The sequence below is a fragment of the Pseudomonas sp. LH1G9 genome (assembly GCF_002949975.1).
GTDB lineage: Bacteria > Pseudomonadota > Gammaproteobacteria > Pseudomonadales > Pseudomonadaceae > Aquipseudomonas > Aquipseudomonas veronii.
Genome location: NZ_CP026880.1, coordinates 3,705,372 through 3,816,898, shown reverse-complemented (window position 1 = coordinate 3,816,898; position 111,527 = coordinate 3,705,372). Strand labels below are relative to the sequence as shown.

109 protein-coding genes, 1 tRNA gene and 2 pseudogenes (2 of these 112 cut by a window edge) are annotated in these 111,527 nt (G+C 61.5%); 44 read left to right on the top strand and 68 right to left on the bottom strand.

From position 1 onward, the window contains the following. The 5 genes from C5F70_RS17705 to C5F70_RS17685 form a co-directional block, all read right to left on the bottom strand. On the bottom strand, positions 1-2,086 hold the 5' portion of the coding sequence (locus tag C5F70_RS17705; protein WP_104903806.1) for a penicillin acylase family protein. 356 nt of this gene lie to the left of the window's left edge; only the first 2,086 of its 2,442 coding nucleotides appear in the window; its start codon is at positions 2,084-2,086; the stop codon falls past the left edge of the window. 102 nt (positions 2,087-2,188) lie between these two features. After that, positions 2,189-2,389 (bottom strand): SEC-C metal-binding domain-containing protein, encoded by a 201-nt coding sequence (locus C5F70_RS17700; protein ID WP_003189235.1) that lies wholly within the window; start codon positions 2,387-2,389, stop codon positions 2,189-2,191. Continuing rightward, positions 2,386-2,868, bottom strand: a complete 483-nt coding sequence (locus tag C5F70_RS17695) for an LEA type 2 family protein (RefSeq protein ID WP_046384449.1) — start codon at positions 2,866-2,868, stop codon at positions 2,386-2,388. Before C5F70_RS17695 ends, C5F70_RS17700 begins: the two co-directional genes overlap by 4 nt. Positions 2,869-2,889: 21 nt before the next feature. Further along, positions 2,890-3,360: a YchJ family protein gene (locus C5F70_RS17690; protein ID WP_017844777.1), complete on the bottom strand. Its 471-nt coding sequence runs from the start codon at positions 3,358-3,360 to the stop codon at positions 2,890-2,892. A gap of 4 nt (positions 3,361-3,364) precedes the next feature. After that, complete coding sequence (locus tag C5F70_RS17685; RefSeq protein ID WP_017844778.1) at positions 3,365-3,862, bottom strand: DUF6231 family protein; 498 nt, start codon at positions 3,860-3,862, stop codon at positions 3,365-3,367. A gap of 190 nt (positions 3,863-4,052) precedes the next feature. Between C5F70_RS17685 and C5F70_RS17680 the strand changes: the two genes are divergently transcribed. Further along, entirely contained in the window at positions 4,053-4,748 is a 696-nt protein-coding gene (locus tag C5F70_RS17680; protein ID WP_026139770.1) for an OmpA family protein, read from the top strand. A 171-nt stretch (positions 4,749-4,919) separates the two neighbouring features. Then, positions 4,920-5,678: a hypothetical protein gene (locus C5F70_RS17675; protein ID WP_017844780.1), complete on the top strand. Its 759-nt coding sequence runs from the start codon at positions 4,920-4,922 to the stop codon at positions 5,676-5,678. A 102-nt stretch (positions 5,679-5,780) separates the two neighbouring features. On the opposite strand, the gene C5F70_RS17670 is transcribed toward C5F70_RS17675, so the two are convergent. After that, positions 5,781-6,245 (bottom strand): CopD family protein, encoded by a 465-nt coding sequence (locus C5F70_RS17670; RefSeq protein ID WP_046490232.1) that lies wholly within the window; start codon positions 6,243-6,245, stop codon positions 5,781-5,783. 99 nt (positions 6,246-6,344) lie between these two features. On the opposite strand from C5F70_RS17670, the gene dinG reads away from it, so the two are divergent. The 5 genes from dinG (at position 6,345) to pdxH (ending at position 14,169) form a co-directional block, all read left to right on the top strand. Then, a complete protein-coding gene (gene dinG / locus C5F70_RS17665) occupies positions 6,345-8,489 on the top strand; it encodes an ATP-dependent DNA helicase DinG (RefSeq protein WP_017844782.1) in 2,145 nt (714 codons plus the stop codon). Between the two features lie 98 nt (positions 8,490-8,587). Next, positions 8,588-10,885, top strand: coding sequence for a beta-galactosidase (locus tag C5F70_RS17660; protein WP_104903805.1), 2,298 nt, complete (start codon positions 8,588-8,590; stop codon positions 10,883-10,885). A gap of 82 nt (positions 10,886-10,967) precedes the next feature. After that, entirely contained in the window at positions 10,968-12,113 is a 1,146-nt protein-coding gene (locus tag C5F70_RS17655) for a serine hydrolase domain-containing protein (RefSeq protein ID WP_046490235.1), read from the top strand. A 142-nt stretch (positions 12,114-12,255) separates the two neighbouring features. Then, positions 12,256-13,494, top strand: coding sequence for an OmpA family protein (locus C5F70_RS17650; protein WP_104903804.1), 1,239 nt, complete (start codon positions 12,256-12,258; stop codon positions 13,492-13,494). A gap of 27 nt (positions 13,495-13,521) precedes the next feature. Beyond that, positions 13,522-14,169: a pyridoxamine 5'-phosphate oxidase gene (gene pdxH / locus C5F70_RS17645; protein ID WP_017844786.1), complete on the top strand. Its 648-nt coding sequence runs from the start codon at positions 13,522-13,524 to the stop codon at positions 14,167-14,169. Positions 14,170-14,223: 54 nt separating this feature from the next. Here pdxH and C5F70_RS17640 read toward each other — a convergent pair whose 3' ends face one another. Continuing rightward, positions 14,224-14,466 (bottom strand): hypothetical protein, encoded by a 243-nt coding sequence (locus C5F70_RS17640; RefSeq protein ID WP_017844787.1) that lies wholly within the window; start codon positions 14,464-14,466, stop codon positions 14,224-14,226. 157 nt (positions 14,467-14,623) lie between these two features. Between C5F70_RS17640 and C5F70_RS17635 the strand changes: the two genes are divergently transcribed. Beyond that, positions 14,624-15,088: a glycine zipper 2TM domain-containing protein gene (locus tag C5F70_RS17635; protein WP_003189251.1), complete on the top strand. Its 465-nt coding sequence runs from the start codon at positions 14,624-14,626 to the stop codon at positions 15,086-15,088. Positions 15,089-15,164: 76 nt separating this feature from the next. On the opposite strand, the gene nhaA is transcribed toward C5F70_RS17635, so the two are convergent. Continuing rightward, on the bottom strand, positions 15,165-16,340 hold the full coding sequence (gene nhaA, locus C5F70_RS17630) for a Na+/H+ antiporter NhaA (RefSeq protein ID WP_017844788.1): 1,176 nt from the start codon (positions 16,338-16,340) through the stop codon (positions 15,165-15,167). A gap of 215 nt (positions 16,341-16,555) precedes the next feature. On the opposite strand from nhaA, the gene C5F70_RS17625 reads away from it, so the two are divergent. Further along, a complete protein-coding gene (locus tag C5F70_RS17625) occupies positions 16,556-17,650 on the top strand; it encodes a PLP-dependent cysteine synthase family protein (protein WP_104903803.1) in 1,095 nt (364 codons plus the stop codon). A gap of 58 nt (positions 17,651-17,708) precedes the next feature. Here the strand turns inward: C5F70_RS17625 and C5F70_RS17620 are convergent, their stop codons facing one another. From C5F70_RS17620 to C5F70_RS17610, 3 genes are all read right to left on the bottom strand, one after another. Further along, positions 17,709-19,322 carry an NAD(P)/FAD-dependent oxidoreductase gene (locus tag C5F70_RS17620; protein ID WP_017844790.1) on the bottom strand — a complete coding sequence of 538 codons (1,614 nt, stop codon included), beginning with the start codon at positions 19,320-19,322 and terminating at the stop codon, positions 17,709-17,711. A 106-nt stretch (positions 19,323-19,428) separates the two neighbouring features. Next, positions 19,429-20,100: a COG3650 family protein gene (locus tag C5F70_RS17615; RefSeq protein ID WP_017844791.1), complete on the bottom strand. Its 672-nt coding sequence runs from the start codon at positions 20,098-20,100 to the stop codon at positions 19,429-19,431. A gap of 96 nt (positions 20,101-20,196) precedes the next feature. After that, positions 20,197-20,796 carry a short chain dehydrogenase gene (locus C5F70_RS17610; protein ID WP_104903802.1) on the bottom strand — a complete coding sequence of 200 codons (600 nt, stop codon included), beginning with the start codon at positions 20,794-20,796 and terminating at the stop codon, positions 20,197-20,199. A gap of 104 nt (positions 20,797-20,900) precedes the next feature. Between C5F70_RS17610 and C5F70_RS17605 the strand changes: the two genes are divergently transcribed. Next, entirely contained in the window at positions 20,901-21,809 is a 909-nt protein-coding gene (locus tag C5F70_RS17605; RefSeq protein WP_017844793.1) for a LysR family transcriptional regulator, read from the top strand. Here C5F70_RS17605 and C5F70_RS17600 read toward each other — a convergent pair. The 9 genes from C5F70_RS17600 to C5F70_RS17560 all read right to left on the bottom strand — a co-directional run bounded on the left by C5F70_RS17600 (position 21,806) and on the right by C5F70_RS17560 (position 29,490). Beyond that, positions 21,806-22,291 carry a DoxX family protein gene (locus C5F70_RS17600; protein WP_017844794.1) on the bottom strand — a complete coding sequence of 162 codons (486 nt, stop codon included), beginning with the start codon at positions 22,289-22,291 and terminating at the stop codon, positions 21,806-21,808. The two genes, C5F70_RS17605 and C5F70_RS17600, sit on opposite strands and share 4 nt — an antisense overlap. Next, positions 22,288-23,064: a DUF2063 domain-containing protein gene (locus C5F70_RS17595; protein ID WP_104903801.1), complete on the bottom strand. Its 777-nt coding sequence runs from the start codon at positions 23,062-23,064 to the stop codon at positions 22,288-22,290. Before C5F70_RS17595 ends, C5F70_RS17600 begins: the two co-directional genes overlap by 4 nt. Beyond that, complete coding sequence (locus tag C5F70_RS17590; RefSeq protein WP_104903800.1) at positions 23,061-23,939, bottom strand: DUF692 domain-containing protein; 879 nt, start codon at positions 23,937-23,939, stop codon at positions 23,061-23,063. The genes C5F70_RS17595 and C5F70_RS17590 overlap by 4 nt, the downstream gene beginning before the upstream one ends. 23 nt (positions 23,940-23,962) lie before the next feature. Further along, positions 23,963-24,268, bottom strand: coding sequence for a DUF2282 domain-containing protein (locus C5F70_RS17585; RefSeq protein ID WP_017844797.1), 306 nt, complete (start codon positions 24,266-24,268; stop codon positions 23,963-23,965). 225 nt (positions 24,269-24,493) lie between these two features. Next, positions 24,494-25,195 (bottom strand): ABC transporter ATP-binding protein, encoded by a 702-nt coding sequence (locus C5F70_RS17580; RefSeq protein WP_017844798.1) that lies wholly within the window; start codon positions 25,193-25,195, stop codon positions 24,494-24,496. A gap of 1 nt (position 25,196) precedes the next feature. Further along, positions 25,197-25,964: a high-affinity branched-chain amino acid ABC transporter ATP-binding protein LivG gene (livG, locus tag C5F70_RS17575; protein WP_017844799.1), complete on the bottom strand. Its 768-nt coding sequence runs from the start codon at positions 25,962-25,964 to the stop codon at positions 25,197-25,199. Then, positions 25,961-27,214, bottom strand: coding sequence for a high-affinity branched-chain amino acid ABC transporter permease LivM (locus tag C5F70_RS17570; protein WP_017844800.1), 1,254 nt, complete (start codon positions 27,212-27,214; stop codon positions 25,961-25,963). Before C5F70_RS17570 ends, livG begins: the two co-directional genes overlap by 4 nt. Next, a complete protein-coding gene (livH, locus tag C5F70_RS17565; RefSeq protein WP_003231100.1) occupies positions 27,211-28,134 on the bottom strand; it encodes a high-affinity branched-chain amino acid ABC transporter permease LivH in 924 nt (307 codons plus the stop codon). Before livH ends, C5F70_RS17570 begins: the two co-directional genes overlap by 4 nt. 228 nt (positions 28,135-28,362) lie before the next feature. Beyond that, positions 28,363-29,490: a branched-chain amino acid ABC transporter substrate-binding protein gene (locus C5F70_RS17560; RefSeq protein ID WP_017844801.1), complete on the bottom strand. Its 1,128-nt coding sequence runs from the start codon at positions 29,488-29,490 to the stop codon at positions 28,363-28,365. A gap of 341 nt (positions 29,491-29,831) precedes the next feature. Here C5F70_RS17560 and C5F70_RS17555 point away from each other — a divergent pair, with 341 nt between their 5' ends. Beyond that, on the top strand, positions 29,832-30,134 hold the full coding sequence (locus C5F70_RS17555) for a DUF2288 domain-containing protein (RefSeq protein ID WP_017844802.1): 303 nt from the start codon (positions 29,832-29,834) through the stop codon (positions 30,132-30,134). A 221-nt stretch (positions 30,135-30,355) separates the two neighbouring features. Here the strand turns inward: C5F70_RS17555 and C5F70_RS17550 are convergent, their stop codons facing one another. After that, positions 30,356-32,533 carry a hypothetical protein gene (locus C5F70_RS17550; protein WP_057004734.1) on the bottom strand — a complete coding sequence of 726 codons (2,178 nt, stop codon included), beginning with the start codon at positions 32,531-32,533 and terminating at the stop codon, positions 30,356-30,358. 282 nt (positions 32,534-32,815) lie between these two features. Then, complete coding sequence (locus C5F70_RS17545; protein WP_046490246.1) at positions 32,816-33,184, bottom strand: YkgJ family cysteine cluster protein; 369 nt, start codon at positions 33,182-33,184, stop codon at positions 32,816-32,818. Between the two features lie 253 nt (positions 33,185-33,437). Between C5F70_RS17545 and C5F70_RS17535 the strand changes: the two genes are divergently transcribed. Then, complete coding sequence (locus C5F70_RS17535) at positions 33,438-34,796, top strand: MFS transporter (RefSeq protein ID WP_104903799.1); 1,359 nt, start codon at positions 33,438-33,440, stop codon at positions 34,794-34,796. A 167-nt stretch (positions 34,797-34,963) separates the two neighbouring features. Here C5F70_RS17535 and rapA read toward each other — a convergent pair whose 3' ends face one another. After that, complete coding sequence (gene rapA / locus C5F70_RS17530) at positions 34,964-37,810, bottom strand: RNA polymerase-associated protein RapA (RefSeq protein WP_102617388.1); 2,847 nt, start codon at positions 37,808-37,810, stop codon at positions 34,964-34,966. A gap of 218 nt (positions 37,811-38,028) precedes the next feature. Between rapA and C5F70_RS17525 the strand changes: the two genes are divergently transcribed. After that, positions 38,029-38,370 carry a hypothetical protein gene (locus C5F70_RS17525; protein ID WP_017844807.1) on the top strand — a complete coding sequence of 114 codons (342 nt, stop codon included), beginning with the start codon at positions 38,029-38,031 and terminating at the stop codon, positions 38,368-38,370. On the opposite strand, the gene C5F70_RS17520 is transcribed toward C5F70_RS17525, so the two are convergent. The 3 genes from C5F70_RS17520 to C5F70_RS17510 form a co-directional block, all read right to left on the bottom strand. Continuing rightward, positions 38,367-39,548 carry an aminotransferase class V-fold PLP-dependent enzyme gene (locus C5F70_RS17520; RefSeq protein WP_104903798.1) on the bottom strand — a complete coding sequence of 394 codons (1,182 nt, stop codon included), beginning with the start codon at positions 39,546-39,548 and terminating at the stop codon, positions 38,367-38,369. The two genes, C5F70_RS17525 and C5F70_RS17520, sit on opposite strands and share 4 nt — an antisense overlap. Next, a complete protein-coding gene (locus C5F70_RS17515; RefSeq protein WP_017844809.1) occupies positions 39,545-39,820 on the bottom strand; it encodes a RidA family protein in 276 nt (91 codons plus the stop codon). Before C5F70_RS17515 ends, C5F70_RS17520 begins: the two co-directional genes overlap by 4 nt. An 89-nt stretch (positions 39,821-39,909) precedes the next feature. Then, complete coding sequence (locus C5F70_RS17510; protein WP_104903797.1) at positions 39,910-40,782, bottom strand: LysR substrate-binding domain-containing protein; 873 nt, start codon at positions 40,780-40,782, stop codon at positions 39,910-39,912. A gap of 132 nt (positions 40,783-40,914) precedes the next feature. Here C5F70_RS17510 and C5F70_RS30845 point away from each other — a divergent pair, with 132 nt between their 5' ends. Continuing rightward, positions 40,915-41,076, top strand: a complete 162-nt coding sequence (locus tag C5F70_RS30845; protein ID WP_017844811.1) for a hypothetical protein — start codon at positions 40,915-40,917, stop codon at positions 41,074-41,076. 143 nt (positions 41,077-41,219) lie between these two features. Further along, positions 41,220-41,336 carry a cytochrome c oxidase subunit CcoM gene (gene ccoM / locus C5F70_RS31370; RefSeq protein WP_017844812.1) on the top strand — a complete coding sequence of 39 codons (117 nt, stop codon included), beginning with the start codon at positions 41,220-41,222 and terminating at the stop codon, positions 41,334-41,336. A 176-nt stretch (positions 41,337-41,512) separates the two neighbouring features. Here the strand turns inward: ccoM and C5F70_RS17505 are convergent, their stop codons facing one another. Together C5F70_RS17505 and C5F70_RS17500 are read right to left on the bottom strand one after the other, a co-directional pair. Beyond that, positions 41,513-42,988, bottom strand: coding sequence for an inorganic phosphate transporter (locus C5F70_RS17505; RefSeq protein ID WP_017844813.1), 1,476 nt, complete (start codon positions 42,986-42,988; stop codon positions 41,513-41,515). Between the two features lie 333 nt (positions 42,989-43,321). Beyond that, entirely contained in the window at positions 43,322-43,522 is a 201-nt protein-coding gene (locus tag C5F70_RS17500) for a hypothetical protein (protein WP_003172389.1), read from the bottom strand. A 541-nt stretch (positions 43,523-44,063) separates the two neighbouring features. On the opposite strand from C5F70_RS17500, the gene pcaR reads away from it, so the two are divergent. The 11 genes from pcaR (at position 44,064) to pcaC (ending at position 54,754) form a co-directional block, all read left to right on the top strand. After that, positions 44,064-44,906 (top strand): pca regulon transcriptional regulator PcaR, encoded by an 843-nt coding sequence (gene pcaR / locus C5F70_RS17495; RefSeq protein ID WP_017844814.1) that lies wholly within the window; start codon positions 44,064-44,066, stop codon positions 44,904-44,906. Between the two features lie 144 nt (positions 44,907-45,050). After that, the gene (locus tag C5F70_RS17490; RefSeq protein ID WP_102617391.1) at positions 45,051-46,391 is read left to right on the top strand and encodes an MFS transporter; all 1,341 of its coding nucleotides are present in this window, start codon (positions 45,051-45,053) and stop codon (positions 46,389-46,391) included. Positions 46,392-46,562: 171 nt separating this feature from the next. Continuing rightward, entirely contained in the window at positions 46,563-47,420 is an 858-nt protein-coding gene (locus tag C5F70_RS17485) for a CoA transferase subunit A (RefSeq protein ID WP_017844816.1), read from the top strand. Continuing rightward, positions 47,420-48,199: a CoA-transferase subunit beta gene (locus C5F70_RS17480; protein ID WP_017844817.1), complete on the top strand. Its 780-nt coding sequence runs from the start codon at positions 47,420-47,422 to the stop codon at positions 48,197-48,199. Before C5F70_RS17485 ends, C5F70_RS17480 begins: the two co-directional genes overlap by 1 nt. Continuing rightward, positions 48,196-49,401: a 3-oxoadipyl-CoA thiolase gene (pcaF, locus tag C5F70_RS17475; protein ID WP_169850589.1), complete on the top strand. Its 1,206-nt coding sequence runs from the start codon at positions 48,196-48,198 to the stop codon at positions 49,399-49,401. The genes C5F70_RS17480 and pcaF overlap by 4 nt, the downstream gene beginning before the upstream one ends. A gap of 17 nt (positions 49,402-49,418) precedes the next feature. After that, positions 49,419-50,123 carry a protocatechuate 3,4-dioxygenase subunit beta gene (gene pcaH / locus C5F70_RS17470; protein ID WP_017844819.1) on the top strand — a complete coding sequence of 235 codons (705 nt, stop codon included), beginning with the start codon at positions 49,419-49,421 and terminating at the stop codon, positions 50,121-50,123. 1 nt (position 50,124) lies between these two features. Further along, entirely contained in the window at positions 50,125-50,691 is a 567-nt protein-coding gene (pcaG, locus tag C5F70_RS17465) for a protocatechuate 3,4-dioxygenase subunit alpha (RefSeq protein WP_104903796.1), read from the top strand. A 187-nt stretch (positions 50,692-50,878) separates the two neighbouring features. Further along, the gene (locus C5F70_RS17460; protein WP_046490261.1) at positions 50,879-52,174 is read left to right on the top strand and encodes an MFS family transporter; all 1,296 of its coding nucleotides are present in this window, start codon (positions 50,879-50,881) and stop codon (positions 52,172-52,174) included. 10 nt (positions 52,175-52,184) lie between these two features. Further along, a complete protein-coding gene (locus tag C5F70_RS17455; protein WP_104903795.1) occupies positions 52,185-53,549 on the top strand; it encodes a 3-carboxy-cis,cis-muconate cycloisomerase in 1,365 nt (454 codons plus the stop codon). Between the two features lie 10 nt (positions 53,550-53,559). Beyond that, positions 53,560-54,351 carry a 3-oxoadipate enol-lactonase gene (gene pcaD / locus C5F70_RS17450; protein WP_046384423.1) on the top strand — a complete coding sequence of 264 codons (792 nt, stop codon included), beginning with the start codon at positions 53,560-53,562 and terminating at the stop codon, positions 54,349-54,351. 10 nt (positions 54,352-54,361) lie between these two features. Next, the gene (gene pcaC / locus C5F70_RS17445; protein ID WP_017844824.1) at positions 54,362-54,754 is read left to right on the top strand and encodes a 4-carboxymuconolactone decarboxylase; all 393 of its coding nucleotides are present in this window, start codon (positions 54,362-54,364) and stop codon (positions 54,752-54,754) included. Positions 54,755-54,842: 88 nt separating this feature from the next. Here the strand turns inward: pcaC and C5F70_RS17440 are convergent, their stop codons facing one another. The 10 genes from C5F70_RS17440 to C5F70_RS17395 all read right to left on the bottom strand — a co-directional run bounded on the left by C5F70_RS17440 (position 54,843) and on the right by C5F70_RS17395 (position 71,096). Next, positions 54,843-56,309: a M91 family zinc metallopeptidase gene (locus tag C5F70_RS17440; protein WP_104903794.1), complete on the bottom strand. Its 1,467-nt coding sequence runs from the start codon at positions 56,307-56,309 to the stop codon at positions 54,843-54,845. Between the two features lie 137 nt (positions 56,310-56,446). Further along, entirely contained in the window at positions 56,447-57,346 is a 900-nt protein-coding gene (locus C5F70_RS17435; RefSeq protein WP_017844826.1) for a polysaccharide deacetylase family protein, read from the bottom strand. 111 nt (positions 57,347-57,457) lie between these two features. Next, on the bottom strand, positions 57,458-58,999 hold the full coding sequence (locus tag C5F70_RS17430; protein WP_256588294.1) for a M91 family zinc metallopeptidase: 1,542 nt from the start codon (positions 58,997-58,999) through the stop codon (positions 57,458-57,460). Positions 59,000-59,090: 91 nt separating this feature from the next. Further along, positions 59,091-60,341 (bottom strand): OprD family porin, encoded by a 1,251-nt coding sequence (locus C5F70_RS17425; protein ID WP_104903793.1) that lies wholly within the window; start codon positions 60,339-60,341, stop codon positions 59,091-59,093. A gap of 142 nt (positions 60,342-60,483) precedes the next feature. Beyond that, a complete protein-coding gene (locus C5F70_RS17420) occupies positions 60,484-62,097 on the bottom strand; it encodes a J domain-containing protein (protein ID WP_046384420.1) in 1,614 nt (537 codons plus the stop codon). Between the two features lie 10 nt (positions 62,098-62,107). Further along, complete coding sequence (locus C5F70_RS17415; RefSeq protein WP_046384419.1) at positions 62,108-63,805, bottom strand: molecular chaperone HscC; 1,698 nt, start codon at positions 63,803-63,805, stop codon at positions 62,108-62,110. A 379-nt stretch (positions 63,806-64,184) separates the two neighbouring features. Then, positions 64,185-65,210 (bottom strand): IS110 family transposase, encoded by a 1,026-nt coding sequence (locus C5F70_RS17410; RefSeq protein WP_079443074.1) that lies wholly within the window; start codon positions 65,208-65,210, stop codon positions 64,185-64,187. Between the two features lie 118 nt (positions 65,211-65,328). Next, positions 65,329-66,786 (bottom strand): AdeC/AdeK/OprM family multidrug efflux complex outer membrane factor, encoded by a 1,458-nt coding sequence (gene adeC / locus C5F70_RS17405; RefSeq protein WP_104903792.1) that lies wholly within the window; start codon positions 66,784-66,786, stop codon positions 65,329-65,331. After that, entirely contained in the window at positions 66,783-69,944 is a 3,162-nt protein-coding gene (locus C5F70_RS17400; protein WP_017844833.1) for an efflux RND transporter permease subunit, read from the bottom strand. The genes adeC and C5F70_RS17400 overlap by 4 nt, the downstream gene beginning before the upstream one ends. Positions 69,945-69,947: 3 nt before the next feature. After that, positions 69,948-71,096: an efflux RND transporter periplasmic adaptor subunit gene (locus tag C5F70_RS17395; RefSeq protein WP_017844834.1), complete on the bottom strand. Its 1,149-nt coding sequence runs from the start codon at positions 71,094-71,096 to the stop codon at positions 69,948-69,950. A 286-nt stretch (positions 71,097-71,382) separates the two neighbouring features. On the opposite strand from C5F70_RS17395, the gene C5F70_RS17390 reads away from it, so the two are divergent. Further along, positions 71,383-72,015, top strand: a complete 633-nt coding sequence (locus C5F70_RS17390) for a TetR family transcriptional regulator (protein WP_104903791.1) — start codon at positions 71,383-71,385, stop codon at positions 72,013-72,015. 296 nt (positions 72,016-72,311) lie between these two features. Here the strand turns inward: C5F70_RS17390 and C5F70_RS17385 are convergent, their stop codons facing one another. From C5F70_RS17385 to C5F70_RS17375, 3 genes are read right to left on the bottom strand one after another with little or no spacing between them, the layout of a single operon-like run. Beyond that, a complete protein-coding gene (locus C5F70_RS17385; protein ID WP_017844836.1) occupies positions 72,312-73,367 on the bottom strand; it encodes an alkene reductase in 1,056 nt (351 codons plus the stop codon). 27 nt (positions 73,368-73,394) lie between these two features. After that, complete coding sequence (locus tag C5F70_RS17380) at positions 73,395-74,561, bottom strand: MFS transporter (RefSeq protein ID WP_104903790.1); 1,167 nt, start codon at positions 74,559-74,561, stop codon at positions 73,395-73,397. Between the two features lie 13 nt (positions 74,562-74,574). Next, positions 74,575-74,901 carry a helix-turn-helix transcriptional regulator gene (locus C5F70_RS17375; protein ID WP_017844838.1) on the bottom strand — a complete coding sequence of 109 codons (327 nt, stop codon included), beginning with the start codon at positions 74,899-74,901 and terminating at the stop codon, positions 74,575-74,577. Positions 74,902-75,055: 154 nt separating this feature from the next. Between C5F70_RS17375 and C5F70_RS17370 the strand changes: the two genes are divergently transcribed. Beyond that, positions 75,056-75,640 (top strand): ACP phosphodiesterase, encoded by a 585-nt coding sequence (locus C5F70_RS17370; RefSeq protein WP_104903789.1) that lies wholly within the window; start codon positions 75,056-75,058, stop codon positions 75,638-75,640. 109 nt (positions 75,641-75,749) lie between these two features. Here the strand turns inward: C5F70_RS17370 and C5F70_RS17365 are convergent, their stop codons facing one another. Both C5F70_RS17365 and olsB read right to left on the bottom strand, forming a co-directional pair. Then, the gene (locus C5F70_RS17365) at positions 75,750-76,541 is read right to left on the bottom strand and encodes a 1-acyl-sn-glycerol-3-phosphate acyltransferase (RefSeq protein WP_046384413.1); all 792 of its coding nucleotides are present in this window, start codon (positions 76,539-76,541) and stop codon (positions 75,750-75,752) included. Beyond that, positions 76,541-77,296, bottom strand: a complete 756-nt coding sequence (gene olsB / locus C5F70_RS17360; protein WP_017844841.1) for an L-ornithine N(alpha)-acyltransferase — start codon at positions 77,294-77,296, stop codon at positions 76,541-76,543. Before olsB ends, C5F70_RS17365 begins: the two co-directional genes overlap by 1 nt. A gap of 185 nt (positions 77,297-77,481) precedes the next feature. Between olsB and C5F70_RS17355 the strand changes: the two genes are divergently transcribed. The 4 genes from C5F70_RS17355 (at position 77,482) to C5F70_RS17340 (ending at position 80,724) form a co-directional block, all read left to right on the top strand. Next, complete coding sequence (locus C5F70_RS17355) at positions 77,482-78,564, top strand: serine hydrolase (protein WP_017844842.1); 1,083 nt, start codon at positions 77,482-77,484, stop codon at positions 78,562-78,564. After that, positions 78,561-78,875, top strand: a complete 315-nt coding sequence (locus C5F70_RS17350; protein WP_104903788.1) for an amidase — start codon at positions 78,561-78,563, stop codon at positions 78,873-78,875. The genes C5F70_RS17355 and C5F70_RS17350 overlap by 4 nt, the downstream gene beginning before the upstream one ends. A 99-nt stretch (positions 78,876-78,974) precedes the next feature. Beyond that, positions 78,975-79,565 (top strand): YceI family protein, encoded by a 591-nt coding sequence (locus tag C5F70_RS17345; protein WP_017844844.1) that lies wholly within the window; start codon positions 78,975-78,977, stop codon positions 79,563-79,565. Position 79,566: 1 nt separating this feature from the next. Continuing rightward, on the top strand, positions 79,567-80,724 hold the full coding sequence (locus C5F70_RS17340) for a phosphatidylserine/phosphatidylglycerophosphate/cardiolipin synthase family protein (RefSeq protein ID WP_104903787.1): 1,158 nt from the start codon (positions 79,567-79,569) through the stop codon (positions 80,722-80,724). A 190-nt stretch (positions 80,725-80,914) separates the two neighbouring features. Here C5F70_RS17340 and bglX read toward each other — a convergent pair whose 3' ends face one another. Continuing rightward, positions 80,915-83,206 carry a beta-glucosidase BglX gene (bglX, locus tag C5F70_RS17335; RefSeq protein ID WP_046490276.1) on the bottom strand — a complete coding sequence of 764 codons (2,292 nt, stop codon included), beginning with the start codon at positions 83,204-83,206 and terminating at the stop codon, positions 80,915-80,917. Between the two features lie 241 nt (positions 83,207-83,447). Here bglX and C5F70_RS17330 point away from each other — a divergent pair, with 241 nt between their 5' ends. The 4 genes from C5F70_RS17330 to C5F70_RS17315 all read left to right on the top strand — a co-directional run bounded on the left by C5F70_RS17330 (position 83,448) and on the right by C5F70_RS17315 (position 86,893). Continuing rightward, a complete protein-coding gene (locus C5F70_RS17330) occupies positions 83,448-84,059 on the top strand; it encodes a LemA family protein (protein WP_017844848.1) in 612 nt (203 codons plus the stop codon). 18 nt (positions 84,060-84,077) lie between these two features. Further along, on the top strand, positions 84,078-84,806 hold the full coding sequence (locus C5F70_RS17325) for a YgcG family protein (RefSeq protein WP_017844849.1): 729 nt from the start codon (positions 84,078-84,080) through the stop codon (positions 84,804-84,806). 31 nt (positions 84,807-84,837) lie between these two features. Next, positions 84,838-85,455 (top strand): TPM domain-containing protein, encoded by a 618-nt coding sequence (locus C5F70_RS17320; protein ID WP_046490279.1) that lies wholly within the window; start codon positions 84,838-84,840, stop codon positions 85,453-85,455. A gap of 220 nt (positions 85,456-85,675) precedes the next feature. Beyond that, complete coding sequence (locus tag C5F70_RS17315; RefSeq protein ID WP_046384405.1) at positions 85,676-86,893, top strand: SAM-dependent methyltransferase; 1,218 nt, start codon at positions 85,676-85,678, stop codon at positions 86,891-86,893. A gap of 102 nt (positions 86,894-86,995) precedes the next feature. Here the strand turns inward: C5F70_RS17315 and C5F70_RS17310 are convergent, their stop codons facing one another. Further along, positions 86,996-87,895, bottom strand: coding sequence for a DMT family transporter (locus C5F70_RS17310; RefSeq protein WP_057004755.1), 900 nt, complete (start codon positions 87,893-87,895; stop codon positions 86,996-86,998). Between the two features lie 187 nt (positions 87,896-88,082). On the opposite strand from C5F70_RS17310, the gene C5F70_RS17305 reads away from it, so the two are divergent. Beyond that, positions 88,083-88,664, top strand: coding sequence for a DJ-1/PfpI family protein (locus tag C5F70_RS17305; protein WP_104903786.1), 582 nt, complete (start codon positions 88,083-88,085; stop codon positions 88,662-88,664). Positions 88,665-88,682: 18 nt separating this feature from the next. Continuing rightward, entirely contained in the window at positions 88,683-88,982 is a 300-nt protein-coding gene (locus C5F70_RS17300; RefSeq protein WP_017844854.1) for a ribbon-helix-helix domain-containing protein, read from the top strand. 7 nt (positions 88,983-88,989) lie between these two features. Here the strand turns inward: C5F70_RS17300 and C5F70_RS17295 are convergent, their stop codons facing one another. The 4 genes from C5F70_RS17295 to C5F70_RS17280 all read right to left on the bottom strand — a co-directional run bounded on the left by C5F70_RS17295 (position 88,990) and on the right by C5F70_RS17280 (position 94,306). Next, entirely contained in the window at positions 88,990-91,548 is a 2,559-nt protein-coding gene (locus C5F70_RS17295) for a TonB-dependent receptor (RefSeq protein WP_046490284.1), read from the bottom strand. A 126-nt stretch (positions 91,549-91,674) separates the two neighbouring features. Next, positions 91,675-92,643 (bottom strand): FecR domain-containing protein, encoded by a 969-nt coding sequence (locus C5F70_RS17290; RefSeq protein WP_104903785.1) that lies wholly within the window; start codon positions 92,641-92,643, stop codon positions 91,675-91,677. Then, positions 92,640-93,179 (bottom strand): RNA polymerase sigma factor, encoded by a 540-nt coding sequence (locus C5F70_RS17285; protein ID WP_017844857.1) that lies wholly within the window; start codon positions 93,177-93,179, stop codon positions 92,640-92,642. Before C5F70_RS17285 ends, C5F70_RS17290 begins: the two co-directional genes overlap by 4 nt. Before the next feature lie 110 nt (positions 93,180-93,289). Further along, complete coding sequence (locus C5F70_RS17280) at positions 93,290-94,306, bottom strand: DUF4917 family protein (protein WP_017844858.1); 1,017 nt, start codon at positions 94,304-94,306, stop codon at positions 93,290-93,292. Positions 94,307-94,429: 123 nt separating this feature from the next. On the opposite strand from C5F70_RS17280, the gene yiaY reads away from it, so the two are divergent. Together yiaY and C5F70_RS17270 are read left to right on the top strand one after the other, a co-directional pair. After that, a complete protein-coding gene (gene yiaY / locus C5F70_RS17275) occupies positions 94,430-95,578 on the top strand; it encodes an L-threonine dehydrogenase (protein ID WP_017844859.1) in 1,149 nt (382 codons plus the stop codon). Positions 95,579-95,686: 108 nt separating this feature from the next. Then, positions 95,687-96,370: an NAD(P)H-binding protein gene (locus C5F70_RS17270; protein WP_104903784.1), complete on the top strand. Its 684-nt coding sequence runs from the start codon at positions 95,687-95,689 to the stop codon at positions 96,368-96,370. On the opposite strand, the pseudogene C5F70_RS17265 reads toward C5F70_RS17270, so the two are convergent. Beyond that, positions 96,371-96,664 (bottom strand): annotated as a pseudogene (locus tag C5F70_RS17265) (DMT family transporter); the annotation flags it as partial. Between C5F70_RS17265 and C5F70_RS17260 the strand changes: the two are divergent. From C5F70_RS17260 to C5F70_RS17245, 4 genes and pseudogenes are all read left to right on the top strand, one after another. Next, a pseudogene (locus C5F70_RS17260) lies at positions 96,663-96,992 on the top strand (LysR family transcriptional regulator); the annotation flags it as partial. The pseudogenes C5F70_RS17265 and C5F70_RS17260 overlap by 2 nt on opposite strands. A 58-nt stretch (positions 96,993-97,050) precedes the next feature. Beyond that, positions 97,051-97,461 carry a fosfomycin resistance glutathione transferase gene (gene fos / locus C5F70_RS17255; RefSeq protein ID WP_017844864.1) on the top strand — a complete coding sequence of 137 codons (411 nt, stop codon included), beginning with the start codon at positions 97,051-97,053 and terminating at the stop codon, positions 97,459-97,461. 54 nt (positions 97,462-97,515) lie between these two features. Beyond that, a complete protein-coding gene (locus C5F70_RS17250; protein WP_046384396.1) occupies positions 97,516-98,157 on the top strand; it encodes a LysE family translocator in 642 nt (213 codons plus the stop codon). A gap of 116 nt (positions 98,158-98,273) precedes the next feature. After that, positions 98,274-98,801 carry a DUF4142 domain-containing protein gene (locus C5F70_RS17245; protein WP_017844866.1) on the top strand — a complete coding sequence of 176 codons (528 nt, stop codon included), beginning with the start codon at positions 98,274-98,276 and terminating at the stop codon, positions 98,799-98,801. 92 nt (positions 98,802-98,893) lie between these two features. Here C5F70_RS17245 and C5F70_RS17240 read toward each other — a convergent pair whose 3' ends face one another. The 18 genes from C5F70_RS17240 to uca all read right to left on the bottom strand — a co-directional run. Next, positions 98,894-99,394, bottom strand: coding sequence for a methylated-DNA--[protein]-cysteine S-methyltransferase (locus C5F70_RS17240; RefSeq protein WP_046384395.1), 501 nt, complete (start codon positions 99,392-99,394; stop codon positions 98,894-98,896). Between the two features lie 128 nt (positions 99,395-99,522). Then, on the bottom strand, positions 99,523-99,909 hold the full coding sequence (locus C5F70_RS17235) for a type II toxin-antitoxin system HicB family antitoxin (RefSeq protein ID WP_017844868.1): 387 nt from the start codon (positions 99,907-99,909) through the stop codon (positions 99,523-99,525). A 75-nt stretch (positions 99,910-99,984) separates the two neighbouring features. Further along, positions 99,985-100,290, bottom strand: a complete 306-nt coding sequence (locus tag C5F70_RS17230; RefSeq protein WP_017844869.1) for a DUF6482 family protein — start codon at positions 100,288-100,290, stop codon at positions 99,985-99,987. A 23-nt stretch (positions 100,291-100,313) separates the two neighbouring features. Continuing rightward, positions 100,314-100,838, bottom strand: a complete 525-nt coding sequence (locus tag C5F70_RS17225) for a DUF3833 domain-containing protein (RefSeq protein ID WP_017844870.1) — start codon at positions 100,836-100,838, stop codon at positions 100,314-100,316. Positions 100,839-101,187: 349 nt separating this feature from the next. Further along, positions 101,188-101,424 carry a thioredoxin family protein gene (locus C5F70_RS17220; protein ID WP_046490302.1) on the bottom strand — a complete coding sequence of 79 codons (237 nt, stop codon included), beginning with the start codon at positions 101,422-101,424 and terminating at the stop codon, positions 101,188-101,190. A 19-nt stretch (positions 101,425-101,443) separates the two neighbouring features. Next, the gene (locus C5F70_RS17215) at positions 101,444-102,481 is read right to left on the bottom strand and encodes a permease (RefSeq protein WP_017844872.1); all 1,038 of its coding nucleotides are present in this window, start codon (positions 102,479-102,481) and stop codon (positions 101,444-101,446) included. Between the two features lie 27 nt (positions 102,482-102,508). Continuing rightward, positions 102,509-103,588 (bottom strand): ArsO family NAD(P)H-dependent flavin-containing monooxygenase, encoded by a 1,080-nt coding sequence (locus C5F70_RS17210; RefSeq protein ID WP_104903783.1) that lies wholly within the window; start codon positions 103,586-103,588, stop codon positions 102,509-102,511. A 229-nt stretch (positions 103,589-103,817) separates the two neighbouring features. Beyond that, positions 103,818-104,240 carry an arsenate reductase (glutaredoxin) gene (gene arsC, locus C5F70_RS17205; RefSeq protein WP_046490310.1) on the bottom strand — a complete coding sequence of 141 codons (423 nt, stop codon included), beginning with the start codon at positions 104,238-104,240 and terminating at the stop codon, positions 103,818-103,820. Between the two features lie 20 nt (positions 104,241-104,260). Next, entirely contained in the window at positions 104,261-104,974 is a 714-nt protein-coding gene (gene arsH / locus C5F70_RS17200) for an arsenical resistance protein ArsH (RefSeq protein ID WP_017844875.1), read from the bottom strand. A gap of 47 nt (positions 104,975-105,021) precedes the next feature. Beyond that, the gene (locus tag C5F70_RS17195) at positions 105,022-105,492 is read right to left on the bottom strand and encodes an arsenate reductase ArsC (RefSeq protein WP_007247285.1); all 471 of its coding nucleotides are present in this window, start codon (positions 105,490-105,492) and stop codon (positions 105,022-105,024) included. A gap of 16 nt (positions 105,493-105,508) precedes the next feature. Next, positions 105,509-106,792 carry an arsenic transporter gene (locus tag C5F70_RS17190; RefSeq protein WP_017844876.1) on the bottom strand — a complete coding sequence of 428 codons (1,284 nt, stop codon included), beginning with the start codon at positions 106,790-106,792 and terminating at the stop codon, positions 105,509-105,511. 24 nt (positions 106,793-106,816) lie between these two features. Next, on the bottom strand, positions 106,817-107,173 hold the full coding sequence (locus tag C5F70_RS17185) for a metalloregulator ArsR/SmtB family transcription factor (RefSeq protein WP_102618429.1): 357 nt from the start codon (positions 107,171-107,173) through the stop codon (positions 106,817-106,819). Further along, entirely contained in the window at positions 107,170-107,592 is a 423-nt protein-coding gene (locus tag C5F70_RS17180) for an arsenate reductase ArsC (protein ID WP_017844878.1), read from the bottom strand. The genes C5F70_RS17185 and C5F70_RS17180 overlap by 4 nt, the downstream gene beginning before the upstream one ends. A 535-nt stretch (positions 107,593-108,127) precedes the next feature. Next, a tRNA-Gly gene (locus C5F70_RS17170) sits at positions 108,128-108,201 on the bottom strand. A gap of 238 nt (positions 108,202-108,439) precedes the next feature. Next, positions 108,440-109,324, bottom strand: coding sequence for an alpha/beta fold hydrolase (locus C5F70_RS17165; protein ID WP_104903782.1), 885 nt, complete (start codon positions 109,322-109,324; stop codon positions 108,440-108,442). Between the two features lie 304 nt (positions 109,325-109,628). Further along, entirely contained in the window at positions 109,629-110,321 is a 693-nt protein-coding gene (locus C5F70_RS17160; RefSeq protein ID WP_017844881.1) for a pseudouridine synthase, read from the bottom strand. Beyond that, positions 110,321-110,533 carry a cysteine-rich CWC family protein gene (locus tag C5F70_RS17155; protein WP_104903781.1) on the bottom strand — a complete coding sequence of 71 codons (213 nt, stop codon included), beginning with the start codon at positions 110,531-110,533 and terminating at the stop codon, positions 110,321-110,323. The genes C5F70_RS17160 and C5F70_RS17155 overlap by 1 nt, the downstream gene beginning before the upstream one ends. A gap of 59 nt (positions 110,534-110,592) precedes the next feature. Continuing rightward, positions 110,593-111,527 carry the end of an urea carboxylase gene (uca, locus tag C5F70_RS17150; RefSeq protein WP_104903780.1) on the bottom strand. 2,689 nt of this gene lie beyond the right edge of the window, so the window shows 935 of its 3,624 coding nt (coding positions 2,690-3,624); its start codon lies beyond the right edge, outside the window; it ends in the stop codon at positions 110,593-110,595.

The window sequence follows — 111,527 nt, the reverse complement described above, 5'->3', positions numbered from 1 at the left end:
CCTTGTGATCGGTACCCAGTTGGCTGTCGCCGGCAGTGATCGCAGCGGCCAGGCTGCGGGCGAGGATCGTCGGCTTGTCTTCTTTCTGCGCAGTGCGGACATCGTCCCAGAACGGGCTGTCTTCACGGCCCAGCAGGTGGTCGGCCTGGGCGGCGTAGGACAGGCTCGCGTTGCTGACGAAGGCTTTCCAGCTGGCGCTGTTTTGCGGGCCGAGTTCGTCGAGGAAGATCTGTTTGCTGCTTTCCTGCAGGAACAGCTCATACATCGCTGCGTCGGCGGACGTCGGCGCCAGGCGGCCGTCAAACGCCATCAGACGATTCAGCGCTTCACGGGCCTTGGCCTGTTCGGCCGCGGGCAGCGCAGCGATCGCCTGTTTCAGCGGCTGTGCCATGCCCGGCGCCTGGAACATGTTCTTGAGCTTGGCGGCGAACGTGGTGGTCTGGTCGTATTGCATGGCGATCATGCTGCGGCTGTCATGCTTGCCGGCATTGGCCAATTGCGCCAGGCGCTCGCTGCGCTCCGGAGCGTCCCAGGAGTTGGACAGTTGCATGCCATAACCGCGCGGCGCGGTACGTTGGTTGGCGGTGCCGATCCAGCCTTGGGCCGGGTCCTGGTCATAAGGGTGCAGCATCGCGTCGGCGTAACCGTCCCAGTCGAAGCGCGCATCCCAGCCCGGCGAGGGCAGCAGGCCTTCGCCTTCGCGGCGGTTGGGGAAGCGCCCGGTAACCTGCCAGCCGATGTTGCTGGCGTCGGCGAACACCATGTTCAAGGCGATGGCGCGGATTTCCCGGGTCGCATCCGAGGCCTTGGCGGCGTTTTGCGCGCGGGACAGGTCGAAGAACGCATCAAGGCTCTTGTCGTCCTTGAAGTCCGCCGTTTGCAGGGCCAGGCCCAGCCCGCTGGTCAGCGCCTGGCTGCTGTTGAGCAGGGCGCCGTGGCGGGTTTCGTACACCACCTCCCGAATCGAGCGTTGGCCTTTGATGAAAAAGGTCTCGTTGCGCACAGCAGCCGGTAGCCATTTACCGTTGTTCTCGTAGTACAGCGCGCTGCCCTGGCGTTTGACCTTTTCCAGGAACAGGTCCTGGGTGTCGCCCTTGACCGTGCTCATGCTCCACGCCACTTTGCCGTTGAAGCCGGACAACAGGGTCGGCAGGCCGGCGATCGAGGCGCCGACGGCCTGGTATTTCGGTGCGCGGATCTGCACGTAGTTCCATGGCGACGGGGCTTGCGGCTGGGCCGCGAGGTCGTTGGCCAGCAGGCTCTTGCCGCTGCGGCTGCGTTGCGGGCCGATGGCCCAGTTGCTCGAAGTGGTCACCGCCAGTGAGTTGAGGCTGCTCAGTTGCTGGCTGACCGTGTCCAGCCCGGCCAGGCCGGTGATCTGGCTCAGGTTCACGCCCTTGAGCTTGTCGGCTTCGGCCAGGGGGATCGGCTCGTCCGGCGCGCTTGGGGTGAGCCAGGCGAGTTTGTCGACACCGACCTTTTGCGCGAGCACCAGCGACGACAATTCTTCCTGCAGGTTGGCCGACTCGCTGAAATTCAGCAGGCAGAACAACAGCGCCGAATCTTCCGGCTTCCAGTACTCGGGTTTGTAGCCGGTCTGGGCCAGGTCCGGCGGCAGCTTGTCGCGGTAGCGGAACAGGTAGGCGTTGACGCCGCGGGCATACACTTCAAAGAAGCGCTTGAGGCGCGGCGACGAGGCGTTGTAGAGCTCGCCGGCGCTTTTTTTCAGGTTGACCGCACGCATGAAACGGTCGACATCCAGCACCTCGGGGCCGGACATTTCCGCCAGACGGCCCTGGGCCAGCAGGCGCAACGTGAGCATCTGCGTGATGCGGTCGCTGGCATGCACATAGCCGAGGCTGAACAGTGCGTCGTGGAAGGTATTGCTTTCAATCAGCGGCATGCCCTGGGCATTGCGGCGTATCGAAACATTCTGCGCGAGGCCCTTGATCGGCTGGACGCCGGTAACGGGTGGCAGGGTGTCCTGGGTGCTCTGGAGCTGGCAACCGGCCAGGCTTAATGCACTGGCCACTGCCGCGGCAACGCCGAACCGGGGAAGAAAATGTGAAAGGGCTGGCGAGGCCATGGCAAAGCTCCTGCGGGGGGTAGCGTCAGTAAAGGCGCTACGTTAGTGAGCGCGGTGAAACGACGCAAGCAGGAGCTAAAGCTTATTTTCAGTAGCCAGGTTTCAAGCGCCGTGGCACTTCTTGAATTTCTTCTCGCTGCCGCACGGGCATGGATCGTTGCGGCCAACGTCTTTCAGGGCGTTGCGCACCGGCTCCTGGTGAGCGTGGCCGCAGTTCGGGCCGTGGACATGGCCGTGGTCGTGATCATGGTGATCGTGATCGTGGTTGCAGTCAGGACCATGGACATGGGGTTGCTGAGTCATCGATGTCGCTCCGGAATAAAATCGCCGGGGATTATCTCGCCATTGTGGTCCACGCGCACGTCATTACCGATGAATAATCCGGTTTTCAGCTCGCCTTCCAGCCGATAAGGCACGGGCCGGTCGGGGTTTTTCAGCATCTGCACGACGTCACGGATCTGCGGCCAGAGGTTGGTGCGTACCGAGATCTTGAAAAAGGCGTGGCCACGCGGCGGCACGGTGAGCCATTCGTTGGATTCGCCTTCGGTCAGCAGCAAGCGACCCAGGGTGACCTTGTAGATCAGGCCGCGCACCGTGAGGTCGGCGTCGTCGCGGTTATCCACGCGGAAATACAGCTTGAACTTCTGTTCGAGCAACTTGGCCCGCACCACTTCGACCTTCACCAGGGCAACGTGGGGCGGTGGGGCGTCGTCCTCGAACCATGAGGCGCAGCCGCTCAAGCCAAGGGTCAACGCCAGCAACAAGCTGTAAGTGCGGAGCATGGCGCGATCCCTGTGAGGTGGTTAGAGGTAGCTGGAGCAACACTTCTTGAACTTCTGCCCACTCCCGCAGACGCATGCGTCGTTGCGTCCGGCCTTCACTTCCACGGTGGGGTCGATGAAGTACCAGTGTCCCTCATTCTGTACGAAAGAGGACTGTTCGCGGTGGCTATGTTCGCCGGTGCTGTCATGCCAGCGCGCGGTAAATGTCACGAACGCATGTTCCGGCTGGCCGCCGAACACCTCGGAGCTTTCCACTTCCAGGCCGAGCCAGGTGCTCTGGGCGCTCCAGGTGGCGATGGCATCACGGTCCAGGCCGGCCTGCTGCGCAGGCAACGTGGTAGCCACCAGGTAGTCCACCAGGCCCAGTACGTAGGCGCTGTAGCGCGAGCGCATCAGCGCGGTGGCGCACGGCGCCGGGTGGCCGGCGTGATAATGGCCGCAGCACGCGTCCAGCAGGTTGCCGCTGCCGCAGGGGCAAATGGATGTACTCATCGGGTTACCACCAATACTTTCCGAAGTTTTCCGGGTTGGCCCAGAAGCGGGCGTTGAGCCAGTCCGGCACCTGTTTATAGTCAAGCAGATCATAGGTAAACAGCGTCAGTACCTGCTCATCGCGCTGGAAGCGCTCGCCGGCCTGCAGGGCCAGGGAGAAGAAGTCAGTGTCTTTCCAGTCGCAGGCGCCCAGGTCGACCAGCACCGCAATGCGGCTGGCATTGAGGTTGCGGATGCCGCCCAGCAGGGTCAGGCCTTGTGGTTTTGACAGGTGCTCCAGGCAATCGACCACCAGCGCCAGGTCAAAACGCTGCGCCGCGAGGTCCGCCGGCAGCGCGCCAGGCGTCGCGACGGACACCTGAGTCTCAGGGTGCGCCTTTTGAAAGGCCTCCAGCGCCGGGAACTGGCTGGCACCCAACAGCAACAGGCGTTTGGGCTGGTGCAAATCGAGCAAGGCAGCCAGGGCTTGCTGGGGTGTACGGGAAGAAATACCAGCGGTCATCAGAGATCCTCACATCAGGACCCTAGAGACTAGCGCGGCTGAGCGTGCGGGCCTAGAGCGGGTGGTTGCGAAAAGTCCTTCAAGTACGCCCATCCTCAATGAATCCGGGGGTGTGACGTACTGGCGCAGTTGAAAGGAGCGGTCTTTACTCCACCCATCGGCCCCTGCCGATCCCCTCAGGAGAAATCAAATGAGCATCATGCGGACAGCTCTACCCTTGGTTCTGCTCACCGGAGTATTGACAGGTTGTGCAGGTTTGCAAAAAACCGATTGGCCCACCTGCGCCGCCGTGGGCGGCGTGACCGGTGCGGCGATCGGTGCGACGGAAAGCTCAGCCTATGCCGGCTACGGCGCGTTGTTGATCGGCGGCATGGCCGGCGCCTATTGCTGGGTACACGGCGATGGTGACGAAGACGGCGACGGCGTGCCGGACAGCCGCGACAAGTGCCCCGGCACGCCGAAAGGCGTACAGGTCGATGCCAATGGTTGCCCTCCTGCGCCACCCGCGGCGGTGGTTGAAGAGGTGGTTGTGGTCAAGGAAGAAACCATCGTGATTCGCGATGTACACTTCCAGTTCGACTCGGCGAAGCTGACGGCGGCGGATAAAACCGCGCTCGACACCATCGCCACCCGCCTGAAACGCGAAGCCCCGAGCGCCCAGTTGCGGGTCAGCGGGCATACCGACAGCGTCGGCAAGGACGCCTACAACCAGACACTCTCGGAAAAACGCGCACATTCGGTGACGGACTACCTGATCGGCGCCGGTGTGCCTCGCAGTAACTTCGTGTCGGTGACCGGTGCGGGCGAAAGTCATCCGGTGGCTGACAACAAAACCGCTGAAGGCCGTGCCCTGAACCGCCGCGTAGAAATCCAGATCAACCGCTGACAGGCCTTGCCCCTGTGGGATTCCACAGGGGCATCGTTGGCGATCCTCGCTGAAACTGCCGCCTTCTCAAGTTTTTTGATCCTTCACTGGCAAATCGCCTGTAGAAGTCGTTACTGTGCGCCCAAAGAAAAATTTGAAATAACAAATTCCCCATCACTCAGGAGCCCCATGATGCGTAAGGTTTTTCTGTTGGCCCTGTTGGTCAGCCCCGTTGCCCTGGCCCAGAGCGTGAGTGTTGAAACCAACTCGTTGATGCGCTTGCCCAGCAGTACCGGCGTATTGCAGCTGGAACGCCTGGACGTCGCGGACTACGGCACGTTGCTCATCCCGGCCACGATCAGCCAGATCTCGGTGGATGAGTTGCACCTGGGCCGCGAAGCACGCATCGCCATCGCTCCGGGGAGCACCGGGCTGCAATTGCAGGCGCGGCATGCGCAACTGGAACATGGCAGCCAGATCACCTCGCGTGGCGCTCCCGGTACCCACGAAAAACCAGCCAGGGCCGGACGTGACCTGACCTTGCGCATCAATGCCCTGACGGCGCAGGAACTGTCGGTGGATGCCCGTGGTGGCGCTGGCGCCCAAGGTTATGCCGGGCTGGACGGCGCCAACGGCGAAGACCCGGGTTGCACTTGGGGCTCCGCTGGGCGCGGCGCCAACGGTGATAACGGTGGCGACGGGTTGCCTGGCGCGGCGGGTGCGCAGGTGCGGGTCGAACTGCCGCAGGACTTCCCAAGCGACAAGATCAAGGTCTGGGTCGATGGCGGCGCGGGCGGTTTGGCGGGGACGGCGGGCAAGCCTGGGCGTGGTGGGCAATCCAAGGGTTGCCTGGTGTACCGCGCCGATGGTGGCGAGAAAGGCCGGCCAGGGGTGGAAGGGCAGCCGGGGCCGGCCGGGCCTGCGGGAACTGTGACCATTCAGCGACTTTGAGTCGTCCGATCTGACGCCATCGGGAGCACGCCCCCTCCCACATTTGGAATGCATTTCAAATGTGGGAGGGGGTGTGCTCCCGATGGCCGTTTAAGGCCCGTCTCAGAACATCGGCCGCGCCGAAGCAATCGCGACCACCACCAACCCAACGAGCAGGTTAATGCCCACAAGCTTGCGGATCTGCCCCAGTGCAGCCGCACCCGCCGGCCAATCCTCAGCCGCCACCGCTGTGCGCAATTCGGGGAACTTCAACGCCTGGATGCGGATGAACAGCGCCGTCATCACCACATACAAGCCCATCATCACCTGCACGTAACGCGGTGCGGTTTCAAACCCGCTGAAGCGCAGTTGCAACAGGCCGACACCGCTGATCGGCAAAACCAGCACCGCCACCCAAACCCACACGAAAAAACGTTGAAACACATTCGCCCACAGCTTGAGCCGGGCAGGGCCCTCGAGGGCCGCCACAGCGGCCGGGCGCAGGATCATCCAGGCGAAAAACATGCCGCCGACCCAGATCAGGGCGGCCAATACATGCAGGGTGTAAACGAGGCTGAACACGGTCATTGCGGTACTCCGTTCTGCGCGGGATTAATTAGCGGGGTATGATAGCGGTCGATCCGAACCACTGAAAATTTATCCAGCGTTTTTTGCGCCCGACTATCCATGATCAGCACTGAACTCAAAACCACGATCCAGGGCGCCTATTCGCGTTTTCTCGAAGCCAAGAGCTTGAAACCGCGCTACGGCCAACGCCTGATGATCGCCGAAGTGGCCAAGGTCCTCGGGGATATCGACACCGACGACGAAGGCCGGCGCAGCGGTGACCCCGCGGTCGTGGCCGTCGAGGCCGGCACCGGTACCGGCAAGACCGTGGCCTATAGCCTGGCGGCGATTCCCACCGCCAAGGCCGCCGGCAAGCGCCTGGTGATCGCCACCGCCACCGTCGCCCTGCAGGAGCAGATCGTCTACAAAGACCTGCCCGACCTGATGCGCAACAGCGGCCTGAACTTCACCTTCGCCCTGGCCAAGGGCCGTGGCCGCTATATGTGCCTGTCCAAGCTCGACGTGCTGCTGCAGGAAGGCCACGCGCAAACCGCCACGGCCTCCTTGTTCGAAGAAGAAGGCTTCAAGATCGAAGTCGATGAAGTCAGCCAGAAGCTGTTTACCAGCATGATCGAAAAACTGGCCGGGAATAAATGGGACGGCGACCGCGACAGCTGGCCCACCGCCCTGGAAGACGCCGATTGGGCGCGCCTGACCACCGACCACAGCCAATGCACCAACCGTCATTGCCCCAACTTCGGCCAGTGCGCCTTCTATAAAGCGCGCGAAGGCATGGGCAAGGTCGACGTGATCGTCACCAACCACGACATGGTCCTCGCCGACCTGGCCCTGGGCGGCGGCGCCGTGCTGCCGGACCCGCGCGACACGCTCTACGTATTCGACGAAGGCCACCACCTGCCCGACAAGGCCATCGGCCACTTCGCCCATTACACGCGCCTGCGCTCCACCGCCGACTGGCTGGAGGCCACCGCCAAGAACCTCACCAAACTGCTGGCCCAGCACCCGCTGCCCGGCGACCTGGGCAAGCTGATCGAACAGGTGCCGGAACTGGCGCGGGAGATCAAGACCCAGCAGCAGTTCATGTTCAGCGCCTGCGAGCAGGTCGCCGACTTCAAGCCCGGCGAAGACGTCGAGGGCCGCGAGCGCCCGCGCCATCGCTTTGTCGGCGGGCTGATCCCCGAGCACATGCGTGAAATGGGCGTCGAACTGAAGAAGGGTTTTTCGCGCCTGACCGACCTGTTCACCCGCCTGACCGACCTGCTCAAGGAAGGCATGGACGGCGAGGTCAACATCGGCATCGCCAGCAACCAGGCCGAGGAATGGTACCCACTGTTCGGCAGCCTGTTGTCCCGCGCCCAGGGCAACTGGGAGTTGTGGACGGCCTTCACCGTCGAAGACCCGGAAGACAACCCGCCCATGGCCCGTTGGCTGACCCTGTCGGAAAGCGGTGCGCTGTTCGATATCGAGGTCAACGCCAGCCCGATCCTTGCGGCGGAAATGCTGCGGCGCAACCTGTGGAACGTGGCGTATGGCTGCCTGGTCACCTCGGCCACGCTGACCGCCCTGGGCACCTTCGACCGCTTCCGCATGCGCGCCGGCCTGCCGAAAAAAGCCGTCACCGCCGTGGTGCCGAGCCCGTTCCATCACGCTAACGCCGGTGTGCTGCGCGTGCCTGACCTCAAGGCCGACCCTCGGGATGCGCCGGCCCACACCGCCGCGATCATCCGTGACTTGCCGGAGCTGGTCGAAGGTTCACGCGGCACCCTGGTGCTGTTCTCGTCGCGCAAACAGATGCAGGACGTGTTCGACGGCCTCGACCGCGACTGGCGCAAGCAGGTGTTTATCCAGGGCAACCTGTCCAAGCAGGAAACCCTGAACAAGCACAAGGCGCGGGTCGATGGCGGCGATTCCAGCGTGCTGTTCGGCCTGGCGAGCTTTGCCGAAGGCGTGGACTTGCCCGGTGCTTACTGCGAACACGTGGTGATCGCCAAGATCCCGTTCTCGGTGCCGGATGACCCGGTCGAGGCCGCGTTGGCCGAGTGGATCGAGGCCCGTGGCGGCAACCCGTTCATGGAAATCTCGGTGCCGGATGCGTCCCTGAAGCTGGTGCAGGCCTGCGGGCGCTTGCTGCGGACCGAAGAAGACCGGGGCACCATCACCTTGCTGGACCGCCGTCTGGTCACGCAGCGCTATGGCAAGGCCATCCTGAATGCCTTGCCGCCGTTCCGGCGCGAAATTTCTTAAGCCACAGTGGGCAAAATCGCCCACTTCGTGGTCTATCTCACTGCCATCGCATTATGTCATCAGGCCATTTATCGGCCGTTTGGGAGAACCTTGCTCGTATGATTCGCACGCTGCCCGCCCTTTTTGCCCTGCTGTTCGCTGCGCCGCTGCTGGCCGCGCCCGCCGGGCAACAAACGTTGTTCAACTTCGTCCGACCTGCCGATGTGGTCAAAGTGGCGACTCAGGACGCCAGCCTGCCGCAATACAACGCCGAACAAACCCCTGAAGGCGAGGTGCTGCGCCGCATCACCTTCAACCCGGCCGCCGAACCGAGCCTGGTGCTCAGCCCGCAGACCGGCGCCTGGGACTGGTCGCAATCCAGCGCCATCAGCCTGCGTATCCAGAGCGCCATGGACTGGGCGCTGACCCTGTACGTCAAGGTGCAGAGCAATGACGGCAGGACGCTGGTCAGCCGCATCGACCTGCCGGCCGGTCCGGCCCAGACCCTGCTGATCCCGCTGCAAGCCAACTCGCCATTGAGCCAGGGCATGAAGGCCGGCCCGCCGATGCCGATCAGCGTCGACGGCCAGCGCGTGTTACTGGCCAGCAGCGCCGGAGACATCGACCGCAGCCAGGTGGTGTCGGTGACCCTGTCGATGATCAAGCCGAATGTCGCCCAAAGTATTCTGCTGGAACGCTTTGGCGTGCAGGACAGCGAGCCGGTGCTGAAGGCGGCCTACAGCGAACTGGTGGATGCCTATGGCCAGTCCACCCGTGCGCGCTGGCCGGAAAAGGTCAACAGCGACGAGCAACTCAAGGCCGCCGCCACCAAGGAGCAGCAACAGCTCAAGGCTTGGCTGGCCGAGCGGGATAAATCCTCCCTGGACCAGTACGGCGGTTGGAACAAAGGCCCGGCGTTCGACGCCAGCGGCTTTTTCCGCACCGAGAAGCGCGATGGTCGTTGGTATCTGGTGACGCCGGAGGGGCATCCGTTCTATTCCCTGGGCGTCAACACCGTGGCTTCGGATAACAACCAGACCTACGTGGCGGGCCGTGAATGGATGTTCGCGGCGCTGCCCAAGGCTGGGGAACCCTTTGACAAGTACTACGGCAGCGGCGACAACCGCACCGGTAACGGCGCCGGCGAAGGGCGTAGCTTTGGCGCCGGGCGTTGGTACGATTTCTACCGCGCCAACCTGCAGCGCACGTATGACACTGACGGTTTCGACCAGAAGCGCTGGGTCAGCCACACCCTCGACCGCCTGCAGGCCTGGGGTTTCAACACCGTCGGCAACTGGAGCGCTGCGCAACTGGCCAGCGCGGACCGCGTGCCGTACACCTTGCCGCTGTCGATCGTCGGCGATTACGCCAGCATCAGCACCGGCACCGACTGGTGGGGCGGCATGCCCGACCCGTTCGACCCGCGTTTCGCCATGGCCACCGAGCGCGCCGTGGCCATCGCCGCCCGCGATCATCGCGACGATCCTTGGCTGATCGGTTTTTTTGCCGATAACGAACTGGCCTGGGCCGGTCCCGGTGACGATGCAAAATCCCGTTACGCCCTGGCCTACGGCACCCTGCGCATGACCACCGATGTACCGGCCAAGCGTGCATTCCTCAAGCAACTGCGTGACAAATACCGTAACGAAGAAGGCCTGTCGAAAGCCTGGGGCATCCACCTGGCGGGCTGGGAACTGATGGAAGACCCGGGCTTCGAACCGCCGATGCCCAACCCTGAGCACCCGGAAATCGAAGCCGACTTCAAACACTTCCAGAAGACCTTCGCCGATACGTACTTCAAGACCATCTCCGATGCACTCAAATGGCACGCGCCCAACCAGTTGCTGCTGGGCGGGCGTTATGCGGTGAGTACGCCGGAGGCGGTGGCGTCCTGTGCGCAGTATTGCGACGTGTTGAGCTTCAACCTGTACACGCTCAAACCCCAGGACGGCTATGACTTCGCCGCCTTGCGCGCGTTGGACAAGCCGGTGTTGATCACCGAATTCAACTTCGGCTCGGCGGACCGCGGCCCGTTCTGGGGCGGTGTGACCCAGTTGGCCAAGGAAGAAGATCGCGGCGCGGCGTATGCCAACTTCCTCAAGCAGGCCATGGCCGAGCCGTCGATTGTCGGCGTTCACTGGTTCCAGTACCTGGACCAGCCTGTGACCGGGCGTCTGCTGGACGGCGAAAACGGCCACTTCGGTCTGGTCGGCATTACCGATGTGCCGTTCCAGGGCTTTGTCGACAGCGTGCGTCGAAGCAACCTGGCGGCGGTCGACCAACTGGGCAAGGAAGCCGAAAAGGCCAAGGCGGCCCGCGCGGTTCGCGAGCATGAAGGCAGCAAGCCCGGGCATGACGGTAAAGGTGCGGGGCAGGGCGCCGGACACTCCGGTGGGCATGCCGGAAATGGTCATTGATTCAGTGTTGACGGGTTCACAAATCCTACAAGGGCTGGAACAATGTCGGCCACTTTTTACAGCGTTTTCCGAGGGGGCTTAGGTGCAGGTTCAGGGGCATTACGAACTCCAGTTCGAAGCGGTACGTGAAGCGTTCGCCACGTTGTTCGATGACCCGCAGGAACGTGGTGCGGCGCTGTGCATCCAGATCGGCGGGGAAACCGTGGTCGACCTGTGGGCCGGCACCGCCGACAAGGATGGGGCACAGGCTTGGCACAGCGACACCATCGTCAACCTGTTCTCCTGCACCAAGACCTTCACCGCCGTTGCGGCCCTGCAATTGGTGGCCGAAGGCAAGCTGCAACTGGATGCGCCAGTGGCCAACTATTGGCCGGCATTTGCCGCGGCCGGTAAAGAAGCGATCACCTTGCGCCAGTTGCTCTGCCACCAGGCCGGGTTGCCGGCGATCCGCGAGATGCTGCCCACCGAAGCGCTGTACGACTGGTCGTTGATGGTCGACACCTTGGCCGCCGAAGCGCCGTGGTGGACGCCGGGCCAAGGCCACGGCTACGAGGCGATCACCTATGGCTGGCTGGTCGGGGAATTGCTGCGCCGTGCCGACGGGCGTGGGCCGGGCGAGTCCATCGTGGCGCGGGTTGCACGCCCGTTGGGGCTGGATTTTCATGTGGGCCTGGCGGACGAAGAATTTTATCGCGTGGCCCATGTAGCGCGCGGCAAAGGCAACATGGGCGATGACGCCGCGCAACGTTTACTGCAAGTAATGATGCGTGAACCCACGGCCATGACGACGCGGGCATTTGCCAATCCGCCGTCTATTCTGACCAGCACTAATAAACCCGAATGGCGGCGTATGCAGCAGCCAGCGGCAAACGGTCACGGTAATGCGCGTAGCCTGGCGGGTTTTTATAGTGGTTTATTGGACGGTAGTTTGCTGGAAAGCGACATGCTCGAACAATTGACCCGTGAACACAGTATCGGGCCCGATAAAACCTTATTGACCCAAACCCGTTTCGGCCTGGGCTGCATGTTGGATCAACCGCAATTGCCGAATGCGACCTTCGGCCTTGGCCCGCGTGCATTTGGACATCCTGGTGCGGGCGGTTCGCTGGGGTTTGCCGACCCCGAACATGATGTAGCGTTCGGTTTTGTGACTAATACGCTGGGGCCCTACGTACTTATGGACCCACGTGCGCAGAAGTTGGTCAGAATATTGGCCGGTTGTCTGTAAACCCCTTGCTGTTTCACGTTTTTTTGTTACAAATGCAAGTATAAGAAGACGCTGAGCAAAATATTGTAACTTTAATGTTCTGGAAGCGTCTGTTTAACGGGTCATTCAGGCCCTCGGTTTTTTCTCATTTTGTGGATATCTCATGTTATCGAACAAGTCCTTGGCACTGGCGCTGTGCCTATCTATTACTGGCTGCGCACAAACACCACAAAATGATGCCGAAGGCGGGCATTGGTGGTCATTTGGATCTGACAAGGCTGCTACCAAGGACGCAGTGAGCCAAACCGACGCCAAACCGGACGCCAAACCCGCCGCGGGTGCCAAACCTGCCGCACCGGTAGCGGCTGCTGCCAGCGCCAAGCCGGCTGCACCGGTAGCTGCCGCAGCTGGCGCCAAGCCTGCCGCACCGGTAGCCGCCGCTCCTGCGCCAGCCCCGGTGGCCAAAGCGGATACCGGCTCCAGCTGGTGGCCGTTCTCCTCCAAGAGCGCCGACGAAAAGGCCGCCGATGCCAAGGCTGACCTGAAGGCCGACCTCAAGGCCGCCACCCCGGCGCCAGCCGCTGCTCCTGCCGCCCCCGCCGTGGCCAAGACCGACTCCGAGACTCACTGGTGGTGGCCATTCGAAAGCACGTCCAAGCCTAAGCCATTGGCCAAGGTCGACGTGACCAACGTGCCAATGCCCGACCCGAAAATCACCCAGGCCTGGCTGGACGACTATGAGCCGCGCCTGCGCGCCGCGATCAAGGACAGCAACCTGCAACTGGAACGTCGCGACAACGTACTGGTGGTGATTGCCCCGGTAGACGGTTCCTACAACCCGAAACGCCCGGCGATGTTGCTGCCGGTCACCCTGGGCCCGTTCACTCGCGTCGCCAAGGCTGTTGAAGCCGACCCGAAGACCGCCGTACTGGTCCTCGGTCACGTTGATGCCACCGGCGCGGCCCCGGCGAGCCAGGCGCTGACCAAAGAACGCGCGCAATCCATCGCATCGATTTTCAGCCTCAGCGGCCTCAAGCAAGACCGTCTGATGCTGCGTGGCATGGGCGACATGATGCCGCGTGCTGCCAACGACAGCACCCAAGGCCGTGCGCTGAACCGTCGCATGGAAATTATGTTTACTCAGCGTACAACTATGTTGGCCTTGCTGAGCAAGTACAACTCGGGCAAGACTCCGCCTGTGGCTGAAATGGTTGCTGTGCAGGACGTTCCCGCGCCTGCGCCGGTCGCAAAAGCCTCGGCGAAAAAGACGGTCGCGAAAAAATCCGCTGCCAAGCCAGCCGCGAAAAAGGCTCCGGCCAAGGCAGCCGCCAAGAAACCTGCTGCGGCCAAAGCCAAGGCCAAGGCTGCTGCACCGGCTGCGAACGACCAGGCCAAAAACTGATCCGCTGAACCAGAAGGATAAAGTCGCATGACCCAGGTGTTGGCTGATATGCGCCGTGACTACACACGGGATGGTTTGAGCGAGGCCCAGGCCCCGAGCGAGCCGTTTGCCTTGTTCCACCAGTGGTTCGGCGATGCGGTGAAAACCGAGCAGCCGCCGGTGGAGGCCAATGCCATGACCCTGGCCACGGTCGACGAGGACGGTCGCCCGCACTGTCGCATCCTGCTGCTCAAGGGCCTGGATGCGCAGGGCTTTACCTTCTTCACCAACTATGAGAGCGCCAAGGGCGATCAGCTTGCGGCGCGGCCCTTCGCGGCCATGACCTTTTTCTGGCCGACCCTGGAGCGTCAGGTACGCATCGAGGGCCGGGTGGTCAAGGTCACGCCGGAAGAGTCGGATGCCTATTTCCAGGTGCGCCCTTTGGGCAGCCGCCTGGGCGCCTGGGCTTCCCCGCAGAGCAAGGTGATCCGTGATCGCGAAGAATTGCACGACTTGCTCAAGGTCACCGAACAGCGGTTCAGCGACACTCAGCCGCACTGCCCTGAACACTGGGGCGGCTATCGCTTATTGCCCGAGCGCATCGAGTTCTGGCAAGGCCGCGCCAGCCGCCTGCATGACCGCCTGAACTACCGCTTGCACGGGGCCGACTGGACCCGTGAGCGCCTGGCGCCCTGATCGTCGTCTTGCGTCACCCTTTCTGACTGTTGCTCGTCACCCCGAAGCCTCTGTTCAAGAGGCCTCGGGCGTGTACTGCTGCGCCGCATTTTTCAACCAGTCCGGCAGCTCGCGGCGGTTGATCTTCAGGGTGCGGGCTTTTTCCAGTTGTTGCAGCATGAAGGCCCGCTTGTGCAGGTCGTTGCCCGCCAGGGAGAGCGCCAGGTCGCGGTCGATCCAGCGGCGGATGCGCAGGTATAACCAGCCATGGAAATACAAGCCGGCTACGGTCGTGACTATAATGATGAAATAATCCATGAGCGTCCTGTTTACGAGATGAGAGCTACCGTTTGTCGTCTGTTTTGGTGCTGGCACTCTGTACTAGGGCTGAATGAAAGCAATTTTCTGCGGAGCTTGCCGTGACAGGCGTCAAGCGGCCGCGTCTAATGAACACCTGTCCTTTGGAGTTGATGCTATGCGTAAGTCCGTTTTACTAGTTGCCTGCTTTACTACCCTGTCGTTGTTGTTGGGTGGCTGCGCCTCGAGTCTGACCGGCGACTCATACTCCCGTGACGAAGCGCGTCGCGTGCAGACCGTTCGCATGGGGACCATTGAATCCCTGCGTCCGGTGAAAATCGAAGGCACCAAGACCCCAATCGGCGGTGCGGCCGGTGCCGTCATTGGCGGCGTGGGCGGCAGCGCCATCGGTGGCGGCCGTGGCAGTATCGTGACCGCCGTGATCGGCGCCGTCGCCGGCGGCCTGTTGGGTTCGGCCACCGAAGAAGGCCTGACCCGCACCCAGGGCGTGGAAATCACCGTTCGCGAAGACGACGGCAGCATGCGTGCCTACGTGCAGGCCGTGCAGGAGAATGAAATCTTCCGCATCGGTGATCGCGTTCGCATCATGACCGTTGATGGTACCAGCCGCGTGACTCGCTAAGCGTTAAGCCGCGAGCAAAGAAAAACCCCAGCCGGGTGACCGGCTGGGGTTTTTTGTGCGCGGTGTTTTGTGCGAGTCAGGCTTTCTTGCGACTCGCCATCGCCGTCACCGCATAACCGATACACGCCGCGAGTATCGACCCGGTCAGAATCCCCATTCGATCTTCCCCGGCAAATTCACTGGCGCCCGGCACGAACGCCAGAGAGCCGACAAACAGGCTCATGGTGAAGCCGATGCCGCACAGGATCGCCACGCCGAACACCTGGCCCCAACTGGCGCCGCTGGGCAGCGCGGCGAGGCCGGTCTTGATGGCGAGCCAGGTCAGGCCGAACACGCCGATGGTCTTGCCGATCAGCAGGCCGAGGGCGATGCCCAGCGGTACGTGGTGGGTGAAGCTCTCGAGGCTGACCCCGCTCAGGGACACACCGGCGTTGGCGAACGCGAACAGCGGCAGGATGCCATAGGCCACCCATGGATGCAGGGCATGTTCGAGCGTCAACAGCGGCGAGGTTTCGGCGTTTTTGGTACGCATCGGGATGCAGAACGCCAGCGTCACGCCGGCCAAGGTGGCATGCACGCCACTTTTCAGTACGCAGACCCACAGGATCAGGCCGATGATCAGGTACGGCCCGAGCTTGATCACGCCCAGGCGGTTCATGGCAATCAAGGCGATCAAGCAGGCGCCCGCGCCCGCCAGGGCGGCGCCGGACAGGTCGCTGGAATAGAACACGGCGATCACGATGATCGCGCCCAGGTCATCGATGATGGCCAGGGTCATCAGGAACAGTTTCAGCGACACCGGCACGCGCTTGCCGAGCAGCGCCAGGACGCCCAATGCGAAGGCGATATCGGTGGCCATGGGGATCGCCCAGCCGGAAAGCGCCGCCGGGTAATCCTTGTTGATTGCCCAGTAGATCAATGCCGGCACGACCATGCCGCCGATCGCCGCGGCGCCTGGCAGGACGACTTGCGAAGGCTTGGACAGGTGGCCGTCGAGCAGCTCGCGCTTGACCTCCAGGCCGATCAGCAGGAAGAACAGGGCCATCAGGCCGTCGTTGATCCACAGCAACGCGGGCTTGGCGATCTTCAGCGCGCCAATCTGCGCCACCACGGGCACGTCGAGGAACGCGCTGTAGAGGTGCGACAACGGTGAGTTGTTGACGATCAGCGCCAACGCGGCTGCGGCGATCAACAATAGACCGCTGGCGGCTTCCAACTGGAAGAAACGGGTGAACGTGCTACGCAGAGCCAAGGGGTGCTCTCCAATCCAGATTCAATAGATGCGTACCCTAACCCGTACCGTTAGTTGTTAAAACAAAAGTTATATTCTTATTTGTTATAAGAAAGGAGCGCGGTCGGAGTTGGGGCGGAGCCTAGCAATTGTGTGTCCGATTGAGTCGTTACTGTATCTGTGTGTGATGTGGGAAACATCCTAAGATTGAGGCTGAAATCCTTAGAGATCCTCTCATGAGCGACCACCGTCCCTGGGCCCGCGAAGCCATTCGTATCATTGAAGCAGACTTCCAGCGCAGCGCCGACACCCACCTGATCCCTTTGGCGCTGCCCGGCTTGCCGGGTATCGAGTTGTACTTCAAGGATGAGTCCAGCCACCCCACCGGCAGCCTCAAACACCGGCTGGCGCGCTCGCTGTTCCTGTACGCGCTGTGCAATGGCTGGCTGAAGCCGGGAGCGCCGGTGATCGAAGCCTCCAGCGGTTCGACGGCGATCTCCGAAGCCTACTTCGCGCGCTTGCTCGGCCTGCCGTTTATCGCCGTGATGCCGGCCACCACCTCCCAGGAAAAGATCGCCCAGATCGGCTTCTATGGCGGCAAGAGCCATCTGGTACAAGATCCGACGCAGATCTACGCCGAATCCGAACGCCTGGCGCAGGAAAGCGGTGGTCACTTCATGGACCAGTTCACCTACGCCGAACGCGCCACCGACTGGCGGGCGAACAATAATATCGCCGAGTCGATCTTCCAGCAGATGCGCTTCGAGCGTCATCCGGAGCCGAGCTGGCTGATTTCCAGCCCCGGCACGGGCGGTACCACCGCGACCCTGGGACGCTATGTGCGTTATCGCCAGCATTGCACCCGCGTGTTGTGTGCCGACGCCGAGCGCTCGGTGTTCTTTGACTACTACCTGAGCGGTGATGCCGGCTTGCGCCTGGAGTGCGGCTCGCGGATTGAAGGCATTGGCCGACCGCGGGTCGAAGCGTCGTTTTTGCCCAAGGTCATCGATGCGATGGTCAAGGTGCCGGACGCGCTGTCGCTGGCGGCCATGCATTACCTTGCCGAGCGGTTGGGGCGGCGGGTCGGCGGGTCGAGCGGGACCAACCTGATCGGTGCCCTGATGGCGGCGCAGCAGATGAAAGCGGCGGGGGAGTCGGGGTCGATCGTGGCGATCTTGTGTGACGGGGGCGAGCGGTATGCCACTACCTATTACGATCAGGCGTGGCTGACGGGGCAGGGGTATGAACTGCAGGGCTTGATAGCCGCGGTGGCGGCCAGCGTCGAGCGCGGTGAGCCACTGCCCGATGACATCTTGCGCGCGAATATCTGACACGCCACAAAAACCAATGTGGGAGCGGCCGCGCTCCCACCTTTGGACGGTGCTGTTTTCAGGCCTCGATACCCAACATATCCCGCGCCAACGCCTCGGCAATCCGAATGCCGTCGACGCCTGCGGACAGAATCCCACCGGCATAACCCGCACCTTCGCCGGCCGGGAACAGGCCTTTGACGTTCAGGCTCTGCATCGATTCGTTACGGGTAATCCGCAACGGCGATGAGGTGCGTGTCTCGATCCCGGTCAAGACGGCGTCGTGCAACGAGTAGCCCTTGATCTGCTTCTCGAACGCCGGCAAGGCTTCACGGATCGCTTCGATGGCGAAGTCCGGCAGTGCCAGGGCCAGATCGCCCATGGACACCCCAGGTTTGTAGGACGGTTCCACGCTGCCGATGGCCGTGGACGGCTTGCCGGCGATGAAATCACCGACCAGTTGCGCCGGGGCTTCGTAATTGCTGCCGCCGAGGATGTAGGCGTGGGATTCCAGGCGCTCCTGCAGCTCGATGCCGGCCAGCGGGCCGCCCGGGTAATCGACCTCAGGCGTGATGCCGACGACGATGCCGGAGTTGGCGTTGCGCTCGTTGCGCGAGTACTGGCTCATGCCGTTGGTCACCACGCGATGCGGCTCGGACGTCGCGGCCACCACGGTGCCACCGGGGCACATGCAGAAGCTGTAGACCGAACGGCCATTCTTGGCGTGGTGTACCAGTTTGTAGTCGGCCGCGCCGAGTTTCGGGTGCCCGGCGTATTTGCCCAGGCGCGCGGCGTCGATCAGCGACTGTGGGTGTTCGATACGGAAACCCACGGAAAACGGCTTGGCTTCCATGTACACGCCACGGCCGTGGAGCATGCGGAAGGTGTCGCGGGCGCTGTGGCCGAGGGCGAGGATCACGTGCTTGGAGAGGATCTGCTCGCCGCCGTCGATGACCACGCCGTTCAGTTGACCGTCTTCGATCAATACGTCGGTCACCCGTTGCTCGAAGCGCACTTCACCGCCCAGGGCGATGATTTGCTCGCGCATGTTTTCCACCACGCCGGTCAGGCGGAACGTACCGATGTGCGGCTTGCTGACGTAGAGGATTTCTTCCGGCGCGCCGGCCTTGACGAACTCGTGCAGCACTTTGCGCCCGTGGAATTTCGGGTCTTTGATCTGGCTGTAGAGCTTGCCATCGGAAAAGGTCCCGGCGCCGCCCTCACCGAACTGCACGTTGGACTCCGGGTTGAGCACGCTTTTGCGCCACAGGCCCCAGGTGTCCTTGGTGCGCTGGCGCACTTCCTTGCCGCGCTCGAGGATGATCGGCTTGAAGCCCATCTGCGCCAGCAGCAGCCCGGCGAAAATCCCGCACGGGCCAAAACCGACGACGATCGGACGTTCAACCAGATCCGCGGGCGCCTGGCCCACCACCTTGTAGCTGACGTCCGGCGCCGGGTTGATGTTGCGGTCGTCGGCAAACTTGAGCAGCAGGGCGGCTTCACCCTTCACGTTCAGGTCGACGGTGTAGATGAAGCACAGCTCCGACGATTTCTTGCGGGCGTCGTAGCTGCGCTTGAACAGGGTGAAATCGAGCAGGTCATCACTGGCGATGCCCAGGCGCTGCACGATGGCGGGCCGCAGGTCTTCTTCGGGATGGTCGATGGGCAGCTTGAGTTCGGTGATTCGTAACATGACAGGATCCGGTGTGCGGCGTTTGGTGGGGCCGGCAGTTTTGCAAACCGGCGATTATAAGCCCCAACGGCAGGTTCCCGTCATGTTAAAACAGCGCGGGCCCGCATCAATCGTCGCGCGAACCGCCGAAAGCCGCGCAGCCACGCTGGACTTGACCGTTGACCCGCAACTCGGCGGTCATGTGTTGCAGGCTGCCGCTGGCACTGTCGACACAGCGCTGGGGGGCCACCCACAGTTCGATGTGCTGGTTATTGGCTTCGGTCATCAGGTTGAAACGACCGTCACCCAGTTGTTCCTCGACATAGGGAACCGGCAGCGGCGGCTGGCCTTCGCGCTCCAGCACCATGCCCTTGGCGGTGACGTTCAGCGCCCAGGCCGGCTTGTGGCCGTTGGCACGCAGGATCATGCGCTTGAAGTCGGGATCATCGCAGGCCGAGGTCGAGCGCTCGACGCGGTACAGCTGTTGCAGCTCCACTTCGCCCTGGGTGCCGGCGGCGACGCCGGAGAACTTGCCGCGCAGGTCGGCAAACAGTGCGCCTTGCTGGCCCGCCAGGGAAGCGGCTTCCTGCAGGATGCTGGTGCCGCCGGTGTCCTTGACCACGTAGTTGCGCTGGTCGTGGCACGGTTGGAACAACAGCTTGCCGGCGACTGCCGTGAGCTCGCCCTGCATGCGGGTCAGCCCGGCGGTGGACGGTTTGGCCGGCTCGCTTTCGAACAACTGGCAGGCGGTGAACAAGGGGAGCAAGGCAAACAGCATGAGGGTACGGGCGGCACGCATTATCGGGTCTCCTGACAAGTGCCGCCACGTTACGCAGGCTGGCGGTGCATCACAAGCCCACGCGCCAGCTTCAGGCATTTCTTACAGCTTTGGCGTTCAACCTACGATAAAGGTTTGGCCGGTCTGCAAGCCCTCGACGCTTTTCGCGTAGGCCAGTGCCACATCGGCGCCCGCAGCCGGTTTGTACCCGCGAAAGTACGGTGCATAGCTGCCCATGGCTTCCAGCAGCACTGTCGGGCTTACGGAATTGACGCGCAGGCCCCGTGGCAATTCGATTGCGGCGGCTTTCACAAATGCATCCAGTGCGCCATTGACCAGTGCCGCCGAGGCGCCGGTGCGAATCGGGTCGCGGTTGAGGATGCCGCTGGTAAAGGTGAGCGAGGCGCCGTCGTTGGCGTACTCGCGGCCGATCAGCAGCAGGTTGACCTGGCCCATCAGTTTGTCGCGCAGGCCCAGTTCGAAATCGGTTTCGCTCATCTCACCCAGCGCGACGAAATTCACACTGCCTGCGGCGCAGACCAAGGCATCGAACCGGCCGGTCTGCTCGAACAGCCGACGGATCGAGGCGCTGTCGCTGATATCCACCTGGAAGTCGCCGCTGCTGCGACCAATACTGATCACCTCGTGACGCTGCGCCAGTTCCGCCTTGACCGCCGAGCCCACGGTGCCGCTGGCACCAATCAATAGGATTTTCATCGTGCTGTTTCTCCAGTGGGTAAGTGAGGGTTCAGTCTAGTGTGGCTTTTCAAGTGGATAAACGCGCTAATAAGCAACCTTTGGTTTTCAAATGGAAACAATCCATGAGCGAGATGGATGACCTGGCGGCGTTTGCCGTACTGATCGAGGCCGGCAGTTTCACCGTGGCGGCTGAGCAACTGGGTTGCAGCAAAGGGCAACTGTCCAAGCGCATCAGCCAGCTGGAGGCCGGGTACTCGGTGGTGTTGCTGCATCGCACCACGCGCAAGCTCAGCCTGACCGCTGCCGGCGCTGCGTTGTTGCCCCAGGCGCAGGCGTTGGTGGCGCAGGTCGAACGGGCACGTCAGGCACTGGCCCGGCTCAAGGACGACTTGGCCGGGCCGGTGCGTATGACGGTTCCGGTGTCGTTGGGCGAAACCTTCTTCGACGGCTTGTTGCTGGAGTTTTCCGAGCACTACCCGCAGGTGCAGATCGAACTGGAGCTGAACAACAGCTACCGCGACCTGGCGCGGGATGGCTTTGACCTGGGGGTACGCTCGGGCGCCATCGAAAATCAGCGCCTGGTGGCCAAGCCGCTGTTGGCCTGGCACGAGATGACCTGTGCCAGCCCGGCCTACCTGGAGCAGCACGGCGAACCGCTGACCCCGGCCGATCTGGCGTCCCACACCTGCCTGCTGAACAGCCACTACAGCGGCCGCGAAGAGTGGCTGTACCACCAGCAGCACGAGCTGCTACGCGTGCGGGTGAGCGGGACCTTCGCTTCCAATCACTACAACCTGTTGAAAAAGGCCGCCCTGGTGGGCGCTGGTATTGCGCGGCTGCCTTCCTACGTTTTACCGGCGGAACTGGCTGACGGCCGATTGCGCTGGCTCCTGCGGGATTATCAGACGCGGAGCCTGCCGATGTACCTGGTGCATCCCTATCAGGGCGGCTTGCCGCGACGCACCCAGGTGTTGGCCGACTACCTGGTGGACTGGTTCAAGCGCAGCGGCGAAGCCCTCGACCGACTCTAGCGATAGCGGCGGGCGATCAGGTGGTCGACGGAGAGGCGCCCCGGGCCTTTGGCCACTAACAGCAGTAGGACGGCCAGCCAGGTGCCGTGGGTCGGGTAGGCATCGGGGTACACGAACAGTTGAATGGTCAGGGTCATGCCGATCAACGCCAGGGCCGAGAAGCGTGTGGCCAAGCCCAGCAGGATCAGCACCGGGAAGAAGTGTTCGGCAAATGCCGCCATGTGCGCGGCCACTTCCGGCGACAGCCAGGGCAGCTTGTATTCGCTGCGAAACAGCGGCAGCGTCGAGGCGGCGAGGCGCGGCTCGCCCAGTTGGAAGGTGCCGCTGATCAAGTCGATGGCAAAGCCTTCGACTTTGGTTTGCCCGGACTTCCAGAACACCGCCGCGATGGAGAAGCGTGCGAGAAAGGCGATCAAGCTGTAGGGGATTTTTTCGAAAAGCTGGATGGCCCGGTTGATCAGGCGCGTTGATCGAGGGTTCATGGCGATACCTTGTGTTCCAGAGACAGATAAGTGATGGCGGCTTGGTTGATCAGCAACGCCAGGCATTGGTGCAGGTCGAACTCGGCTGAGGCCTCGAGTGCGTGCGCGAGCGCCTTCTCCAGCACCGCGCCCTGGTTCAGGCTGTCGATAAACGCCACCGAGCCGCTGTCGATGGCGAACACCTTGACCTCCAGGCCCCGGCGCAACACGAGGGCGCCCTGGGCATGCCAGGGATTCAACGTGGCAATCGCGCCCTCGGTCTGGTGCGCCGCCCACACCGCGACGACGGCGTAGCGCGAGTCCAGCGTGGCCAGGGATGGGTGCAGTTGCAGGTGCAATGTGCCCAGCTCGGTGTGCGTTTGCAGTTGCTGCAGAACAGCCTGCGGTTCCAGCGCGGGGGCATCCGCCGCGTGATAGGCACGGACCCGCAAGCGTTCCAGGCGCGCTACATCCGCCAGGTAAGGCACGCTCGCGGCCGGTTCAAAGCCCTGGATAAAACCGGAAAATGTCGCGCCGTATTCGCTGATCAATGGGCTGCCGGGCGGGCATGCCTGTACGTAGCAGCCGGCCATGGCGCGGAAAAACTCCTCGCCCACCAGTTGCAACGTCACCGGGTAAGCAGTCGCCAGCGCGTTGATCAACGAGCCGTGGACATTGTTGCGATACACCGCAAAACGGCTGGCCGGGTCGGCGCCGTTGCTGCTGAACAGGCCGGCCGGGCAGGCTTGGTCCGGCGCCAGCAGGGCGGCGGCAAAGTCTTCGAGAAGGCTCATGGGCGGCCCCGCGACAAGTGCCGTTCGGCCTGCTGTGCCTCGGCCAGCAGCACGCTGAAGGCCGGTACCTGGTTATCCCTTTCGATCAGCGTGGCCACCGGGCCGGTATGCGCGAGCACGTGTTCGTACAACTGCCAGACGGCGTTATCGATGGGCGCGCCGTGATCGTCGATCAGCAGGCGCTCACCCAGGCTGTCGGTGTCTTCGGCAAAGCCTGCCAGATGAATCTCAGCCACGGCGTGCAAGGGCAGCGCGTCGATGTAGGTCAACGGATCGCGCTGATGATTGATGCACGACACATAGACGTTATTCACGTCCAGCAGCAGGCCGCAACCGGTGCGGCGGATGATTTCGCCGATGAAGTCCGTTTCGTCGAGCGTCGAGCGCTGGAACTGCAGATAGGTCGATGGGTTCTCCAGCAGCATTGGCCGCTTGAGGGTGCTCTGAACCTGATCAACGTGTTCGCACACTCGATTGAGGCTGGCGACATCGTAGGCCAGGGGCAGCAAGTCGTTGAGAAACACCGGGCCGTGGGTCGACCAGGCCAGGTGCTCGGAAAAGGCCTGGGGTTGATAGCGCTCGATCAGTGTTGCCAGCCGTGCCAGGTGCTCACGGTTCAGCGGGCTTTCGCCGCCGATGGACAGGCCTACGCCGTGCAGCGACAGCGGGTACTGCGCGCGAATCAAACCCAGGTAGTGATGAAACGGGCCGCCGGCCACCATGTAGTTTTCGGCATGCACTTCAAAAAAACCGATATCGGGGCAGGTGTCGAGCACTTCAGTGAAGTGCTCGTTTTTCAGCCCCAGCCCGGCCCGCAGGGGGAGGCCGGGCACCTGAGCCGCTGAGGGCGTTTGCAGGAACGAAAGCGTCATCATCAGTACTCAGGCTGCGGGCTGCTTCAGGACTTGGCGGTAAAGGCCGCTTCCTGGCCGAAGCCAGTCGACGAGGTGGTGCTTGGGGTTTGGGTGCAGGTGCCGGCCGGGACCAGTTTCCAGGCGTTGGCCTGATCCTTGGTTTTGGAGGTGCCGGCGCAGGAAGTGCCAGCGCCGGCGGCGCAATCGTTCTTGCCGGCTTCGGCGACGCCGAAGCATTTCTGCATGTCGTCGGCCGCGTGGGCGCTGGTGCTCAAGGCGGACAGGCTCAGGGCGGAACTCAGGGCGAGGACGAGGGAAGCAGCGGACAGCGAACGGTGTTTAACGGTCATGGTGTATCTCCAGCAGTGGGATGAGTCGGCGGGCATGATTGCCTGCTTGTACCACTAGAGGCTGGACGCTGAAATTCGTTACAAGCCGTTTGAAAAAAAATTCGCGATCACCCGAAACAAATGTGGGAGGGGGCTTGCCCCCGATGACGGTACATCAGTCACATATTCTGTGCCTGACATGGCGCCATCGGGGGCAAGCCCTCTCCCACATTTAGCAACCGGGTGTTAACCGCCGAGGTACGCCTCACGCACCTTCGGATCGGTCAGCAACTGCTCACCTGTGCCCTGCATCACCACCCGGCCGTTTTCCAGCACATAGGCACGGTCGGCGATTTTCAGCGCCTGGTTGGCGTTCTGTTCGACCAGGAACACCGTCACACCGTCCTTGCGCAGCTGTTCGATGATGTCGAAGATCTGCTGGATGATGATCGGCGCCAGGCCCAGGGAAGGTTCGTCGAGCAGCAACAGCTTGGGTTTGCTCATCAGCGCGCGACCGATGGCGAGCATTTGCTGCTCGCCGCCGGACATGGTGCCGCCGCGCTGGCTGAAGCGTTCCTTGAGCCTGGGGAACAGGTGCAGCACCTTGTCCATTTGCTCCTGGTAGTCGCCCTTGTCGGTGAAGAACCCGCCCATGGCCAGGTTCTCTTCGACGGTCAGGCGCGAAAACACCCGTCGACCTTCCGGCACCACGGCAATGCTTTTGCGCATGATGTGCGACGATTGCTGGCCCACCAGCTCTTCACCCATGTAGCGGATGCTGCCGCTGTGGGCCTGCGGCGAACCGCACAAGGTCATCAGCAAGGTCGACTTGCCGGCACCGTTGGCGCCGATCAGCGTGACGATCTCACCCTGGCGCACTTCGACGTTGACGCTGTGCAGGGCCTGGATCTTTCCGTAGAAAGTGGAAACGTTTTCGAATTGCAGCATTTTACGCTTCCCCCAGATAGGCTTTGATCACTTCAGGATTGTCGCGGATCTGCTCCGGCGTACCGTCGGCCAGGGGCGTGCCCTGGTTGATCACCACGATGTGGTCGGAAATGCTCATGACCAGTTTCATGTCGTGTTCGATCAACAGCACGGTGGCGTTGTTTTCCTCACGCAACACGCCGATCAGCGCCTTGAGGTCTTCGGTTTCCTTGGGGTTCAAACCGGCGGCCGGTTCGTCGAGCATCAGGATCCGCGGGCGGGTCATCATGCAGCGGGCGATTTCCAGGCGACGTTGCTGCCCATAGGCCAGGGTGCCGGCGGGGCGGTTGGCGAACTCGGTGAGGTTGACCTTGTCCAGCCAATACTCCGCGTATTCCATGGCCTCGCTCTCGCTCTTGCGGAACGCCGGGGTCTTGAACAAACCAGCGAAGAAGTTGGTGTTCAAGTGACGGTGCTGAGCGATCAGCAGGTTCTCGACCGCCGTCATGTCCTTGAACAACCGCACGTTCTGGAAGGTCCGCACCACGCCCTTGCGGGCGATCTCGTGACCGGCCAGGCCCTGGATCGGCTGGCCGTCGAGCAGGATGCTGCCACCACTGGGCTTGTAGAAACCGGTGAGGCAGTTGAACACCGTGGTCTTGCCGGCGCCGTTGGGGCCGATCAGCGCAACCACTTGTTTTTCCTTCACGGTCAGGGCCACGCCATTGACCGCCAGCAAGCCGCCGAAGCGCATGCTCAAGTTTTCGACTTTCAGGATCTCGCGGCTCATTTGCGCAGCTCCATGTGTGGACGTTGCATGGGCAGCAGGCCTTGAGGACGCCAGATCATCATCAGCACCATCATGGCGCCGAACATCAACATGCGGTATTCGCTGAACTCACGCATCATTTCCGGCAGCAGGATCATCACGATCGCCGCGAGAATCACGCCCAACTGCGAGCCCATGCCACCCAGTACCACGATGGCGAGGATGATCGCCGACTCGATAAAGGTGAACGACTCCGGCGTCACCAAGCCTTGGCGAGCGGCGAAGAAGCTACCGGCAAAACCGGCGAACGCGGCGCCCAGGGTGAACGCGGACAGCTTGATGATGGTCGGGTTCAGGCCCAGGGCCCGGCAGGCGATTTCATCTTCGCGCAGCGCTTCCCACGCACGGCCGATCGGCATGCGCAGCAGGCGGTTGATCACGAACAGTGCGGCCAGGGCCAGCAACAGCGCCACCAGGTACAGGAACACCACTTTGCTCACCGGGTTGTAGGCAATCCCGAAGTACTCGTGGAAGGTCTGCATACCTTCGGCCGCAGAGCGCTCGAACGACAGCCCGAAGAACGTCGGCTTGGGAATGCTGCTGATGCCGTTGGGGCCACCGGTGATGTCGGTCAGGTTACGCAGGAACAGTCGGATGATTTCCCCGAAGCCCAAGGTCACGATGGCCAGGTAGTCACCGCGCAGGCGCAGCACCGGGAAGCCCAGCAGGAAGCCGAACGTCGCCGCCGCCATGCCGGCCAGGGGCAGGCAGATCCAGAAGCTCCAGCCCAGGTAGTGCGAGAGCAGCGCATAGGTGTAGGCGCCCACGGCGTAGAAACCCACATAACCCAGGTCAAGCAGGCCGGCCAGACCGACTACGATGTTCAGGCCCAGGCCCAGCAACACGTAGATCAGGATCAGGGTGGCGATGTCGACCGCACCGCGCGAACCGAAAAACGGCCAGATCAGCGCGGCCACGATCAGGCCGATGATGATGTAGCGCTGGGTGCGCGGCAGGGTCAGGAATTGGCTGACCTTGGGCGATACCAGCGGGCCACGGTTGCCCTTGAACAATGCGCCGACCTGCCGGGTGAACAGCACGCGCAGGAACATCAGCACCGAACACAGGGCGATGATGGTCAGGGTCACGGGACCGGTGCCATGCACTTCCAGGTTGATGCCGACAATGCTCAGCTTGAGGCCGAGTACCGGGAACGCCACGGCCCACACCAACAGGGCGCTGAAAAACGCCGATTTAAGATATCTGCTCATACTTTCTCAACCTCCGGACGGCCCAGGATGCCGGTCGGACGGAACAACAGCACCAGAACCAAAAGGCCGAACGCCACGACGTCCTTGTACTGGTCGCCGAAGATATCGGCGCCAAAGGCTTCGGCCACACCCAGCACCAGGCCACCGAGCATCGCGCCCGGAATGCTGCCGATGCCGCCCAATACCGCTGCGGTAAAGGCCTTGAGGCCGACCAGGAAACCGGCGTTGGGGTTGATCACGCCGTACTGCATGCTCAGCAACACGGCGGCGACGGCCGCCAGTGCGGCACCGATGACGAAGGTCAGGGCGATGATGTTGTTGGTGTTGATGCCCAGCAGGTTGGCCATCTTGATGTCTTCGGCGCAGGCCCGGCAGGCGCGCCCCAGACGGGAGCGGGAAATGAACAGGGTCAGGCCCAGCATGGCCACCAGGGTGACGACGAAGACCAGGATCTGCATGTACGAAATCAGCACTTCTTGTGCGCCGCCCGGGCCGAAGGAGAAGCTCCCCGGGATCAGGTTGGGAATGGACTTGTCCTTGGAGTCCTGGGACAGCAATACGGTGTTCTGCAGGAAAATCGACATGCCGATGGCGGAAATCAGCGGGATCAAACGGTTGCTGCCACGCAAGGGACGATAGGCAACCCGTTCGATACTGTAGCCATAGGCACTGGTTACGACGATCGACGCCAGGAACGCGGCGGTCATCAACAACGGCAGGGAGTGGATCCCCATCATGGCCAGCCCGGCAAGGGCAATGAAGGCCACGTAGGAACCAATCATGTAGACCTCGCCATGGGCGAAGTTGATCATTCCAATGATGCCGTAAACCATTGTGTAGCCAATGGCTATCAAGGCATAGGTGCTGCCAATGGTCAGGCCATTAACCAGCTGTTGGAAAAAATGATAGATCTCAGGCATTACAACGCTCCTAAAAACCCGATACGCATTTCACTGGTGGAGTCATGTTCCGGCCCTGCGCTGTGTTCTGTGAGCACATTTGCGCAAAGCGTTTGCCAGCGAACCGCTGGTGACGGTTTTAAGATTTTCAGGTGAGCCAGCGCCCGGATCGCGGGTGACAGGCCCATAAACCTCGTAAAACAAAGCCCACTGCTCTCACAGTGGGCTTGTTGACCAGTAACGCCTGGCTTACTGAGGGGAAACTTCGGTTTTCGGTTTGCCGAAGTGCCACTCGTAGACCACGAACTTGAAGTCCTTCAGGTCGCCCTTGGCGTCGAAGCTCAGATCGCCGGTAGGGGTCTTGAAGGTGCCCGCGTGGATGGCTTCGGCCACTTTGGCGGTGTCTTCGCTTTTCGCGGCTTTGATACCACCGGCGATGACTTCAATGGCCGAGTAGGCCGGGAACACGAACGGACCGGTTGGGTCCTGCTTGTTCTTGGCGAACTCTTCAACGATGGCTTTGTTGGCCGGGTCGGTGTCGAAGGATTTCGGCAGGGTCACCAGCAGGCCTTCGGAAGCGCCCTGGGCGATTTGCGAGATGGAGTCGTTGCCGACGCCTTCTGGGCCCATGAACTTGGCGTTCAGGCCTTTTTCCTTGGCTTGGCGCAGGATCAGGCCCAGCTCAGGGTGGTAGCCGCCGTAGTAGACGAAGTCGACGTTGGCTTGCTTGAGTTTCTGGATGATCGAGGAGAAGTCCTTGTCACCGGCGTTCAGGCCTTCGAAGACGGCAACCTTGGTGCCTTTCTTCTCGAGGGTCTGTTTAACGGCAGTGGCGATGCCTTCACCGTATTGCTGCTTGTCGTGCAGCACGGCAACGATCTTCGGCTTCACGTGGTCGGCGATGTAGTTGCCGGCCGCCGGGCCTTGGGCGCTGTCCAGGCCGATGGTGCGGAAGATCAGCTTGTAGCCACGGGCGGTGATTTCCGGGCTGGTGGCTGCCGGGGTAATCATGATCACGCCTTCGTCTTCATAAATGTCGGACGCGGGCTGAGTGGAGCTGGAGCAGAGGTGACCGACCACGAACTTGACGCCGTCGTTGACCACTTTGTTGGCGACGGCCACGGCTTGCTTGGGATCGCAGGCGTCGTCGTATTCCTTGGCTTCGAGCATTTTGCCATCGACGCCGCCTTTGGCGTTGATGTCGGCGATCGCTTGCTTGGCACCCATGAACTGCATGTCGCCATATTGTGTGACAGGACCGGTTTTAGGCCCGGCGATGCCGATCTTGATGGTATCGGCTGCGAACGAATGGCTGGCAACCCCGGCCAGGACCATAGCGGCAAACAGTTTGGAAATCTGCTTAGTAGCCTTATTCATAGTGCTCCACTCTTACTGTTGTCTTTTTTATAGTTCTAGCGGCCTTGTGAGCTGCAGAACCGGATCAGATATCTTGAATATCCCCCCGGCAGTGCCCTGGCAACTGTACCGGTACAGTGTAGAGCGCCGGTTGATCGCTTGAAAAGCTGGCTGCTGGGGGCAATACCCGGGCGTGTCGCTTAAATGAAAGAAAAAGACAGAATTGCGCCGGGACGCTGCCGCAGTGGCGGACAATCCGTGGCTTTCCTGACGCTTTCAATCGCTCACTCATTTGCAACTGGGTTTTTCTACGAGAGACACGACGTTATGATTGCGCCGATTTTTTCCCAAGGTGAATCCCCATGACGCAAGAACCTAGCACCCTCTATGCCAAGCTGCTCGGTGAAACCGCCGAAATCTCCTGGAAGGAGCTCGAACCGTTCTTTGCCAAGGGTGCCCTATTGTGGGTCGACGCCGGCCTGGATTTGATCGAGGCGGCCGAAGGCATGGCCGAGGATCAGCGCGATAAAGTCGCTGCCTGGCTGGCCTCGGGGAGCCTGGGCGAAGTGTCTGCGACGCGGGCATTGGACCTGCTGGAGCGTGATCCGAGCCTGTGGGCGGTGGTGGTTTCGCCGTGGATTCTGATCCAGGAAAGGGCAGCGTAAGAAAAGCATGCGCGAAAATGGTGCATGGTTTGCGCCGCTGCAAGTGTGTAGCGGAGTAACCGCTGATGCGGTGATGGCATCTTGCCGTGGAGAAAGGTCACAGCTGAGGGTGACGTGCGCGTCACGGGAACAGTTTTGCCGACGGCGAAATGCCCGGGGAATTGTTTCTTGGTGTTAGCAGATCGCTGTGGCGAGGGAGTGTGCTCCCTCGCCACAGACAACTAGGCGGTTTTGCCGGTATGGTTGTTCAACGAAATAATCTTCGTCTTGCCGATCCGATGACGGTAAATCTCACGCAAGTACTTGATCGCCTTCTTCACGCAATCCCGTGACAGGCGAATGTCATTGATCGAGACAAACTTATCTTTGTCATTGATCAACTCACGGTACTTCTTCTCATACATCGGCTTGATCGCGTACCAGTTGGTGTCGAGGATCTTCGCCGGGTTTTCAAACTCATTGAGCAGTTCGTCGATACGCTCTTCGTCGAAATCCTCGTGGATGATGAAGTCCAGGATCGAATTGTCCAGCGTGTCGTCGAAACGGTACGGGTTGCGCGCAAAGCAGCGTTTGATGAACGCCACGATCAGCGTCAGGAAATCATCCGACAGGCACGGGCTCTTGGCGATCAGGGTGGTCAACGACAGGTTGGCCGACGCGCCGATCACCAGGGCGTAGCGCTTGAGCGTGGTGTTGGGGAACAGGCTGTTGAGGTGGGTCTTGAGGCGGTTCAGGTCCATGTAGGACAGTTTGTAGTCCTTGGGCAGCGACACGATCGACACCACCGACGAGCAGTTCTTGAAGAAGTGCAGGTCGTGCAGCGCCGCCGCGTCATAGCCGGAGTTCTTGTACTGCTCCAGGGAAGCCTTGTAGCGCTTGGACTCGATCGGCAGCAGGCTGATGCCTTCGATGGCCTGGGTGACTTTGTTGAAGTGCGGCAGGTCGATGGAGCGGAAGAACAGGTCGTCGATGTTCAGGCGCTGCGGCTCTTTGTCGAACACCTTGAACTTGTCACCCGACGGCGCCGGGGTTTCCGGGACCACCGATTCGGCGTAGGCAATCGCCACCGGGCCGGCCAGGCTCATGAACAGGTCGTTGGCATCCAGGCGGATGGTTTCGCCGATGTCGATACCGGCGCGACGGAAGTAGTTCTGGTCGTAGTCGGTGGTGACCGCCTGGGCGGTAAGAATGTTGAAGATCTGTTGCGAGATATACTGGTTGGCGTGCTTTTCCATGGCATTGACATCAATGTTCTGGATATTGCCGTCATCGCTCTCTTCGGCGTAACGCATGATGTCGTTGGAGATCAGCATCATCGCGTTCCACGGGCGGATACGGCCCTTGACGCTAGCTTCGCTGCTGTCTTCATTGGCGAAGTTGTACGAGAAATCCCATTCTTCCGACAGATACTTGCAGAGCAGCCGCCCGGCGTTGATGTGCAGCGCCTCGGACATTTCGCTGCGGTGGTCGGAGATGTTCGGCAGCACGCAGATGCCGCTGGTGAAGATCGGTTCGAAAACGAAGGCGTGGCCGCTTTTGCTGTCGTGCTCGTCGGCCGGCTTGGTGTCGAACGTCTTGTTCATATACGAATGCTGCTGGGCCAGGCCGAACTCCGACGCCATGCCCGAGCCGGTGCCGCCGCCGGCGCTGAAGATCGAGAAATACAGGCGCGACTGGTTGGCCTTGATGCCGCAGGAGTCGATCAGGTACGAATGGATCATCTTCCAGTCGGGGCTGGAAAAACGCTGCGTGTCTTTATTGAGGATGATCTTGGCCAGGTACTGGCCGAGGATCGGCGCGTTACCGGCGCCACCGGCATGGACTTCCGAGAGGTCCATGATTTTCATCTTGCTGTAATCGCGCAGGAAGCCGCTTTTTTCGCCCTTGCGCGAGAATCGGATGCGCCCGGCGATGTCTTTGTCCAGGTCGCCCAGCATCACCAGCGGCTCCACCAGGAACACCGGTTTGCTGGCCTTGCCGACGCCCAGGCGCAGGTTGTTGCGAATCCATTGGGCGGGGCTGTAGCCCTTGTCTGTCGACTTGTCTTCGGTACTGAATTCGTTCAGGTAGAATTTGCGTGCGTTATAGACCAGCTCGGCCACATCCAGCGCAATGTTCGAACCGCAGCGGCCCAGGCCGATCAGGCACACCGAGGGGAATTCCTGTTCGCTGCGCGGCTCGCCATCGACTTCCTGATGGGGCAGGCGCGGGAACACCATGTCGCGCAGGCCGTCGAGGTTGTCGAGGATGCGGTCGGTATTGGTCTCGGTGAAGTACAGGTATTGCTGGGTCGCCAGTGGAGGGGGGCTGCTCAATGACTTCGAACCTGAAGGTTTTTCCGCAGGAGCTGTCGGCAACACATCGGAGACCACGGTGGCAGAGTTATTTTTAGAAGTCATTGTGCGCCATGTACCTGGGCGGATGGCTGTGAAATGTTAAAAAGCCATCACTGAGTGGGAGTTCGCGACTTTACAGTGCGTCCGGGTCCGGGGCGATAGGTTTAACCCTAGCGTTTCAAGGGGAAATCCCGGCCCGACTCTGATGAATCGGCCGTTTACCGGCATTCTTTAGATAAATGATGGCGAAATGCCAAAGATTCGGCGTCAGCGAATTGCTCTGGCAGGCAAGTGGGCGCCGCTGCGGGCAGCTCACCCGGACCGACATCACGGCCCTGTTGGCGGCTAAGCGCTGATCGGCAGGTCCAGCTCGAAAGGCGGTGGCTCCAGCGGCGCCAGACCAAATGCTGCGCGCGCGGCATCGCAATCGGTGTTTTGCACACCTTGGCTCCAAGAGGAGTCGAACTCGCGGCACACGCTGGAGCGCTGCTCATAGATCGTGCAATGAGTGCCTTTGCCCACTTCGCCCTCAAGGCTGCAGCAGCGCGCGGGTTTCTGGTCGGTCCCGATCATCGCCACGCGTGTGGGGTTGATCTGCACCACCAGGTCATCGGGCACCGTGCCCCCCGACGAGGCGCACTCACCCCAGAAGAAAGACACACGGAAGTGTGAACAGCAGGCACCGCAATTCAGACACGGACTGGCTTCGGACATGGGCGTCTTCGATAAGGAAAGTAAGAAGGGTTGCGACAGGAAGGCTCGCCATTCTAATCGCGCCATGGCCGTTGGGAAGAGCAGGGCACACTTATATTTTTCGTAGGGAAAGTCCCGTAGTTTCGGGTGGAATCATGCCCTATCAGCGTTACGAATCATTACAGACAAGCGTCGCCGGCCTGACTATGTTGCAGATACCTGAGCAGGATGCATCGGGCATCGCAGCTCTCATAACAATAAAAGAGACGGACCCATGCAGAACTCGACCCAAGCGGCGAATGCCTGGCGCATTCTGTTCCTGCTGTTCCTCGCCAACCTGTTCAACTTCTTCGACCGCACCATTCCGGCGATCATCATCGAGCCGATCCGCATGGAATGGCACCTGAGCGACTTTCAGTTGGGCATCATCGGCACCGCCTTCACCATCGTCTACGCCATTGCCGGCCTGCCGCTCGGGCGCCTGGCCGATACCGGTTCGCGCAGCAAACTCATGGGGTGGGGCCTGTTCGCGTGGAGCGGGTTGACGGCGATCAACGGCATGGTCGGCAGTTTCTGGACGTTCCTGTTGGTGCGTATGGGCATCGGCATCGGCGAAGCCAGCTACGCGCCGGCGGCCAACTCGCTGATTGGCGACCTGTTCCCGGCCCACCGCCGTGCGCGGGCCATGGGCATTTTCATGCTGGGTCTGCCGTTGGGCCTATTGCTGGCGTTCTTTACCATTGGCGCGATGGTCAAAGCGTTCGACAGCTGGCGCGCGCCGTTCTTTATCGCGGCCGTGCCGGGGCTGATCCTCGCGGTCTTCATGTTCTTTATCAAAGAACCCAAGCGCGGCGCGGCAGAAACCGTGCAAGTCTCCCAGGAACGCGTCGACCGCCCGATCCGCCGCGTGCTGGCGGTGCCGACCTTTCTCTGGTTGGTGCTGGCCGGGCTGTGCTTCAACTTCGCAACCTATGCGTGTAACTCGTTCCTGGTGCCGATGCTGCAGCGCTATTTCCTGATGCCGTTGCAGGACGCGGCGGTTGCCACCGGGGTGATCGTCGGGTTGACCGGGCTGGTCGGCCTGACGTTGGGCGGCTGGATCGCCGACAAAATCCATCAACGGGTTGCCAATGGCCGCCTGTTGTTTGCCGCGTTCAGCCTGATCATTTCCACCGTCACCACCGCCTGGGCCTTGCACGCCGGGCGTATCGAGATCGGTGTGTTTGTCGCGCTGTTCAGTGTGGGCTGGTTGTTTGCCTACAACTTCTACACCTGTGTGTATACGGCGATCCAGGACGTGGTCGAGCCGCGCCTGCGGGCCACGGCGATGGCGCTGTTCTTTGCCGGCCTGTACTTGCTGGGCGGCGGCATGGGGCCGGTGGTGGTGGGGGGCTTGTCCGATCACTTTGCCCATTCGGCGATGTATGCCGCCGGGGCGGAGCAGATGACCGAGGCTTATAAAGCGGTGGGGTTGCATGACGCCATGTACCTGATTCCGGTGGCGCTGTTCTTGACCATGCTGTTTCTGTTTCAGGCGTCGCGCAGTTTTGTGCGGGATGCCAAGCGGATGAAAGACGGGCTGGTGGCGGTGGAGGTGGCGGTGCCGGCTGCTGCTGCTGCTGCGACGGCTTGAGATCGCGTTGACGCCATCGGGAGCAAGCTCCCTCCCACACTGGAACTGCATTCCAAGTGTGGGAGGGGGCTTGCTCCCGATGAGGCCATGACTGGCGAAGACCTTCTTCAGTGAATAAAAAAGGCCCGCATTGCGCGGGCCTTCTTTTTAGCTGAGCAACGCAGCAATCAACCCGCCACCAACACCCGGATCGCTTCCAGGCGCAGCGCGGCCTTGTCGAGCATGGCCAGGCCTTGCTCGCGCTGTTGGCGCAGGGCAATCAGTTCGCTGTCGCGCACGGTCGGGTTGACCGCTTGCAACGCGGTCAGGCGCGCCAGTTCTTCGTCGGTGTCGGCTGCCAGGCGACGCTTGGCCTCGGCCACGCGCTCGGCATGGCGCGGGGTGATCTTCTCTTCGCCGGCGTTGATGCGTGGCGTCAGCTGGTCGCGCTGGGCCTGGACGAACTTGTTGGCGCTGGCCCGTGGCACGCTTTCCAGCTGGTCGTTCAAGGTTTCGAACGACACGCGGCCGGACAGGTCGTTGCCGTTGGCGTCCAGCAGGCAGCGCAGGGCGGCCGGCGGCAGGTAGCGGCCCAGTTGCAGCGAACGCGGGGCAACCACTTCGCTGACGTAGAGCAGCTCCAGCAACACGGTGCCGGGCTTGAGCGCCTTGTTCTTGATCAGCGCGACGGCGGTGTTGCCCATGGAACCGGACAGCACCAGGTCCATGCCGCCCTGCACCATCGGGTGTTCCCAGGTGATGAACTGCATGTCTTCACGCGACAGCGCCTGGTTACGGTCGTAGGTGATGGTCACCCCTTCGTCGTCGCCCAGGGGGAAGCTGGCGTCGAGCATTTTTTCGCTGGGCTTGAGGATCAGCGCGTTTTCCGAATGGTCTTCGCTGTCGATACCAAACGCATCGAACAGGGTTTCCATATAGATCGGCAGGGCGAACTGGTCGTCTTGCTCGAGGATGTCTTCCACCAGCGCATCGCCTTCACCCGCGCCGCCGGAGTTGAGTTCCAGCAAACGGTCGCGGCCGGTGTGCAGTTCCTGTTCCAGGCGCTCGCGCTCGGCACGGGCTTCGTCGATCAGGGCTTGCCACTCGCCGTCGTCGGCGTTTTCCAGCAACGGCAGCAGGCGTGGGCCGAACTGATGCTGCAAGGCGTTGCCGGTCGGACAGGTGTTGAGGAACGCATTCAGCGCTTCGTGGTACCACTGGAACAGGCGCTCTTGCGGGCTGGTTTCCAGGTACGGCACGTGCAGTTCGATCACATGTTTCTGGCCGATCCGGTCCAGACGGCCGATCCGCTGTTCCAGCAGGTCGGGGTGGGACGGCAGGTCGAACAGCACCAGGTGGTGGGAGAACTGGAAGTTGCGGCCTTCGCTGCCGATTTCCGAACAGATCAGCACCTGGGCGCCGAATTCTTCATCGGCGAAGTAGGCGGCGGCGCGGTCACGTTCGAGGATGTTCATGCCTTCATGGAACACCGTGGCCGGGATGCCGGAGCGCACGCGCAGGGCGTCTTCGAGGTCCATCGCGGTTTCGGCGTGGGCGCAGATCACCAGGACCTTGGTGCGCTTGAGCATTTTCAGCTGGTCGATCAGCCATTCAACCCGTGGGTCGAAGCGCCACCAGCGATTGTCTTCCTCGATATCCGGCTGCGACTGGAAGCTGACTTCCGGGTACAGCTCAGCATGTTCGCCCAGCGGCAATTCGAGGTATTCGTCCGGGTTCGGCAGCGGGTAGGCGTGCAGCTTGCGCTCCGGGAAGCCCTGCACCGCGGCGCGGGTGTTGCGGAACAGCACGCGGCCGGTGCCGTGGCGGTCGAGCAGCTCGCGCACCAGGCGCGCGCTGGCTTCGGTGTCGCCATCGTTGACGGCGGTGAGCAGCGCTTCACCTTCGTTGCCGAGGAAACCCTGGATGGTGGTGTGCGCGGCCGGGGAGAGACGGCCCTTGTCCAGGAGTTCCTGCACCGCTTCGGCTACCGGGCGATAGTTCTCGCTTTCGGCGCGGAACGCTTGCAGATCGTGGAAACGGTTCGGGTCCAGCAGGCGCAGGCGCGCGAAGTGGCTGTCCTGGCCCAGTTGTTCCGGGGTGGCGGTGAGCAGCAGCACGCCAGGGATGACCTCGGCCAGCTGTTCGACCAGCGAGTACTCGGCGCTGGCATTGTCTTCATGCCAGACCAGGTGGTGGGCTTCGTCGACCACCAGCAGGTCCCAGCCGGCGGCGAACAGTGCGTCCTGGGCCTTCTCGTCGTCCACCAGCCACTCCAGGGCCACCAGGGCCAGCTGGGTGTCTTCGAACGGGTTGGCGGCATCGCTTTCGATGAAGCGTTCTTCGTCGAACAGCGCCACTTGCAGGTTGAAGCGCCGGCGCATTTCCACCAGCCATTGGTGCTGCAGGTTTTCCGGAACCAGGATCAGCACGCGGTTGGCGCGCCCGGACAGCAGCTGGCGATGGATCACCAGGCCGGCTTCGATGGTCTTGCCCAGGCCCACTTCGTCGGCCAGCAATACCCGTGGCGCGATACGGTCGGCGACTTCACGGGCGATGTGCAACTGGTGGGCAATCGGTTGCGCCCGCACGCCGCCCAGGCCCCACAGCGAAGATTGCAACTGGCGGCTGGTGTGTTCCAGGGTGTGATAGCGCAGCGAGAACCAGGCCAGCGGGTCGATCTGCCCGGCGAACAGACGGTCGCTGGCCAGGCGGAACTGGATGAAGTTCGACAGTTGGGTTTCCGGCAGGGTGACCTGCTCGTTCTGCCCATTGAGGCCGTGGTAGACCAGCAGGCCGTCGATGTCGTCGACTTCTTGCACGGTCATTTTCCAGCCTTCGAAATGGGTGATGCTGTCGCCCGGCGAGAACCTCACGCGGGTGAGGGGCGCATTCCGTAGCGCATACTGGCGCGTGTCGCCAGTGGCCGGATAGAGCACGGTCAGCAAGCGGCCGTCCTGTGCCAGAACGGTGCCTAAACCCAGCTCTGCTTCGCTGTCACTAATCCAGCGTTGCCCCGGTTGATACTGCTGCGCCATGCTGCCTGACTCCCGCCGTGAAAAAGCCGACTATCTTAACGGAACAAGGCCCTCATCCAAAGGACTCTGACAAAAACTACGCGGTTTGCGCCGTGCATCGAATGTTGAGTCGACAGATGGCGGGCACTTGTGAGTGTCGACTGGGTCACAGGTTGGCAAGCCTGCGCTCAAGTCCGTCCGCCGCCCGCCGACAGCCTGCTGACAGGAGAACAACTATTATGCTGCCACCTATGCTGCCCGTCAGCGTTGTGCCGGTCACGTCGCAACTCGACCCGGTGCGTCAAAAACCCGATATTCCGCCCGTGGTGCCCGTACAAGCGAGTTCCAACGAGAGCACGATCGACCTGAAAAAAGGCGATGCCGAGCAGTCGACGTTTTTGCTGCGCGAGGAGCAACGTCGCCAGCAGGAGCAGCAGAAACGCCGGCGCGAAGCCGATGACGACCCGGAGGCGCACTTGGCGATCCCCGGCGACGAGCTCAACGCCGATAACACCGTGCCCGTGGCGCCGCTGATCGAAGACGCGCCGCGCCAGGGGTTGTGGGTGGACGTCGAGGTTTAATCGCGCAGTTCGCGCAAGGCCGCCATCAGCCGTTCAATGTCCTGATCGGTGTTGAGCGGGCTGACGGAGATTCGCGCAATGCTGGCCAGGCCTCGTGCCTGCATATCCAGTGGGGTATACGCCACATCGTTGGCGCCGATATTGATGCGCTTGAGCTCCAGGCGACGCTTGAGCTCGAAGGCGTCCCAGCCGGCGAGGTTGAAGGCGATCAAGCCTGATTGGTTGGTGCCCAAGTCATGCAGGGAGATTCCCGGAGTCTGACGCAACGTTTCGCGGATTCGCTCGCTGGTCTGCCGGACCCGGTCCCACACCCGCTCAATCCCCAGTTGATTGAGTTCCTGCAACGCATTGCCCAAACCTGCGAATAAGGCGTAGGACGTTTCGCTGGTTTCAAAGCGTCGGGCATCGTTGCGCAGGCCGAACCCCTGGGCGCTCCACGGCGCTGAAAACACATCGCGCTGCGCAGGGTTCAACCGCGCCAGAAAGTCCGGCCGCACGTACAGCAGCGCCGTGCCCCGTGGCCCGCGCAGGTGCTTGCGGCCCGCCGACTTGAGCACGTCGCAGTGCAGCGCCTGCACATCCACCGGCACCTGGCCGACCGCCTGGCCGGCATCGATGAAGTAGGGGATGCCATGCCGCCTGGCCACTTCACCAATCGCCTGGGCGGGGTTGATCAGGCCGCCATTGGCGGGGAGCCAGGTCAGGTCGATCAGTTTCACGCTTGCGTCGATCATCGCTTCCAGGGCTACCGGGCAGACTGCGCCGGTTTCATCGCAGGGGATCACCTCGATTCGCGCACCGGCCTGCACCGCCAGTTCCATGCTCGCCAGGTTGCCGCCCCATTCGTGGCGCCCCACCAGAATCCTGTCGCCCGGCTGCCACCGGCCCAGCGCCTGGAACGCCAGGCTCCAGGCGGTCGAGCCGCTGCTGGCAAAGGCAATCGACGCGGTGGGTGCATTGAGCAACTGGCCGGCGGCGCGGCGGGCTTTTTCCACCAGGATGGCGCCATGCTCGCTGGCCTCCATCGGGCCGTCGCACGCTTCGCGTTGCAGTTGCTCGATGATGGTGTCGAGGGTCGCCTGGCTCGGCAATGCAGCACCGGCCGTGTTGAAGTGTACGAGACCGGACCGACAACCCGGCGTGGCCTCGCGCAGGCGCTGGACGTCAAGCGGGCTCATGGCTGCAGCTCGAACACGGCGTCGACTTCCACCGCCACGCCCCCCGGCAGGCTGGACACACCGACAGCCGTGCGTACATGCCGGCCTTTGTCACCGAGGGATTCGCCCAGGCGGCCGACATAGGCCGGTTTGCCGCCCAGCAACGGGATTTGCCCGGAGATAAACAACGGATTCCGGCTGATCACATGGTTGATGTAATTGGCAATCGGCTGGCTGGGCGTCGGCAGCGTGAGGCCGAGGGCCTGCACGCGTTGGCGGATGGAATCGCGCATGTTGAATCCTCTGGGTTGAGAGGTTTCAGCATGTTGATCAAGGTGATGGACGACAAACGCATAGATATCATCCGACGTATCGAAATAACTCACGCGTCGGCGCAGGTAGCCTTCAACCACGCGCTGAAACATTCGGCCGCCGCGCTGGCGGGGCCTTGGGGGGCGATCAGCCAGTAGCCGATTTCGCTGCGATACGGCGGCCAGTCGAAGGCTTCTACCAGGCTGCCGTCCTGGAGCCGGCGCTCGATCAAGCGGTGACGGCCCATGGCGATACCTTGGCCGGCCACGGCGGCTTCGACTACGATGTTGTAGTCATGCAGCACCACGCGCGGATGCGGGCTGAGGTCGACTTGATAATGGCCGGACCAATCCGTCCATTCGAACGGGCGGTGCGAGGTGGCCATCAGCAGTGCGCCGTTGTGCTGCCGGCTGGCCTTGAACGCCGGGCTGCACACGGGGGAGAGCACTTCCGGCATCAGCCGCGTGGCCTGCACGTCGGGCCAGTCGCCCTTGCCATAGCGGATGGCCAGGTCGACCTCGGCCGCCGCGACGTTCGCCAGTTGAATCGCTGGCACCAGCTCCACCTGGATCTGCGGGTAGCGTTGCAGAAAACCGGCCAGGCGCGGCGCCAGCCATAAGGTGGCGAAGGACGCGAGCAAGCCGATGCGCAACACCGTGACGCTGGACACCACCCGTTGGCTGCGGGTGGCGGCGGCGATCAGGTCGAGGGCAGGGCGGATTTGCTCGTAGTAGTGTTGGCCGTCTGCGGTCAGATCAATCGCGCGGGTGCGTCGGATAAATAATGGTTTGCCCAGGTACTGTTCGAGCTTGTGTACCTGATGGCTGAGCGCGCTCTGGGTCACTGACAACTCATGGGCCGCCTTGATAAAGCTCAAGTGCCGCGCCACGGCCTCGAAGGCGCGCAGGGCCAGCAACGGCGGAAGGTCCTTGTGCAGTGCCACCTGTGTGCGCCTCTTGGGTAAGGGGGAAGTGCCGATTTTGGGCGATGACCTGCATTTTGTCGCCCGCTGATTTGCTGTCGGGCAAGTGAGGCCGCATTATTAAGCGATCCCCGCCACGACGTAAGCCAAGCCATGAGTGATGACGACAAACTGATCGACCTGAACGCCGAACGCGCTAAACGGGTGCATGACCTCAACGACAAACGTCTGAATGAGGTTCGCCAGGCGTTTGAACAGGCGATGCCGCTCGGAAAAGTTAAGAAAAAACCGAAAAACAAACCGAAAAAGCGTTGAAACAGCCTGCATCTATTGATGCAGGTCAGTTATTTCCCTTCTTTACGCCCCGTCGTGGGCGACATTGATCCTCGTCAATTTCCCATCCCGCCTTCTCCTTTAACTTAGCCCTATCGCAACAAGGCAACAGCAGGAGGCCAGTCATGTTTTTCGATAATGTGGTATTTGCCGGAGTGCTGACAGTTGGCCTCATGGTGCTGTTCTTCGTAGGGTTTGGATTTTTTATCTGGAGAGACGCGAACAAGCGTAAAAAACCATAGGTTTTTCCAGGTTACATGAGCACGCAAGGCATTTTGGGCGACTTCGGTCGCCCTTTTTTTTGCCCGCGATTTAATCAACACCGCTCTCACTTCTGAACGGCGTTCGGCTTGAGATCGACCGCATAAAAAAAGGTGCGACCCTCGCGGATCGCACCTTTGTCATGGCCAGCGGGCTATCAGCTGCCCAGCGCCTTGGACGCCATCCAGAACAACCCGGCCGACAGGCCTACGGTCGCCGGCAGGGTCAATACCCAGGCCATCAGGATGGTCTTCACCGTGCCGCCTTGCAGGCCGCTCTTGTTGGCAACCATGGTGCCGGCAACACCGGACGACAACACGTGGGTGGTCGATACCGGCAGGCTGAAGATGTTGGCCAGAGCGATCATGCTGGCGGTGGTGATTTGCGCTGACATGCCTTGGGCATAGGTCATGCCCTGCTTGCCGATCTTCTCGCCGATGGTCAGTACCACGCGCTTCCAGCCGACCATGGTGCCCAGGCCCAGGGCGAGTGCGACCGCGATAATCACCCAGAACGGTGCGTATTCGGTGGTGGCGGTCAGGTCTTTGCGCAGCTTGTCGAGGTCGGATTTCTCACGGGCGTCCAGGCCTGGCAGCTTGCCGACTTTCTTCGCGGTGTCGTCCAGGCACAGCAGGTAACGGCGTACCTCAATGCGCTGGTCGGACGTCAACGAATGGTAGTCGGAAACACCTTTCAAGGTGTCGAGCAGCGCGTTGATGGTCGGTTCAGTCTGCTGTGGGTTGCAGCGGAACTTGCCCGGCAGGTCGTCCTTCACGCTTTTGCCCAGAGCCAGGAATTCGCCCAGGGTTACTTGATTGCGCTGGTAGAACTGGTTCAGGTGCAGGGTGGCGTCGCGGGTACGCTCGATCTGGTAAGTGGTGCTGCCCAGGTCGAGAACGAACTGCGCCGGCACGATACCGATCAGCACCAGCATGATCAGGCCGATACCTTTTTGCCCATCGTTGGAGCCGTGGACGAAACTCACGGCCATGGCGGAAATCACCAGAACCAAGCGGTTCCAGAACGGCGGGCGCTTCTTCTCGTCGACCTTGCGGCGCTCGTCCGGAGTTTTATGCATCTTGGACAGCGGACGCCACCACTTCAGGCTGATCAGCAACAGGGCTGCGACCAGAAAGCCGGCCATGGGCGAGAACACCAGGGACGCACCGATATCGATCGCCTTCTGCCAGTTCACCCCGTCAGCCAGGGGAATGTCGTTGATCAGCGCATTCGCGAGGCCGACACCCAGGATCGAGCCGATCAGGGTGTGAGAGCTGGAGGCGGGAATACCGAAGTACCAGGTGCCCAGGTTCCAGGTGATCGCCGCGGCCAATAATGAGAAGACCATCGCCAGACCATGGCCGGTGTTCACATTGATCAGCAATTCCACCGGCAGCAAATGCACGATGGCGTAGGCGACACCGACACCGCCGAGCAATACGCCGAGGAAGTTGAACAACCCGGAGAAGAACACGGCCAGATGCGGCGGCATGGCTTTGGTATAGATGACTGTGGCCACCGCGTTAGCGGTGTCATGAAAGCCATTGATGAACTCGAAGGCGAGGACAAAGGCCAGGGCGAGCAGCAGGCTCACGAGAACCCAAGCATCCAGTCCGCTGAATAAATCGATCATGAAGGTTTTCTGACCCGGTCGTAAGGGGGCGCGATTATGCCAGAAAACCTCGGTAATCGATGCACTAGCTGCTCATCGGTAACAATCTTCATTGAAAAAAAGCCGGGCAGCAGCGCGCATCCCAGGGTTTTCGGGGGCTCGGCAAGTCTTTGATTTACAAAGCGCGGCGTCGTAGAGGTGGGTTTTTGTCACCTAAACGTCATCTCTGAAACATTTGTACGAAATTTCGTTGGTCGCAGCAGGACGCTGAATAATTGACCCACGAGCGAGGTGCCCTCCGCCGGCGGTGAGCCGGCGGAGACAGCAGAACCCGTTGGACTCAAACCTCGATGCTTATGGCTCTTCGGCTTTGAGTTCCTGTTCAATCTTTTGGATCTCCTGGGCAAAGGCCTGATCGAGCAGACTCGCTCGTTTGCGCCATGGCTTGCGCTCTGGTTCAGGCTGAGCGGCGTAGGTGGTGACTTCCCCGCCGTATACGTCCTTGTAACGTTGCTCCTGGCGCTCAAGTTCCGCGCGCAGTTCATCTTTCGTCACAGTGTTACCTAATTTGAGTTGAGTTTAATTAACGTGCAGTGCTACACCCGAACATTGCCCTCGGCATGTTTTAAGTTGAGCAGGTGAACCTTTCAACTTTAGACGAATTGCCAGCGGTGACTTCCTTGAACCGGTATTTATAAACGGCAGCATAATCAACATACGATGCCGGGCGAGCTCCCATCCCGATATGGATATCGGGCTGACCTCTGCACAGGTTGCATTATAGCGGCGCATTTTAATAACACTATCATCATAAAGTTAAAAAGCGTCAACGTTGTGTGAGGCTTTTGTTACATGCACGCGTCAGTCTTGGTTGGGAAGTGGCCGGCATAAATGCCGGCGTAAGCCCAATGCTGTCATGCAATCCGGTTTTTATGATCGCGCCGGCAAAATTGCGATAATCGCATGATCGTCCGATAATCGCCCAACGTTGCTGGCTCAACCTTGTGTCTCCCGGTCGGGGCGGCTTTCAATAGCGAGCAACCTTCGCGGTTGCCGATAAGCGCCAGCGGTTGAAAATAATAAAGAGGACCTTGAAATGAACGATCAATTGCGCAACTCCTTCGCGTCAGCGGCGCCGCCGATCGTGGCTTCACCGGCCAAACGCATCCAGGCATTCACCGGTGATCCGGACTTCATGACCTCCCTGGCCCGTGGCTTGGCCGTGGTGCAGGCGTTCCAGGAACGCAAGCGTCACTTGACCATCGCCCAAATCAGCCACCGTACCGAAATCCCCCGCGCCGCCGTGCGCCGTTGCCTGCACACCTTGATCAAGCTCGGCTACGCCACCACTGACGGGCGCACCTATTCGCTGTTGCCCAAGGTGCTGACCCTCGGGCATGCCTATCTGTCCTCGACGCCGCTGGCGGTCTCCGCTCAACCGTACCTGGACCGCATGAGCGAGCAGCTTCACGAAGCCTGCAACATGGCCACCCTGGAAGGCGACGACATCCTCTATATCGCCCGGTCGGCCACCACGCAGCGCCTGATTTCCGTGGACCTCTCGGTAGGCGGGCGCTTGCCGGCGTACTGCACTTCCATGGGCCGCATCCTGCTGGCGGCGCTGGACGATGCGTCGCTGCAGGACTACCTCGACCACGCCGACCTGCAAACCAAGACCAGTCGCACCCTTACCACGCCCGAAGCCTTGTTCGAGTGTCTGCAACACGTGCGCCAGCAGGGCTGGTGCATCGTCGATCAGGAGTTGGAGCAAGGCCTGCGCTCCATCGCAGTGCCGGTGTATGACGCGTCCGGCCAGGTGCTGGCGGCGCTCAACGTGAGTACCCATGCCGGTCGTGTCAGCCGCAGCGAACTGGAGCAGCGCTTCCTGCCGAGCATGCTCAGCGCCAGCCGTGAGTTGAGTGCGCAACTGTTTGCCTAAGCTGTTCGGTGACCGCACAGATCCCGGTTCGATCAATTGACGTTGTTTCCCCTGGGTTATTACTGTGCGGCAGCGCTCTGAGCGCCGCCCAATAATAATGACGACCCCAGGTCGTTGGCCCGCCATCGGTGTGGAATAACAATAATGAATCAACCTTCTGTCGCTACCACCCTGGACGTGCAGTCCTTCATCAACGCCCAGCCACTGTCACGCTATCAGTGGCGTGTGGTGATCCTGTGTTTCCTGATTGTCTTTCTCGATGGCCTCGACACCGCCGCCATGGGCTTCATCGCGCCCGCGCTGTCCCAGGACTGGGGCATTGACCGCGCCAGCCTCGGCCCGGTGATGAGCGCCGCGCTGATCGGCATGGTATTCGGCGCCCTGGGTTCCGGCCCGCTGGCGGACCGTTTCGGGCGCAAAGTGGTATTGGTGAGTGCGGTGCTGGTGTTTGGCGCCTTCAGCCTGGCCTCGGCCTACAGCAGCAACGTCGATCAGTTGCTGGTGTTGCGCTTCCTCACCGGGCTGGGGTTGGGCGCCGGTATGCCGAATGCCACCACGCTGCTGTCCGAATACACCCCCGAACGCCATAAATCGCTGCTGGTGACCAGCATGTTCTGCGGTTTCAACCTGGGCATGGCCGGTGGCGGGTTTATCTCGGCCAAATTGATCCCGGCATTCGGTTGGCACAGCTTGCTGCTCATCGGCGGTATTTTGCCGTTGATCCTCGCGGTGGTGTTGTGGGGATGGCTGCCGGAATCGGCGCGCTACCTGGTGGTGCGCAACCGCGGCACCGACAAGGTGCGCAAAGCCTTGTCACCCATCGAGCCCGGCATCGTCGCCCAAGCCAGCGGTTTCAGCGTGCCCGAGCAAAAAACCGTGAAGGCGCGCAACGTATTCGCGGTGATCTTCTCCGGCACCTACAGCGCCGGCACCTTGTTGCTCTGGCTCACCTACTTCATGGGCCTGGTGATTGTGTACCTGCTGACCAGTTGGCTGCCCACGCTGATGCGCGACAGTGGCGCGAGCATGGAACAGGCCGCGTTCATCGGTGCGCTATTCCAGTTTGGTGGCGTGTTGAGTGCGGTCGGGGTGGGCTGGGCGATGGACCGGTTCAACCCGCACAAGGTCATCGGCACGTTCTACCTGCTGGCCGGGGTATTTGCCTACGCGGTAGGGCAGAGCCTGGGCAATATCACCGTGTTGGCGACCTTGGTGCTGGTCGCCGGGATGTGCGTCAACGGTGCGCAATCGGCGATGCCGTCCCTGGCCGCACGCTTCTACCCGACCCAGGGCCGCGCCACCGGCGTGTCATGGATGCTCGGTATCGGCCGCTTCGGCGCGATCCTCGGCGCGTGGATGGGCGCCACCTTGCTGGGCCTGGGCTGGAACTTCGAGCAGGTGCTCACCGCGCTGGTGATCCCCGCCGCATTGGCCACGGCCGCCGTGGTGATCAAAGGCATGGTCAGCCATGCCGACGCCACCTGAAGACACGCGCAATTCCTGTGGGCGCAAGAAAGATTAGCTAGACAACAATTGGTTCGATAATCGAACACTGTGTCGATTATCGGATTGTTTGGCTTTTTGCCCCGGCTTAACCTTCAAGTACTTCGGCGCCACCTTCGCGCCTTTTTCGATCCACACCGGGAGCCCGAACCCATGGCTGAAATTCTTGCGCTGCGTGACGCGGTGAAGCGATTCGTGAACGACGGCGATACTGTCGCACTGGAAGGCTTTACCCACCTGATCCCTACGGCAGCGGGTCATGAAATCATTCGTCAGGGCAAGAAAGACCTGACGCTGGTACGTATGACGCCTGACCTGATCTACGACCAGTTGATCGGCGCCGGCTGCGCCCGCAAGTTGATTTTTTCCTGGGGCGGCAACCCTGGCGTGGGTTCCCTGCATCGCCTGCGTGATGCGGTCGAGAAACACTGGCCGCAACCCCTGGAGATTGAGGAACACAGCCACGCCGACCTGGCCAATGCCTACGTCGCCGGTGCTTCCGGCCTGCCGTTCGCGGTGTTGCGTGCCTACGCCGGTTCCGATCTGCCCAAGGTCAACCCGCTGATCAAGACCGTCACCTGCCCATTCACCGGCGAAGTGCTGGCGGCGGTGCCGTCGGTACGTCCGGACGTCAGCGTGATCCATGCGCAAAAGGCCGACCGCAAGGGCAACGTGCTGCTCTGGGGCATTCTTGGCGTGCAGAAGGAAGCGGCGCTGGCCGCCAAGCGTTGCATCGTCACCGTCGAAGAAATCGTCGACGACCTCAACGCGCCGATGAACAGCTGCGTGCTGCCGACCTGGGCGCTGACGGCGGTGTGCCATGTGCCTGGTGGCGCGCACCCGTCCTATGCCCATGGCTATAACCAACGCGATAACCGTTTCTACCAGGCCTGGGACCCGATCGCTCGCGATCGTGGGACGTTTACCGCCTGGATCGACGAATACATCCACGGCACTGCCGATTTCAGTGAATTCCAGGCCAAGCTGGCCGCCGCGCAGGAGGCCAAGTAATGGCTTACTCGACCAATGAAATGATGACCGTCGCCGCTGCACGCCGCCTGAAGAATGATTCGGTGTGTTTTGTCGGCATCGGCCTGCCGTCCAAGGCGGCCAACCTGGCGCGCCTGACGTCCTCGCCGGATGTGGTGCTGATCTACGAGTCCGGCCCGATTGGCGCCAAGCCCAGCGTATTGCCGCTGTCCATTGGTGACGGCGAGTTGGCCGAGACTGCCGACACTGTCGTCCCCACCGGTGAGATCTTTCGCTACTGGCTGCAGGGCGGGCGCATCGACGTCGGTTTTCTCGGCGCGGCCCAGGTCGACCGTTTCGGCAATATCAACACCACCGTGGTCGGCGATTATCACCAGCCCAAAGTGCGCCTGCCGGGTGCCGGTGGCGCGCCGGAGATTGCCGGCTCGGCCAAGAGCGTGCTGATCATTCTCAAGCAGTCGGCGCGTTCGTTTGTCGACAAGCTGGACTTCATCACCTCCGTCGGCCACGGCGAGGGCGGCGATTCACGCAAGCGCCTGGGCCTGCCCGGCGCCGGTCCTGTCGGGATTATTACCGACCTGTGCATCATGGAGCCGGAAGAGGGCAGCCATGAGTTCGTGGTCACCGCGCTGCACCCCGGCGTGACCCGCGAGCAAGTGGTCGCGGCCACCGGCTGGGCGATCCGCTTTGCCGATCAGGTCAGCACCACCGCGGAACCGACGGCAGTCGAGCTGACCGCCCTGCGTGATCTCGAAGCCCGCACAGCGGCCGCCCACGGCCAAGCACCCGGAGAAGCCTGATGCGCGACGTATTTATCTGCGATGCAATTCGTACCCCCATCGGCCGTTTCGGCGGTGGCCTGTCCACGGTGCGCGCCGACGACCTGGCGGCACTGCCGATCAAGGCGCTGATCGAACGCAACCCTAGCGTGGATTGGCACGCCGTCGATGAAGTGTTCCTCGGCTGCGCCAACCAGGCCGGTGAAGACAACCGCAACGTCGCGCGCATGGCGCTGTTGCTGGCGGGCCTGCCTTCGAGCATTCCCGGCGTGACCCTCAACCGTTTGTGCGCTTCGGGCATGGACGCGATCGGCACCGCCTTTCGTGCGATTGCCAGCGGAGAAATGGAATTGGCGATTGCCGGCGGCGTCGAGTCGATGTCCCGCGCGCCGTTCGTGATGGGCAAGGCTGACACGGCGTTTTCGCGCAACATGAAGCTCGAAGACACCACCATCGGCTGGCGCTTCATCAACCCGCTGATGAAGGCCCAGTACGGCGTGGATGCGATGCCGCAGACCGCCGATAACGTCGCCGACGACTACCATGTGTCCCGCGCCGACCAGGACGCCTTCGCCCTGCGCAGCCAGCAACGCACCGCCGCCGCCCAGGCCGCCGGGTTCTTCGCCGAAGAAATCGTGCCGGTGCGGGTCGCCCATAAAAAAGGCGAAACCGTGGTGGAACACGATGAGCATCCACGGGCCGACACCACCCTGGAAACCCTGGCCCGGCTCAAACCGGTCAATGGCCCGGACAAGACCGTCACCGCCGGCAATGCGTCGGGTGTGAACGACGGGGCGGCGGCGCTGATTCTTGCGTCTGCCGAGGCCGTGAAAAAACATGGCCTGACCGCCCGTGCCCGAGTGCTGGGCATGGCCAGCGCCGGTGTCGCGCCACGGGTGATGGGCATCGGCCCGGTGCCGGCGGTTCGCAAGCTGGTGGAACGCCTGGGCCTGGCCGTCACCGATTTCGATGTGATCGAACTCAACGAGGCCTTCGCCAGCCAGGGCCTGGCGGTGTTGCGTGAATTGGGCATCGCCGACGATGCGCCCCAGGTCAACCCGAACGGCGGCGCCATCGCCCTCGGCCATCCTCTGGGCATGAGCGGTGCGCGACTGGTGCTGACGGCTCTGCATCAACTTGAAAAAACCGGCGGCCGCAAAGGTCTGGCGACCATGTGTGTCGGGGTGGGCCAGGGCCTGGCGCTGGCGATTGAACGCATCTAATAAGAGAGGACCGCTCCATGAGTGACAAGCCCGGTTACCGGCGCCCGCAAGCGGGCACTCAACCTGATTACCTGCACCCGGCCTACCAGTCGACGAACCTGCGTTCGCCGTCCCAGCCGTTGGTGTTCCTGCCCCATTCCCTGTCGGAAATCACCGGGCCGACCATCGGCGCCGAGCGCATCAACGAGAAGGACAACGACCTGACTGCGCAGCACGACGGCGAGCCGCAGGGCGAGCGCATCATCGTTCACGGGCGCGTGCTCGATGAAAACGGTCTGCCGGTACCGGGCATCCTCGTGGAGATCTGGCAGGCCAACGCGGCCGGCCGCTACAACCACGCGCGCGATCTGCACGACGCGCCGCTCGACCCGAACTTCACCGGCACCGGGCGTACCGTCACCGACGCCGAGGGCTGGTACCAGTTCCAGACCATCAAGCCCGGCGCCTACCCGTGGGGCAACCACCACAATGCGTGGCGCCCGGCGCATATCCATTTTTCGCTGTTCGGCCCGAGCGTGCTGACGCGCCTGGTCACGCAGATGTATTTCCCCGGCGACCCGCTGCTCGAGTACGACCCGATCTACAACTGCGTACCGGACACCTCGGCCAAGCAACGCCTGATCGCCACGTTCGACCTGGAAAAAACCATTCCTTCCTATGCCCTCGGCTACCGCTGGGACATCGTCCTGCGCGGCCGCGACGCCACGCCGATGGAGAAATGAGATGAGCCTTTACGCGACCACGTCCCACACCGTCGGGCCGTATTACCACATCGGCCTGACCTGGCTGAACCGGGAAGCCCTGGCCAACGCCGCGACCCTTGGCGAACGCGTGGCGATCAGCGGGCAAGTGGTGGATGGCAACGGTGATGTCGTCAACGACGCCATGCTGGAAGTCTGGCAGGCCAATGCCGCCGGCAAGTACGACCACCCGGAGGACGACCAGGACAAAGCGCTGGACCCGAACTTCGAAGGCTTCGGCCGGGTGCCGGTGGATGCTGAAGGGCGCTTCCGTTTTACCACCGTCAAGCCGGGCAGCGTGCCGGGGCTGGCGGGCACGACCCAGGCGCCGCACCTGGTGGTGCTGGTATTTGCCCGTGGCCTGGTGAAACACTTGCTCACGCGGATTTATTTTGACGGTGAGGCGCTGAATGCGGATGACCCGTTGCTCGCGCGCGTGCCCACAGAGCGGCGCGCCACCTTGATTGCCACGCCGGATGCGGACGGTGTGCATCAGTGGGATGTGGTGTTGCAGGGCACGGATAAGGAAACGGTGTTCTTTGATTACTGAGTTGGCTTGAGAACCTATCGGGGGCAAGCCAACTCCCACCTTTGATGTGTGAATACATTCAAGTGTGGGAGGGGGCTTGCCCCCGATGAGGCCATTTCAGGCAACACCTATGTAAATGTCTACAAGCGGAACATGGTTGTTGCAAAGTGTGTCTAGGCTATAACCGTTCCCACTGAGTGAAAAAAACATGACAACAACAACCAGTCACTACACCGGAGAAGAACGCAGCAAACGGATTTTTGCGATTGTCGGGGCATCCTCCGGCAACCTCGTCGAATGGTTCGACTTCTACGTCTACGCCTTCTGCGCCATTTACTTCGCCCCGGCGTTTTTCCCCTCGGACGACCCCACGGTGCAACTGCTCAACACCGCCGGCGTGTTCGCCGCCGGTTTCCTGATGCGCCCCATCGGTGGCTGGCTGTTCGGCCGGGTAGCCGACAAGCACGGGCGCAAGAACTCAATGATGATCTCGGTGCTGATGATGTGCGCCGGCTCCCTGGTCATCGCCTTTTTGCCCACCTACAAAGACATCGGCGCCTGGGCCCCGGCCTTGCTGCTGGTGGCGCGGCTGTTCCAGGGCTTGTCGGTGGGCGGCGAATACGGCACCACCGCGACCTACATGAGTGAAGTGGCGCTCAAGGGCCAGCGTGGGTTCTTCGCCTCCTTCCAGTACGTGACCCTGATCGGCGGGCAACTGCTGGCGGTGTCGGTGGTGGTGGTCCTGCAACAGATCCTCAGCGAAGACGAACTGCGCGCCTGGGGCTGGCGGATTCCGTTCGTGATCGGCGCCATCGCGGCGGTGATCTCCCTGCTGCTGCGTCGCAGCCTGAAAGAAACCACCAGCAAGGAAATGCGCGAAGACAAGGACGCCGGCAGCATCGCCGCGCTGTTCCGTGACCATAAAGCGGCCTTTATCACCGTGCTCGGCTATACCGCCGGTGGCTCGCTGATTTTCTACACGTTCACCACCTACATGCAGAAGTACCTGGTGAACACCGCCGGAATGCACGCCAAGACCGCCAGCTACATCATGACCGGCGCGCTGTTCCTTTATATGTGCATGCAGCCGCTGTTCGGCATGCTGGCCGACAAGATCGGTCGCCGTAATTCGATGCTGTGGTTCGGCGCGCTGGGCACCTTGTTTACGATGCCGATCCTGCTCAGCCTGAAAACCGTCAGCAGTCCGTTCCTGGCGTTTGTGCTGATCACGCTGGCGTTGGCCATTGTCAGTTTCTACACCTCCATCAGCGGCCTGGTGAAAGCGGAAATGTTCCCGCCCCAGGTGCGCGCCCTGGGTGTGGGCCTGGCTTATGCGGTGGCCAACGCAATCTTCGGCGGCTCGGCGGAATACGTGGCCTTGGGTTTGAAATCCTTGGGCATGGAGAACACCTTTTATTGGTACGTCACCGGCATGATGGCGGTGGCTTTCCTGTTCAGCCTGCGCCTGCCGAAACAGGCGGCGTACCTGCATCACGATTTATAAAGGAGGCGGTATGACGCTGCGCACGAGCAACCAACTGTTCGACGCTTACTTCTGCGCTGAGAGCATGGCCGAGGTGTTCTGCGACCAGGGGCGCCTGCAGGGCATGCTGGATTTCGAAGCCGCACTGGCACGGGCCGAGGCCCAGGTCGGGTTGATCCCGCAGGCGGCCGTCGCGCCGATTGCCCAGGCCTGCCTGGCGTCGCTGTATGACGTCGACGCCCTCGGTGTGGCGATTGCCTCGGCGGGCAATTCGGCGATTCCGCTGGTGAAGGCGCTGGGCAAGTGGGTGGCCGGTGAAGACCCGAGTGCCGAACGCTATGTGCATTTGGGCGCGACCAGCCAGGATGTGATGGACACCGGCCTGGTCCTGCAACTGCGGCGCGCGCTGGCGTTGATCGAAGCCGACCTGGCTCGCCTCGGCGATATTCTGGCAGCCCAGGCCCAGCGGTATGCGGCTGTACCGTTGGCCGGGCGGACGTGGTTGCAGCATGCCACGCCGGTCACCCTGGGCATGAAAATCGCCGGTTGGTTGGGCGCGGTGACCCGCAGCCGCCAGCGCTTGATCGAGCTGAAACCGCGCTTGCTGGTGCTGCAATTCGGCGGCGCTTCCGGCACGCTGGCCGCGCTTGGCGAACAGGCAATGCCCGTTGCCCAAGCGTTGGCGGCGCAGTTGCAACTGACGTTGCCCGAGCAACCCTGGCATACCCAGCGTGATCGCCTGGTGGAGTTCGCCAGCGTGTTGGGTCTGATCGCCGGCAGCCTTGGCAAGCTGGGCCGCGATATCAGCCTGCTGATGCAGACCGAGGCGGCGGAAGTATTCGAGCCGGCGGCGCCCGGCAAAGGCGGCTCGTCGACCATGCCGCACAAACGCAACCCGGTGGGCGCCGCCGTGCTGATCAGCGCCGCGACCCGCGTGCCCGGCCTGGTAGCGACGCTGTTCAGCGCCATGCCCCAGGAACACGAACGCAGCCTGGGCCTGTGGCATGCCGAATGGGAAACCCTGCCGGAGATTTGCCGCTTGGTCTCTGGCGCATTGCAACAGGCGCTGCTGGTGAGCGCAGGACTGGAAGTCGACCCCGAGCGCATGGCGCGCAACCTCGACCTGACCCAGGGCCTGGTGCTGGCCGAAGCCGTCAGCATCGTGCTCGCGCAGCGCCTGGGCCGCGACACCGCGCACCACCTGCTGGAGCAGTGCTGCAAACGCGCGGTGGCCGAACAACGCCATCTGCGCGCCGTCCTCGCCGATGAGCCGCTCATTACCGCCGAGTTGTCGGCGACAGACCTGGACCGCCTGCTCGACCCGGCGCACTACCTGGGCCAGGCCCAAACCTGGGTCAGCCGCGCTGTAACCGAACACTTTGCACTGACTGCCTGAGGAGATTGCTGTGGCTTTTGTACAACTCGCCGAGGGCGAACTGCATTACCAACTGGATGGCCCCATCGATGCACCGGTGCTGGTGCTGTCCAATTCGCTGGGCACCGACCTGAATATGTGGGACACCCAGGTCCCGGCCTTTGCCGAGCACTTTCGCGTGCTGCGCTTCGATACCCGTGGCCACGGCCAATCCCTGGTGACCGAAGGCCCCTACAGCATCGAACAACTCGGCCGTGACGTGATTGCGCTGCTGGACGCGCTGGACATCCCGCGCGCGCATTTCTGCGGGCTGTCCATGGGCGGGCTGATCGGCCAATGGCTGGGGATTCACGCGGGGGATCGTTTGCAGCGCCTGGTGGTGTGCAACACTGCGGCCAAGATCGGTACATCAGACGTGTGGAACCCGCGTATCGAGATGGTCCTGCGCGACGGTGCGGCCGCGATGGTGGCGCTGCGCGACGCGTCGATTGCGCGCTGGTTCACCGCCGATTTCGCGGCGGCCAACCCGCAGCAGGCCAAGCGCATTACCGACATGCTCGCGGCCACCTCGCCCCAGGGCTACGCCGCCAATTGCGCAGCGGTGCGCGATGCAGACTTTAGCGAGCAACTGTCGGCGATCCACGTGCCGACCCTGGTGATCGCCGGCACTGAAGACGCGGTCACACCGCCCGCCGGCAGCCACTTTATCCAGCGCCAGGTACAGGGGGCCGAGTACGCCGAGTTCTACGCCGCCCACCTGTCCAACGTGCAAGCCGGTGCCGCGTTCAGCGACCGGGTCATTCAATTTCTGCTGGCCCGCTGAGGAGTCTTTTGTGGACGAGAAACAACGTTACGCCGACGGCCTGCAAGTGCGCCGCGAAGTGCTGGGCGACGCGCATGTCGACCGCAGCCTGAATGCCTTGACCGAGTTCAACAGCGAATTCCAGGACATGATCACCCGCCACGCCTGGGGCGATATCTGGACCCGCCCCGGCCTGCCCAGGCACACCCGCAGTTTGATCACCATCGCCATGCTGATCGGCATGAACCGCGGCGAAGAACTCAAACTGCACCTGCGCGCCGCCGCCAGCAATGGCGTGACCCGTGCCGAGATCAAGGAAGTGCTGATGCAAAGCGCGATCTACTGCGGGATTCCGGCGGCGAATGCGACGTTTCATCTGGCCGAATCGGTGTGGGATGAATTGGGGGTCGAGTCGCGCGCTTAGTGCGACTCGGCACTGCACTCCTGGCGAGAGGCAACAGGTTGTCGAGGAGCGGTCGCTGACCGTCACGGGGCTGAGCGGTCAGCTCGACTCACAGGGAGCCGTAGCTTTTTCGCAGGGGCAGGCCCATTTCTTCTCGTAACGCGTTTTCGGTCAGTGGGTAAGGATTTGACGTGGTTGGCGCGGTTGCGGGGTCGTTGTCAAAGTCGAAGGGCGGACTGGCAGTTTCCAGGCCGACGACCTGGCGTTCATCATTGGGCTCCTGGGTGCGTGTGCCGTCCGGGCGGATAATTTCCGTATTGCCGAGAAGTGTGCTGCCTGTGGCTGCGTTATAAGCGTGACCCAGTTCGTGGTACAGGGTCGTGGTGGTCGGCAGAAACACACGCGACTCGTCCGAGGCTTCTCTGGGGGTGACCGGGTTATAGGTCACAAACGATTCTGTCGTGCCCGCGCCACGGACCCCATCGTGGATGATCGTGGGGTCCTGCCATTCTTCCAGGGGAACGCCCTCCGGCGGCACGACGATGTGAGCATCAGTGATATCTTGCATTATCGTGACTTTGGCTCCGCTGCGCTCTGCGGCGGCGTCCAGTTCATTCAACATGTGCTGGCTGTTGGGAGAGCCTCGGTAAAACTCCAGGTCATCCTCAACCCGTTGCTTGAATGCCGGGGAACCTTCGATATCAATCGCCTTGCGCCCTGCATTTTCGGGCAATGGCACGGTCTCGATAAACTTGAATCCGAATGGCAATCCCAGGTGATCGCTGCGTTTACCGTACACAACGTCGTCGCTTGAGTTGGAATAGACGCTGTCTTGACCTCTACCCGTGTAGATATGGCTTCGGCCATAAGCGTTTATCTGATCATCGCCTTTGCCGCCGTGCATGATGTTGTGGCCGCTTCCGCCGTGCATCAGGTCGTCATCGTTTCCTCCGTCCATGTAGCTGGTTTTGCTGTCAGGACCGTAACCCGCGTACATGCGGTCGTTGCCGTTCCCGCCGTACATGGTGTGATTGCCTGTGCCGCCCATCATGGTGTCATCGCCGTCGTCACCGCCGGCGTAACTGCTTGCGCTGCCCAGTTGGATGATGTCATTACCTGCGCCGCCGTAAACTTGGCTTTTACCACCCCCGGTCTGTATATGATCGTTACCTTCACCTCCATGGATTAGGGTGTAAGCCATCACATCAGGATCAATACGAACGGTGTCGTCACCTTTGTTCGCCCTGATGGCTATCGCTGTCGCATCGCTGTTAGCAGCGGGCAGTAAATAACTTTTGCCATTTATCACGGCATTGAGTTGGCCGCGTTCGCCTTTGCTGATGTGAATGTCGTCCGCGCCATCGGCAGTATCGATTTTTAGAATCGTCACATTTTTTTTCCCGCTTTCCCCCTGATACGACGTGGTTGTCAGTGTGATATCGACATTTTTGTCACTGACAATCTTGCTGGTCTGGGGGGGAGGGCTGTTTATGAGTGCAGTGGCGCCTGGAGCTGGCGATCCGCCGGGGAGGGCATTAGGTTCGGGCGCTTTAGGCGCAACGGAAGAGGTTTGCATCGTCAATACTCTTTCTTGTGAACGTCGGTGACTTACCGCCGATCAGTGGTGAAAAAGTTGGAGGGGTTCCCGCATGACGATAACTACTTCATTACAGCATGCATGAAAAAAGACAATGCACCGCCCGATAACGCACATCACTTGGAATCGGCGTCCCACACCCAATTCCACACCCCGGGCAGATGCACTTCTTCACTCGCTTGCTTCACGGTACGCGCCAATGCCGCCCGCTCCAGTGCTGCGTGAGCGGTGTAGAACGGCTCGGCGGCGGTCTTCAGGCCGTCGATCCGGGCGCTGTCCATCAGGATCTGCAGGTACTCTTGCAGATGCCGTGCGGTGTAGCGGTTGATGTCGTGGAAGGTCACCACCACCGGTATCACGCCGTCGACTGTCGGCAATTCCCCCAAGGCGATGCGCTCGCGCACCACCGACAGCTGGCGGATCAGGTTTTCGCGGCGGCGCGGGCTGGCGTTGAAGCCCCAGATCTTGCCGTCGTTGGCGCTCAGGTCGGTCAACAACACCTTCATGCCGTGGCGCTGGTAGGCGGCGAAGGTGCGCCGGTCGTAGTTCCAGAAGGGCGGGCGCACCAGCGTCGGCGACACGCCGGTGATCGCGGCGATATCCGCAGCGCCCTGGCTGAGGGTGCGTTCAAGCTCGGCGTCGCTCAACCAGCGATGGTTGGTATGAAAGGCCGTGGCCGTGTGGAACGCCAGCACATGCCCGGCCGCGAACTCACGTTCCATGGTCTTGCGGCCCCGTGAACTGCCGCCGGAGCGCGAGGCTTCGGTCTGCAGAAAGAACACCGCCTTGATGCCCGGCAATACCGGGTTGTTTGCCAGGTCGGCCATCACCGAGCGGGTCGGGTTGTTGTACCCCGAGGCGCTGGGACCGTCATCAAACGTCAGCAGGAAACGGATCGGCGCCTGGGCCTGCAGGCGTTGTTCGGTCTGTGGCGTCAGCGCGATGGGCGCGCTGATGCAGCCGCTGAGGCTCAAGGCCAGAGCGAGCAAGGCGGATGCGATGGCGAAAGATTTCATGGGTGCGCAGGCTCGAATAAAACCCGCTGCTGGATGGGTCAGCAGCGGCAGGCGCGCACGATACCGCAAGATGCTCGACGTGGGGTTAAAGGCTGACAAACGCGATCTGGTTTAACCTACGTATTGCGCTCGCAGTGGCCTACCCATTTCCTCGTTCAAAGCGTTTTCAGTGAAGGGCTTGGGGTTGGTGGTGATGGCCGGCGTGGCAGGATCGTTGTCAAAATCAAAGGCGGCTGCGCTGCTCTCAAGGCCGACGGCCTGGCGTTCACTGTTAGGCACTTCGTGCGCCTGCCCCTCGAATACTTCCTGCGTGGAACCCGTGAAGGCGGTGCCGTTGGCGGCGTTATAGGCGTGAGCCATTTCGTGGTAGAGCCCGATGATGGGCGGGTGAGTCGTGCCCGCCGAGGGGTTCAGTTGGGACCGGTTGTATTCAATGTGCGCGCGGTCAGCCCGAGACCCTGGTACTCCGTCGACCATGAACCCCCACTTGGGATCGTCGCCGACTACCGGCGCACGTTCGTCCTGCAGCAGGGCCTGGAGTTCCTGGCTGCCGTAGATGTACCCGCTGCCGTTCTCCTGCCGATCTTCCACAATCGTTACCGGGGCGCCGTTGCGATCGGCAGCCGCGTCCATCTCTGCGAGCATCTGCTGGCCTTGGGGAGAGTGGCGTAACAGCGCCAAATCGTCTTCGACCCGTTGGATGAACGCGGCAGATCCCTTGATTGCAAACCCCTTGATTGGGCCGGGGTGGGCAGGCACGGCGATCAATAGCGAGCCATTGAGGTGGTTGATCGAATCGCCGGGCTGGGCGTAGATCCGGTCGCCCGGTCGATTGGCGATGACGGTGTCATAACCGTCGCCGGTGTAGAAGGTGCTTCGGTCGTGGCCGATCAAGCGATCGTGCCCGGTGCCGCCATGCAACACCGTGTGGCCGGAGCCGGCGTACAGCCGGTCATTGCCGTTGCCGCCATCCAGATAGCTGGCTTTTCGGCGCGATCCCGCGCCCGCATAGAGGCGGTCATTGCCGTTGTTGCCATAGAGCACGCTGTCGCCGCTGCCGCCCATGAGCAGGTCGTCACCGTCATTGCCCTCGGCGTAGCCAAGGCCGCTGCCAAGGCGCACGACGTCGTTACCGTTGCCGCCGACTACACGGGTGTCACCACCGCCGGCCTGGATTCGGTCATTGCCGTCCCCCGCTTCAATCACGATGGGCTGCATGACGTTGGCGTCAATGTGTACGTGGTCATTGCCGCCGTGGGTCTTCAGGTACAGGGTCAGCGGTTTGCCATCGTTATCGTGGCTGGCAAAACGATACAACCGGCCATTGAGGCGAATGTTCAACTGATCGTCGGAAGCCTGGCTGATGTGGACCTGGTCCGCGTTGTTGCCGGTTTCCAGGAGCAGGCTGTTGTTCAGGCTGAAGGAATAGCCGCGCTCCCATATCGACTGTCCGCTGGCTTTTAGATTGCCGTCATTCAGGAACGGGTGCAGATAGGTCTGGATCGACGTGCCTGGGAGGAACTGCAAATGGGCAGGTTTGGCCAGCCCGTAGTGACCAGTGTCGAACGTTGCTACTGGGCGCACTGCAGGTAAGGGCGGTACGCCATTGAGGAGGCGTGGGAGAAGGCGGGTACTACCGTTGAAAACATCCATGTGTGGTCCTTGTTTAAGCACCAGGTATCAGCCCTGGCGCTTAACAGTGACCACCCGCAGCAAATCGTTCCCGCCAAGGTGTAATACGGCTTTACAGCAGACTGATCGGGTAGCTGACGATCAAACGGTTTTCATCGAACTCATTGTTGCTGAAGTCGCGGCGGATGCTGGAATTGCGCCAGCGCAGCGTGAGGTCTTTCAGGGCGCCGCTCTGCAGCGTGTAGCCCAATTCGCTTTCGCGGCCCCACTCCTTGCCGTCGGTGATGGTGCCGGTATGCACGTTGCTGCCGCTGATATAGCGGTTCATCAAGGTCAGGCCCGGTACGCCGAGGGCGGCAAAGTTATAGTCGTGCCGCACCTGCCAGGATTTCTCCTGGGCGTTGTCGTAGCTGGAGTTGTAGCTGTCGTTGGCCAGAGTGCCGCCGCTGGTGCCGTTGACGCGCATCCAGGCGCTGTTGCCGGTGAGTTTTTGCAGGCCGACGTAGAAGGTGTTGCCGCCGTACTTGGCCGAGAACAGACCGGACCAGGTTTTGTTGTCCAGCTCGCCTGCGCGGGCGCTGCCGTCGTCCTTGCCGTAGAAGAACCCGAGGTTGGCGCCCAGGGTCCAGTCGCCCACGGGTTGGCTATGGACCAGGTTGACGAACTGCTGGCGGTAGATGTCTTTGAGCTGGGCATTCCACAGGCCGACCTGGGTGCGTTTGTCGTTGAACGTGTATTCGCCGCCCTGGAAGTTGAAGCGGTCGGAGGTGAAGGCGGCTTTGCCGAACATCGACATGTCCGACATGCTGCTGTCGTCCCGCGGGCTGTTGGCGCGGAACTGGCCGCCGTAGAGGGTCAGGCCGTCGATTTCCTTCGACGTGATCTGCCCGCCGCGCAGGGTTTGCGGCAGGGAGCGGCCATCATCGGCACGCAGGATCGGCAGCGTCGGCATCCATTCGCCGACCTTCAGTTCGGTCTTCGAAATCCGCGCCTTGAACGCCACACCCAGGCGCCCGAAATCGTCGGCGGGGCGGCCGTCATGGTCCAGCGGCAATAACTGTGAACCGCCAGTGCCGCGCCCGCCATCAAGCTTGAGCGAGTACAGCCCCAGTACATCCACGCCAAAACCCACGGTGCCCTGAGTGAAGCCGGACTTGGCGTCGAGGATGAAACTTTGCGTCCACTCCTGCGCGCCGCCCTGGGCTTTGGTCGGGTTGGTGAAGTTACGGTTGATGAAGAAATTGCGCAGGTTGAGGTTGGCGCTGGCGTCCTCCATAAAGCCGTGTTCTTCGGCGACGACGGGAAACGCAAGGCTGGCGACTGCGGTGGCCAGCAATAGCTGGCGAGGGTGAAAAGTGCTCATGGCATTGGGCCTGTTGTTATTGGGGTTATGCAGGTGGCGGCCATGGTGCGGGGCAGTGCGGGGGTGGTTCAATCGGGGGAGGGCGGGTTTTGGGCGATGATCGAACGCAAGTTGCCGGGCGCTGAGGCCCGGCATTTGCGGGTTATCGTTTGGGCAGGTCGAAGTGGGTCCAAGGCACCGCTGGCAGGTAGTGTTGCGCAGCTACGATCAGCGCCACCATCACCACCAGGAATACCACTTGCAGGGGGCTCCAGAAGGCCCAGTGCAAACCGTTCAGCCACGGGTAGCCTTCGCTGAATTTCTGGCTCATCTGACCGATACGCGTCTTGTGCAACAGGTTGATCAGGACCATACCCGCGTAGGTGAACATGCCCAGCACGCCGAGCATCAAGCCGCAGGCCACCAGCATGATCGCCTGCGGTACGCCGTGGCGAATGACCAGCCAGTAGTCATTGGGGTTGATTCGCTTGGGGATCAGGTACTGGCTCAGCCACACATCCAGAACCCGATAGGTTGAACTCATCCCGGCCCACATTTGGGTGACGCGAAAGCCAACGGCCGCCGGCACGAACGCCATCAGCATGAAAATGACCAGCGACATCCCGTCCATTCTGTCTGGCTTATCGTGGGCGATGCTCAGGCCAAGCCCCAGGGCGAAGACGGCCCATAGCCGGATAAACACCTGTGTGTAGATCGGCCGAGGTACGAATTTGCGCCAAAAGAACAGATCTGTTTGAGGCAGGCGCTCGACCAGTTGCGGATAGCGCCAGGTCAGTGTTTGCGCCAGGTGCTGGCAGGCGTTCCACTCGTTTTCGCCAAACCCATCGATCATGCGTTTGTGTTGCGTGGCGGACATCGGCGTCAGCAGCAGGCGCGCGGCCAGGGCATCGGCTGATGTGCGCCGCGTGTCCTGGGCCTTGTCTTGCAAGTTGGCGTAGAAACTTTCCTGCTCGCAACGCGACACCAATTCGCGCCATATCCACGCCGGTTCCGGGTACACGCCTTTCTGGTCGTCCCAGCCGAATGCCTGGCACACCCGCTCGAACAGCGGCACGCTCCATTGGGTTTCATGCAGCAGGTGCAGGACGATGCGCTGCCACTGCTGTTGCAGGTCGAACACCCGCAGCCAGGGTTGGTTGGTGTATTGATTGAGCTGGGTGATGAACTCGCGCTCGGCCTTTTGCTCCAGCAGTTCCAGCAAGGTGCGGCGGTAGTCTTGCAGCAGTTCGCCGGTCAGCGCTTCGTATTGCCAGGACGTCATCGCCACTTGCTGCCAGGGCGTCAGCCATTCCAGGTGTTGGGCGGCCCAACCGGCGATGGCGCTGCGTTCACCCGGTGCTTCGAAACAATGGCGCAACAGGCCGGCCTGGAACGCATCGGTGCAGCCCTGTTGCCGAGCCTGGACCCAGCGTTCATCGAGGTTACGCGCGTTGAGGTCGTCGAGCAGTGCCTGGGCCGGGTCCGGTGTGTGGGCTTCGAAGGGCGCAGGGCTGACGGGGCTGATGTTCATCAGTTCGGCCAGGTCATTCAGGTTTGCGTAGACCGCTTCGGCCACGGGCGCCTGGACGCGTTCTTCCTCTTCGTTATCAGCCCGCCAGCGTGCTTCACTCAGGGCGTGTTCATAGGCCTCGCGCAGGCGCTGGAAGCCTTGGGCGTCGTCGTCCGGGCGGCAGCTTTTCAGCAAGCGCGCATAGCTGCGCTTGATGCTGCGCTCGTCGGCGTCATCTGGCAGTTGCAGTACGGTCCAGCAATCCATCGGTGTTCCCTCAGCGCCAGAACCCGTTGTCGAGTTGCTCAAGTTGACGGGTCAGTTCGCTGCGAGCTTCGCGGATGCGGCGTTCGTCCTGGGTGTCGAGTACCTGCTGGAACTGTGCCGCCCAATGCCCTAGCTGTTCGCGCAGCTCGCCGAGGTTTTCCTGGTAGAGCCGTTCGAGGCGGGCGACGAGCACGGTGTTGACCTGCTGGTCGCGTGGGTGGACCTTCAATTGCGCCAGGGCTTGCAGGCGTTGCTGGATCTCCTGCGGGTTGAGCACGCCGGGGTTGTTCTCGATCACCAGCGAATGTTGCTCGCCGGTCAGCGGGATATTCACCTGGGCTTCCAGCAAACCGTTGTTGTCGTAGGTGAAGCGCACGTCCAGGGAGACTTCACCGGCCTTGCGCTTGGGCACGGGAATATCCAGTTGGCCCAGCTCGATGTTGTCTTTGACCAGGCGGCTTTCACCCTGGTAGATCTTCAGCAGCACGCGGGTCTGGTCATCGTGCAGGGTGACCACGCTTTTGACCCGGCTCACCGGCACGCTGCTGTTGCGTTCGATCAACGGCAGGTAATGGCCGCTTTCGATATGGCCGCCGTACTGGTTCGAGGTTTCGATGCCCAGGGTGTAGGGGCAAACGTCAGTCAGCACCACTTCTTCGAGGGCGGCAGAGCGCGCCTTGAGTGCGGCCTGGATCGCTGCGCCGTGGGCCACCACCTGGTCGGGATCGAGGCTGATGGACGGGAAACGCCCGAACAGGCCTGCGGCAAGCTTACGTACCAGTGGCATGCGCGTGGTACCGCCCACCAGCAGGATTTCATCCAGGTCGCCAACCCGAATCCGCGCATCGCGCAGGGCGCGTTCGATCGGCGCGCGCAGGCGCTCCAGCAGCGGCGTGTAGAGCTTGGCCAGTTCCTGTTGGGTGATGGTTTTCACCCATTGCTGGCCGTCGACACGCAGGGCGAATTCAGCACTGTCATCCTGGCCCAGGGCTTTGCGCACGCGCTCGGCTTCGCGGCGCAGGGCTTGCAGCACAGTGCTGGTGGGCGGGAAACCCGTGGCGTTACGTTGGCTGTCGACAAAGTGTTCGAGCAACAGGGTGTCGAAGTCTTCGCCACCGAGGAAGTTGTCGCCGGCGCTGGCGCGGACTTCCATCACCCCGTCGAACAGCTCGATGATCGACACGTCAAAGGTGCCGCCGCCGAGGTCGAAAACCAGGAACGAGGTTTCTTTATCACGCTGATGCAGGCCGTAGGCGAGGGCCGCGGCGGTCGGTTCGTTGATCAGTTTTTCAACGGTCAGCCCCGCCAATTCACCGGCGATGCGCGTGGCCTTGCGTTGGCCGTCGCTGAAGTAGGCGGGCACGCTGATCACCGCGTCGGTGACCGTTTGGCCGTAGGTACGCTCGATGTCCTCCTTGAGGCTTTTGAGCACCAGCGCCGAGAGTTCTTCGGGGCGAAACGAGCGGTCGCCCAGGCGCACTTCGGTGGCGCTGCCCATGTAGCGCTTGAACAGCGAGGTGGTCAGGTGCGGGTGGGTATGCAGGCGCTCTTTGGCGGCCTGGCCTACCAGGACGCGGCCTTGGTCATCCAGCCCGACCACGCTTGGGGTCAGCAACTGGCCCAGGGCGTTGGGCACCATTTCGGCGGCATCGCCGCGCCAGACTGCCGCAAGACTGTTGGTGGTCCCCAGGTCGATTCCTACGATCATTACGACAAGCTCCCTCTGTGGTCTGTAAGAATCTGTTACTGATTTTACCCTGAAAGGTTGAGCGATAGGCAAGGCGGGAGAGCGTTGTGGTCATAGCAAACACCGATGACCAGGCATAAAAATCTATGGTCACCCCCATTTTTGCAATACTGATCAACGGGTGGTGTGGTTGGCTTGCTTAAATCTATCCGGCGTCTGTTTGGGGTATGCCCCAGCGCCACGATGAGAGTCGCGCCTGACAATCCTTAAAAACCGGTCGGCTTCTGAAGCCGATTTTTATGTCAGGATCTTCGCCAGGCCGGTGTGCCGTTCACATCATCTGTTGTTCAGCTATCGCAAAACCTGAAGGGTGAATCGTAGTACTGCAACAACTGCAGGGTCAGGCGTTCAAAGCGTCTGGCCCTGCTTCATATTGCGTATGGCGAGCGGCTATCGCCCAAGCGATACGCGCCAGTTTGTTAGCCAGGGCACAGGCCACGACATTTGAATGTCGTCGACTGAGCAAGGTTTTAACCCAGTCAGCCAGAGCGCCTTTCTGGTGATCCAGCCTCTGCATATAGACCCTGGAACACTGCACCAACAGTTGTCGCAGATGCTTGTCACCCCGCTTGCTGATCCCCAGCAGATTGGCCTTGCCGCCCGTGCTGTACTGCCTGGGCACTAAGCCAACGGAGGCGGCAAAGTCGCGACCGCATCGGTACTGTTTACCATCGCCCATCTCCACAGCCAGCAGGCTGGCGGTGATCGGGCCGACACACGGCATGCTCAGCAAACGACTGCCCAGATCATCGTTGGCCAGTTGGCCCGCCAGTTCTTTATCCAGCGCTTTGATTTGCTCATCCAGATAGACGAAGTGATCGTGCAGGCGCTGCAATAAGACCGTCAGACGAACGGGTAATTCGTGCTCGGCCAAAACGCTCGCCAAACGCTTCATGATGGCCAATCCCTTGGGCAGGCTGATTCCAAACTCCAACAGAAAACCGTGCATCTGATTAGCCGTTTTGGTGCGGTCATGCACCAACGATTCGCGCATCCGATGCAGCACAGACAGGGTTTGCTGGGATTCGGTTTTAGGCGTAACGAAGCGCATGGATGGGCGGGAAGCGGCTTCACAGATCGCCTCAGCGTCGACGAAGTCATTTTTGTTGCCCTTGACGAAGGGCTTAACGAACTGCGGGGAAATCAGCTTGGCCGTGTGTCCCATCGCCATCAGTTGGCGAGCGACAAAATGCGACCCTGCACAGGCCTCCATCACCACGACACAGCTCGGCACATTGCCGAAAAACTGCATCATCTGCGCCCGTGAGCATTTTTTGCGAAACACCTCGCGGCCCGACTTATCCTGGCCGTGCAGGTGGAAAGTATGTTTGCCGAGATCGATACCGATCAGTGCTGACTCGCTCATGATGATGGCCTCCGAAAACAAAACACCCCGTGAAAGCGTAGCCCTCACAGGGTGTTGGGGGTGACCATCTCATTAACCGCTTCCAGTGAGGGAAGCGGTTTTGTCTACAGCGGTGTGATCAGAACAACTTCATCTTTGGCGCTTCTTCTTTCAGCGGCTGGTTATTCGCCGCCTGTTCGTTCCAGCCACCGCCGAGGGCCTTGTACAGGTTGACCTCGCTGGTCAACTGCGCGAGGCGGTCGGTGATCAGCGATTGCTGGGCACTGAACAGCTGGCGCTGGGCGTCGAGGAACGTCAGGTTGCTGTCGACACCAATGCGGTAGCGACGCTCGGCCAGGCGGTAGTAATCCTGGTTGGCGGCGACGAAACCACGCTGGGCCTCCAACTGCTCCTTGTAGGTCTCACGCGCGGCGAGGCCGTCGGAAACTTCCTGGAAGCCGGTCTGGATGGCCTTCTCGTAGTTCGCCACGTTGATCTCTTTCTGGATCTTCGAGTAGTCCAGGCTGGCGCGCAGGCTGCCGGCGTTGAAGATCGGGATGTTGATCTGCGGGGCGAACGACCAGGTGCCCGAGCCGCCTTTGAACAGACCGCCCAGGTCCGGGCTCAGGGTCCCGGCGTTGGCTGTCAGGCTGATGCTCGGGAAGAACGCCGCACGGGCGGCGCCGATGTTGGCGTTGGCCGCCTTGAGGTTGTACTCGGCCTGCTGGATGTCGGGGCGACGCTGCAACAGGTCCGATGGCAACCCGGCCGGTACTTCGCTGAGTAGGTTATCCGACAGCGGCTTGCTGGCGAGATTCGCCGGCAGGCCGGTGCCGAGTAGCAGGGTCAGGCTGTTTTCGTCCTGGGCCACCTGGCGGGTATAGCGTGCCAGGGCCACCCGGGCGTTTTCCACCGAGGTGCGCGCTTGGCTCAGGTCGAGGGCCGAGGACACGCCGACTTCGTTGCTGCGCGAGGTCAGCTTGTAGCTTTGCTCGTATGCGCCCAGGGTTTCCTGGGTCAGCTTGAGCAATTCCTTGTCGGCCTGCCAGGTCAGGTAGGCGGTGGCCACACTGGCCACCAGGCTGATCTGGGTGCTGCGCCGCGCTTCTTCGGTTGCGAAGTATTTCTGCAGCGCTTCCTCGCTCAGGCTGCGGACACGGCCGAACAGGTCCAGCTCATAGGAGCTGATGCCCAGGGTGGCCGAGTACGAACTGCTGATGCCTGCTTTACCGGTTTGCGACGAGCGTGCCGGTACGCGCTGGCGGCTGCCGCTGCCAGTGGCCGATACGGCCGGGAACAGGTCGGCGCGCTGGATGTTGTACTGCGCTGCGTAGGCATCGATGTTCAAGGCCGCGACGCGCAGGTCGCGGTTGTTCACCAGTGCGGTCTGGATCAGCTGTTGCAGGGCAGGGTCATGGAAAAACTGCTTCCAGCCCTGTTCGGCGGCGGCCTGGTTCGGAGCCTGGGCCGACGAATACGCCGGGCCCTGCGGGAACTGCGCGGCCACCGGCGCCTCGGGGCGCTGATAGTCAGGTATCAGCGAGCAGCCACTGAGCACGAATGCCGTGACGGCTAAGGAAAGTAGCGACTTGCTCATTGGCCAGCCTCTTTAGGAGTTTGCTTGGGTTCAGTCTTTTTGCGTTCGCCCATGGCGGACACGGTTGCGAAGAACAGGGGCACCCAGAATATCGCCAGGACCGTGGCGGTGATCATACCGCCGATAACGCCGGTACCGATCGCATGCTGGCTGCCTGAGCCGGCGCCCGAGGAGATCGCCAGCGGCAATACGCCGAGGATGAACGCCATGGAGGTCATGATGATCGGTCGCAGACGCATGCGCGACGCTTCGATCGCCGACTCGACAATGCCTTTGCCTTGTTCGTGAAGCTCTTTGGCGAATTCCACGATCAGGATGGCGTTCTTCGCCGCCAGGCCCACCGTCACCAGCAAGCCCACCTGGAAGAACACGTCGTTGGACAAGCCACGCAGGCTGGTGGCGATCAACGCACCCACCACACCCAGCGGCACGACGAGTACCACCGCGATCGGGATCGACCAGCTTTCGTACAGCGCCGCGAGGCAGAGGAACACCACCAGCAGCGACAGGGCGTACAGCGCAGGTGCCTGGGAGCCGGACAGGCGTTCTTCATACGACAGGCCCGTCCAGGCGTAGCCGACACCCGCCGGCAGTTGCTTGGCGATGCGTTCGACTTCGGCCATGGCTTCACCGGTACTGTAGCCCGGTGCCGGGGTACCGAGGATTTCCATCGCCGCCACACCGTTGTAGCGCGAGAGTTTCGGCGAACCGAAGATCCACTTGCCCGAAGCGATGGCCGACAACGGCACCATCTTCCCGGAGCTGCTGCGCACGAACCATTTGTTCAGGTCTTCAGGGGACATCCGGCTGGCGGCCTCACCCTGCACGTACACCTTCTTCACTCGACCACGGTCGATGAAGTCGTTGACGTAGCTGCCACCCAAGGCAATCGCCAGGGTCTGGTTGATGCTCGACAGCGTAATGCCCTGGGCACTGGCCTTCTCGTCGTCGACGGTGAGCTCGTACTGCGGCTCATCGTTCACGCCGTTGGGGCGCACACCGGCGAGGATCTTGCTCTGGGCGGCCATGCCCAGGAACTGGTTGCGCGCAGCCATCAACTTGTCATGGCCGACGCCGCCCTGGTCCTGCAGGAACACGTCGAAACCGGTCGCGTTACCCAACTCCAGTACAGACGGTGGCACGATGGCAAACACCATGGCGTCCTGGAACGTCCGCATGAAGTACCCTTGGGCGCGCTTGGCGATCTCGAACACCGAGGTGGACGCGTCACGCTCATCCCACGGTTTGAGCATCACGAATGCCAGGCCCGAGCTTTGACCACGCCCCGCGAAGTTGAAGCCGTTCACGGTAAAGACCGATTTCACGCCCTTGCCTTCGCCGGGTTCGCCTTCCTTGTCGTTGAGCAGGAAGATACGCATGTCGTCGATGACTTTCTGCGTGCGCTCGGCCGTTGAGCCGACCGGCGTCTGCACCTGGGCAAAGATCACGCCCTGGTCTTCGTCGGGCAGGAACGCTGCCGGGATCCGCATGAACAACCAGATCATGCCGGCAAAGATCAGCACGTAAACGAGGAACGCCGGAATCTTGTGCCTGATCATGTTCCCCACGCCGCGCTCGTAGCTCAGTACGCTACGGTCGAAGGTGCGGTTGAACCAGCCGAAGAAACCACGCTTGGGTTGGCCGTGCGTCTCGGGGTCGATCGGCTTGAGCATGGTGGCGCACAAGGCCGGGGTGAAGATCAGCGCAACCAGTACCGACAACGCCATGGCCGAAACGATGGTGATGGAGAACTGTTTGTAGATCACACCGGTGGAGCCGCCGAAGAATGCCATCGGCAACAGTACCGCCGACAGCACCAGGGCAATACCCACCAGGGCGCCCTGGATCTGGCCCATGGACTTGACCGTCGCCTCTTTCGGCGACAGGTGCTCCTCGGCCATCACCCGCTCGACGTTTTCCACCACGACGATGGCGTCGTCCACCAGCAAGCCGATGGCCAGGATCATGCCGAACATGGTCAGGGTGTTGATGGTGAAGCCGAACGCGGCCAGGATCCCGAAGGTACCCAGCAATACCACCGGTACAGTCATGGTGGTGATGATGGTGGCGCGGAAGTTCTGCAGGAACAGGAACATCACCAGGAACACCAGCACGATCGCCTCGACCAGGGTGTGTACCACACCGGAAATCGATTCGGTCACCACTGGAGTGGTGTCATACGGCACCACCGCCTTCATGCCTGGCGGGAAGAACGGTTCCAGGGACGCGACCGTGGCACGGATGGCCTTGGCAGTGTCCAGGGCGTTGGCGCCGGAGGCCAGCTTGATCGCCATACCGGACGCCGGGTTGCCGTTGAACTGCGCGCTGATGCTGTAGGTCTGGCCGCCCAGCTCGATACGCGCGACGTCCTTCAAGCGAACCTGTGAACCGTCGGTGTTGACCTTCATCAGGATATTGCCGAACTGCTCAGTGGTCTGCAGGCGGGTCTTACCGATGATGGTCGCGTTCAATTGGGTGCCGGGCAGGGCAGGCAGGCCGCCCAATTGGCCGGTGGCCACTTGTACGTTCTGTGCCGAGATCGCGGTGCTGACGTCTACCGGGGTCAACTGATAGTTGTTCAGCTTGGCCGGATCGAGCCAGATACGCATGGCGTACTGCGAACCGAATACCTGGAAGTCACCTACACCCGCAGTACGGGAAATCGGGTCCTGGATGTTGGACACGATGTAGTTGGACAGGTCGTCCTTGGTCATGCTGCCGTCTTCCGACACCAGACCGATCACCATCAGGAAGTTCTTCACCGACTTGGTCACGCGGATACCCTGCTGCTGCACTTCTTGCGGCAGCAGCGGGGTCGCCAGGTTCAGCTTGTTCTGAACTTGGACCTGGGCGATGTCCGGGTTGGTACCCTGGTTGAACGTCACGGTGATGGTCATGCTGCCGTCGGAGTTACTGTCCGATGACACATAACGCAGGTTGTCGATACCGTTGAGCTGTTGTTCGATCACCTGCACCACGGTGTCCTGCACGGTTTGTGCGGATGCACCTGGGTAGGTCACCTGGATATCAATGGCGGTCGGCGCAATCGCCGGGTACTGGTTGATGGGCAACTTAAGGATCGACAGTGCCCCGACCAGCATGATCACCAGGGCAATCACCCAGGCGAAAATGGGACGGTCGATAAAAAATTTCGACATGGGTTACTCCCCTTTGCCAGCAGCAGCGGCAGCAGGAGCGGCGGTACCGGCAGGCTGGGCGTTGTCGGCGTCCTTGACCTTGACCTGGACGCCCGGCTTGACGTACTGCAAGCCTTCGGTGATCACACGGTCACCGGCGTTCAAGCCTTTTTCCACCAGCCAGTAAGCGCCGGCGGTGCGGTTGGCGACCAGCACGCGCTGCTCAACTTTGTTGTCCGCGTTGACCACCAACGCCGTCGGGATACCCTTGAGGTCTCGGGTCACGCCTTGCTGCGGTGCCAGGATCGCCTTGCTGTTCACACCGGCTTGTAACTGGGCGTGTACGAACATGCCAGGCAGCAGGGTGTGGTCAGGGTTGGGGAACACGGCGCGCAGAGTGACCGAACCGGTGGTCTGGTCCACCGACACTTCGGAGAACTCCAGTTTGCCGTCCAGGCCATAGCTGCTGCCGTCTTCCAGGGTCAGCTTGACCTTGGCGGCATTGGCGCCGGCTTTCTCCAGTTGGCCGCTTTCCAGGTCGCGGCGCAGCTTCAGCATTTCAGCCGAAGACTGCGTGACGTCGACGTAGATCGGGTCCAGTTGTTGGATCACCGCCATGGCATCGGTCTGGCCATTGCTGACCAGCGCGCCTTCGGTGACCGAGGAACGCCCGATACGCCCGGAGATCGGCGCGAACACCTTGGTGTAGCGCACGTTGATTTGGGCGGTTTGAACGTTTGCTTCGGAAGTCATGCGGTTGGCGACGGCGGTGTCGTATTCCTGGCGGCTGACGGCCTGCTCGTCGACCAACTGCTTGTAGCGGTCGGCGATCGACTTGGTCTGGGACAGGCTGGCCTGTGCGCTTTTCAGGGTGGCGTCATAGACCGACGGATCGATCTGATAAAGCTGCTGGCCTTCTTTCACATCCCCGCCTTCCTTGAACAGGCGCTTGAGGATGATGCCATTGACCTGCGGACGGACTTCCGCGATGCGGTAGGCGGTGGTGCGGCCTGGCAGCTCGGACGTCAGGGTAAAGGCTTGCGGTTGAAGGGTGACCACGCCGACCAGAGGAGTTTGCGCGGGCGGAGCCGCCTCTTCCTTTTTGCATCCGCTGAGCAGCGATGCCAGGGCGACGGCAGTGACCAGAGCGGTAACAGCTGGCTTAAGTTGCATGAAGATCCTCGGGTCAGGCGCGCAGACTGCGCACAAGAAGGGTGGAAGGGTAAAAAACAAGCTGTGAGTAGATAAGTAGCTTGCTACGCAATATACTTACGTTCATGGTTGTTTGTAAACTCTTGACAGGCTTCGCGCAGTGTTGACACAGCATCGCCCCGAGCCTCGATTTTAGTACGTTCGGCGCCCATGACGGTGTCGTCCCACAATTATTCAGATGCTCGTTAGCGCCTATTAAAGCAGCGTTACCGATAGTCCCACATGTTTTGATTGAGGTTTTATTGCCATGGTCCGTCGCACCAAAGAGGAAGCTCAGGAAACGCGCAGCCAGATTCTCGACGCTGCTGAGCAGGCCTTTTATGAGCGGGGTGTAGCGCGGACCACACTGGCGGACATCGCCGCGCTGGCCGGGGTAACGCGAGGCGCCATCTATTGGCATTTCAGCAATAAGTCCGACCTGTTGCAGGCATTGCTCGACACCCTGCACGAACCCCTGGACGAGCTGGCCAGGGCCAGTGAAAGCGAGGATGAAGTCGACCCGCTGGGGTGTATGCGCAAGCTGCTGGTTCATCTGTTCCATCAAGTGGTCCTGGACCCGAAAACCCGGCGCATCAACGAAATCCTGATTCATAAGTGCGAGTTCACCGATGAGATGTGCGACATGCGCCGCCAACGCCAGACCCACAGCCTGGAGTGCAACCTGCGTATCAGCCTGACCTTGCGTAACGCGGTGCATCGCGGGCAACTCCCGGAAAACCTCGACACCACGCGCGCAGCGGTATGCATTCATGCCTATATCAATGGCTTGTTGGGCCAATGGCTGCTGGTGCCGGACAGTTTTGAGCTGCACCAGGAAGCTGAGCGTTGGGCCGATGCAGGGCTGGACATGCTGCGCTTGAGCCCTAGCCTGCGCAATTAAGTCAAAATATGTAATTGCATCCAATTGTTTCAACAGTAAAGCCTAAGGGCGGGCAATCGTCCTGCTGACTTATTGGTGGGATGACTTTATATACGGGCTGGCGGGTGGTTGAAAGATAGCCGCCTAAGTATTTTGTAGCGTTTTTGTTGCAAGGCTGTGAAGGAATGTTTCTCCGGACCGCTGAGATCTAATGTGGGAGGGAGCAAGCCCTCTCCCACATTTGATCCGCGGTGTGTTCCCGATCGGCGAAAAAAAGCCCCGGTTCTTGCGAGCCGGGGCTTTTTCGTTTCAACGCATCACAGCGCCAGCGTCGGGTAGTCGATGTAACCGACCGGGCCCTTGGCATAGAAGGTTTCCGGGTGCGCCTGGTTCAGCGGCGCATCGGCTTTCAAGCGTGCCGGCAGGTCCGGGTTGGCAATGAACGGCACGCCAAAGGCCACCGCATCCGCCTTGCCCGAGGCCAGCCAGGCGTTGGCGCTGTCCTTGGTAAAGCGTTCGTTGGCGATGTACACGCCGCCGAAGGCTTCTTTCAATTGCGGGCCGAGGCTGTCAGCGCCTTCTTTTTCACGCGAGCAGATAAAGGCGATGCCGCGTTTGCCCAGTTCGCGGGCGACGTAGGTGAAGGTTTCGGCCAGGTTGTCGTCACCCATGTCGTGGGAATCGGCGCGCGGTGCCAGGTGGACGCCCACGCGGCCGGCGCCCCAGACTTCGATGGCGGCGTCGGTCACTTCCAGCAGCAGGCGCGCGCGGTTTTCCAGGGAGCCGCCGTAGTTGTCGGTGCGATGGTTGGTGCTGCTTTGCAGGAACTGGTCGAGCAGGTAGCCGTTGGCGCCGTGGATTTCCACGCCGTCGAAACCGGCGGCCTTGGCGTTCTCGGCACCGGTGCGGTAGGCGTCGACGATGTCGGCGATTTCAGCGGTTTCCAGGGCGCGAGGCGTTGGGTAGTCGGCCAGCGGGCGGACCAGGCTGACGTGGCCTTTAGGCTGGATCGCACTCGGTGCCACCGGGGTTTCACCGTTCAGGTAAGAAGGGTGGGAGATCCGGCCGACGTGCCACAGTTGCAGGAAGATCTTGCCGCCCGCGGCATGTACGGCCTTGGTCACATTGGCCCAGCCGCGTACCTGATCGTTGGACCAGATGCCCGGGGTGTCCGGGTAGCCCACGCCCATCGGCGTCACGGACGTGGCTTCGCTGAGGATCAGCCCGGCGGAGGCGCGTTGTACGTAGTACTCGGCCATCAGCGCATTGGGCACGCGACCGGCGTCGGCACGGCAGCGGGTCAGCGGCGCCATGATGATGCGGTTCGACAGTTCCAGGTCGCCCAGTGTGATCGGATCGAAAATAGTCGTCATGGGATAACACCCTTCTCTTTAAGTTGATCAGTTGGTCGCAGGGGCCAGGTCGGCATCGCCGCTCTGACGGAAAGTGATCAGGGTCACCAGCAGCGCGAAGATCGCCAGGGCCGCGGCGGCCAGGGGCACGCTGGTCAGGCCGAAACCGTGGGCAATCACGCTGCCGCCGACCCAGGCGCCGAGGGCATTGCCGATGTTGAAGGCGCCGATGTTCAAGGTGGACACCAGGTTCGGCGCGGCCTTGCCGAAGGTCACCACGTTGATCTGCAGCGCGGGCACGGCGGCAAACGAGGCGGTGGCCCAGAGGAACAAGGTGATTTCGGTCGGGATCTCCGCGATGCTGGTCCAGGTCAGCGCGGTGGAGACCACCGCCATGCTGATGAACACGCCGATCAGGGTGGCGGCCAGGCGTTTGTCCGCCAGCTTGCCGCCGATGATGTTGCCCACGGTGAGGCCCAGGCCGATCAGCAGCAGGGTCCAGGTCACGCCCTTGGGCGATACGCCGGTGACGTCGCCGAGCAGCGGCGCGACATACGTGAAGAGGGTGAACATGGACGCGGCGAACAGCGCAGTCATGGTCAGCGACAACCAGATGCCGGCGCCCTTGAGGGCGGCCAGTTCGGCGCGCATGTCGAGTTTTTCTTCATCGCGCTTGGCCGGCAGGAAGCGGATCAGGCCGATCAACGCGATCACGCCGATCACGGTCACCGCCCAGAAGGTCGAGCGCCAGCCGGCTTCCTGGCCCAGCGCCGTACCCAAGGGCACGCCCAGTACGTTGGCCAGGGTCAGGCCGGTGAACATCAAGGCCACGGCAGACGCACGCTTGTTGGCCGGCACCAGGTTGGCGGCGACCACTGAACCGATCCCGAAGAACGCACCGTGGCACAGCGCAGTGACCACGCGGGCAAACATCAGCACGTTGTAGTCGCTGGCCAGGGCGCAGAGCAGGTTGCCGATAATGAAAATGCCCATCAACGCGACCAGCGCGGCCTTGCGTGGCAGCCTGGCGGTGGCCAGCGCCATGAAGGGCGCGCCGATGGCCACGCCGAGGGCGTAGCCAGTCACCAGCCAGCCGGCGCCGGGAATCGACACGCCCAAGTCCGCCGCCACATCGGGCAGCAAGCCCATGATGACGAACTCGGTGGTGCCGATGGCGAAGGCGCTCAGGGCGAGGATGAGGAGCGAGAGGGGCATGTGCGTGTCCTTGTTACAGTGGTGCGCGGATTTCAGAACTGAGCTCAGTGATGAGCGCAGTGAGGAAGGCTTGGATCGTTTCCTCGTTGCGTTTGAAAAAGTGCCACTGCCCGGCCTTCTGGCTGCTGATCAATCCCGCCCGTTGCAAGGTCGCCAGGTGGGCCGACACGGTCGACTGGGACAAGCCGCAGCGCTGGTCGATCTGCCCGGCGCAGATGCCGTATTCGTGGTTGTGCAGTTGCTCGGGGAATTGCACCTTCGGGTCTTTCAGCCAAGTGAGGATGTCTCGCCGTACTGGGTGCGCCAGGGCTTTTATTATTTCGTCGAGGTCGATGGACATGGCGGTTGCTCGGTGTCGTAAAGCGTTATATCGCGATGAGGCGAACTTTAAATCGGTATATCTCGATATTCCAATATGATTTCGGTCTTAGGCCAGACTGAATCGGTATATCGGGTTATAACGATGCGTTGACGGCAGTGATAGACTGCACACCATGAATTATCTCGCACATCTGCACCTGGGCGGCCAACTTCCTGCGCAACTGCTGGGCAGCCTGTATGGCGACTTCGTCAAAGGTCGCCTGCAAGGCCGGTTCAGTCCGCCGATCGAAGCGGCCATCCAGTTGCATCGTTCCATCGACCGTTTCACCGACAGCCATCCGCAGGTCGGCGAAGCGTTGTCGCGCTTTAGCCTGACGCGCCGGCGTTATGCCGGGATCGTCCTCGATGTGTTTTTCGATCACTGCCTGGCGCGGGATTGGGCGCTGTATGCCGAGCAGCCCCTGGAACACTTCACCTCCCAGGTGTACCGCGTGCTGGCGGCCGAACCGCAGTTGCCGGGGCGGCTGGCGCAGATTGCGCCGTACATGGCGGCGGATGATTGGCTGGGCTCATACCGCGAGTTCGCGGTGATGGAGCCGGTATTGCGGGGGATCTCGCGGCGCCTGACGCAGCCTGAGGAACTGGGCCATGCGATGCAGGAATTGCGCACGTTATACGAACCGTTGAGTGAAGACTTCCGGCTGTTCTATCCAGAGCTGCAAAAATTTGCCCAAACCCAACTGACCACTGAGATCTGAATGTGGGAGGGAGCTTGCTCCCGATGGCGGTGGTTCAGTCAGCACATGCATTGACTGACACACCGCCATCGGGGGCAAGCCCCCTCCCACATTGTTGACTGTGCTCGCTTCAGGCGGCGAATGCCGGCCGAACCGCAATCTGTTCTGTTTCCGGCAGCGGCCCGAACAACGCCTTCTGCACCGCCTGCTGCGCCTGGAACGCCAGCGCCGCGCGTTCCTGCCCGGCACAGGCAATCGGCGTGAGCACATGGATTTCCACATCGCCCTGGTCGTTGGCAAACAGGCGCATCAGGTGCGAGAGCAAATCGTCATCGCCAATGAATGGCGCCAGCGGGTCCACTTGCCCATCGCGCAGATACCGGATCGCCACCGGTTGCAGCGACACATCCGCCTCGATCGCACTGGCCAGCAGGCGCCCGTGAAAGGTGCGCAGGCTGCGCCCGTCGGTGGTGGTGCCTTCGGGGAACATCAGCAGCGGGTGTTGCTGCTCCAGGTGACGGGTCATCTGTTTGCGGATCAGTTGGCTGTCGCCTGAACCGCGGCGAATAAACAGGCTGCCGGCCTTCGCCGCCAACCAGCCGGCCACCGGCCAGGTGCGGACTTCGGCCTTGGACAAGAACGACATCGGCGTGACCATGCCCAGCAGCGGGATGTCGGTCCAGGACACGTGATTGCTCACCCACAGCATCGGTGTCTGCGGCAATTCACCGTGTACCGTCACGCGAAAGGGCAGGGCGTTGGTCAGCCGCGACATAAAGAACCGCGACCAACGCTGACGGCGCACCATCGAGTTGGCCACCCCCAGGCGCTCGAACACACCGAACACACTGGCCATGCTCAAGCCCAGCGCCACCACCAACAGTACCCGGGCGATCCGCGCGTACACGCGCACGCGGCCCATCACATGGCCGCCTTGAAGTGGCGCGCATAACGCGGGCACAGCTCATCGCGCTTGAGCAGAATGAACACGTCGGCTACCTGGAAATCTTCATCCCAGCACGGCTCGCCGCAGATCTTCGCGCCCAGGCGCATATACGCCTTGAGCAGCGGCGGCATTTCCGCGATGACGTTGGACGGCAGGTCCAGCGCCGGCAGCGGTTTTTTCGGCTCGGCGCGCAGGTGTTCGTTGCACAGGTAGCGTTCGCGCAGGCGCTGCATGATCGCGTGGGCCTGGATGCCGCCATCGTGCATCGGGATGCTCGCGCAACCCATCAGGTAGCTGTAGCAGCCCTCGTTGAGCACTTCGGCCAACTCGCCCCACAGCACTGCAATGGTGCCGCCGTTGCGGTAGGCCGGGTCGACGCAGGTGCGGCCGATTTCCAGGATCGGGCCCTGCAAGTGCAGCAGGCCATGCAGGCTGAATTCTTCTTCGCTGTAGAACCGGCCCAGGGTGCTGGCGGCCTGGTGATCGAGCAAACGGGTGGTGGCCACCAGTCGACCGCTGTTCAAATCCCGCACGCCGATGTGGCTGCAGTGAACATCATAGTCATCCATGTCCAGGCCCAGTTCCGCGCCTTTCAGCTTGGCGTTGAACTCGCCGCTGAACACGTTGAACCGCAGGGCCTGTGCTTCTTGCAAAGCCTGGGCGCCGATCAGGCGTTCGGCTTGCAGACGGCGTTCATTGCCGGTGTCGCTGATGCGGGCGATCTGAGTCATGGCGAATCTCCGAGTGCCAGCCACGTTCCGGCCGGTCGACTTGTTTGTCCAAACTCAGGCTATGTAGGCTCGGTGTCATCTCCATGAAGTTACGGTGACGCTTAGATGACAGGCACTTATGTCGCCAATCTGTCATCGGCCTCGGCTAGGCTCGCGGGCTTGAATGCCCCCTTGAGTTCGTGTCCATGGTCAGAGGCTTGTTGTGCGTTGCCCTGTTGTTAGCCACCGTCACCACCCGCGCCGAAACCTGGCCTGACAAAGACTGGGCCAAGGGCACGCCGATCGAAGGTCCCGCTGTCGATGCCCTGAATACCTACGCGTTTCCCCGGCGTGACGACGCCACGCGCCAAGGCATCCGCACCGACGCGCTGCTGGTGATCCGCGATGGCGAAGTCATCTACGAGCGCTACGCCATGCCCACCACCGCGAGCACGCCGCACCTGACCTGGTCGGTCAGCAAAAGCCTGATGGCCACCGTGCTGGGCGTGGCCTACGGCGAAAGCCGCTTCAAACTGAGCGACCCCGCCGCACGGTTCTACCCGCCGATGAAACAGCATCCAAGCGTGACGATGGCCGACTTGCTGCACTGGGCCTCGGGCCTCGATTGGCAGGAAGATTACGAATATGCCCCGCTGAAATCCTCGGTCGTCGCGATGCTCTACACCCGCGGCCGCGCCGACATGGCGGAGTTCGTCGCCGGCATGCACACCGCCCGCGCGCCGGGCGAGGCCTTCCGTTATTCCAGCGGCGACAGCAACCTGCTCTCCGCCGCGCTCAAGGGCATGCTCGGCCACAAGGCCTACATGAGTTACCCGTGGGATGCGCTGTTCAAGCCGCTGGGCATTCATAACGCCACTTGGGAAACCGATGCCGATGAAACCTTCGTCGCCTCGTCCTACGCCTACCTCACCGCCCGCGACCTGGCGCGCGTCGGCCTGCTGATGGCGCGCGACGGTCGCTGGCGGGAGCAACAGTTGGTGCCGAAAGCCTGGGTCGATTTCAATCGGCAACCGTTCGATCACTACAAGGCCGGCCAGGACGAAGCCATGCCCGGCGGCCATTGGTGGCTCAACCGCGCCGTGCAGGGCGCCCCAAGACCCTGGCCCGACGCCCCCGCCGACACCTTTGCCGCCCTCGGCCACTGGGGCCAGGCGCTGTACGTCATGCCCGACGAACACCTGGTGATCGTGCGCTACGGCGATGACCGCGATGACAGCTACCGCCACAACGAACTGCTCAAACGCGTGCTGGCGGCGGTGCAGCCATGATCCGTCGTCGGCCGTTTACCAGTCTTTTCCTGCTGCTGTTGCTCGCCGTGCTGGGCTGGGGCTGGCACGAGCGCGTCAACCTGCAAGCCTTCCCCGACATCATCGCGGCGTATACGGCCAAGGAGTACTGCTCGTGCCGGTATGTGCAGAGTAATCCCGCCGAGTATTGCCGGGGGTATGTGAAGCAGTACGTGCCGATCAGTGCGTTCACCGATGACCCGGAGCGCAGTGAAGTCAGCGCCAGTGGATTGGGGCGTACCCATACGGCCAGATGGTTGGGCGAACATCAGGGCTGCCGCCTCAACCCCTGACACGTCATCTCCGCGGTGGGGGCGGCTTTGTCAGCTACATTGCGCCCGGCAGGCGGCACAGTTAAGGTTCGTTCAGGTTTTCCGCCCCACGAGTCTTTAATGTTCAACGCGTCTGTCATCAAACCCCTGGCCTTCGCCCTGCTGGCCGCCGCCGCCGTGCCTGCCCACGCGGACTGGTACCTGGACAACGAGTCCTCGCGGCTGTCGTTCGTCACTACCAAAAACACCGAGATTGCCGAGGTGCAGCGCTTCCTGGTGCTGCACGGCAAGGTCGACCGCAACGGTGCGGCGCAGGTGGAAGTGGAGTTGGAGTCGGTCAACAGCGGCATCCCGCTGCGCGATGAGCGCATGCGCAATCAACTGTTCGAGATCAAGACCTTCCCCGAAGCGCTGATCAGCACGCAGATCAACCTGCAACCGATCAACGACCTGGCCCCCGGCGCGCAGTTGGAGTTGCGCCTGCCATTGAGCGTCACGCTGCATGGCAAGACCCACACCTACAACGCCGAGCTGTTGGCCACGCGCCTGGATGATCGGCGTTTCCAGGTGGTGACCCTGGAACCGCTGGTGTTGCGCGCCGAGGATTTTGAGCTGGTGCCGGGTGTGACGGCGTTGCGCAACGCGGCTGGGCTGGCGTCGATCAGTTTGGCGGTGCCGGTGGGTGCGGTACTGATCTTTACGGCGCGCTGACATGAGCGGCGCAGTGTTCCCGTGGCGCAGCGCCAACCGTTTCGAGTTGTTGATCGACGGGCCGAGTTTTTTCCCGCAAATGCTGGTGGACATTGCCCGGGCAGAGCATCAGGTGGATCTGGAGTTATACCTGGTGGAAGCCGGCGCCTGCGCCGAAGTCTTGGTGCAGGCGCTGGCGCAGGCGGCTGAGCGGGGCGTGCGGGTGCGCTGCCTGTTCGATGATTACGGCAGCCTGGCGTTCGCCCTCAGGTTGCGTAAGCGCCTGACCGACGCCGGTGTGGAACTGCGCTTTTACAATCGCCTGGAATGGCGGCGCTGGATGGGCAACCTGTACCGCGACCACCGCAAATTATTGCTGGTCGATCAAGGCATCGCCGTGGTCGGCGGTACCGGCGTCACCGATGAGTTCTGGACACCGGGCCAGGACAGCGCCGACTGGCATGAAGTGATGGTGCAGATCGACGGCCCGCTGGTGCTCGACTGGCAAGCGCTGTTCGACCGGCAATGGTTGTCCAACGACGACCGCCGCGCCTGGAAACCGGCCACCCATTTCGGCTTGCCGCACTTGCCCAAAGTACCGCCGACCGGGTCTGGTCTCGGCCGTGTTGCCTATGCCGACGCGCGCCAACACCGCGATATTCTGCACTCGCTGATCCGCGCGCTGAGCAGCGGCCACCGGCGCATCTGGTTGGCGACCCCGTATTTCCTGCCCACCTGGGGCGTGCGTCGGGCCTTGCGCCGGGCGGCGGGGCGCGGCGTGGACGTGCGTTTGCTGCTGACCGGCCCGCGTACCGATCACCCGTCCGTGCGCTACGCCGGGCACCGTTATTACCCGCGCTTGCTGCGCTCGGGCGTGCAGATCTTTGAATACCAGCCGTGCTTCCTGCACCTGAAGATGGTCTTGGTGGACGATTGGGTGAGCATCGGCTCGTGCAACTTCGACCACTGGAATTTGCGCTTCAACCTGGAAGCCAACCTCGAAGCGTTGGACCCTGCGCTGACGCTGGCCGTGGCCGGCAGTTTCGAACGGGATTTTGCCCAGAGCCAGGCGGTGAGCCTGGAGGCATGGAAGTCGCGGCCGTTGTGGCGGCGGGTGAAGCAGCGGGTGTGGGGGTGGATCGATCGGTTGGTGGTGAACCTGCTCAATCGACGCGGCTGACGCGCCCAACTCACCCAACTCACCCAACGCGCTCAACTCGCTTAATTCGCTTAATTCGCTTAATTCACTTAACTGTAGGAGCGAGCTTGCTCGCGAAAAACCTGAGAACAACGCGTTCATTCAGCATGAGCGCGTCATCGTTAACGGTCTTCGCGAGCAAGCTCGCTCCTACAGAGGGCGGGGGCGGGCGTTAGAGCAGCTCGAAGGTCTGCTGCTGCACATCCTGGGAGTCCAAGCCGATCTGCACATTGAACTCACCCGGTTCCGCCGCGAACTTGAGCTGGCTGTTGTAGAACTTCAAATCCTCTTCGGTAATGGTGAAGTGCAACGTGCGCTCTTCGCCGGCCTTGAGCATGACTTTCTGGAAGTTCTTCAGCTCCTTGATCGGGCGGATCATCGAGCCGGCCACGTCCTGGATATACAGCTGCACCACGGTTTCGCCGTCGACCTTACCGGTGTTTTTCACGGTGACGCTGGCGTCGAGCTTACCGCTCTTGTTCAGGGTGGTGGACGACAGCGCCATGTCCGACAGGCTGAACGTGGTGTAGCTCAAGCCATAGCCGAACGGGAACAGCGGCCCGGTGGTGTCATCGAAGTACTGCGAGGTGTAGTTGCCCGGCTTGCCTGGGGTAAACGGCCGGCCGATGGTCAGGTGGTTGTAGTAGGTCGGAATCTGCCCCACCGAACGTGGGAACGTGATCGGCAGCTTACCCGACGGGTTGTAGTCACCGAACAGCACGTCGGCGATGGCGTTGCCGCCCTCGGTGCCGGCGAACCAGGTTTCCAGGATCGCGTCGGCTTGCTGGTTTTCTTCGAGAATCGACAGCGGACGGCCGTTCATCAGCACCAGCACCAGTGGCTTGCCGGTGGCTTTGAGGGCCTTGATCAGGTCGCGCTGGCTTTGCGGGATGTTCAGGTCGGTGCGGCTGGACGATTCGTGGGACATGCCACGGGACTCGCCCACGGCAGCGACCACCACGTCGGCATCCTTGGCGGCCTTGACCGCTTCGTCGATCATCACCTGGGCCGGGCGGGTGTCATCCACCACTTCCGGGGCATCGAAGTTGAGGAAGTTGAGGTAGTCGACCACGGCCTTGTCGTTGGTGATGTTGGCGCCACGGGCATAGATGATCTTGCCCTTTTCACCGATCACCGCGTTGAGGCCGTCGAGCAGGGTCACCGATTGTGCTGGCTTACCGGCGGCGGCCCAACTGCCCATCATGTCGATGGGGGCCTTGGCCAGTGGGCCGACCAGGGCGATGGTCGCGGATTTTTTCAGCGGCAGGGTGTCGTTCTGGTTCTTCAGCAGGACCATGCTGCGGCGTGCTATGTCACGTGCATCGGCGCGGTGCAGACGGCTTTCGGCGTTGGTGTCGGCCGGGTCGTCCTCGGCCTTGCCGATGCGCAGGTACGGGTCTTTGAACAGGCCCATGTCGTACTTGGCGCCGAGCACTTCACGCACGGCGTTGTCGATGTCGCTCTGCTCGATCTCGCCGGACTTGAGCAGCCCCGGCAATTCCTTGCCATACAGCGAGTCGTTCATGCTCATGTCGATGCCGGCCTTGATCGCCAGCTTGGCGGCTTCACGCCCGTCCTTGGCCACGCCGTGCTTGATCAGCTCGAAGATCGCGCCGTGGTCGCTGACGGCCAGGCCCTTGAAGCCCCAGTCCTTGCGCAGCAGGTCGTTCATCAGCCAGGTGTTGGCGGTGGCGGGCACGCCGTTGATCGAGTTGAGCGCGACCATCACACCGCCGGCACCGGCCTTGATCGCCGCGTGGTAGGGCGGCAGGTAGTCCTGGTACATCTTGACCGGGCTCATGTCGACCACGTTGTAGTCGCGACCGCCTTCCACCGCACCGTACAGGGCGAAGTGCTTGACGCTGGCCATGATGCTGTCGGCATTCGCCGCGCTGCTGCCCTGGAAGGCCTTGACCATCACTTCGGCGATGCGCGACACCAGGTAGGTGTCTTCACCGAAGCCTTCGGAGGTGCGGCCCCAGCGCGGGTCGCGGGAGATGTCGACCATCGGCGCAAAGGTGATGTCGAGGCTGTCGGCTGCGGCTTCCTGGGCGGCAATGCGCCCGGAGCGCCCGATGGCGTCCATGTCCCAGCTGGACGCCAGGGCCAGGCTGATCGGGAAAATCGTGCGGTGGCCGTGGATCACGTCGTAGGCGAAGAACATCGGGATCTTCAACCGGCTGCGCATGGCCGCGTCCTGCATCGGACGGTTTTCCGGGCGGGTGATAGAGTTGAAGGTGCCACCGATGCGGCCGGCGGCGATTTCCTTGCGGATCAGCTCGCGGGGCATTTCCGGGCCGATGCTGATCAGGCGCAATTGGCCGATTTTTTCATCGAGGGTCATCTGCTTGAGCAGGTCGCTGACGAAGGCGTCCTTGTCTTTAAGCGCAGCAGGCTTTGTTTCTGCCCAGACGGGGTGGGTGGCCAGAGTGGCAACAAGGCCGAGCAAACACAGCTTCTTCATGAATATCCTTTTTCGGCGCACTGCACAGCGGTTAGGCTGATCGGCCAAAATGTGGGGAGCGTCTATTGTTGTTCGGGTGTCGTTCAGAAAAATGCAGCACACTCTGAACTCTTTATCGCGCTGGGCATCTTTTTAGCTGATTGGCTCGATGCATTCCAGTAGTGGGGGCGGATTATGCCCCATGTGCGCGGTTTATAGGGCGAGTCGTCAAATTCCATCAAGGTTGGGCAGGAGAAACACCATGCAAGCAGCACAAGGTTACCGCTGGGGCTTGAAGGCCGCGGCTTTGCTATTGATCAGCACAGTGCTGAGCGGTTGTGGCATCAACACCATTCCGACCCTGGATGAACAGGCCAAGGCGGCCTGGGGCCAGGTGCAGAACCAGTATCAACGGCGTGCCGACCTGATCCCCAACCTGGTGGAAGTGGTCAAGGGTTACGCAACCCATGAACAAGACACCCTCACCGCGGTGATTGAAGCGCGGGCCAAGGCCACGTCGATCCAGGTCGATGCCAGCACCCTCGACAACCCGGAAAAACTCAAGCAGTTCCAGCAAGCCCAGGACGGGTTGAGCAGTGCGCTCAGCCGCTTGATGGTGGTGTCCGAGCGCTACCCGGACCTGAAGGCCAACCAGAACTTCCTGGCCCTGCAGTCGCAACTGGAAGGCACGGAAAACCGTATCGCCGTGGCGCGTCGCGACTTTATCCAGGCGGTGCAGGCGTACAACACCGAGATCCGCACGTTCCCGGGGCGCCTGTGGCACAGCGTGATGTACAGCGATCTGCCGATCCGCGCCACGTTTGAAGCCACCACTGCCGATGCCGATAAAGCGCCGCAAGTGAAGTTCAAATAAAGCTGCATTGAGGTGTCGATGCGTTTATTACGGATAGGCCTGGCGCTGTGGCTGTTGGCCTGCGCGGGCGTGGCCCAGGCGGCGTTGACCTTCCCGGCGTTGACCGGGCGGGTGGTGGACACCGCGCAGATGATCGACCCGGCGGTGCGCGAGCAGTTGACCCAGCAATTGCAGGCGCTGGAGCAAAGCCGTGGCGACCAGATCGTGGTGGTCACTGTGCCTGACCTGCAGGGCGTGCCGATTGAAGACTACGGTTATCAGTTGGGGCGCCAGTGGGGCATCGGCCAGAAGGGCAAGGACAACGGTGCGCTGTTGATCGTCGCCCGCGATGAGCGAAAATTGCGCATCGAAGTCGGTTATGGCCTGGAAGGCACGCTGACCGATGCACAGTCGTGGGTGATCATCAATCAGGTGATTGCGCCCAAGTTCAAGGCCGGCAAGTTCAGCCAGGGCATCAGCGACGGCGTCGCCGCGATGATCCAGGTGGTGGGCGGCGAGCCGCTGGCGGTGCCGGCCCATGTGGCGGATGCCAACTTCGCCAAGGATAATCCGGGGTTTTCCATCGGTTTGTTTATCCTGCTGATCGGCGTGTTGTGGCTGTGCAATCGCCTGGGCCTGCCGGTGTGGGCGATTCTGTTGGCGATTCTCAGCAGCAGCGGCCGAGGCGGCCGGGACGGCGGCGGTGGCGGTGGTTTTCGCGGCGGCGGTGGCGGTTTCGGCGGTGGCGGGGCTTCGGGCGGCTGGTGATGACAATAACTAAAAACGAGCGTTTACAACCATGGCACTACTGACTGAACACGAACAACGCCAGGTCGCCGAAGCGATCGCCCGGGTCGAGCGACAGACCGACGCCGAGCTGGTGACCGTGCTGGCCGCGCGTGCCGACGATTACGCCTACATCCCGTTGCTGTGGGCCAGCCTGATCGCGTTGGTGGTGCCGGGGGTGGTGCATTACTTCTCGGGCTACCTGAGCATGTACACCTTGTTGTTGGCGCAGTGGTCGACATTCATCGTGCTGTGCCTGGTGTTTCGCCTGCCCAAGGTCACCACGCGGCTGATCCCCCGCTCGGTGCGCCACTGGCGCGCGTCGAACCTGGCGCGGCGTCAGTTCCTCGAGCAAAACCTGCACCACACGCTGGGCGGCACCGGGGTGTTGATTTTTGTCAGCGAGGCCGAGCGCTATGTGGAGATCCTGGTGGATGACGGGATTTCCAAACGCCTGGATGACAGCAGTTGGGATGGTATCGTCAAGGCGTTTACCCAGCAGGTGAAACAGGGCCAGACGTTGGCCGGGTTCATTGCCTGCATCGAAGCCTGCGGTGAGTTGCTCAAGGTGCATGTGCCGCTGACGCACGCGCGCAATGAGTTGCCCAATCGCCTGATCGTGCTCGAATAACCCAACCAGTGCCGAATCCAATGTGGGAGGGGGCTTGCCCCCGATAGCGGTGCATCAGCTGCAGATGAGCTGACTGACACACTGCCATCGGGGGCAAGCCCCCTCCCACATTTGGATCTGCGGTGGGGCCCCCAATCTTACCGTTGATCAAATAACCCCGTGCCCTCAGCCCCCATCCCCCTAAAATGCCCGGCATTCCCAGCCCGAGGCGTTTTTGTTCATGTCCGTCACCGCTCAACCTGCCCGCCCTGCGCCGGATCATCACGCCCAGTTCATCGAACTGCTCAGCGCAAGCCTTGCGCACAACGCCTTTATCAAACTGGTGCTGGCCAAGTACGTCGGTGAGGAAGCCGAGCTGCAACGGCTGATCATCAAGGCGGTGACGGTCAAGGAGCAGCCCTGCCTGTCCTTCGTCTACCGCTACAAAACCCGCGACATCACCAAGAACCTCCCGGTGGCCGACGGTGTGGCGGCGATTGCCGAGTTGTTGCCGACCTCGTTCAAGAACGCACACTTGCTCGCGCTGACCGACGAAGCCCAACTGGAATACAGCAAGAAGAACAAAAGCTCGCTGTTCAAAAGCAAGCCGCAGCAATTGCGTGAGGCGCCGTCGGCCGAGCACAACCGCGAGAAGAACCGCTTCCTCGACCTGAGCCGGCCGTTCCTCGCCGACCTGGGCGTGACCGACGCCAAGCACGCGCTGATCCCGTCGATGTCGCGCAAGTGGAAGCAGATCAACAAGTTCATCGAAGTGTTCAGCCATGCGCTGATCGCGTCCCCGCTGAGGCTGGACCAACCGGTGCGCGTCGCTGATTTCGGCTCGGGCAAGGGCTACCTGACTTTCGCCATCCACGACTACCTGCGCAACACCCTCAATGTCGAGGCCGAGGTCACCGGTGTTGAACTGCGCGAAGACATGGTCAGCTTGTGCAACGCCGCCGCCGCCCGCCTCGAACACCCGGGGCTGGTGTTCACCTGCGGCGACGTGCGCAGCGTCGCGCCCAGCGAGCTGGACGTGATGATCGCCCTGCATGCCTGCGACATCGCCACCGATTATGCGATCCACACCGGCATCCGTTCCGGCGCGTCGATCATCATGTGCTCGCCGTGCTGCCACAAACAGATCCGCCTGCAGATCCAGAGCCCGGTGCTGTTGAAGCCGATGCTGCAATACGGTTTGCACCTGGGCCAGCAGGCGGAAATGGTCACCGACAGCCTGCGCGCCTTGTTCCTGGAGGCTTGCGGTTATGAGACCAAGGTGTTCGAGTTCATCTCCCTGGAACACACCAACAAGAACAAGATGATCCTTGCGGTGAAACGCGCCGAACCGGTGGACAACGCGCAGCTACTGGACAAGATTCAGGCACTCAAGGAGTTCTATCACATCACCGAGCACTGCCTGGAAACCCTGTTGCGCACCGACGGTTACCTCGGCTGAACACGAAGCCAATGTGGGAGGGGGCTTGCTCCCGATAGCAGAGGGGCAGTCAGCACATTTGTTGCTGATAGACCCCTATCGGGAGCAAGCCTCCTCCCACCGTTAAATCGCATTGGCCTTCGAGATTGGCGCCGGCTGCACCGCAGTCTTGCGCCCCAGCATCACCGTCACGATCACCCCGCAAGCGAACAGCCAGGTGATCGGCTCGATGTGTTCACCAAAGAACAACGCCGAAAACGCGATGGTGAAGAAGATCTGCAACAGCTGAATCTGGCTGACCCGCGCAATGCCGCCCATGGCCAACCCGGCGTACCACGCAAAGAACCCCAGGAACTGCGAGAACAGCGACACATAACCGAACGCCCACCAGGTGCCCATGGAAATCGCGCCTTGATGCTGCACCGCCAGGTAAGCCACCGGGCCGATCAACAGCGGCGTCGACAGCACCAGCGCCCAGCAGATCACTTGCCAGCCGCCCATCTCCTTGGCCAAGCGCCCACCTTCGGCATAACCCAGGCCGCCCACGGCAATCGCGCCGAGCATCAACAGATCCCCCGCTTGAATACTGCCGGCACCGCTGATCAACGCATAACTCAGCACCAGCGCGCTGCCCAAGGCGGCGCAGGCCCAGAAGGCTTTCGACGGCCGCTCATGGGACAGCCACGCGGCGTACAGCGCCACGCACAAGGGTTGCAGGCCATTGACCAGCGCGCCGTGGGACGCCGGCAGCGTCTGCATGGCCCACGCCGACAACACCGGAAAGCCGAGGATCACCCCGGCAATCACCAGGCACAGGCCGCGCACCTGGCGCCAGCTCGGCCAGCGCTCGCGGCGCCACAGCAACAGCGCCGCCGCCGGGATCGCAGCGAACAACGCACGGCCCAGACCGTTGAGCAGCGGGTGGATTTCCTGCACCACGATACGCGTGAAGGGCAGGGTCAGACTGAAGATGATGACGCCCAGCAGGCCGAGGGCCATGCCGGTGTTTTCGCGCGAGTTCATGGCGGGAACCGGAATCGAGTGGTCGGAAGTGGACGATCATCTAGCCACAACCTCCGCGAATCGGGGGTCTACAGCTGGGTGCGGATTGATCCGTACAGTTGTAGTAGCGGGGGATTACCCGGCCCGTCGGCACGCGCCTATCTTGACTACTCTTGTCTGCCCAACCGTTGAACTGGAGGAATGCCCCATGGCTGCGAAAAAGATCCTGATGCTGGTCGGCGATTATGTCGAAGACTATGAAGTGATGGTGCCCTTCCAGGCGCTGCTGATGGTCGGTCATATCGTCCACGCGGTGTGCCCCGACAAGTCGGCCGGCGATACCGTGCGAACCGCGATCCATGACTTTGAAGGCGATCAGACCTACAGCGAAAAGCCCGGTCACCTGTTCGCCCTGAATGCGGATTTCGCCCAGGTCGAAGCCGCCGACTACGATGCGCTGCTGGTGCCCGGTGGTCGTGCGCCGGAATACCTGCGCCTGAATGAAAAAGTCCTGCGACTGGTGCGCGCCTTCGATCAAGCCGGCAAGCCGATTGCTGCGGTGTGCCATGGCGCGCAACTGCTGGCGGCGGCCGGTATCCTCGCCGGTCGCGAGTGCAGTGCCTACCCGGCCTGTGCCCCGGAAGTGCGCCTGGCGGGCGGTTCGTTCATCGATATTCCAGTGACCCATAGCCACGTTCAAGGCAATCTGGTCACGGCGCCGGCCTGGCCGGCGCACCCAAGCTGGCTGGCCGGGTTCCTCGGCCTGCTGGGCACGACAATCACCTTGTAAGCAACGGAGGTCATCGCCATGTGCGAGCTGTACGTCAAGGCCGACCCGATTCTCTATGAGTCTCGCTCGCGCTCCCTGCGCATCTGCGGCGTCGTCACCACCGTGCGCCTGGAGAACCAGTTCTGGGACATCCTCAGCGAAATCGCCAGCGTGGATGGCATGACCACCAATCAACTGATCACCAAGCTGTACGAGGAAGTCATGGACTACCGCGGCGAGGTGGTCAATTTTGCCTCGTTTCTGCGCGTCAGCTGTACCCGCTACTTGAGCAAGCAGCGCACACCGACGGCCGAGTTGAGCCTGGTGCGCAACCGCTAGGCCGCTGTCAGAAGAACCGTGTCACGCTGATCTTCGCGTCGCGCCCCTTGGTGTAGGCACGGTCGCCGCTCAGCGCCGGACGGAAGTTGTTGTTGAACAGGTTGTCCACGGTGAGGTTCACCACGGTGCCTTTCAGGTAAGCCTGTTGCGGCGCCCATTTGGCGAACAGGCCCTGGGTGTTGTAGCGCTTGTTGCCGTACTGGTCGTAGAACAAGTCGCCGACGCCGGAGCCGGGGCCGCCGGAGTATTTATCGCTGGGCAGGCGATCGGTCGCGCCGATGAATTGCCCCATCCATCCCACCTGGGCATCCCAGGCCGGGATGTGGGTGCCCATGACCAGCACCCATTTGGTCGGCGGAATGTCGCGGGCCGACACATCCGGGCCCCATGGGTTGGTGTAGGCGCCTTCGTGCTTGCCGGTGGCGTAGGCGAACGACACCGAGCCGAACAGGTAGGTGGAGTTATAGAACGATTCCAGCTCGAAACCCTTGATGGTCAGGCCGCCGATGTTGCGGTAATTGGACCTCGGCCCCGGCGGGCACGCGGTGGCGATGGTGCCGCCGTTGATAGCCTGGTTCTGGCAGCCCACGCCCGTGGCCTTGAAGATTTCGTCTTCGACTTTGTTGTGGAACAGGGTGGTGCGCAGTTGCAGGTTATCGTCCTGGGCGATCAGGTTGTCGAAGCGGGTGATGTTGCCCACGGTGATCGAGGTGATGCGCTCGGGGTCGAGGTCGACGCTGGTGGCGGTGCGGCTGCCCAGGCCCTGCACTTCGTACTGTTCGTCGATCACCGGGGCGCGCCAGGTCTGACTCCAGTTGGCGAACAGGGCGACGTTCGGGGTGACGGTCCAGAACAGCGCCAGGCGCGGCGACCAGCCGGTGTAGGTGCGATCGCTGTAGTCGTGGCCGACGGCCGGGTCGGGGTTGCTGTAGTACGGCGCATCGTTGGCCTCGCCGCGGTTGCGCACATGGTCGTAGCGCAGCGATGGCGTGACGGTCACGTCGCCCAGGGTCAGCGCATCCTGGATGAAGAAGCTGTTGGTATCCACCTTGCCATGGGGCATGAAGCTCGGCTGGAAATGCCCATAGTTGTAGCGCGGCGTGTTGTAGGTGGCGCCGGGCATCCACATCTCGGTTTCGCGGGTGTGCTTGCGGATTTGCCCGCCGACCGTCAGCGCGTGTTGCAACGGCCCGGTGTCGAACAGGCTGACGTTGCGGATGTCGAGATGTTTGTCGGTGTAGGCGGTGTCCATCTTGCGCCCGCCGGTGGCCAACTGGAAAAACGCGGTGGCGTCGCGCTCGTCGGTCTGCTGGGTGTCGGACTGTGAATATTTGACGGTCAGGTCCACCAGCGGGTTGTCCAGGGGCTGGTATTCATACTTGCCCGACCAAGTGGTGTCGAGCGTGTCGCGGTTGGCCAGGAAACGTTTCAACGCGCCTTCGTAGCCGTAGCGGTCGATGTTGGCCTGGGTCGGTGGCGTCGGGTAGCTCGCGGCGGAAAACGGCGTCCACCGGTTGCTGCGGGCGCTCGAGTAAGACAGGCCGACACTGTGCTCATCGGTGAAGTGCGCGTTGACCTTGAACAGCTTGCCGTCCACATCCTGGGCGGTGTTGGGCAGGCGCTGGGGGTTGATCGGGTACTGGTTGTTCTCGTTGGGCAACTTGGCGGCCACCTTCATGTCGCCGCCGTCGCGCTGGGTCAGGTAGGCCAGGGCGTCGAACCGGCCATCGTCGGTGCGGCCATACACGGCGCTGCTGTAGACCTGTTCGTGGTCGTTGCTGGAATAACCGTACTTGAGCATCGCGCCGCTGTTGCGGCCGTCCTTGAGCAGGTCCGGGGCATCCTTGGTGGTCATGTTCACCGTGCCGCCAAAGCCGCCGTTGCCGCTGAACGGTGAGTTGGGGCCTTTCTCCACTTCGATGCTCTTGATCAGCTCGGGCTCGATGAACACCGTGCCTTGCTGGTAGCGCTCGAAGCCGCTCTTGGTGGCGCCGTCGACGGTCAGCGGGACGTCTTCGGCGTCACCGAAACCACGGATGTTGATGGTCTGGCCGCCGGGTTTGAGCGAACCGCCCTGGCTGATCCCAGGCAACGTCTGCAGCAGGCTGGGGATGTTGTTGGCCTGGTAGCGGTCGATGTCCGCCTGGCTCAGGGTCGAACGGCCGACGGTGCTGGAGTCGACTTGATTGCCGGTGCCGATCACGCTCAAGGCGTCCAGCTGGATCGCGCCGCTGCTGGTGGTCTTGCCCTCATCGGGGCGCACGACGTAGGTGCTGCCGACCTTGATCAGGGTGAACGCGCCATTGTTCAGCAGGGTACGAATTGCCACTTCTGCGGTGAAGTCGCCGTTGAGCGCCGGCGCCTGGACGTTCTTGAGCTGCTTTTCATCGAACAGCAGCTGGATTTTCGCCTGTTGCGCGACCTGGCTCAGGGACGTGGCCAACGCCTGGGCGGGCAGTTGCAGCGTGAACGACTGCGCATGGGCGCTGAGGCTGAAGGCCAGGCATGTCGCCATTAGGCTCGGTCGAAAAAGCAGGTGCGAAGCGTGGCAAGGCGCGCGAAACATGAAATCCCCCGGGGTGGCCAAACAGCCAAAAAGGTGTGCGGATCGAACACAATCAGGAGGAAGACGGGGCTGAGGAAAAAAACCACACATGCGAATGAAAAATATTCTCATGTGTTTGCTTCAGGGTTATTTTCGGGGTTCGATCCGGACAATGCCATCGGCCGAGGTCACGGTTTTCACCGGCAACAAGGCGGGCAGGGCGTTGAGCAAGGCATCCGGGTCATGCACATCCAGGTTGCCTGACACCTTCAGGTGCGCCACGGCGTGACTCACCTGCAGCGGGGGTTGGGGACGATACAAACTCAATTCATCAATCAGGCTGGCCAGCTCGCGATTGCGGAACGACAAGTGCCCGCTGCGCCAGTCGGCAACTTCCTCGGCGGTGAGGGTTTGTTGTTGCACGGTGCCCTTGGCGTAGTCGAAGGTGGCGCGTTGCTGGGCGCCGAGCAACGCGACCGGTTTGGTCGCATCCGGCGCGAACGCCACCTGGCCGTGGGCAACACTCACCACCAGTTGTTGCTGGCCACGTCGCACATCGAAAGCGGTGCCCACCACGCGCACCGTCGCTTCGCCGGCTTGCACGTACAGCGGCCGTTCCTTGTCGGCCGCCACTTCGATATACAGCTGGCCCTTGTCCAGGTGAACGATGCGTTGGTGGGCGCTGAAATCTACGCGCAGGCGGGTGTTGGCATTCACGTAGAGGCGGCTGCCATCGGGCAGGTTCAGGGTACGCATGCCCTTGGCGTGGGCTGCGACCTGGGTGTGATACAACTCGCGCGGCGCGCCGAGGGGCGTGGTCAGTACCGCGCAGAGCAGGGCGGCCGCCACGGCCAGGGCCGGGCGCCAGATCACGGCGGTGCGCTTGGGCAGCGCCACGGGCGTGTTCAGTTGCTGCAACTGGGCGAGGTCGGCCCACAGTTGTTCGAATTCGGCATAGGCTTGGGCATGGGCCGGCACCGCCTGCCAGGCGGCGAAGGCCTTGCGGTCGGCGCGTGCGGTGGCGTTGCGGTTGCGTGCAAACCAGCTGGCGGCTTGGGCATCGACGGCGTCGCTCGTTTCGATGTCCGGGGCGTCGATGTCGCTCAGGCGGCTCATGCTGGCTGCTCCGTGCCGGGGTCAGGTTGAAGGCGTCGCTTGCAATGCAGCAGGGCAAAAGCGATGTGCTTTTCCACCATGCTGGTCGAAATACCCATGCGCTCGGCGATCTGCGCCTGGCTCAAGCCTTCGAAGCGATGCAGCATAAGGGCTTCTCGCCTGCGCGGCGAGAGTTCGGCGAGGACTTCTTTCAACTGTTCCAGGCGTTGCAGGCGAAGCGCGGCGGCCATCGGCGGGTTGTGCTCGTCAATGACCGGCTCGGCATCCCTTTCAACCTGATCGGCGTGGACGGCCTGCCGTACCTTCTGTTTGCGCCAGTGATCGCGCAACAGGTTGCGCGCCATCTGGAACAGAAACGCCCGTGGCTGCTCGACCTTGGCCCGGTCGCGGTAGTCCAGCCATTGGGTGAAGACATCCTGGGTCATGTCCGCCGCGTCGCTGGCGTTGTCCGTGCGCTTGCGCAGGAAATACAGAATGTCTGCATAAAACCCGCGAAAGGCATCGTCCGACAGCGGGTCGGATTTGGGACGCGACATGGATATCCTTCTTGGCGAAGCACGATGTAGAAAAGTCGTGAATGATATCGAGAATTATTGTCGTTTGTCTCCAAGCAAATACACTGACCCTGCGCAAGCGGCTCAGGACCTCAGCGTTCGACCGGCACCGACAGCGCCGGATGCCCCAGCGCATGGCTGCGCGCGGCAAAGAATCTCAACGCCACGCCGCTGCCATCGAACAACTGCGAATACCGCCGCTTCTGCTGGCGGATAAACCCATCGCTGCGCCCCGATACCGCGATCGCCAGGGTCGTCACCCGGGCCTGGCGAATCGCATCCACCAAGTGTTTATCCTGCGCTCCCAGGTCGTGGCCGAAGATGCACAGCGCCCCTTCATGGCCGAGTAACTGCTCGTAGCAGAACGACAGATAATCCGAACTGCGGATGGTCTTGAGCTTCTCTTCCACCTTGCCCTCGCTGACAAACAACGGCACATCGTCCAGGGTCTTGATCGTGTTGTTGATCGCAAAACTGCTGAGCAGGGTGCTGTCGGTGGTCGGCAATTTGCGTGCGGTGCCGTCGAGATTGCGCACCAGGTGCAGGCCGCCGTGCAGGTAGAGGATGCGCGTGGCGTCGGTGCGGGTGTCGCGCAGGTCGAAGCTGGCGTCGGCGCTGCGGAACAGGTCGTCGATGCCGGGGGTGTGCAGGATCGCCCAGTAGTTGAGCAAGTCGTAGTTGCTGGTGAATACCGTGGAGTAGCTGGCCAGTTCCGCGTTGATCGTCGCCAATGTCGACGGCTGCACCAGGCGCCACGGGATGTGTACGGCGTGGATGGTGTTGATCAATGCTTCCTTGATCGCATAGTAGCGATTGCGCGGCGCCGCCGAACTGACCGCCAGGGCTTTGTTGACCCGGCTGGTGGTCTTCAGCGCGCTCAGGGCCTGCTCGAAGCTGCGGGTCTGCAGGGCGTCGAACACGCTCAGCTCGGATTGGCTCAAGGGTTTTTCTTCAACGGTGCGTGCGTTTTCGAACAGCGAGTCGTAGGCAAAGTCTTCCCAAATCGCTCGGCTGGCGCCGTTGCCGATCAGAATTCCACTGAAGTCGATGGCGCTGCGCAGTGCGCTCCAGTCTTCAAGGTGGGCGTCAATATCCTGAAAATCCTTCATCGCGGCGGGTCTACTCGAAATCGGCGGGTCGGTGACTTTATCACGAGCGAGGGTTGATCCTGATCAAGGTGGGCCCTGTGATGAACGTTGATGCTGTCGGCATAACGCCTCTGAGGATTCGCCATGAGCAGTACCTTCTTCATCCCCGCCGTTAACATCATGGGCACTGACTGCCTTGACGACGCGATGGTCGCCATTCGCAACTACGGTTTTCGCAAGGCCCTGATCGTTACCGACGCCGGTCTGGCGAAGGCGGGCGTGGCCAGCATGATCGCCGAGAAACTGGCGATGCAGGACATCGATTCGGTGATCTACGACGGCGCCAAGCCCAACCCCAATGTGGACAACGTCGAGAAAGGCCTCGCGCTGTTGCAGCAGAGCGCCTGTGATTTCGTGGTGTCCCTGGGCGGCGGTTCGCCCCATGACTGCGCCAAGGGCATCGCACTGTGCGCGACCAATGGCGGGCATATCGGCGACTACGAAGGCGTCGACCAATCGAGCAAGCCGCAACTGCCGCTGGTGGCCATCAACACCACCGCCGGCACCGCCAGCGAGATGACCCGTTTCTGCATCATCACCGACGAAACCCGTCACGTGAAAATGGCCATCGTCGACCGCAACGTCACGCCACTGCTGTCGGTCAACGACCCGTCGCTGATGGTCGGCATGCCCAAGGGCCTCACCGCCGCCACCGGCATGGACGCCCTGACCCACGCCATCGAAGCCTACGTATCCACCGCCGCCACGCCGATCACCGACGCCTGCGCGATCAAGGCCATCGAACTGATCAGCGCCAACCTGCGCCTGGCGGTACGCGACGGCACCGACAAGGCCGCGCGGGAAAACATGGCCTATGCGCAGTTCCTCGCCGGCATGGCGTTCAACAACGCCTCCCTGGGTTTCGTGCATGCCATGGCCCACCAACTGGGCGGCCTGTACGACTTGCCCCACGGCGTGTGCAACGCGGTGCTGCTGCCTCATGTGCAGAGTTTCAACGCCAGCGTCAGTGCCAAGCGCTTGAGCGACGTCGGCCGTGCGTTGGGTGCGGACATCAACGGCAACTCGCCGGAAGAGGGCGCCCAAGCCGCCATCGCCGCCATCCGTACCCTGTCCCAGGACGTCGACATCCCCGCCGGCCTGCGCGAACTGGGCGCCAAGTTGCAGGACATTCCGCTGCTGGCCACCAACGCGTTGAAAGACGCCTGTGGCCTGACCAACCCACGCCGGGCTGATCAGCGTCAGATTGAGGAGATTTTCCGCAGCGCGTTCTGACGGGATGGTCGCACGCTGCAAGCATTCAGCTACAAGCTGTTAAGGTGTGAATCCTGCACCGTATTCAACTTGAGCATGAAGCTTGCGGCTTGCCGCTGAGGTCCCCTTATGAGAGTTCTGTTATTCGGTGCCACTGGCATGATCGGTCAAGGCGTTCTGCGCGAGTGCCTGCTGGCCGCCGACGTGCAGGAAGTCGTCGCCGTCGGCCGCACGCCGTTGACCCTGGAGCACCCCAAACTGCATCAGGTGCTGCACGCGGACATGCTGGATTTGCAGGCTCTGGAGAACTTGCTGCAAGGTTTCGATGCCTGCTTCTTTTGCCTCGGTGTTTCATCGGCGGGGATGAATGAAACCCGCTACACCCATCTCACCTATGATCTGACCCTGGTCGCCGCCAGCACCCTGGCGCGGCTCAATCCGCAAATGACGTTTATCTATGTGTCCGGCGCCGGCGCCGGCACCGACAGTTCCGAAACGGGCCAGTCGATGTGGGCGCGGGTCAAGGGCAAGACCGAGAATGCCTTGCTGCGCCTGCCGTTCAAGGCGGTGTATGTGTTCCGGCCAGGGCTGATTCAGCCGTTGCACGACGTGCGTTCGAAGACGCCGTTGTACGCGTTGTTCTATACGGTACTCGGGCCGTTGCTCTCGTTGGTGCGTCGGATAAAGCCAGGTTGGGTAGTCAGCACCGAGACTGTTGGCCGTGCGATGTTGGCGGCGGTGCGTCACGGCGCACCACAGCCGGTGGTGGAGCAAGCCGAGATCCATCGGCTGGCCTCTCTGAACAACCGCTGATCAGCTCGCCGTCGCGAGTGCGCGGGCGGGGGTGGCGCTGAACTGAATCAACGCGACGCCACCGATCAACAGCAACGCGCCCAGTACCCGGGGCGTTGTGAGCGGGCGTTCCACCAGGCCGAACAGGCCGAAGTGATCGAGCAGCAGCGAGGCGAGAAGTTGCCCGGCCATGGCCAGCGCGATAAAGCCCGATGCGCCCAGCTTGGGCAGCAGCATCAACGCCAACGAGATAGAGCACACGCCAAATGCACCGCCGGCCCACATCCACAGCGGCGCCTTGCCGATAAACGCCAGCCTGCCACCCAGGGGCACGCTCGACCTGCCCACCTACCTGTCGCGGCCCCATGTGCTCTTGGAAATGCGCGGCAGCGGCACCCCGGAAATCGAGCGGGCGCTGAGCGTGATCCGTGAGCGGCGGCATGTGGCGATCAGCCTGCCGCATTGGGGCGTGGCGCCGCAGTTGATCGAGGGCACGGACCTGATCCTGACCGTCTCGTCGAGGGGCGTGCTCAACATCGACCGTGAGCAACTGTCGACGGTGCCGCCGCCGTTTCATATTCCGTCGTTCGCCTTTGAGCTGGCGTGGCACGCGCGGCGGGGAGGGGATTCTGGGTTGCAGTAGTTGAAGGCGCAGGTGCAGGGTGTATTGTCCGAAGGTTGCCACTAACAGGAACGACCCCATGCTCACCGGCCTCAACCACTTGACCCTGGCCGTCACCGATCTGCCGCGCAGCGTCAGCTTCTACCATGACCTGCTGCAACTTCGCCTCGACGCCACCTGGGACAACGGCGCCTACCTGTCATTGCCCGGCTTGTGGCTGTGCCTGTGCCTCGACCCACTGCGCCCGTCGGTGCCGGCGGCTGAATACACCCACTTTGCCTTCACGGTAGGCGCGAGCGACTTCGCCGCGCTGGTGCAACGCCTGCGAGCCGCCGGCGTAGCAGAGTGGCGCGACAACCGCAGCGAGGGCGCTTCGTTCTATTTTCTCGACCCCGATGGCCACAAGCTCGAAGCCCATGTCGGTGATCTGGCCTCGCGCCTGCAAGCCTGTCGCGCCAAGCCTTATGCCGGCATGCAGTTTTACCCGTAGCGCGGGAACGTGCAGAATCCTTCCACCTCTCAACCGTCAGTCAGAGTCACGCCCATGACCCCATCCTTGCTGCTCGCCGTCCTCGCTTCGGGTTTTATCTACGGTATTACGCCTGGCCCGGGGGTGTTGGCCGTGTTCGGTATCGGCGCGGCCCGGGGGCGTCGCGCCGGGGCCGGTTTTCTGTGCGGGCATTTGCTCGGCGATGTGCTGTGGTGCAGCACCGCGCTGATTGCGATCGTGGGGGCGCGGGAAGTCGGCAGCACTGCGTTCGATGTGCTGGGCGTGCTCAGTGGCGCGTACTTGTTCTGGCTGGGCTGGCGCGCGATCCGTACTCAGCGCCGCAGTAGCGAGGCACCCCAGGGCGCGGCGCGGCATCCGTTCTGGCACGGCATCCTGTTCGGCCTGACCAACCCCAAGGCCTACCCGGTGGCCGTCGCCACGTTTACCGCCTTGCTGTCCAGCCGTGCCGAGCTGCTGACCTGGGCGATGCTGCCATCGTTGATCTTGCTGAGCTTTATCGGCGGGCTGTTGGCCTACGCGATTCTGATCGGCGTGGTGGGCGCACAGCGGGTACGCACGGTGTATCAGCGTCACGAAATCCTCATCACCAAGCTCTGTGGGGTGATGTTCATCGGCTTCGCCATCAATGCGCTGGCCCACGCGTTGCCGGGCCTGTTCGGCAGTAAACCGGCGTGAGGCGGCGACCGTTCGTCGCACTGGCAAGCTTTTTCTAAACCTTTGCGGCGGTTAAAATTCGAATTCAGAGCGGGGCGTATGTTCTCGCACCTATTTTTGCCCTGGAGGAACCCATCATGAGCCGCATGGCTATCCGGTTACGCACCGCCAGTTTCGCGATGCTGCTGGGCCTCGGCGCCAGCAATGCTTTCGCCCAGTCGCCGGCTGAATTCATCGAGCAGGCTTCGGCCAAAGGCATGGCCGATATCGAAACCAGCCGCATGGCCCACGCCAAGACCTCGTCCCAGGAAATCAAGGACTACACCATCGAGGTGATCAACGAGCGCACCCTGGCCAACCAGCATCTGGCGGCCATCGCCAAGAAGCTCGACCTGCCCGTGGCGCCGCGCGAGAAGATCGTCGACAAAGCCGAAACCCTCATGCCCGAGCTCAAGGACGGTGATTCCTTCGATGCTGCCTACACCGCGCAACAGGTCAAGGAAAACGAAGACGCCATCGCGCTGTTCAAGCAGGAAGGTGCCGCGTCGGATGTCCCGGAAATAAAAGCGCTGGTGGATGAGACGCTGCCCAAGCTGGAAGAGCGTCTGCAAAAGGCCCGCGCCCTGGCATCTACCTACGGTAAAGGCCGTCAAGGCGACGGTTGAGGCTTGCACTCGATATGCAAAACGGCGGTTGGCGCCCATCCAACCGCCGTTTTTTTATGCCGGGTTCAAGTCGGTCCTGGTCGCCGGCGCACTCAGAACCGCAGTTCCGCCTGGCCTGTGCCTTCCAGTGCGAGCAGATACTGCTTGGCCGCAAGCCCGCCGGCAAACCCGGTCAAGCCGCCCGATGCGCCAATGACTCGATGGCACGGCGCAATGATCGAGATCGGATTACGCCCATTGGCCGCGCCCACGGCGCGCACGGCTTTCGGGTTGCCGATCTGCTGGGCGATCTGGCTGTAGCTGCGGGTTTCGCCGAAGGGGATGGTCAGCAGTGCCTGCCAGACTTGTTTCTGAAAGTCGGTGCCGGTGAAGTCCAGCTCCAGCTCGAACCGATGACGGGCACCGGCGAAATATTCCTGCAACTGGCGCTCGGTTTCCAACAGCACGGGGTTGTCTTTCATTTCGCGCAATTCCCCCAGGCGTACACGGTTCGCGCGCTCTGTTTCCCATAGGATGGCGCTGAGTTTGCCATGGCGGGACACCAGGGTCAGTTCGCCGACGGGGGAGGGCATGAGTGTGTATTCGTAGGCCATCAACGGGCTCCTCGGAGAACGGACGTAAAAGGGTACAGCGCTACGGTAGTTCCATCGACCTGGAGGAAAACTACGTTTCTTGCGGTCAAATTCCGCCGGAACGAGTCTGTCGGCGCATTCAGATGCCGCTATCGATCCTGTTGCAGCACCTTGAGCGCTGCGGACGCGAGGAACCCCGAACGGCTTTTTTCCTCGGGATGGTGCAGTACGTATTCATCGATACGATTGAGCAAATAGCCTGGCAGGGTGATGTTGAGTTTCTGCGCCTTGCCCAGGTATTTGGTGACATCGATGTCCACCACTGCCCACATGCAACCGGCGTACTTGGGGTTGGCTGCATGCAGGGTGACTTTCTGCGCGCTGGGAATCGGCGCACCGTCTTCGGCGAGAATTTCGAAGTGGCCTTCAATCGCTTCACGGGCCATGGCCATGGCGTCGTCCAAGTCGTCACCGGCGGAGTAGCAACCAGGAATGTCCGGGACTTCTACGCCCCAGGCATGTGACAGAAGCGGCACAGGATCGCGTGCGGTAGGTTTCCCTTTCCAACCCACCCATACCAAGGGAAGGCCAGCCAAAGAATGAAATGCACCCTAGAAGGACTGGGCCAACGTAAACGGAATACGCAACGCACCGATGGGGCCTTCACGTGTACCGCACATTTCATCGTGGACGCAGTGCTGCACCAGCACACAAGGAAACGCCGGAACCCGTTGCAACAGGTCGCGCAAATGCGTGGTCGAGCCGATACGCATCGGTTTCGCATCCTCGTCCAGCAGCGTCATCGCCGTATGCTCGAGCCTGACGCGCGCGATGTAGAAACCGCCCTCCAGCGACAGCAACTCCAGCTCGCGTATCTCACCCTTCACGGCCAGTTCGGTCAGCATTTGCATGTTCATGATTCAGCCTCGCAGTGGGTCGTTCATTGGCGACGAAAGAACAGCGTGACCTGGCCCCATTCGACGCCAAACTTGGACATGCTCGACCGGTTGATCAACGTGTCTTCGTCCATCAAGTACATCCAGTCGTCAAAACTGACTTCGTAGACCGAGCCATCCACCGCCAGGTTGAGGCGGTAGCGCCAACGCAATGCGTTGCCGGCCACCTCGCCGATAGCCTCGCCAACCACATCCCCCGCGCGCCCGCGCCAGCGGCCGGGGCCATCCGGTGTCAACGTCCACACCCGCTGCTGGCGCGTGCCATCGCTGTAGAGAAAACGCTCGTCGAGAATCAACGCATCGCCCTCGCGTCGGCTGGCGATATCTACCTCAAAGCGCTTGGCCACTTCCCCCGAACGCTTCTGGAATATGCCCCAGGCCTTGACGGGTTTGCTGAAGAAACGCTCCAGGTCCAACTGCGGTTGCTGGTCGGCATAGTGGTCGACCTCTACGTTGCCGCAGCTGCACAGGCTCAATACCAGAAGCAGTGAAACCAGTAGGCGTGCCATGGACCGGCTCCTTGATCGAGTGGGGCGGGGTGCTGAGGTTCAAGGACTGATAGTTGTACAAAAATATTGTTTTGTACATGTTTTGCGGTGTTTATTTTGAAGGCTTCCGAGGCTTTGAAGCGCCCGACTCTATATTTCACCCATAAAAACCGGCCACCAAGGACCGGTTTTTTACATCCCCCGTCAAAACCATCCTGACGCGAGACCAATATCTGAGTGGAGCGGGTGAAGGGAATCGAACCCTTAATGGACAAGGAGGTACGAAGGTTGTGTAGGTGTGTAGGTAGGCGAGCTGCGTTCTCAGCCAGCAGCGGTCACCCCACTGTGGCCTGAGGAGCCTCTAGTCCCTCTAAGCGCTGAGCCACTCTTCAACCTTGTCACGGGTCGGGATGCCCCCTGAGTGAACAACCTTTCCATCAATCACAACACTCGGGGTGGACATGACCCCGTAGCTGACGATCTGTTGCATGTCTTCGATTTTTTCCAGCTTTATGGGGATGCCTTTCGCACTCGCCACTTGTTCGATGATGGCGACTGTCGATTTGCATTTTGCACAACCGGTGCCCAGAACCTTGATGTCTTTCATAAAAACCTCGGTAGGTGGATTACAAAGCGAAGTTGAAGACGTAACCAACGATGAGAATGCCGACGGCGACGACCCCAATGAAGGTGGCTATCAGGCGAACTTTAAGCACCTTGCGCAAAATCACCATCTCCGGAAGAGATAGAGCGATGACACTCATCATGAAGGCCAGCACAGTGCCCAGTGCCGCGCCCTTTGCGAGTAGTGCCTGCACAATGGGGATGATGCCTGCCGCATTGGTATACATGGGGATGCCGATAAGAACCGCGAGCGGAACCGACCACCAGGCTTCCTTGCCCATGAAACTGGCCATGAAATCCTCTGGCACATACCCGTGAATGCCCGCGCCAATGGCAATACCGGCGAGGATGTAAGGCCAGACTTTTCCGACGATTTCACGCACGCTGCCAAACCCGGCACTTATCCGCTCATACAGGGGCATGCGGGTGTCCCCGGCAGTTGCCTGGATCCTCGGCATGTCACGAACCCAATCTTCCAGATAGGCCTCCATTTTCAGGCGGCCAATGACCCAGCCAGCCACAATCGCAATAAACAACCCTAGGCTGAGATACAGCAACGCAACTTTCCAGCCGAACAAGCCAAGCAGCAGTGTCAGCGCGACCTCATTCACCATGGGCGCAGAAATGAGGAAGGAGAACGTTACCCCCAGGGGCACGCCAGCTTGAACAAAACCTATAAAAAGAGGAACGGCTGAGCACGAGCAAAATGGGGTAAACACACCGAGCGAGGCCGCCATGACATTGGCCGTGCCCTCGCTTCGCCCTGCCAATATTGCGCGGGTGCGTTCAGGCGTGAAGTGGGAGTTGAGCATGCCCATCAAGAACACGATGCCAGTCAACAGCATCAACACTTTGGGTGTGTCGTAGAAAAAAAACTGTAAGGCGCCTCCAAGGTGGCTATTTCGATCAACCGGAAGCGCTGCGACCAAAACCTCTGAAACAGGTATCAGGGCTTCATACAATCCGAACCAGACAAGCGCTGCAACCGCTAAAAACAGGCGGGGATTGCGCTCCGGCCAGCGCGCGATCATTTCATTCATGTCCTCTACTCCTGGGGTGTAGGCGCACTAGGCCACGGACGGCTCGTCAAGATAGGTCGCGATCTGATTGACTGTGCTGCGTGCTGTGCGTGTTACACCGATCAGTGTGGCGGAAGCCGAACCTGTCCACTCGCCATAGCCCACCAGCCATAGTCTTGGTTCCAGGATCGAGTGAGTGCCGTCGACCTCAACACGACCTTCAGTGTCGATCACCCCCAGCGTATTCAGATGCTGAAGTGCGGGCCTGAATCCGGTACACCAGATCACTACATCCACTGCAGATTCGGAGCCGTCGGCCCACATCACACCGTCGCGAGTGAAGCGTTCAAAAGGGCGTACAGACTTGAGAACTTCACGCTCACGGGCTTCTACAACTGGCGGCACCATGACAATGTCTCCCAACCCGCCGACGGGCTGATCAATGACACGCCCCTCCTGCTGAGCTTTCAAGCGCTGAGTGGCACGTTCGAATAGCACCCGCCCATCCACTTCATCAGGCAAAAACACCGGCTCAGTAGGCGTCACCCAAGTGGTCTCAGCGACCTTGGAGACTTCTGCCAAAATCTGCGCTCCTGAATTGCCACCACCCACCACCAAAACCTTCTTGCCAGCAAACGCTTGTGCATCGACATAGTTCGCGGAATGCAATTGCCGACCGGCGAATAACTCGGCATCAGGGTAGTGAGGGATATACGGATTGCTCCAAGTGCCGGTAGCGCTGATTACAATCTTTGCATCCCAATACTTGGCGTCAGAACGCACTCGTAAGCCAGACTCTATACGCTCTACAGAAACGGCCCGAACCGGGCGCTCAACCGGGAATAGATAGCGCTGCTCATATTGGCTGAGATAGTCGATCACATGATTTCGCGTTGGATACCCTTCCTGCGCAGGAGGCATCATCCAGCCTGGGATCGAACTCCAAGTGGACGGGGAGAATAAACGCAGCGAGTTCCAGCCATGCCGCCATGCACCACCGGGCTCTTCCTCGGCGTCGAGGATGACAAACGACAGTTGAGTTCGGCGCAGAAAATACGCCACTGCCAAAGCTGACTGCCCCCCGCCAATAATGACTACGTCTAGTTTGTCACGGGCCGAATGAGTCATGGGGGGGAAACCTTAAGTCGATGCTGAACTGTCGCCAGTATAGAGACCCAAGAACGAATCCAATCTGATCTCGATCATCTGTTGAACATGCTAAAGCTGCCATTGGCCAGCCGGCAATTAGGCCTCATGCAAACGGTGAGCGCGGATCAGCCACCGCCAATGACCACTGCATCAAATTTCGAGTTTTGATTCACCAGCATCCCTCCCGGCCCATCTGCTTCACATTGGTTTAAACCCTGCGGCCATTCTCATCAATGACGACTTGTCCGTCTTCTTTGACGAAGCTGCCGCGCTGCTCTTGCGGCAGAAGGTCGAGGACTGCCTCTGAAGGACGACACAAGCGTGTCCCCAAGGGCGTCACGACGATGGGGCGATTGATCAGAATGGGGTGAGCCATCATGGCATCGATGAGCTGATCATCAGTAAGTGACGTATCACCGAGTCCCAGCTCCTCGTAAGGAGTGCCTTTGATACGAAGCAGGGCCCGCACCTCGATACCCATATCCTTGATCAACGTGACAAGCGTGGTGCGGTCAGGTGGGGTCTGTAGGTACTCGATAACAGTCGGCTCTTCTCCGCTGTTGCGGATCAGCTCCAAGGTGTTGCGAGAGGTGCCACATTGCGGGTTGTGGTAGATCGTTATCTGACTCATACAGTTTCCTCGCGGTGACGTTAAATGGAGCGCTGGTTGACGCGCTTGGACAGCTCTTCAGCGGACTCTTTACGCTCGGAGTAGCGATCAACCAAGTAGTCCTGGCGACCCCGCAACAGCAGCGTGAACTTCATTAGCTCTTCCATCACATCCACCAGTCGGTCGTAGTACGAGGACGGCTTCATGCGGCCTACCTCGTCGAACTCGGTGAACGCCTTGGCCACCGAAGATTGGTTTGGGATGGTGAACATCCGCATCCATCGACCCAGTACGCGCAGCTGATTGACCACGTTGAAAGATTGCGAGCCGCCGCAGACCTGCATCACAGCAAGGGTTTTGCCTTGCGTAGGTCGTACAGCGCCAATCGCCAGCGGAACCCAGTCAATTTGGGCTTTGAATACTGCACTCATCGAGCCGTGACGCTCAGGGGAGCACCACACCTGCCCCTCAGACCATTGCATCAGCTCGCGCAGCTCAGCGACCTTGGGATGTGTATCGGGAGCGTCATCCGGCAGCGGCAGACCCGATGGGTCAAAGATCTTGGTTTCAGCGCCAAACTCATTCAGCAGGCGTGCCGCCTCTTGCGTGACTAACCGGCTGAAAGAGCGCTCTCGCGTCGATCCGTACAAAAGCAGAATTCGAGGCTTATGGAGTGACGGTGTACGCGGCTCCAGTTGCTCCAACGACGGAATGTCGATCAGGTCGGTGTGTACGTTCGGCAATGTATCTTGCATATAAACTCCTACCACGGCGCCGGCTAGGACGCCGCCTCGGTTGATCTTTAAAGCGAACCGATGCGGTTCAGTTCAGCTTTCAGTTGGTCAGGGCTCATGGTCTTGAGCGGCAGTGCAAGAAACGCACTCACGCGTTCGTGAATTTTGGCCAGTGTGGCTTCAAACGCTGCGGTTATCTCGGCTTCCGACCCGCTAGCCTCAGACGGGTCGGCCAGCCCCCAATGCGCCTTCAAAGCTGGCCCAAAGAAGATTGGGCATGCTTCACCCGCTGCCCGGTCGCAGACAGTGATCACGATGTCTGGAGGCGAGCCTTCAAAAGCATCCGAAGCCTTGCTGCTCAAGCCCACCGTGGAAATACCCGCCGCCTCCAGCGTCTGCAGTGCCCGTTGATTCACCCGGCCACTGGGAAAGCTTCCTGAGCTGACGGCTTCTACACCCTCGGGCGCCAAGTGGTTGAAAAGCGCCTCGGACAGAATGCTGCGGCAGCTGTTGTGGGTACACATGAACAAGACTTTCATCAGATGATTCCTTGATTCAGAAACTGAGGCGCAGTGCCAGGGCGGACAACGTGGCGACGAGGATGGGCACGGTCAGCACGATCCCGGTCTTGAAGTAGTAACCCCAGCTGATCGTTATGTTTTTCCGGGCCAGCACATGCAGCCACAACAGAGTGGCCAAGCTCCCAATTGGGGTGATCTTCGGGCCCAGGTCGCAGCCGATGATGTTGGCGTAAACCATCGCTTGCTGGACTACACCATCGACTTCGGCGGCATGAATGGATAAGGCGCCTACCAGAACGGTGGGCATGTTGTTCATGATCGAAGACAACAACGCTGTTAGCAGCCCTGTACCCAGGGATGCGCCCCAAACGCCATAACCGGCGAACACGTTCAGGATTTGCGCGATGTGGTCGGTCAGGCCGGCGTTCTTCAGGCCATACACAACCAGGTACATACCCAAAGAAAAAATCACCACCTGCCATGGTGCCTCTTTGAGCACCTTGCTTGTGTTGATGGCGTGACCACGAGCCGCGATGACATAGAGAATGAATGCACAGACCGCTGCAATGGCGCTGATTGGTACCCCCAATGGCTCAATGACAAAGAAGCCGATCAGGAGTAGTGCCAGCACCCACCAGCCGGCTACAAAAGTGGCCCGGTCGTGGATTGCCTCGTCCGGATTGTCCAGTTGGTTGAGGTCATAGGTCTTTGGTAAATCTTTGCGGAAAAACCACAGCAGCATGGCTAATGTCGCCGCCACGCTGACGATGTTTACCGGCACCATGATCGAAGCATATTCGTTGAAGCCGATATCGAAGTAGTCGGCAGAAACGATGTTGACCAGGTTGGAAACCACCAGCGGTAAGCTCGCCGTATCGGCGATAAAACCGGCGGCCATGACGAATGCCAAAGTAGCCGCAGGAGAAAAACGCAACGCCAGCAACATCGCGATCACAATGGGTGTGAGGATCAATGCTGCTCCGTCATTGGCGAACAGGGCCGACACCGCTGCGCCCAGCAGGACGATAAATGCGAACAGCTTGCGGGTGCTCCCGCCTCCCCATCGGGCCACATGCAGCGCAGCCCATTTGAAAAAGCCTGCCTCATCAAGCAGCAAACTGATGATGATGACCGCAATGAAAGTCCCGGTAGCATTCCAGACGATGCGCCAGACCTCGGGTATGTCTGCAAGAGTAACGACGCCTGCCAGCAACGCCACGATGGCACCCAACGTGGCACTCCAACCAACTCCGAGCCCCTTGGGCTGCCAGATGACGAGCACGATGGTGGCGATAAATATCAATACGGCAATCAGCATTTCGTTAATCCGGTTGGGTGTGAATCAACTGCACACGGCCTGATTGATCGGACGGTCGTTCATACCGCACAGGCGTTTAGTCTCGGTTTCCAGCCATTGCTGATTGGCGTCTACGACTTCTTTCAAAACCGCAGTTACCCACGCAGGCAAATCGGGATTCAGGCGGTAGTACACCCACTGACCCTGGCGACGATCCATCAGCAAGCCTGCTGAACGAAGCAGCGCCAAGTGACGAGAAATTTTGGGCTGATTCATCTCAAGAGCGGCTGTCAGCTCGCAGACACATAACTCGCCTTCACTCACGACGAGCATCGTAATTTTGGTTCGGGTGTCGTCTGCCAGGCACTTGAATAGCGTGATGGGGTTCATGGGGTCTGTCATAGATCCTCCAAGTGTTTGGTCTTAAGCAAAACGAAGAGCTTGATGCGCTCGTGGATGTTGTGGAGCGTGTGGCGAAATGCGCCGGGATCATCGCTATTTACTGGGTCAGGAAAGTCCCAGGCAATGACTTCACCTGCGCTGGGCATTGGTAGGCACTCGCTTGCGGATTTATCACAAAGAGTGATTACGTAATCGAATCGATCAGCTTGAAACTCGCTGATGGACTTGCTGCGCAGGCCCGTTGCATCGACTCCAACTGCCTCCAATGCTTGAGTCGTGCGCGGATCAACCTCAGACGGTTCGGATCCTGCGCTGAAGGCCTCGAAGCGCGGGTCGGTGTGCCGCAGCAAAGCCTCTGCAAGCAGGGAGCGGGCTGAGTTGGCAACGCACACGAAAAGCACTTTGATCGCAGGGCTCATGGTTGAACTCGATGTATATGGAAAATCGAATATACGCTTTAGCGAATATTTGGTAAAGCGAATATGACGAATGCTGCTTCGGCTTGAGCCGTAACAGTCCATGTAAAGCGGCATAAAGGAGATAAAAGCATGGAGAGGAAGATGATGATCCAGTCCACGGAGATAGCCAGAGAGCAATGGCAACGCTGTCGCGCTGCGTTGGAATCTGCTGACCTTCCAGCAGACGATATTGATCTTCCAGGCCGAACCTTTTTTGAGTTCACACGATGGCTTTGGTCTGATGCGCGGCGTAGGTAATCTATGATTTCCTGCCTCATGCAGGTCTCACTGCCTAACGCGTATTCACCGTGTCCGATAGTTGACCGTTTGGCGTGCGTTTTCAGAGTTTCTTTATTCACAACCTAATGTGATCGCGGATGGTCGTTCATTGGCACGGAGGGGCTGTGCGATTGGAAAGTAGGCCGGGATGGAGGGAATGCTGATCAGGGATGAGGGGAGGGGCAATCCATATTTGCTGGGGCGTGGTGCTGTGTTGTGGAGCGGGTAGAGGGAATCGAACCCTCAACTAAAGCTTGGGAAGCTTTCGTTTTGCCACTAAACTATACCCGCATTACACATATTTCTTTGCTCACAAAACGGGGTGTCCTATAAGAACCCTCGTTATCAGCTTGGGAAGCTGGAGTAATGCCATTATACGACACCCGCTCAGAGCGGCTGACTTTGTACCAGATGTGCGCCGCGATTTGAAGTTTTTCTTTGAGAAATGTGCAGGTTGCGCGTGTTTGCGTAGGCAACGAGCCGACCGACTGTAGGAGCGGGTATGCTCGCTCCTACAGTCGGCTGTGTTTCAGAGCGCAAAGGCATGCTGCGCCTGGCCCTGGTGATAGCGCAATCGGCTGGTCTGCCGCGCGGGCTTCAGAAAGCCGACCACGGCGTCGCGGCTGTCGCGGCTGGCCGCTTTGTGCTCCATGTCCAGAAAATGCCCGGTCGCCTGGATCGTGCTGAAGCTGCTGTTTGGCACGTATTGCCCGAACAGCTGGGCATCCTCGGCGCTGGTGTATTCGTCCCATTCACCGTTCATGAACAGCACCGGCACGGTGATCTGGCGCGCGGCCTTGAGGTAGCACAGCCGGTCGCTGTTGAGTACGTGGCTGATGTGGAAGTGCATCTGCCCGTATTCGTGCTCGGCCAGGCTGCTGACGTGGCGGTAGTTGAAGCGCTTGAACAGCGACGGCAGGTGTTTGCCGATGGTGCTGTTGACCAGGTGGCCGACGCGGTCGCGGTCGAGCTTGCCGAGGTAGTCGACGCCGCGTTCGAGGTAGTCGCGCATGGGCGCGTTGATCACCGGCGAGAACGAGCTGATCACTGCCTTTTCCACGCGGCGCGGGCGCTGGGCGAGGGCGACGAGGGTGGCGGCGCCGCCCCAGGAGAAGGACAACACGTGTTCGGCGGCGAAGTGGTCGATGAGTTCCAGGAGGATCTGGCCTTCGACTTCCTTCGTCAGCATCTGCTCATGGCGGTTATGGATTTTGGAGCGACCGGCGTAGGGCTGGTCGTACAAAACCACGTTGAACTGCGGGTACAGGCTTTTCACGGTTTGGGCGAAGGAGGCCGTGGTGGCCATGGAGCCGTTGACCAGGATGATGGTCTTTTCAGCCGCGTCCGCGCGATAGAACTCCGTGTAAACCCGATACTGACCCTGTATATCCAACACAGCGATTTCTGGCCTCATGTCGTAAGACTCCTGGCAAGCGGGTAGGGCGCGCAGATCACTCTGCACGAGCTTTGTGACAGGTAGGCATACGCCTTGAAGATGAGCGCCCATGTCGCGCCGATGACGGCTGGCCGACGGGTGTTACCAGGGCGGGTTGTTTGCCGGGAAGGCCCGTGGATCAAGCGCGGGCGCGGCAAGGTGTTTCTTGGAGGTTATAGGCGACTCGCCAGTCATCTTTTGGCTGACGTTTTGATTCAAGCAGTCGGTTCGGGATGTCGCAAGTCGCAGGGATGGGTTTTAGCCATCACCGGCCGAACGGTCGTCAGACCTGGCGGATTTCATCGGCGCTCAACGCTCGATACTCACCGGGCGCCAGCGCGTCATCCAACGCCAGCGGCCCCATGCGTTCCCGATGCAAGCGCAGCACCTTGTTGTCGAAGTGCCCGAACATGCGCTTCACCTGGTGATAGCGACCTTCGATGATGCTCAAGCGTGCCAGGCGAGGCGCCAACAGCTCCAACTGGGCCGGTTGAGTCGTCAGGTCTTCAAACGCGAAATACACGCCCGCCGCGAAGGTGGCGGCGTATTCCGCGCCGATCGGTTGTTCGGTCTCCACCAGGTAGACCTTGGGCAGTTTGGTTGTCGGTTGCGTCAGGCGCCGCGACCACTGGCCGTCGTTGGTGATCAGCATCAGCCCGGTGGTGTTGAAGTCCAGGCGGCCGGCGATATGCAGCTCGTCCTTGTCCGGTTCGTCCAGCCAATCCAGCACGGTCGGGTGCTGGGGGTCGCAGGTGGCGCTGACGCAGCCCTGGGGTTTGTGCAACATGAAATAGCGCGCCGGTTTACCCGCCTGCAGCACCTCATCGTCCACGCACACCCGGCTGAATTCGCGCACCTCGTGGTGAGGATCGCTGACGGGCACGCCATCGACGCTCACCCGCCGTTCCACCAACAGCAGGCGCACTTGCTGGCGATTGAAACGCGGCAGGTTGCTGAGGAATCGATCAACCCGCATTACAACGGCTCAGCCCCGCGCAACTGTGCATCGACCTGGGCACAGCGCGGGCACAGGCAGGCCTGGTTGCGTAATGCATCGGGCAGGGCTTCGAGCACCGCCGGGTCGATGGTGACGCTGTAGCACCAGCAAGCCTGGTCGGCGGTGCGCGGGTCGGCCAGGGCGCAGTCGTTGCGGGCGCCGCAGGCGGGGCAGAGGGTGGCTGTGGTCATCGTTCGGTTCAGGCTGGATCGGGCAGGGCGCCGAAGGTCCCTGCACGATACAGCGCCGCTCAGTCCCGTTCCAGCACCACGACCCGCTGGCCGGCGCCAATCGCGCTGCCGGGCTGCACGGTGATTTCCCGCACCACTGCGGCGAACGGCGCCGGCAGCGCGATCTCCATTTTCATCGACTCCAGCACCACCAGCACATCGCCGGCCGCGACGCGTTCGCCCACCGCCACCCGGACCTGCCACAGATTGCCCGCGATATGGCTGTCGATGCTGTGCTCGTTGGCCTTCAGCGGCGTGTCCTGCGCGAGCGGCGCTGGCGCTTCCTCGCTGTCGAAGTGCGCCTGGCCGCTGGCGATCCAGCGTTCGCGCTCGGCATTGAACGCCTGTTGCTGGTGCTCACGAAACGCATCGATACCGGTGGCTTCACGCGCCAGAAAATCCTGGTAGTCCGCCAGGTTCAACACGCTGTCCTCGATGTGCAACGCAAAGCGCCCCAGCGGAAAGTCCCGACGAATCTTTACCAGTTCTTCGGCACTCACCGGGTAGAAGCGGATCTGGTCGAAAAACCGCAGCAGCCACGGCTTGCCGTCGAAGGCCGCGACTTCGCGATAGCGGTTCCACATCTGCAACGTGCGCCCGACGAACTGATAACCGCCGGGGCCTTCCATGCCGTACACGCACAAATACGCGCCGCCGATGCCCACCGAGTTCTCGGCGGTCCAGGTGCGGGCCGGGTTGTATTTGGTGGTCACCAGGCGATGACGCGGGTCCAGCGGCGTGGCCACCGGGGCGCCGAGGTAGACATCGCCCAGGCCCATCACCAGATAGCTCGCTTCGAACACGGTGTGGCGCACCGCGTCGAGGTCGGCCAGGGCGTTGATGCGGCGGATGAACTCCAGGTTGCTCGGGCACCACGGCGCGTCCTTGCGCACGGTGGTCATGTATTTGTCGATGGCCAACTGGCACGCCGGGTCATCCCAGGACAGCGGCAGGT

Excerpts from the sequence above, each read along its gene's own strand:
- arsC (WP_046490310.1), bottom strand. The coding sequence starts at position 104,240 with ATGAGTCAGATAACGATCTACCACAACCCGCAATGTGGCACCTCTCGC.
- C5F70_RS17385 (WP_017844836.1), bottom strand. The coding sequence starts at position 73,367 with ATGACGACTATTTTCGATCCGATCACACTGGGCGACCTGGAACTGTCG.
- C5F70_RS17375 (WP_017844838.1), bottom strand. The coding sequence starts at position 74,901 with ATGTCCATCGACCTCGACGAAATAATAAAAGCCCTGGCGCACCCAGTA.
- C5F70_RS17250 (WP_046384396.1), top strand. The coding sequence starts at position 97,516 with ATGACCCCATCCTTGCTGCTCGCCGTCCTCGCTTCGGGTTTTATCTAC.
- arsH (WP_017844875.1), bottom strand. The coding sequence starts at position 104,974 with ATGCAAGATACATTGCCGAACGTACACACCGACCTGATCGACATTCCG.
- C5F70_RS17650 (WP_104903804.1), top strand. The coding sequence starts at position 12,256 with ATGTTATCGAACAAGTCCTTGGCACTGGCGCTGTGCCTATCTATTACT.
- C5F70_RS17690 (WP_017844777.1), bottom strand. The coding sequence starts at position 3,360 with ATGAGTACATCCATTTGCCCCTGCGGCAGCGGCAACCTGCTGGACGCG.
- C5F70_RS17245 (WP_017844866.1), top strand. The coding sequence starts at position 98,274 with ATGAGCCGCATGGCTATCCGGTTACGCACCGCCAGTTTCGCGATGCTG.
- C5F70_RS17420 (WP_046384420.1), bottom strand. The coding sequence starts at position 62,097 with ATGGATTGCTGGACCGTACTGCAACTGCCAGATGACGCCGACGAGCGC.
- C5F70_RS17455 (WP_104903795.1), top strand. The coding sequence starts at position 52,185 with ATGACGCTGCGCACGAGCAACCAACTGTTCGACGCTTACTTCTGCGCT.
- C5F70_RS17560 (WP_017844801.1), bottom strand. The coding sequence starts at position 29,490 with ATGAATAAGGCTACTAAGCAGATTTCCAAACTGTTTGCCGCTATGGTC.
- C5F70_RS17600 (WP_017844794.1), bottom strand. The coding sequence starts at position 22,291 with ATGAACCCTCGATCAACGCGCCTGATCAACCGGGCCATCCAGCTTTTC.
- C5F70_RS17290 (WP_104903785.1), bottom strand. The coding sequence starts at position 92,643 with ATGAGCCGCCTGAGCGACATCGACGCCCCGGACATCGAAACGAGCGAC.
- C5F70_RS17395 (WP_017844834.1), bottom strand. The coding sequence starts at position 71,096 with ATGCAACTTAAGCCAGCTGTTACCGCTCTGGTCACTGCCGTCGCCCTG.
- C5F70_RS17315 (WP_046384405.1), top strand. The coding sequence starts at position 85,676 with ATGTCCGTCACCGCTCAACCTGCCCGCCCTGCGCCGGATCATCACGCC.
- C5F70_RS17440 (WP_104903794.1), bottom strand. The coding sequence starts at position 56,309 with ATGCAAACCTCTTCCGTTGCGCCTAAAGCGCCCGAACCTAATGCCCTC.
- pcaH (WP_017844819.1), top strand. The coding sequence starts at position 49,419 with ATGAGTGACAAGCCCGGTTACCGGCGCCCGCAAGCGGGCACTCAACCT.
- livG (WP_017844799.1), bottom strand. The coding sequence starts at position 25,964 with ATGAGCCGCGAGATCCTGAAAGTCGAAAACTTGAGCATGCGCTTCGGC.
- C5F70_RS17605 (WP_017844793.1), top strand. The coding sequence starts at position 20,901 with ATGAGCGAGATGGATGACCTGGCGGCGTTTGCCGTACTGATCGAGGCC.
- C5F70_RS17435 (WP_017844826.1), bottom strand. The coding sequence starts at position 57,346 with ATGAAATCTTTCGCCATCGCATCCGCCTTGCTCGCTCTGGCCTTGAGC.
- C5F70_RS17380 (WP_104903790.1), bottom strand. The coding sequence starts at position 74,561 with ATGCCCCTCTCGCTCCTCATCCTCGCCCTGAGCGCCTTCGCCATCGGC.
- C5F70_RS17620 (WP_017844790.1), bottom strand. The coding sequence starts at position 19,322 with ATGTTACGAATCACCGAACTCAAGCTGCCCATCGACCATCCCGAAGAA.
- C5F70_RS17330 (WP_017844848.1), top strand. The coding sequence starts at position 83,448 with ATGCAAGCAGCACAAGGTTACCGCTGGGGCTTGAAGGCCGCGGCTTTG.
- C5F70_RS17340 (WP_104903787.1), top strand. The coding sequence starts at position 79,567 with ATGAGCGGCGCAGTGTTCCCGTGGCGCAGCGCCAACCGTTTCGAGTTG.
- C5F70_RS17295 (WP_046490284.1), bottom strand. The coding sequence starts at position 91,548 with ATGTTTCGCGCGCCTTGCCACGCTTCGCACCTGCTTTTTCGACCGAGC.
- C5F70_RS17675 (WP_017844780.1), top strand. The coding sequence starts at position 4,920 with ATGCGTAAGGTTTTTCTGTTGGCCCTGTTGGTCAGCCCCGTTGCCCTG.
- C5F70_RS17415 (WP_046384419.1), bottom strand. The coding sequence starts at position 63,805 with ATGATCGTAGGAATCGACCTGGGGACCACCAACAGTCTTGCGGCAGTC.
- C5F70_RS17520 (WP_104903798.1), bottom strand. The coding sequence starts at position 39,548 with ATGAGCCCGCTTGACGTCCAGCGCCTGCGCGAGGCCACGCCGGGTTGT.
- C5F70_RS17160 (WP_017844881.1), bottom strand. The coding sequence starts at position 110,321 with ATGCGGGTTGATCGATTCCTCAGCAACCTGCCGCGTTTCAATCGCCAG.
- C5F70_RS17185 (WP_102618429.1), bottom strand. The coding sequence starts at position 107,173 with ATGACAGACCCCATGAACCCCATCACGCTATTCAAGTGCCTGGCAGAC.
- C5F70_RS17310 (WP_057004755.1), bottom strand. The coding sequence starts at position 87,895 with ATGAACTCGCGCGAAAACACCGGCATGGCCCTCGGCCTGCTGGGCGTC.
- C5F70_RS17325 (WP_017844849.1), top strand. The coding sequence starts at position 84,078 with ATGCGTTTATTACGGATAGGCCTGGCGCTGTGGCTGTTGGCCTGCGCG.
- C5F70_RS17370 (WP_104903789.1), top strand. The coding sequence starts at position 75,056 with ATGAATTATCTCGCACATCTGCACCTGGGCGGCCAACTTCCTGCGCAA.
- C5F70_RS17570 (WP_017844800.1), bottom strand. The coding sequence starts at position 27,214 with ATGAGCAGATATCTTAAATCGGCGTTTTTCAGCGCCCTGTTGGTGTGG.
- C5F70_RS17695 (WP_046384449.1), bottom strand. The coding sequence starts at position 2,868 with ATGCTCCGCACTTACAGCTTGTTGCTGGCGTTGACCCTTGGCTTGAGC.
- C5F70_RS17580 (WP_017844798.1), bottom strand. The coding sequence starts at position 25,195 with ATGCTGCAATTCGAAAACGTTTCCACTTTCTACGGAAAGATCCAGGCC.
- C5F70_RS17555 (WP_017844802.1), top strand. The coding sequence starts at position 29,832 with ATGACGCAAGAACCTAGCACCCTCTATGCCAAGCTGCTCGGTGAAACC.
- C5F70_RS17210 (WP_104903783.1), bottom strand. The coding sequence starts at position 103,588 with ATGACTCATTCGGCCCGTGACAAACTAGACGTAGTCATTATTGGCGGG.
- C5F70_RS17585 (WP_017844797.1), bottom strand. The coding sequence starts at position 24,268 with ATGACCGTTAAACACCGTTCGCTGTCCGCTGCTTCCCTCGTCCTCGCC.
- C5F70_RS17220 (WP_046490302.1), bottom strand. The coding sequence starts at position 101,424 with ATGAAAGACATCAAGGTTCTGGGCACCGGTTGTGCAAAATGCAAATCG.
- C5F70_RS17525 (WP_017844807.1), top strand. The coding sequence starts at position 38,029 with ATGCTGCCACCTATGCTGCCCGTCAGCGTTGTGCCGGTCACGTCGCAA.
- C5F70_RS17535 (WP_104903799.1), top strand. The coding sequence starts at position 33,438 with ATGCAGAACTCGACCCAAGCGGCGAATGCCTGGCGCATTCTGTTCCTG.
- C5F70_RS17410 (WP_079443074.1), bottom strand. The coding sequence starts at position 65,210 with ATGAGCGAGTCAGCACTGATCGGTATCGATCTCGGCAAACATACTTTC.
- C5F70_RS17230 (WP_017844869.1), bottom strand. The coding sequence starts at position 100,290 with ATGAACATGCAAATGCTGACCGAACTGGCCGTGAAGGGTGAGATACGC.
- C5F70_RS17215 (WP_017844872.1), bottom strand. The coding sequence starts at position 102,481 with ATGAATGAAATGATCGCGCGCTGGCCGGAGCGCAATCCCCGCCTGTTT.
- C5F70_RS17625 (WP_104903803.1), top strand. The coding sequence starts at position 16,556 with ATGAGCGACCACCGTCCCTGGGCCCGCGAAGCCATTCGTATCATTGAA.
- rapA (WP_102617388.1), bottom strand. The coding sequence starts at position 37,810 with ATGGCGCAGCAGTATCAACCGGGGCAACGCTGGATTAGTGACAGCGAA.
- adeC (WP_104903792.1), bottom strand. The coding sequence starts at position 66,786 with ATGAGCAAGTCGCTACTTTCCTTAGCCGTCACGGCATTCGTGCTCAGT.
- C5F70_RS17595 (WP_104903801.1), bottom strand. The coding sequence starts at position 23,064 with ATGAGCCTTCTCGAAGACTTTGCCGCCGCCCTGCTGGCGCCGGACCAA.
- C5F70_RS17355 (WP_017844842.1), top strand. The coding sequence starts at position 77,482 with ATGGTCAGAGGCTTGTTGTGCGTTGCCCTGTTGTTAGCCACCGTCACC.
- olsB (WP_017844841.1), bottom strand. The coding sequence starts at position 77,296 with ATGACTCAGATCGCCCGCATCAGCGACACCGGCAATGAACGCCGTCTG.
- C5F70_RS17350 (WP_104903788.1), top strand. The coding sequence starts at position 78,561 with ATGATCCGTCGTCGGCCGTTTACCAGTCTTTTCCTGCTGCTGTTGCTC.
- C5F70_RS17460 (WP_046490261.1), top strand. The coding sequence starts at position 50,879 with ATGACAACAACAACCAGTCACTACACCGGAGAAGAACGCAGCAAACGG.
- C5F70_RS17640 (WP_017844787.1), bottom strand. The coding sequence starts at position 14,466 with ATGGATTATTTCATCATTATAGTCACGACCGTAGCCGGCTTGTATTTC.
- C5F70_RS17670 (WP_046490232.1), bottom strand. The coding sequence starts at position 6,245 with ATGACCGTGTTCAGCCTCGTTTACACCCTGCATGTATTGGCCGCCCTG.
- bglX (WP_046490276.1), bottom strand. The coding sequence starts at position 83,206 with ATGAAGAAGCTGTGTTTGCTCGGCCTTGTTGCCACTCTGGCCACCCAC.
- C5F70_RS17505 (WP_017844813.1), bottom strand. The coding sequence starts at position 42,988 with ATGATCGATTTATTCAGCGGACTGGATGCTTGGGTTCTCGTGAGCCTG.
- C5F70_RS17490 (WP_102617391.1), top strand. The coding sequence starts at position 45,051 with ATGAATCAACCTTCTGTCGCTACCACCCTGGACGTGCAGTCCTTCATC.
- C5F70_RS17635 (WP_003189251.1), top strand. The coding sequence starts at position 14,624 with ATGCGTAAGTCCGTTTTACTAGTTGCCTGCTTTACTACCCTGTCGTTG.
- C5F70_RS17545 (WP_046490246.1), bottom strand. The coding sequence starts at position 33,184 with ATGTCCGAAGCCAGTCCGTGTCTGAATTGCGGTGCCTGCTGTTCACAC.
- C5F70_RS17180 (WP_017844878.1), bottom strand. The coding sequence starts at position 107,592 with ATGAGCCCTGCGATCAAAGTGCTTTTCGTGTGCGTTGCCAACTCAGCC.
- C5F70_RS17430 (WP_256588294.1), bottom strand. The coding sequence starts at position 58,999 with ATGGATGTTTTCAACGGTAGTACCCGCCTTCTCCCACGCCTCCTCAAT.
- C5F70_RS17550 (WP_057004734.1), bottom strand. The coding sequence starts at position 32,533 with ATGACTTCTAAAAATAACTCTGCCACCGTGGTCTCCGATGTGTTGCCG.
- dinG (WP_017844782.1), top strand. The coding sequence starts at position 6,345 with ATGATCAGCACTGAACTCAAAACCACGATCCAGGGCGCCTATTCGCGT.
- pdxH (WP_017844786.1), top strand. The coding sequence starts at position 13,522 with ATGACCCAGGTGTTGGCTGATATGCGCCGTGACTACACACGGGATGGT.
- C5F70_RS17660 (WP_104903805.1), top strand. The coding sequence starts at position 8,588 with ATGATTCGCACGCTGCCCGCCCTTTTTGCCCTGCTGTTCGCTGCGCCG.
- C5F70_RS17680 (WP_026139770.1), top strand. The coding sequence starts at position 4,053 with ATGAGCATCATGCGGACAGCTCTACCCTTGGTTCTGCTCACCGGAGTA.
- C5F70_RS30845 (WP_017844811.1), top strand. The coding sequence starts at position 40,915 with ATGAGTGATGACGACAAACTGATCGACCTGAACGCCGAACGCGCTAAA.
- pcaG (WP_104903796.1), top strand. The coding sequence starts at position 50,125 with ATGAGCCTTTACGCGACCACGTCCCACACCGTCGGGCCGTATTACCAC.
- C5F70_RS17425 (WP_104903793.1), bottom strand. The coding sequence starts at position 60,341 with ATGAGCACTTTTCACCCTCGCCAGCTATTGCTGGCCACCGCAGTCGCC.
- C5F70_RS17165 (WP_104903782.1), bottom strand. The coding sequence starts at position 109,324 with ATGAGGCCAGAAATCGCTGTGTTGGATATACAGGGTCAGTATCGGGTT.
- ccoM (WP_017844812.1), top strand. The coding sequence starts at position 41,220 with ATGTTTTTCGATAATGTGGTATTTGCCGGAGTGCTGACAGTTGGCCTC.
- C5F70_RS17390 (WP_104903791.1), top strand. The coding sequence starts at position 71,383 with ATGGTCCGTCGCACCAAAGAGGAAGCTCAGGAAACGCGCAGCCAGATT.
- C5F70_RS17610 (WP_104903802.1), bottom strand. The coding sequence starts at position 20,796 with ATGAAAATCCTATTGATTGGTGCCAGCGGCACCGTGGGCTCGGCGGTC.
- C5F70_RS17685 (WP_017844778.1), bottom strand. The coding sequence starts at position 3,862 with ATGACCGCTGGTATTTCTTCCCGTACACCCCAGCAAGCCCTGGCTGCC.
- C5F70_RS17320 (WP_046490279.1), top strand. The coding sequence starts at position 84,838 with ATGGCACTACTGACTGAACACGAACAACGCCAGGTCGCCGAAGCGATC.
- C5F70_RS17195 (WP_007247285.1), bottom strand. The coding sequence starts at position 105,492 with ATGAAAGTCTTGTTCATGTGTACCCACAACAGCTGCCGCAGCATTCTG.
- C5F70_RS17305 (WP_104903786.1), top strand. The coding sequence starts at position 88,083 with ATGGCTGCGAAAAAGATCCTGATGCTGGTCGGCGATTATGTCGAAGAC.
- C5F70_RS17485 (WP_017844816.1), top strand. The coding sequence starts at position 46,563 with ATGGCTGAAATTCTTGCGCTGCGTGACGCGGTGAAGCGATTCGTGAAC.
- C5F70_RS17300 (WP_017844854.1), top strand. The coding sequence starts at position 88,683 with ATGTGCGAGCTGTACGTCAAGGCCGACCCGATTCTCTATGAGTCTCGC.
- C5F70_RS17590 (WP_104903800.1), bottom strand. The coding sequence starts at position 23,939 with ATGATGACGCTTTCGTTCCTGCAAACGCCCTCAGCGGCTCAGGTGCCC.
- C5F70_RS17155 (WP_104903781.1), bottom strand. The coding sequence starts at position 110,533 with ATGACCACAGCCACCCTCTGCCCCGCCTGCGGCGCCCGCAACGACTGC.
- C5F70_RS17515 (WP_017844809.1), bottom strand. The coding sequence starts at position 39,820 with ATGCGCGATTCCATCCGCCAACGCGTGCAGGCCCTCGGCCTCACGCTG.
- C5F70_RS17285 (WP_017844857.1), bottom strand. The coding sequence starts at position 93,179 with ATGTCGCGTCCCAAATCCGACCCGCTGTCGGACGATGCCTTTCGCGGG.
- C5F70_RS17615 (WP_017844791.1), bottom strand. The coding sequence starts at position 20,100 with ATGCGTGCCGCCCGTACCCTCATGCTGTTTGCCTTGCTCCCCTTGTTC.
- livH (WP_003231100.1), bottom strand. The coding sequence starts at position 28,134 with ATGCCTGAGATCTATCATTTTTTCCAACAGCTGGTTAATGGCCTGACC.
- pcaR (WP_017844814.1), top strand. The coding sequence starts at position 44,064 with ATGAACGATCAATTGCGCAACTCCTTCGCGTCAGCGGCGCCGCCGATC.
- C5F70_RS17280 (WP_017844858.1), bottom strand. The coding sequence starts at position 94,306 with ATGAAGGATTTTCAGGATATTGACGCCCACCTTGAAGACTGGAGCGCA.
- C5F70_RS17365 (WP_046384413.1), bottom strand. The coding sequence starts at position 76,541 with ATGGGCCGCGTGCGCGTGTACGCGCGGATCGCCCGGGTACTGTTGGTG.
- C5F70_RS17400 (WP_017844833.1), bottom strand. The coding sequence starts at position 69,944 with ATGTCGAAATTTTTTATCGACCGTCCCATTTTCGCCTGGGTGATTGCC.
- C5F70_RS17345 (WP_017844844.1), top strand. The coding sequence starts at position 78,975 with ATGTTCAACGCGTCTGTCATCAAACCCCTGGCCTTCGCCCTGCTGGCC.
- yiaY (WP_017844859.1), top strand. The coding sequence starts at position 94,430 with ATGAGCAGTACCTTCTTCATCCCCGCCGTTAACATCATGGGCACTGAC.
- fos (WP_017844864.1), top strand. The coding sequence starts at position 97,051 with ATGCTCACCGGCCTCAACCACTTGACCCTGGCCGTCACCGATCTGCCG.
- C5F70_RS17480 (WP_017844817.1), top strand. The coding sequence starts at position 47,420 with ATGGCTTACTCGACCAATGAAATGATGACCGTCGCCGCTGCACGCCGC.
- C5F70_RS17240 (WP_046384395.1), bottom strand. The coding sequence starts at position 99,394 with ATGGCCTACGAATACACACTCATGCCCTCCCCCGTCGGCGAACTGACC.
- C5F70_RS17270 (WP_104903784.1), top strand. The coding sequence starts at position 95,687 with ATGAGAGTTCTGTTATTCGGTGCCACTGGCATGATCGGTCAAGGCGTT.
- C5F70_RS17700 (WP_003189235.1), bottom strand. The coding sequence starts at position 2,389 with ATGACTCAGCAACCCCATGTCCATGGTCCTGACTGCAACCACGATCAC.
- C5F70_RS17190 (WP_017844876.1), bottom strand. The coding sequence starts at position 106,792 with ATGCTGATTGCCGTATTGATATTTATCGCCACCATCGTGCTCGTCATC.
- C5F70_RS17225 (WP_017844870.1), bottom strand. The coding sequence starts at position 100,838 with ATGGCACGCCTACTGGTTTCACTGCTTCTGGTATTGAGCCTGTGCAGC.